Annotated in this window: 113 protein-coding genes, 1 tRNA gene, 10 pseudogenes and 1 riboswitch (2 of these 125 cut by a window edge); of the genes and pseudogenes, 94 read left to right on the plus strand and 30 right to left on the minus strand. The window is 35.6% G+C overall.

Annotated elements, in window-relative coordinates; translation table 11 throughout:
* The 5 genes from IGJ44_RS03490 to IGJ44_RS03510 form a co-directional block, all read left to right on the plus strand.
* A protein-coding gene (locus tag IGJ44_RS03490) for an FAD-dependent oxidoreductase (protein WP_218193596.1) crosses the window boundary here: on the plus strand, nt 1-684 show its final stretch. It extends 984 nt beyond the left edge of the window; 684 of the gene's 1,668 nt are visible here — the last part of the coding sequence; the start codon falls outside the window, past its left edge; the stop codon is at nt 682-684.
* 120 nt (nt 685-804) lie between these two features.
* A complete protein-coding gene (locus IGJ44_RS03495; RefSeq protein ID WP_223597931.1) occupies nt 805-1,161 on the plus strand; it encodes a hypothetical protein in 357 nt (118 codons plus the stop codon).
* 706 nt (nt 1,162-1,867) lie between these two features.
* Nucleotides 1,868-2,347: a GGDEF domain-containing protein gene (locus IGJ44_RS03500; protein WP_005225246.1), complete on the plus strand. Its 480-nt coding sequence runs from the start codon at nt 1,868-1,870 to the stop codon at nt 2,345-2,347.
* Between the two features lie 403 nt (nt 2,348-2,750).
* Nucleotides 2,751-3,821, plus strand: coding sequence for a chromate transporter (locus tag IGJ44_RS03505; protein ID WP_005225247.1), 1,071 nt, complete (start codon nt 2,751-2,753; stop codon nt 3,819-3,821).
* A 670-nt stretch (nt 3,822-4,491) separates the two neighbouring features.
* Nucleotides 4,492-4,695, plus strand: coding sequence for a hypothetical protein (locus IGJ44_RS03510; RefSeq protein ID WP_005225249.1), 204 nt, complete (start codon nt 4,492-4,494; stop codon nt 4,693-4,695).
* A gap of 75 nt (nt 4,696-4,770) precedes the next feature.
* Here the strand turns inward: IGJ44_RS03510 and IGJ44_RS03515 are convergent, their stop codons facing one another.
* A complete protein-coding gene (locus tag IGJ44_RS03515) occupies nt 4,771-4,920 on the minus strand; it encodes a hypothetical protein (protein WP_175445299.1) in 150 nt (49 codons plus the stop codon).
* A gap of 295 nt (nt 4,921-5,215) precedes the next feature.
* Between IGJ44_RS03515 and IGJ44_RS03520 the strand changes: the two genes are divergently transcribed.
* From IGJ44_RS03520 to IGJ44_RS03545, 6 genes and pseudogenes are all read left to right on the plus strand, one after another.
* On the plus strand, nt 5,216-5,416 hold the full coding sequence (locus tag IGJ44_RS03520; RefSeq protein ID WP_074536940.1) for a cold-shock protein: 201 nt from the start codon (nt 5,216-5,218) through the stop codon (nt 5,414-5,416).
* 66 nt (nt 5,417-5,482) lie between these two features.
* The gene (locus tag IGJ44_RS03525) at nt 5,483-5,698 is read left to right on the plus strand and encodes a hypothetical protein (RefSeq protein WP_010748155.1); all 216 of its coding nucleotides are present in this window, start codon (nt 5,483-5,485) and stop codon (nt 5,696-5,698) included.
* A gap of 86 nt (nt 5,699-5,784) precedes the next feature.
* Nucleotides 5,785-6,090 carry a hypothetical protein gene (locus tag IGJ44_RS03530; protein WP_060792665.1) on the plus strand — a complete coding sequence of 102 codons (306 nt, stop codon included), beginning with the start codon at nt 5,785-5,787 and terminating at the stop codon, nt 6,088-6,090.
* Between the two features lie 795 nt (nt 6,091-6,885).
* Nucleotides 6,886-7,131, plus strand: a pseudogene (locus IGJ44_RS03535) (MerR family transcriptional regulator); the annotation flags it as partial.
* A gap of 415 nt (nt 7,132-7,546) precedes the next feature.
* A pseudogene (locus IGJ44_RS03540) lies at nt 7,547-8,455 on the plus strand (IS982-like element ISEfm1 family transposase).
* Between the two features lie 55 nt (nt 8,456-8,510).
* Nucleotides 8,511-9,008 (plus strand): GNAT family N-acetyltransferase, encoded by a 498-nt coding sequence (locus tag IGJ44_RS03545; protein ID WP_002295755.1) that lies wholly within the window; start codon nt 8,511-8,513, stop codon nt 9,006-9,008.
* Nucleotides 9,009-9,044: 36 nt separating this feature from the next.
* Here the strand turns inward: IGJ44_RS03545 and IGJ44_RS03550 are convergent, their stop codons facing one another.
* Nucleotides 9,045-9,728, minus strand: coding sequence for a PHP domain-containing protein (locus IGJ44_RS03550; protein WP_002335147.1), 684 nt, complete (start codon nt 9,726-9,728; stop codon nt 9,045-9,047).
* Nucleotides 9,729-10,034: 306 nt separating this feature from the next.
* Between IGJ44_RS03550 and IGJ44_RS03555 the strand changes: the two genes are divergently transcribed.
* The 9 genes from IGJ44_RS03555 (at nt 10,035) to IGJ44_RS03595 (ending at nt 17,833) form a co-directional block, all read left to right on the plus strand.
* Nucleotides 10,035-10,787 carry an amino acid ABC transporter permease gene (locus tag IGJ44_RS03555; protein ID WP_003125416.1) on the plus strand — a complete coding sequence of 251 codons (753 nt, stop codon included), beginning with the start codon at nt 10,035-10,037 and terminating at the stop codon, nt 10,785-10,787.
* Nucleotides 10,788-10,822: 35 nt separating this feature from the next.
* Nucleotides 10,823-11,635, plus strand: a complete 813-nt coding sequence (locus tag IGJ44_RS03560) for a transporter substrate-binding domain-containing protein (protein WP_074536903.1) — start codon at nt 10,823-10,825, stop codon at nt 11,633-11,635.
* Between the two features lie 12 nt (nt 11,636-11,647).
* The gene (locus IGJ44_RS03565; RefSeq protein WP_074536902.1) at nt 11,648-12,358 is read left to right on the plus strand and encodes an amino acid ABC transporter permease; all 711 of its coding nucleotides are present in this window, start codon (nt 11,648-11,650) and stop codon (nt 12,356-12,358) included.
* Nucleotides 12,355-13,101, plus strand: a complete 747-nt coding sequence (locus tag IGJ44_RS03570) for an amino acid ABC transporter ATP-binding protein (RefSeq protein WP_074536901.1) — start codon at nt 12,355-12,357, stop codon at nt 13,099-13,101. Before IGJ44_RS03565 ends, IGJ44_RS03570 begins: the two co-directional genes overlap by 4 nt.
* Nucleotides 13,102-13,124: 23 nt before the next feature.
* On the plus strand, nt 13,125-14,345 hold the full coding sequence (locus IGJ44_RS03575) for a PLP-dependent aminotransferase family protein (RefSeq protein WP_005470347.1): 1,221 nt from the start codon (nt 13,125-13,127) through the stop codon (nt 14,343-14,345).
* A 12-nt stretch (nt 14,346-14,357) separates the two neighbouring features.
* Nucleotides 14,358-15,329: an NAD(P)-dependent oxidoreductase gene (locus IGJ44_RS03580; RefSeq protein WP_005470349.1), complete on the plus strand. Its 972-nt coding sequence runs from the start codon at nt 14,358-14,360 to the stop codon at nt 15,327-15,329.
* A 25-nt stretch (nt 15,330-15,354) separates the two neighbouring features.
* Nucleotides 15,355-16,107, plus strand: a complete 753-nt coding sequence (locus tag IGJ44_RS03585) for an amino acid ABC transporter ATP-binding protein (protein ID WP_060792673.1) — start codon at nt 15,355-15,357, stop codon at nt 16,105-16,107.
* A gap of 14 nt (nt 16,108-16,121) precedes the next feature.
* Complete coding sequence (locus tag IGJ44_RS03590; RefSeq protein ID WP_074536900.1) at nt 16,122-17,294, plus strand: MFS transporter; 1,173 nt, start codon at nt 16,122-16,124, stop codon at nt 17,292-17,294.
* 92 nt (nt 17,295-17,386) lie between these two features.
* Nucleotides 17,387-17,833, plus strand: a complete 447-nt coding sequence (locus IGJ44_RS03595) for an Lrp/AsnC family transcriptional regulator (RefSeq protein ID WP_005470356.1) — start codon at nt 17,387-17,389, stop codon at nt 17,831-17,833.
* Between the two features lie 58 nt (nt 17,834-17,891).
* On the opposite strand, the gene IGJ44_RS03600 is transcribed toward IGJ44_RS03595, so the two are convergent.
* Complete coding sequence (locus tag IGJ44_RS03600; protein WP_003125427.1) at nt 17,892-18,323, minus strand: Lrp/AsnC family transcriptional regulator; 432 nt, start codon at nt 18,321-18,323, stop codon at nt 17,892-17,894.
* Between the two features lie 158 nt (nt 18,324-18,481).
* Here IGJ44_RS03600 and IGJ44_RS03605 point away from each other — a divergent pair, with 158 nt between their 5' ends.
* From IGJ44_RS03605 to IGJ44_RS03660, 12 genes and pseudogenes are all read left to right on the plus strand, one after another.
* The gene (locus IGJ44_RS03605; protein ID WP_003125428.1) at nt 18,482-19,828 is read left to right on the plus strand and encodes an aspartate ammonia-lyase; all 1,347 of its coding nucleotides are present in this window, start codon (nt 18,482-18,484) and stop codon (nt 19,826-19,828) included.
* A 297-nt stretch (nt 19,829-20,125) separates the two neighbouring features.
* Entirely contained in the window at nt 20,126-21,316 is a 1,191-nt protein-coding gene (locus tag IGJ44_RS03610; RefSeq protein ID WP_074536899.1) for an IS256-like element ISLgar5 family transposase, read from the plus strand.
* A gap of 840 nt (nt 21,317-22,156) precedes the next feature.
* Nucleotides 22,157-22,729, plus strand: coding sequence for a Dps family protein (locus IGJ44_RS03615; RefSeq protein ID WP_002292150.1), 573 nt, complete (start codon nt 22,157-22,159; stop codon nt 22,727-22,729).
* A 144-nt stretch (nt 22,730-22,873) separates the two neighbouring features.
* Nucleotides 22,874-23,578 (plus strand): Crp/Fnr family transcriptional regulator, encoded by a 705-nt coding sequence (locus tag IGJ44_RS03620; protein WP_003125436.1) that lies wholly within the window; start codon nt 22,874-22,876, stop codon nt 23,576-23,578.
* A gap of 228 nt (nt 23,579-23,806) precedes the next feature.
* Nucleotides 23,807-24,144: pseudogene (locus IGJ44_RS03625) on the plus strand (hypothetical protein).
* Nucleotides 24,129-24,983 (plus strand): annotated as a pseudogene (lgt, locus tag IGJ44_RS03630) (prolipoprotein diacylglyceryl transferase). Before IGJ44_RS03625 ends, lgt (IGJ44_RS03630) begins: the two co-directional pseudogenes overlap by 16 nt.
* Before the next feature lie 146 nt (nt 24,984-25,129).
* Entirely contained in the window at nt 25,130-25,363 is a 234-nt protein-coding gene (locus IGJ44_RS03635) for a heavy-metal-associated domain-containing protein (RefSeq protein ID WP_003125439.1), read from the plus strand.
* A 319-nt stretch (nt 25,364-25,682) separates the two neighbouring features.
* Complete coding sequence (locus IGJ44_RS03640; RefSeq protein ID WP_074536898.1) at nt 25,683-27,587, plus strand: heavy metal translocating P-type ATPase; 1,905 nt, start codon at nt 25,683-25,685, stop codon at nt 27,585-27,587.
* A gap of 102 nt (nt 27,588-27,689) precedes the next feature.
* A pseudogene (locus tag IGJ44_RS03645) lies at nt 27,690-28,298 on the plus strand (HAD-IC family P-type ATPase); the annotation flags it as partial.
* A 63-nt stretch (nt 28,299-28,361) separates the two neighbouring features.
* On the plus strand, nt 28,362-28,598 hold the full coding sequence (locus tag IGJ44_RS03650) for a heavy-metal-associated domain-containing protein (protein ID WP_005225223.1): 237 nt from the start codon (nt 28,362-28,364) through the stop codon (nt 28,596-28,598).
* Nucleotide 28,599: 1 nt separating this feature from the next.
* Nucleotides 28,600-29,151: pseudogene (locus IGJ44_RS03655) on the plus strand (Dps family protein).
* Between the two features lie 16 nt (nt 29,152-29,167).
* Nucleotides 29,168-29,860: a Crp/Fnr family transcriptional regulator gene (locus IGJ44_RS03660; RefSeq protein ID WP_005225225.1), complete on the plus strand. Its 693-nt coding sequence runs from the start codon at nt 29,168-29,170 to the stop codon at nt 29,858-29,860.
* A 41-nt stretch (nt 29,861-29,901) separates the two neighbouring features.
* Here IGJ44_RS03660 and IGJ44_RS03665 read toward each other — a convergent pair.
* The 3 genes and pseudogenes from IGJ44_RS03665 to IGJ44_RS03675 form a co-directional block, all read right to left on the minus strand.
* Nucleotides 29,902-30,234: pseudogene (locus tag IGJ44_RS03665) on the minus strand (transposase); the annotation flags it as partial.
* A gap of 111 nt (nt 30,235-30,345) precedes the next feature.
* A complete protein-coding gene (locus tag IGJ44_RS03670; protein ID WP_005237707.1) occupies nt 30,346-30,966 on the minus strand; it encodes a CadD family cadmium resistance transporter in 621 nt (206 codons plus the stop codon).
* Nucleotides 30,967-31,367: 401 nt separating this feature from the next.
* Nucleotides 31,368-31,562, minus strand: coding sequence for a hypothetical protein (locus IGJ44_RS03675; RefSeq protein ID WP_005225228.1), 195 nt, complete (start codon nt 31,560-31,562; stop codon nt 31,368-31,370).
* A 271-nt stretch (nt 31,563-31,833) separates the two neighbouring features.
* On the opposite strand from IGJ44_RS03675, the pseudogene IGJ44_RS03680 reads away from it, so the two are divergent.
* From IGJ44_RS03680 to IGJ44_RS03690, 3 genes and pseudogenes are all read left to right on the plus strand, one after another.
* Nucleotides 31,834-32,470 (plus strand): annotated as a pseudogene (locus IGJ44_RS03680) (transposase); the annotation flags it as partial.
* Between the two features lie 900 nt (nt 32,471-33,370).
* The gene (locus IGJ44_RS03685) at nt 33,371-33,607 is read left to right on the plus strand and encodes a hypothetical protein (protein WP_430606139.1); all 237 of its coding nucleotides are present in this window, start codon (nt 33,371-33,373) and stop codon (nt 33,605-33,607) included.
* Between the two features lie 330 nt (nt 33,608-33,937).
* On the plus strand, nt 33,938-34,291 hold the full coding sequence (locus IGJ44_RS03690; protein ID WP_034868666.1) for a nucleotidyltransferase family protein: 354 nt from the start codon (nt 33,938-33,940) through the stop codon (nt 34,289-34,291).
* Between the two features lie 574 nt (nt 34,292-34,865).
* On the opposite strand, the gene IGJ44_RS03695 is transcribed toward IGJ44_RS03690, so the two are convergent.
* Nucleotides 34,866-34,952, minus strand: coding sequence for a type I toxin-antitoxin system Fst family toxin (locus tag IGJ44_RS03695; RefSeq protein ID WP_115224856.1), 87 nt, complete (start codon nt 34,950-34,952; stop codon nt 34,866-34,868).
* 121 nt (nt 34,953-35,073) lie between these two features.
* Between IGJ44_RS03695 and IGJ44_RS03700 the strand changes: the two genes are divergently transcribed.
* Nucleotides 35,074-35,307, plus strand: coding sequence for a hypothetical protein (locus tag IGJ44_RS03700; protein WP_005225230.1), 234 nt, complete (start codon nt 35,074-35,076; stop codon nt 35,305-35,307).
* A 527-nt stretch (nt 35,308-35,834) separates the two neighbouring features.
* Here the strand turns inward: IGJ44_RS03700 and IGJ44_RS03705 are convergent.
* Nucleotides 35,835-36,254, minus strand: coding sequence for a S41 family peptidase (locus IGJ44_RS03705; protein WP_229045690.1), 420 nt, complete (start codon nt 36,252-36,254; stop codon nt 35,835-35,837).
* A 41-nt stretch (nt 36,255-36,295) separates the two neighbouring features.
* Here IGJ44_RS03705 and IGJ44_RS03710 point away from each other — a divergent pair, with 41 nt between their 5' ends.
* From IGJ44_RS03710 to IGJ44_RS03735, 6 genes are all read left to right on the plus strand, one after another.
* The gene (locus IGJ44_RS03710) at nt 36,296-36,976 is read left to right on the plus strand and encodes an IS6-like element IS1216 family transposase (protein ID WP_001067799.1); all 681 of its coding nucleotides are present in this window, start codon (nt 36,296-36,298) and stop codon (nt 36,974-36,976) included.
* Nucleotides 36,977-37,111: 135 nt separating this feature from the next.
* Nucleotides 37,112-37,567: a copper-responsive transcriptional repressor TcrY gene (gene tcrY, locus IGJ44_RS03715; protein WP_002337544.1), complete on the plus strand. Its 456-nt coding sequence runs from the start codon at nt 37,112-37,114 to the stop codon at nt 37,565-37,567.
* Between the two features lie 12 nt (nt 37,568-37,579).
* On the plus strand, nt 37,580-40,045 hold the full coding sequence (locus IGJ44_RS03720) for a heavy metal translocating P-type ATPase (RefSeq protein WP_159161641.1): 2,466 nt from the start codon (nt 37,580-37,582) through the stop codon (nt 40,043-40,045).
* Between the two features lie 82 nt (nt 40,046-40,127).
* Complete coding sequence (tcrZ, locus tag IGJ44_RS03725; protein WP_074536909.1) at nt 40,128-40,334, plus strand: copper chaperone TcrZ; 207 nt, start codon at nt 40,128-40,130, stop codon at nt 40,332-40,334.
* A gap of 138 nt (nt 40,335-40,472) precedes the next feature.
* The gene (gene tcrB, locus IGJ44_RS03730; RefSeq protein ID WP_074536908.1) at nt 40,473-42,575 is read left to right on the plus strand and encodes a copper-translocating P-type ATPase TcrB; all 2,103 of its coding nucleotides are present in this window, start codon (nt 40,473-40,475) and stop codon (nt 42,573-42,575) included.
* Between the two features lie 131 nt (nt 42,576-42,706).
* Nucleotides 42,707-42,985, plus strand: coding sequence for an adenylate kinase family protein (locus IGJ44_RS03735; RefSeq protein WP_074536907.1), 279 nt, complete (start codon nt 42,707-42,709; stop codon nt 42,983-42,985).
* Between the two features lie 1,114 nt (nt 42,986-44,099).
* Here IGJ44_RS03735 and IGJ44_RS03740 read toward each other — a convergent pair.
* Both IGJ44_RS03740 and IGJ44_RS03745 read right to left on the minus strand, forming a co-directional pair.
* Complete coding sequence (locus IGJ44_RS03740) at nt 44,100-44,789, minus strand: class A sortase (protein ID WP_002337548.1); 690 nt, start codon at nt 44,787-44,789, stop codon at nt 44,100-44,102.
* Nucleotides 44,790-44,791: 2 nt separating this feature from the next.
* Nucleotides 44,792-46,171: a peptidoglycan DD-metalloendopeptidase family protein gene (locus IGJ44_RS03745; protein ID WP_430606140.1), complete on the minus strand. Its 1,380-nt coding sequence runs from the start codon at nt 46,169-46,171 to the stop codon at nt 44,792-44,794.
* A 259-nt stretch (nt 46,172-46,430) separates the two neighbouring features.
* Between IGJ44_RS03745 and IGJ44_RS03750 the strand changes: the two genes are divergently transcribed.
* Nucleotides 46,431-46,835, plus strand: coding sequence for a NusG domain II-containing protein (locus IGJ44_RS03750; RefSeq protein ID WP_430606141.1), 405 nt, complete (start codon nt 46,431-46,433; stop codon nt 46,833-46,835).
* 201 nt (nt 46,836-47,036) lie between these two features.
* Nucleotides 47,037-48,320, plus strand: a complete 1,284-nt coding sequence (locus IGJ44_RS03755; protein WP_005237611.1) for a hypothetical protein — start codon at nt 47,037-47,039, stop codon at nt 48,318-48,320.
* A 600-nt stretch (nt 48,321-48,920) separates the two neighbouring features.
* Here the strand turns inward: IGJ44_RS03755 and IGJ44_RS03760 are convergent.
* From IGJ44_RS03760 to lgt (IGJ44_RS03770), 3 genes are read right to left on the minus strand one after another with little or no spacing between them, the layout of a single operon-like run.
* The gene (locus IGJ44_RS03760; protein ID WP_002307645.1) at nt 48,921-49,106 is read right to left on the minus strand and encodes a DUF2933 domain-containing protein; all 186 of its coding nucleotides are present in this window, start codon (nt 49,104-49,106) and stop codon (nt 48,921-48,923) included.
* Nucleotides 49,103-49,327, minus strand: coding sequence for a DUF2933 domain-containing protein (locus IGJ44_RS03765; protein ID WP_002307648.1), 225 nt, complete (start codon nt 49,325-49,327; stop codon nt 49,103-49,105). The genes IGJ44_RS03760 and IGJ44_RS03765 overlap by 4 nt, the downstream gene beginning before the upstream one ends.
* Nucleotides 49,311-50,114 (minus strand): prolipoprotein diacylglyceryl transferase, encoded by an 804-nt coding sequence (lgt, locus tag IGJ44_RS03770; RefSeq protein WP_002294779.1) that lies wholly within the window; start codon nt 50,112-50,114, stop codon nt 49,311-49,313. The genes IGJ44_RS03765 and lgt (IGJ44_RS03770) overlap by 17 nt, the downstream gene beginning before the upstream one ends.
* Before the next feature lie 155 nt (nt 50,115-50,269).
* On the opposite strand from lgt (IGJ44_RS03770), the gene IGJ44_RS03775 reads away from it, so the two are divergent.
* Genes IGJ44_RS03775 through IGJ44_RS03790 form a run of 4 tightly spaced genes read left to right on the plus strand, consistent with a single transcriptional unit; the run spans nt 50,270 to nt 53,919 of the window.
* Nucleotides 50,270-50,884 (plus strand): TIGR01906 family membrane protein, encoded by a 615-nt coding sequence (locus IGJ44_RS03775; RefSeq protein WP_002337632.1) that lies wholly within the window; start codon nt 50,270-50,272, stop codon nt 50,882-50,884.
* Between the two features lie 15 nt (nt 50,885-50,899).
* Entirely contained in the window at nt 50,900-51,265 is a 366-nt protein-coding gene (locus tag IGJ44_RS03780) for a BlaI/MecI/CopY family transcriptional regulator (RefSeq protein WP_005237590.1), read from the plus strand.
* Nucleotides 51,249-53,693 (plus strand): heavy metal translocating P-type ATPase, encoded by a 2,445-nt coding sequence (locus IGJ44_RS03785; RefSeq protein WP_029486063.1) that lies wholly within the window; start codon nt 51,249-51,251, stop codon nt 53,691-53,693. Before IGJ44_RS03780 ends, IGJ44_RS03785 begins: the two co-directional genes overlap by 17 nt.
* A 16-nt stretch (nt 53,694-53,709) precedes the next feature.
* On the plus strand, nt 53,710-53,919 hold the full coding sequence (locus IGJ44_RS03790) for a heavy-metal-associated domain-containing protein (protein WP_002325575.1): 210 nt from the start codon (nt 53,710-53,712) through the stop codon (nt 53,917-53,919).
* Between the two features lie 340 nt (nt 53,920-54,259).
* Here IGJ44_RS03790 and IGJ44_RS03795 read toward each other — a convergent pair.
* Nucleotides 54,260-54,379 (minus strand): annotated as a pseudogene (locus tag IGJ44_RS03795) (transposase); the annotation flags it as partial.
* Between the two features lie 181 nt (nt 54,380-54,560).
* On the opposite strand from IGJ44_RS03795, the gene IGJ44_RS03800 reads away from it, so the two are divergent.
* Genes IGJ44_RS03800 through IGJ44_RS03825 form a run of 6 tightly spaced genes read left to right on the plus strand, consistent with a single transcriptional unit; the run spans nt 54,561 to nt 59,319 of the window.
* Nucleotides 54,561-54,785, plus strand: a complete 225-nt coding sequence (locus IGJ44_RS03800; protein WP_002294786.1) for a heavy-metal-associated domain-containing protein — start codon at nt 54,561-54,563, stop codon at nt 54,783-54,785.
* 10 nt (nt 54,786-54,795) lie between these two features.
* Nucleotides 54,796-56,379 (plus strand): multicopper oxidase family protein, encoded by a 1,584-nt coding sequence (locus tag IGJ44_RS03805; protein ID WP_005237583.1) that lies wholly within the window; start codon nt 54,796-54,798, stop codon nt 56,377-56,379.
* 27 nt (nt 56,380-56,406) lie between these two features.
* Complete coding sequence (locus IGJ44_RS03810) at nt 56,407-57,087, plus strand: response regulator transcription factor (RefSeq protein WP_002294790.1); 681 nt, start codon at nt 56,407-56,409, stop codon at nt 57,085-57,087.
* Nucleotides 57,087-58,481 (plus strand): sensor histidine kinase, encoded by a 1,395-nt coding sequence (locus IGJ44_RS03815; RefSeq protein ID WP_430606144.1) that lies wholly within the window; start codon nt 57,087-57,089, stop codon nt 58,479-58,481. The genes IGJ44_RS03810 and IGJ44_RS03815 overlap by 1 nt, the downstream gene beginning before the upstream one ends.
* Before the next feature lie 14 nt (nt 58,482-58,495).
* Nucleotides 58,496-58,702 (plus strand): hypothetical protein, encoded by a 207-nt coding sequence (locus IGJ44_RS03820; protein WP_002307659.1) that lies wholly within the window; start codon nt 58,496-58,498, stop codon nt 58,700-58,702.
* Nucleotides 58,703-58,722: 20 nt separating this feature from the next.
* On the plus strand, nt 58,723-59,319 hold the full coding sequence (locus tag IGJ44_RS03825; RefSeq protein WP_002316691.1) for a YdhK family protein: 597 nt from the start codon (nt 58,723-58,725) through the stop codon (nt 59,317-59,319).
* A gap of 197 nt (nt 59,320-59,516) precedes the next feature.
* Here the strand turns inward: IGJ44_RS03825 and IGJ44_RS03830 are convergent, their stop codons facing one another.
* Together IGJ44_RS03830 and IGJ44_RS03835 are read right to left on the minus strand one after the other, a co-directional pair.
* On the minus strand, nt 59,517-59,843 hold the full coding sequence (locus IGJ44_RS03830) for a transposase (RefSeq protein ID WP_375354779.1): 327 nt from the start codon (nt 59,841-59,843) through the stop codon (nt 59,517-59,519).
* Nucleotides 59,822-60,502, minus strand: a complete 681-nt coding sequence (locus tag IGJ44_RS03835; RefSeq protein ID WP_162985212.1) for an IS6-like element IS1216 family transposase — start codon at nt 60,500-60,502, stop codon at nt 59,822-59,824. The genes IGJ44_RS03830 and IGJ44_RS03835 overlap by 22 nt, the downstream gene beginning before the upstream one ends.
* Nucleotides 60,503-60,662: 160 nt before the next feature.
* On the opposite strand from IGJ44_RS03835, the gene IGJ44_RS03840 reads away from it, so the two are divergent.
* Entirely contained in the window at nt 60,663-60,863 is a 201-nt protein-coding gene (locus IGJ44_RS03840; RefSeq protein WP_002337566.1) for an LPXTG cell wall anchor domain-containing protein, read from the plus strand.
* 314 nt (nt 60,864-61,177) lie between these two features.
* Here the strand turns inward: IGJ44_RS03840 and IGJ44_RS03845 are convergent, their stop codons facing one another.
* On the minus strand, nt 61,178-61,261 hold the full coding sequence (locus tag IGJ44_RS03845; RefSeq protein ID WP_071869432.1) for a type I toxin-antitoxin system Fst family toxin: 84 nt from the start codon (nt 61,259-61,261) through the stop codon (nt 61,178-61,180).
* Nucleotides 61,262-61,459: 198 nt separating this feature from the next.
* Here IGJ44_RS03845 and IGJ44_RS03850 point away from each other — a divergent pair, with 198 nt between their 5' ends.
* Complete coding sequence (locus IGJ44_RS03850; protein WP_002337567.1) at nt 61,460-61,816, plus strand: helix-turn-helix transcriptional regulator; 357 nt, start codon at nt 61,460-61,462, stop codon at nt 61,814-61,816.
* Nucleotides 61,817-62,195: 379 nt separating this feature from the next.
* On the opposite strand, the gene IGJ44_RS03855 is transcribed toward IGJ44_RS03850, so the two are convergent.
* Nucleotides 62,196-62,690, minus strand: a complete 495-nt coding sequence (locus IGJ44_RS03855; protein ID WP_002337568.1) for an AAA family ATPase — start codon at nt 62,688-62,690, stop codon at nt 62,196-62,198.
* A gap of 906 nt (nt 62,691-63,596) precedes the next feature.
* On the opposite strand from IGJ44_RS03855, the gene IGJ44_RS03860 reads away from it, so the two are divergent.
* From IGJ44_RS03860 to IGJ44_RS03870, 3 genes are all read left to right on the plus strand, one after another.
* Nucleotides 63,597-64,019 (plus strand): cupin domain-containing protein, encoded by a 423-nt coding sequence (locus IGJ44_RS03860; RefSeq protein ID WP_002307506.1) that lies wholly within the window; start codon nt 63,597-63,599, stop codon nt 64,017-64,019.
* 83 nt (nt 64,020-64,102) lie between these two features.
* The gene (locus IGJ44_RS03865) at nt 64,103-64,756 is read left to right on the plus strand and encodes an ABC transporter ATP-binding protein (RefSeq protein WP_002307505.1); all 654 of its coding nucleotides are present in this window, start codon (nt 64,103-64,105) and stop codon (nt 64,754-64,756) included.
* Complete coding sequence (locus tag IGJ44_RS03870) at nt 64,753-65,517, plus strand: ABC transporter permease (protein WP_002337614.1); 765 nt, start codon at nt 64,753-64,755, stop codon at nt 65,515-65,517. The genes IGJ44_RS03865 and IGJ44_RS03870 overlap by 4 nt, the downstream gene beginning before the upstream one ends.
* A gap of 305 nt (nt 65,518-65,822) precedes the next feature.
* Here the strand turns inward: IGJ44_RS03870 and IGJ44_RS03875 are convergent, their stop codons facing one another.
* Nucleotides 65,823-66,503 carry an IS6-like element IS1216 family transposase gene (locus IGJ44_RS03875; RefSeq protein ID WP_162985213.1) on the minus strand — a complete coding sequence of 227 codons (681 nt, stop codon included), beginning with the start codon at nt 66,501-66,503 and terminating at the stop codon, nt 65,823-65,825.
* Nucleotides 66,504-66,887: 384 nt separating this feature from the next.
* Nucleotides 66,888-66,996, plus strand: a riboswitch (NiCo riboswitch).
* 130 nt (nt 66,997-67,126) lie between these two features.
* Here IGJ44_RS03875 and IGJ44_RS03880 point away from each other — a divergent pair.
* Complete coding sequence (locus IGJ44_RS03880; RefSeq protein WP_002337545.1) at nt 67,127-68,986, plus strand: heavy metal translocating P-type ATPase; 1,860 nt, start codon at nt 67,127-67,129, stop codon at nt 68,984-68,986.
* A 422-nt stretch (nt 68,987-69,408) separates the two neighbouring features.
* Here the strand turns inward: IGJ44_RS03880 and IGJ44_RS03885 are convergent, their stop codons facing one another.
* From IGJ44_RS03885 to IGJ44_RS03900, 4 genes are all read right to left on the minus strand, one after another.
* Nucleotides 69,409-69,648, minus strand: coding sequence for a hypothetical protein (locus tag IGJ44_RS03885; RefSeq protein ID WP_002316697.1), 240 nt, complete (start codon nt 69,646-69,648; stop codon nt 69,409-69,411).
* A 311-nt stretch (nt 69,649-69,959) separates the two neighbouring features.
* Nucleotides 69,960-70,640 carry an IS6-like element IS1216 family transposase gene (locus IGJ44_RS03890; RefSeq protein WP_430606146.1) on the minus strand — a complete coding sequence of 227 codons (681 nt, stop codon included), beginning with the start codon at nt 70,638-70,640 and terminating at the stop codon, nt 69,960-69,962.
* A gap of 647 nt (nt 70,641-71,287) precedes the next feature.
* Nucleotides 71,288-73,405 carry a heavy metal translocating P-type ATPase gene (locus tag IGJ44_RS03895; RefSeq protein WP_001291323.1) on the minus strand — a complete coding sequence of 706 codons (2,118 nt, stop codon included), beginning with the start codon at nt 73,403-73,405 and terminating at the stop codon, nt 71,288-71,290.
* Nucleotides 73,402-73,761 (minus strand): ArsR/SmtB family transcription factor, encoded by a 360-nt coding sequence (locus IGJ44_RS03900; RefSeq protein ID WP_074536946.1) that lies wholly within the window; start codon nt 73,759-73,761, stop codon nt 73,402-73,404. Before IGJ44_RS03900 ends, IGJ44_RS03895 begins: the two co-directional genes overlap by 4 nt.
* A gap of 468 nt (nt 73,762-74,229) precedes the next feature.
* On the opposite strand from IGJ44_RS03900, the gene IGJ44_RS03905 reads away from it, so the two are divergent.
* The 7 genes and pseudogenes from IGJ44_RS03905 (at nt 74,230) to IGJ44_RS03935 (ending at nt 80,060) form a co-directional block, all read left to right on the plus strand.
* A complete protein-coding gene (locus IGJ44_RS03905; RefSeq protein ID WP_074536842.1) occupies nt 74,230-74,556 on the plus strand; it encodes an ArsR/SmtB family transcription factor in 327 nt (108 codons plus the stop codon).
* A 2-nt stretch (nt 74,557-74,558) separates the two neighbouring features.
* Nucleotides 74,559-75,638 (plus strand): ACR3 family arsenite efflux transporter, encoded by a 1,080-nt coding sequence (gene arsB, locus IGJ44_RS03910; RefSeq protein ID WP_218193595.1) that lies wholly within the window; start codon nt 74,559-74,561, stop codon nt 75,636-75,638.
* Between the two features lie 17 nt (nt 75,639-75,655).
* Nucleotides 75,656-77,338 carry an FAD-dependent oxidoreductase gene (locus IGJ44_RS03915; RefSeq protein ID WP_430606148.1) on the plus strand — a complete coding sequence of 561 codons (1,683 nt, stop codon included), beginning with the start codon at nt 75,656-75,658 and terminating at the stop codon, nt 77,336-77,338.
* 3 nt (nt 77,339-77,341) lie between these two features.
* Entirely contained in the window at nt 77,342-77,500 is a 159-nt protein-coding gene (locus tag IGJ44_RS03920) for a hypothetical protein (protein WP_175445301.1), read from the plus strand.
* A gap of 103 nt (nt 77,501-77,603) precedes the next feature.
* Nucleotides 77,604-78,536 (plus strand): ABC transporter ATP-binding protein, encoded by a 933-nt coding sequence (locus IGJ44_RS03925; protein ID WP_074536950.1) that lies wholly within the window; start codon nt 77,604-77,606, stop codon nt 78,534-78,536.
* Nucleotides 78,529-79,121, plus strand: a pseudogene (locus IGJ44_RS03930) (ABC transporter permease); the annotation flags it as partial. The gene IGJ44_RS03925 and the pseudogene IGJ44_RS03930, both read left to right, overlap by 8 nt.
* A gap of 258 nt (nt 79,122-79,379) precedes the next feature.
* Entirely contained in the window at nt 79,380-80,060 is a 681-nt protein-coding gene (locus tag IGJ44_RS03935; RefSeq protein ID WP_185938661.1) for an IS6-like element IS1216 family transposase, read from the plus strand.
* 118 nt (nt 80,061-80,178) lie between these two features.
* Here the strand turns inward: IGJ44_RS03935 and IGJ44_RS03940 are convergent, their stop codons facing one another.
* Nucleotides 80,179-80,340 (minus strand): hypothetical protein, encoded by a 162-nt coding sequence (locus IGJ44_RS03940; RefSeq protein WP_427369336.1) that lies wholly within the window; start codon nt 80,338-80,340, stop codon nt 80,179-80,181.
* A gap of 61 nt (nt 80,341-80,401) precedes the next feature.
* Between IGJ44_RS03940 and IGJ44_RS03945 the strand changes: the two genes are divergently transcribed.
* The 8 genes from IGJ44_RS03945 to IGJ44_RS03980 all read left to right on the plus strand — a co-directional run bounded on the left by IGJ44_RS03945 (nt 80,402) and on the right by IGJ44_RS03980 (nt 87,320).
* On the plus strand, nt 80,402-80,743 hold the full coding sequence (locus tag IGJ44_RS03945) for a family 1 glycosylhydrolase (protein ID WP_074536937.1): 342 nt from the start codon (nt 80,402-80,404) through the stop codon (nt 80,741-80,743).
* Between the two features lie 397 nt (nt 80,744-81,140).
* On the plus strand, nt 81,141-82,481 hold the full coding sequence (locus tag IGJ44_RS03950) for a murein hydrolase activator EnvC family protein (protein ID WP_074536936.1): 1,341 nt from the start codon (nt 81,141-81,143) through the stop codon (nt 82,479-82,481).
* A 384-nt stretch (nt 82,482-82,865) separates the two neighbouring features.
* Nucleotides 82,866-83,201, plus strand: a complete 336-nt coding sequence (locus IGJ44_RS03955) for a hypothetical protein (RefSeq protein WP_430606150.1) — start codon at nt 82,866-82,868, stop codon at nt 83,199-83,201.
* A 29-nt stretch (nt 83,202-83,230) separates the two neighbouring features.
* Nucleotides 83,231-85,198, plus strand: a complete 1,968-nt coding sequence (locus IGJ44_RS03960) for a heavy metal translocating P-type ATPase (protein ID WP_074536934.1) — start codon at nt 83,231-83,233, stop codon at nt 85,196-85,198.
* 23 nt (nt 85,199-85,221) lie between these two features.
* Complete coding sequence (locus IGJ44_RS03965) at nt 85,222-85,557, plus strand: ArsR/SmtB family transcription factor (protein ID WP_051661423.1); 336 nt, start codon at nt 85,222-85,224, stop codon at nt 85,555-85,557.
* A 206-nt stretch (nt 85,558-85,763) separates the two neighbouring features.
* Entirely contained in the window at nt 85,764-85,988 is a 225-nt protein-coding gene (locus tag IGJ44_RS03970) for a hypothetical protein (RefSeq protein WP_029486039.1), read from the plus strand.
* Nucleotides 85,989-86,011: 23 nt separating this feature from the next.
* On the plus strand, nt 86,012-86,476 hold the full coding sequence (gene lspA, locus IGJ44_RS03975; protein WP_034706604.1) for a signal peptidase II: 465 nt from the start codon (nt 86,012-86,014) through the stop codon (nt 86,474-86,476).
* A 244-nt stretch (nt 86,477-86,720) separates the two neighbouring features.
* Nucleotides 86,721-87,320, plus strand: coding sequence for a tyrosine-type recombinase/integrase (locus IGJ44_RS03980; protein ID WP_008382128.1), 600 nt, complete (start codon nt 86,721-86,723; stop codon nt 87,318-87,320).
* 286 nt (nt 87,321-87,606) lie between these two features.
* Here IGJ44_RS03980 and IGJ44_RS03985 read toward each other — a convergent pair whose 3' ends face one another.
* Complete coding sequence (locus IGJ44_RS03985) at nt 87,607-89,316, minus strand: ATP-dependent nuclease (RefSeq protein WP_142423638.1); 1,710 nt, start codon at nt 89,314-89,316, stop codon at nt 87,607-87,609.
* 203 nt (nt 89,317-89,519) lie between these two features.
* Between IGJ44_RS03985 and IGJ44_RS03990 the strand changes: the two genes are divergently transcribed.
* Entirely contained in the window at nt 89,520-92,024 is a 2,505-nt protein-coding gene (locus tag IGJ44_RS03990; RefSeq protein WP_223597472.1) for a DEAD/DEAH box helicase, read from the plus strand.
* A gap of 292 nt (nt 92,025-92,316) precedes the next feature.
* Here IGJ44_RS03990 and IGJ44_RS03995 read toward each other — a convergent pair whose 3' ends face one another.
* On the minus strand, nt 92,317-92,931 hold the full coding sequence (locus IGJ44_RS03995; protein ID WP_074536930.1) for a recombinase family protein: 615 nt from the start codon (nt 92,929-92,931) through the stop codon (nt 92,317-92,319).
* Between the two features lie 363 nt (nt 92,932-93,294).
* On the opposite strand from IGJ44_RS03995, the gene IGJ44_RS04000 reads away from it, so the two are divergent.
* Nucleotides 93,295-93,951 carry a hypothetical protein gene (locus tag IGJ44_RS04000; protein ID WP_074536929.1) on the plus strand — a complete coding sequence of 219 codons (657 nt, stop codon included), beginning with the start codon at nt 93,295-93,297 and terminating at the stop codon, nt 93,949-93,951.
* Nucleotides 93,952-94,617: 666 nt separating this feature from the next.
* On the opposite strand, the gene IGJ44_RS04005 is transcribed toward IGJ44_RS04000, so the two are convergent.
* The 3 genes from IGJ44_RS04005 to IGJ44_RS04015 form a co-directional block, all read right to left on the minus strand.
* Nucleotides 94,618-95,262 (minus strand): CPBP family glutamic-type intramembrane protease, encoded by a 645-nt coding sequence (locus IGJ44_RS04005; RefSeq protein ID WP_159161300.1) that lies wholly within the window; start codon nt 95,260-95,262, stop codon nt 94,618-94,620.
* Between the two features lie 16 nt (nt 95,263-95,278).
* The gene (locus IGJ44_RS04010) at nt 95,279-96,148 is read right to left on the minus strand and encodes an Rgg/GadR/MutR family transcriptional regulator (RefSeq protein WP_074536945.1); all 870 of its coding nucleotides are present in this window, start codon (nt 96,146-96,148) and stop codon (nt 95,279-95,281) included.
* 91 nt (nt 96,149-96,239) lie between these two features.
* Entirely contained in the window at nt 96,240-97,112 is an 873-nt protein-coding gene (locus tag IGJ44_RS04015; protein ID WP_081343914.1) for a CPBP family intramembrane glutamic endopeptidase, read from the minus strand.
* 627 nt (nt 97,113-97,739) lie between these two features.
* Between IGJ44_RS04015 and IGJ44_RS04020 the strand changes: the two genes are divergently transcribed.
* From IGJ44_RS04020 to IGJ44_RS04080, 13 genes are all read left to right on the plus strand, one after another.
* The gene (locus IGJ44_RS04020; protein WP_074536943.1) at nt 97,740-98,087 is read left to right on the plus strand and encodes a DUF7006 family protein; all 348 of its coding nucleotides are present in this window, start codon (nt 97,740-97,742) and stop codon (nt 98,085-98,087) included.
* 392 nt (nt 98,088-98,479) lie between these two features.
* Nucleotides 98,480-98,752 carry a hypothetical protein gene (locus IGJ44_RS04025; RefSeq protein ID WP_074536942.1) on the plus strand — a complete coding sequence of 91 codons (273 nt, stop codon included), beginning with the start codon at nt 98,480-98,482 and terminating at the stop codon, nt 98,750-98,752.
* A gap of 134 nt (nt 98,753-98,886) precedes the next feature.
* Complete coding sequence (locus IGJ44_RS04030; protein WP_159161297.1) at nt 98,887-100,557, plus strand: LPXTG cell wall anchor domain-containing protein; 1,671 nt, start codon at nt 98,887-98,889, stop codon at nt 100,555-100,557.
* A 68-nt stretch (nt 100,558-100,625) separates the two neighbouring features.
* On the plus strand, nt 100,626-100,934 hold the full coding sequence (locus IGJ44_RS04035) for a hypothetical protein (protein WP_159161296.1): 309 nt from the start codon (nt 100,626-100,628) through the stop codon (nt 100,932-100,934).
* Nucleotides 100,927-101,085 (plus strand): hypothetical protein, encoded by a 159-nt coding sequence (locus tag IGJ44_RS04040; protein WP_336680422.1) that lies wholly within the window; start codon nt 100,927-100,929, stop codon nt 101,083-101,085. The genes IGJ44_RS04035 and IGJ44_RS04040 overlap by 8 nt, the downstream gene beginning before the upstream one ends.
* Nucleotides 101,086-101,489: 404 nt before the next feature.
* Nucleotides 101,490-102,965, plus strand: coding sequence for a helix-turn-helix domain-containing protein (locus IGJ44_RS04045; protein WP_159161295.1), 1,476 nt, complete (start codon nt 101,490-101,492; stop codon nt 102,963-102,965).
* 461 nt (nt 102,966-103,426) lie between these two features.
* Nucleotides 103,427-103,765 carry a hypothetical protein gene (locus tag IGJ44_RS04050; protein ID WP_074536557.1) on the plus strand — a complete coding sequence of 113 codons (339 nt, stop codon included), beginning with the start codon at nt 103,427-103,429 and terminating at the stop codon, nt 103,763-103,765.
* Nucleotides 103,731-104,459: a WxL domain-containing protein gene (locus IGJ44_RS04055; RefSeq protein WP_074536556.1), complete on the plus strand. Its 729-nt coding sequence runs from the start codon at nt 103,731-103,733 to the stop codon at nt 104,457-104,459. The genes IGJ44_RS04050 and IGJ44_RS04055 overlap by 35 nt, the downstream gene beginning before the upstream one ends.
* A complete protein-coding gene (locus IGJ44_RS04060) occupies nt 104,414-107,101 on the plus strand; it encodes a WxL domain-containing protein (RefSeq protein WP_175445293.1) in 2,688 nt (895 codons plus the stop codon). Before IGJ44_RS04055 ends, IGJ44_RS04060 begins: the two co-directional genes overlap by 46 nt.
* Before the next feature lie 298 nt (nt 107,102-107,399).
* Entirely contained in the window at nt 107,400-108,416 is a 1,017-nt protein-coding gene (locus tag IGJ44_RS04065; RefSeq protein WP_074536554.1) for a DUF916 and DUF3324 domain-containing protein, read from the plus strand.
* Nucleotides 108,417-108,749: 333 nt separating this feature from the next.
* A complete protein-coding gene (locus IGJ44_RS04070; RefSeq protein WP_074536553.1) occupies nt 108,750-109,097 on the plus strand; it encodes a DUF7006 family protein in 348 nt (115 codons plus the stop codon).
* A 1,050-nt stretch (nt 109,098-110,147) separates the two neighbouring features.
* A complete protein-coding gene (locus IGJ44_RS04075; protein WP_074536552.1) occupies nt 110,148-110,888 on the plus strand; it encodes a helix-turn-helix domain-containing protein in 741 nt (246 codons plus the stop codon).
* Between the two features lie 13 nt (nt 110,889-110,901).
* A complete protein-coding gene (locus tag IGJ44_RS04080) occupies nt 110,902-111,297 on the plus strand; it encodes a hypothetical protein (protein WP_074536551.1) in 396 nt (131 codons plus the stop codon).
* A 524-nt stretch (nt 111,298-111,821) separates the two neighbouring features.
* On the opposite strand, the gene IGJ44_RS04085 is transcribed toward IGJ44_RS04080, so the two are convergent.
* Nucleotides 111,822-111,894, minus strand: a tRNA-Lys gene (locus IGJ44_RS04085).
* Between the two features lie 79 nt (nt 111,895-111,973).
* On the opposite strand from IGJ44_RS04085, the gene IGJ44_RS04090 reads away from it, so the two are divergent.
* From IGJ44_RS04090 to IGJ44_RS04105, 4 genes are all read left to right on the plus strand, one after another.
* Complete coding sequence (locus IGJ44_RS04090; protein WP_074536550.1) at nt 111,974-112,210, plus strand: helix-turn-helix domain-containing protein; 237 nt, start codon at nt 111,974-111,976, stop codon at nt 112,208-112,210.
* 60 nt (nt 112,211-112,270) lie between these two features.
* On the plus strand, nt 112,271-113,458 hold the full coding sequence (locus IGJ44_RS04095) for a tyrosine-type recombinase/integrase (RefSeq protein WP_223597470.1): 1,188 nt from the start codon (nt 112,271-112,273) through the stop codon (nt 113,456-113,458).
* 495 nt (nt 113,459-113,953) lie between these two features.
* A complete protein-coding gene (locus IGJ44_RS04100) occupies nt 113,954-114,520 on the plus strand; it encodes a DUF1836 domain-containing protein (protein ID WP_167827197.1) in 567 nt (188 codons plus the stop codon).
* Nucleotides 114,513-115,343 carry the 5' portion of a DegV family protein gene (locus IGJ44_RS04105; protein ID WP_005225280.1) on the plus strand. Its footprint extends 30 nt past the window's final position, so only the first 831 of its 861 coding nucleotides appear in the window; it begins with the start codon at nt 114,513-114,515; its stop codon lies off the right edge, out of view. Before IGJ44_RS04100 ends, IGJ44_RS04105 begins: the two co-directional genes overlap by 8 nt.

Consider the following 115,343-nt stretch of genomic DNA (forward strand, 5'->3'; position numbering starts at 1 on the left):
ACTGGTATTTTACGATTCTTTGATTTAACAATTGCTCAAACTGGTCTCACAGAAAAAGATGCTTTAGCAAATAATATAGCTATTACTACTTTATATAATATTAAACCTAATAAGCCGGACTATATGAATGGTAAAGAAATGGTGATCAAAGCAATCGCAAATAAAGAAAATGGGAAGATACTTGGGGCTCAAATCATAGGTTATGATGGGGTAGATAAGCGGATCGATGTGCTTGCTACTGCTATTTCATTTGGCGCAACTGCTGAAGATTTGTTTCACTTGGATTTAGCATATGCCCCACCTTTTTCTACAACAAAAGATCCCATTCATTATACTGGGATGGCTTTGAACAACGATATAAATAATGATACCCCGTTAATGACCCCTATAGAGCTATTGAGAAGAATTGATAGCGGCGAAAAATTACAAATTATTGATACCAGATCAAGAAAACAGTTTGAAACTTCGAAAGTTGAGGGAGCAATTCACATACCTTTAGCTGAGTTAAGAGATCGATATGAGGAATTGGATAAAGAATGTGTGACAGTAACTTATTGTAATAAAGGCGTTACTGGAAATGCAGCACAAAATATTTTACTGAACAAAGGATTTAAACAAGTTTATAATTTATCCGGAGGAAATAAAAACTATCAAGAAGTTTGTGAAACGATACAAAAATTATGATAGAATTCTAAATATTGGAATAATTAGGAAGAAACTTATTTTGAGGTTTGATGTAACATTTGTATTTTTTTCAAGCTTCATTTTTTTATATATTATGGACTACTAGAGGTGAAATTGAAGATGGTAGATTTAACTAAAATTGAATACCGAGTTTTGATTTCATTATATGAATGCGAGGGAGGGATAACAAAACGTAACTTTGTAAAAAAATACCCAGAATTTAAGCTGAATACAGCTTATTTAGTTATTGATCGGCTAGTAGACAAAGGGTACTTAGAAATGAATTACTCAAAAAAAACTGAATTATCAGAAAAATTGTTTAGTCCAATCAAATCAATAACTGACTTCTATTCTGATATGTTTGGTATTTGCGCTGTTGATCGTACGGTGAAAAAAGTAATACGTGAACTAACTGATTATAGTCAAACAAGTTTTATTCTAGATAAAATAAGAGAAGCAAAAAGATATGCAAAATAAATTTATATAGTTGGAATGAAAAGGTAAAATCTCATACTTATAGTCTTGGTATACAGTAAAAAAGAAATGGAGAAATGTCTATGGGACTTTTACATTTGCTTTGTGTAATATTGTATTCAATTATAGTAATTAGCTTACTTATTTCCTATGATTTATTTGTAAAAAATTTTAAGAAACTCCATTTACGATATTCTTTTAAAATAATTATTAGTTTAATATTATTTGTATCGCAAATGTATTTTATCATAACTTTTTCGATAAATAATGTGGGGTATGTTTATTATGAATATACATTACCTTTATTTATCTTATACTTTAACTCATTCAAAATGAAAAATTATTTTCTTTTATTGGCTCTAATGATGGTGTTTATCGGACTATCGTAATAAGTATTATTGATATCAAGACATTACTTAGTATTCTAGTTCTAAGTATACTGGCATTCACTTTTAGTTTCGTAATTAAAAAAACCTTTTATAAATATAAAATACAGATACCGTTTTATATATTTTTTGTTTTAATTACTCTAATGATGGCTGGATTGAATTCTATGCTCTTTTTTGAATATAAACTTACTTTTTGGGAATATCTATCTTTGTTTATAGGGTCTATAATTATTTGTATTTCTTGGCAATACTATCTAAGTACTCAAAAATAATTCTTAAAAGATATAAATAGAAAACTTATTGAGAGAAACTACGATGAATTGACGAAAGTTAAAAATATTAGAAGCTTAAATGAAGACGTAGATAGTATGACAGATGTTGAAAAGGAAAAGCTTATTTTTATTATGATGGATTTAGATCATTTTAAAAGAATTAATGATCACTATGGACACATTACAGGAAATCGTGCTTTAATATTCTTTTCAAAAAAAATAACAACTTTTCTTAGTGAAGCACACCAAGATCAAGTAGAGGTTTATAGATATGGAGGCGAAGAATTTTTAGTTATTTTCAAAGACAGTACATTAAAGTCTGTTCAAAAGACTATATTAAGATTTCAGGCATTCTTATTAAAAAATAAGTTGAATATTGGAGGGGAAAGAAAGATTACGCTTTATTTTTCTGCTGGCATTTCTAAGTATGATTCTTCTTTAGATGTATATGAACTCATCAATCAGGCTGATCAAGCGCTGTATGCTGCAAAAAAAAGAGGTAGAAACACAGTTGTTGTTTATTCTTGATTTATTATGCAATTAAACATGATTTTGGCTTGATCAAGATCTCTTGGACGGTTCATTAAAATAGTATTGTTTAACAAGGGCATTTTACTTGCTATATATAAATAATTGTTCTAAAATTTTCTAGTGTGTCTCATTAAAAGAGTAGCGGAGAAAGCAGATTGGGGAAGTCTTCTTTTTATATGTTGCTTTTATATTTATAGGTGAGTAAATCTACTGTAATGATAATATATTTATCGTTTTTCAGAAGGTTTCATCAAAGGACGCAAAGAGAAAGTTCTATTTTTCTCTTTGCGTCCTTTTCTAAACTATTTATTGGAAAGTAAAGATCTACTAAACTGAAACCAATCATTGATATAACAAATCATGCACATAACTTAATATTTATCATGCTATTGGAGGGCTTATGGAAGAAAATAAATACATCGAGATTGTTAAAGTGTTCTCAAAACTTGGGTTCTTTGCTTTTGGTGGACCAGCTGCTCATATCGCTATGATGGAAGAAGAAGTCGTGGATAAAAGGCAATGGATGTCTAAGGAAGAGTTTCTAGATTTATTAGGATTTACTAACTTGATTCCTGGTCCAAACTCTACAGAGATGGCAATTATATTAGGTCATCGGCGTGCTGGAAAATGGGGATTATTTTTAGCAGGTATTTCATTTATTTTACCAGCAATGGTCATTGTAATGATTATAGGGCACTTTTATAAATTATATGGAGACCTTCCTAGAGTTCAAACAATTATGGAGTATATAAAGCCTGTCATTGTAGCAATTATTGTAGCAGCTCTAATAAAGCTTTTTAAAACAGCTATAAAAGATATGTCTACATTTATTGTTTTTTGCCTGTCTCTGCTTTTGGTTGTTTTTGGTGCTTCGGAACTCACTGTGTTAATAGTTGCCGCAATACTCTTACTATTAATAAAAAAAGATTGGAATTTTAAAAATTATGTCATAGAGCCATTTAGTCTCTCAATTTTATTTTTAACTTTCCTGAAAATAGGTTTACTTTTATATGGTAGTGGCTATGTATTACTTGCGTTTATCCAATCAGAATTTGTTGATAAGTTACAAGTATTGACCCAAGTTCAAATGATAGATGCCATATCTGTAGGCGAATTTACTCCTGGGCCTGTATTTACTACAGCAACTTTTATTGGATATTTACTTTTCGATATCCCAGGTGCTTTGGTAGCTACAGTAGGGATTTTTTTACCATCGTTTCTACTGGTTCTTATATTAGCACCACTATTTTCCAAGCTTAAACAATCCAATACATTTTCCAAAATGTTAATTGGTATAAATGCGGCAGCATTAGCATTGATGGCTAATGTTACCATCCAATTAGGACAAAATATCTTTGTTGAATGGTATTTCATTTTAATTTTTTTTATTAGTCTATTAGGTATTCTTAAATACAAAATTAACTCTGCATTCTTCATCTTAGGGGGAATTCTATTAGGTCTATTTTTATGATTTAGATTAGATGATCTATTGATAAGAGTTTTGCATAAGAATGTTAGGGTATTTATGTATAAAAACAATAGATTTTTTTGTATTTAAACGAGTTATTAATGACGCGTCTCACTTAGAATATAATTATATTCATCGGGATTTAGAAAAGATTACTGATCCTAACTTGAAGGACGAAGAAGTAGAGTATTTGATTGTAAATCAGATACATCACAGACTTTTAAAAAGTTCACACAGATCGTTATTTGGAAATAAAATAATAATAAAAAGTATTGATGAAAAAGATTACAAGTTATTAAGATATTATGTGGAAGCATTATCGGAAAACCACTATAGAATAAAATAATATTCCTTAAAGTCTTAGGTTTCGAAAAGTTAATTATTACTTATGTGAATGGTTTTTAAATAAATGATTGCTTGATAAAAAATGATTATGAATTCTACAATATTGATTTTAACGGATCAGAAATTATAGGATTTTGCTCTATTTTAAAATCGAGCTGAAGCTGGATCTAAGAATAGGAGACAATAAATAGATGTACTGCTTTATTAACATAAAAAAAGCAATTTTTAATCTGTGATGATTGGCTTGCTAGTTTGTGATATTTTTTAGTTAAAAGTTACTTGCATTTGCTATGTCTAACTGTAGGTAATACCATTTTGGAGGGATGATATGGAAGAAAGTGAGAGTTTTGAACAGCACTGGCTATTGTCATCTAGTATCCAACGTGTAAAATATCTGAAACTTCTTTCCGCCTATCCAAAAACTACTTGGACGGAGGAGGAAAAGAAGGTATTTCTCTGGTTGTGTCAGATGGATATCGATACACTTGAAACAATGGAGATCATTTTTAGCAAATTAGCACACAAAAAATGAATAAGATAGCTACTCATTCTTACAAGTAGCTGCCTTTAATATGAAAAGAGCTTGGCCATTAGAGAGTTTCACTCCTTATGCTAGTTTTTCTAATTCATGTATTGCATTTTCGATTGTAGTACCGGTTGCCACTTTGGTTTCATCATTTTTAGAAAAAACAATAAACAAGTTTAAGTTAGTGTCCAAAGTAACACGATAATCAATTGTTTTGTTAGTGAATGTCATAATACATTCTCCTCTCTCAAATAGTGACGAAAGGTAACGATAACGTTCATAGCGAAATTCTATATAGATAGTATAGCACATTAAAAATAAAATAGTGTATAGTGAGTGATAAGTTTATAAAAAAATAATATTTTTATGTAAAGTTGCAACTAAAGAGTTTGTGTGGTATACTACTTATAGTGATAAACTTTGAAACGTATTAAGAGTGCTATACAGAAATTTATACTCTCCTTTTGCTTATCAAACAATTATTGCAACAAAATGCATTCGTAATGATGCACAAGGAGGAAATAGTATGAATAAAGGTACAGTAAAGTGGTTTAATGCAGACAAAGGTTTTGGTTTTATAACCGGAGAGAATGGTCAAGATATCTTTGCTCATTTTTCTGCGATTCAAGCAGATGGATTCAAGTCTCTCGATGAAGGGCAAGCAGTCACTTTTGATACTGAAGAAGGTCAACGTGGTATGCAAGCTGCTAATATCTATAAAGCATAAAAGTGCCTTTTAACCCGTCTCAACATGTGTGAGGCGGTTTTTTCATACTTCAAAGGAGGGGTAAGAATGAGTTTTTCACAATGGAAACCACAACAACTTTCAATAGAAGGCCAAGCTTTTCATATAGATCAACAGGTCATATTTCGATATAGAAAAAAACAAGCAGCTGGAACAATTATAAAGCTACTCAGCAATTCGGCAGTTGTAACCCTTTCAAATTCAGAAGTGACGAATACTACGGAAAGAACAGTTATAAATTATAAAAATTTAATGAGTAACTGAAATCAATGAAGAATAGATTGAGTTTTTTGATCACGTACTATGTATATGTAAACTGGATAGACGATTGGTTTGAGTGGAGGAATAAAATGCAAAAAGAAGCTATTCATCAGTTAATCGTAAAATTGACACTTAACAAAAATTGGCTTAATGACCCAATGATTGTTAATCAAGTGAAATATCTAGGAGATCAACTTTCTTGTACACGACGTTCTCCGATTAATTATAATCAGATTCAGGGAATCAATGTTTATTATCTGGATGGTTCTGAAAAAATGTATACTTCTTTAAAAAGTTGCTGTGAAGGAGAAAAACTCTTCAAAGGAACCATCCAGAAATATATTTTATCTGATTCACCCATAGCAGATGGCAGATATTTCTGTGTCATTCGCTAATCTATAAACTTCTAAATCCGCCACCATAAGTTTTGCGATAAATATTTCTTTTTATTAAGCAGATTAAGGATGAACATTTAGTTCATTAGATACAGATATACAAAAAAACTAGCTATGATCAGCTAGTTAAATTATTTATACATAAGAGAGTTACATCTAGATTTAGCTTCCTCTAAAGTAGAAAATTTTTCGATATCAATATCGTAAATAAATAATTTGAGTTGAATATTGTGCAACTCTTTCAAATTTAGCACAGCAAATGACGTGATCAAAGGTGGTCTCGATTGAAAATCATACAAATTTGTTTTTGCTTTTGATGAATATAAACGGTAGTCCGAACTAAAAACTTCCACTGGATAAAAATTAGTATTCATATTTGAACACCTACTTTCATGGTACTTATCCAGTATAGCACTTAAAAGAAGTCAAAAGTAAAAATAGAAAAAACGTAAGGGATTCCTAAGCATTGCTTCTACATCGTAATTACTTGCAAAAAAGAAATATATAGCGTAGGCTGATTAAGCAACATGCATTAATCTAAGAAGAGTATCGGCACAGAAAACTTGGGGAAGTTTTTCTGGACTGCGCCGAATACTCTTCGTTTTTTTATTTTAACATTATTCTTACTTAATAAACATTAGAATATGAGAAGTTGCATTTAACTGATTTTATCTATTGCTTAATATTTTAATAGTCTACGGAATGTGAGGAGGTATTTAGTATAGTATTAGCATAGAGACAAGAGGCTTCTGGTTTCTCTAGAGTTAACTCCATGGTTTATTATAAATAAGAAGAATGAGGAGGAGATTCGATGAATATAAAAAAGCAGCTGAAATGTTTGATTTAAGTGTGGATACACTAAGCTATTATGAGCGTGTTGGCGTGATACCACCCGTTCACCGCCACGAGAGCGGCTACCGAGATTATACTACCAATGATTTAAATTGGATTTATCTAGCAAAAAACTTGCGAAATGCTGGATTGTCGATTGAATCTTTAATTGATTTTGCTCAACTAGTTCAATTACGTAAAACACAAAATGATGCTATATAGATAGAAGGAAAAATTTGGGAGGTTATCATTCTGGATGAAAAATAAGCGTAGCTATTAAAGAATTTTACATTTAACTGCTGAAAAGGAATGGTAAGATTCTCCAAAAATTGTCAATGAGGTTCAAACGATAGAAACAACTATTTTAGACGGACGCGCTTCGCCCATGAACTATTAGGAGTCAAACGAAATAAGAGTTACTGAATCATAAGAACAATGTCAGAAACTATGCAACGATCAGTGGCTGCGTAGCTAACGAACTACCGTGTCGAGTAATTATTACAAAACTTATTAAACCCGTGGTGCTAGTTAATTTTTTCCTAGAGGAAAATGTCTAAACATGTTGGTAAATCAACAAAAAAACGCATATAGTAGTCTCAAAACTCCCAAGAAATGAGGACTACATATGCGTTCATCAAAATATACTGAACATTATACAGATACTTTTATAACATTCAAGGAAATTATGAGAACTGTTTCTAACATATACCACAATTGTGTACCAGATAAGATTAAAAACCGAAGAAATACTGATCAACTGAAGCAACGCGATACAGTGATTATTGCTTGTGTTATATGGGGCATAATTAATGGCTATACTAGCCAAAGAGCCACGTATAGAGCGGTTTGTTCCGTCTTATTTCCTAATGGTGACTTTCCTAGTAGGAGTCGATTCACTCGCTTAAGTTCAAACTTAGCTTACACTATCAAGATTATTCGATACTTTTTCATCAAGAAGCTCACCAAAGGTGAACTAGTCGGAATTATAGATAGTTTTCCTAGTTTATTATGTAAACCAGTTAGAAATAGACAAGCAAAACTATTGAATCAAATAGCCAAAGTTGGCTATAACTCAACAAAAAAATCTTATTTTTATGGTCTTAAAATTCATATGATCGTTACTAAGACTGGCTTTCCGATTACTTACTAAATCACGAATCCAGGTGTCCATGACGTGAAAGTGTTAGAGACTTTATCGGAAGAAGCGAATCTTCCCAATATCCTAGGGGACAAAGGATATATTAGCCATAAAATCCATGAAAAACTTGCCCTTAAGGGCATTACTATATCCGTTCCGCCACGTAAAAACATGGATAAATCAGAAAAACTAGACCACAGCTTACTTGGAAAACAAAGAAAAACAGTTGAGACTGTTTTTTCTTCCTTAGAAAAATTAGGTTGTCAAAATTTCAACTCACGTTCTGTTAAAGGGCTAGAGAGTAGATTTGAAAGCATATTACTGGCTTACAGTGTTCTATTAAGTCGAGCACAACGACGTTTTGAAGGAACTTTGAGATATTCTTTAGGATATTAAAATTAACTAGCACCACGGGTGATTTATAGTATACTATGTCAAAAGGAGGAGTTAGATGAACAATCAAATCACACTAGCGTATTTAGATTATGATGATCTAGATGCTTTACAAGTTGTAAGTGTTGTCAGTTTTTATGAATCGTTTATCGATGGCGCAGATCCACTTGATATGCAAGGATATTTACAGACACAATTGACAACTGAAATATTGGCAGTAGAATTGGCACAGTCAACCAGTAAATTTATTGGTATTAAGGATCATCAAATACTCATTGGTTATATGAAAGTCAATGATGAAAAAGATGCTATAGAGATTCAACGGCTCTATCTGCTCAAAGATTATCAAAACAAAGGGTTAGGGCAACGGTTACTCGATGAAGCGAATCGTTATGCTAAAACGAAACAAAAACGTTATTTACGTTTGACTGTTTATGAAAAAAATCATGCAGGTATTCGTTTTTATGAACGTCATGGATTTAAAAAAATCGGGATCAAACATTTTCCTTTAGGAAAACAAGATCGTATTTGTCCGATTTTAGAAAAAGAAATCTAAAAAAACGTCCTCACTTTTGATGCTGAGGACGTTTTTTTAGACTGGTAATGGAACCATAATTCGCTTTCCTTTTTGATAAATCGCTAATTCCGTCACACCTTTTGCTTTTAACAGAGCAAAAAGATCATCGAAATGGAAACGGAAATGTTCAAGGTAATGCCCATCTGATCCAACACTAAACAAGGTACCACCACGTGAAAGATATAAATCGATGACATATTCATATAACGCTAAATTGTCATACAAGTAAGCGCTCTTAGCATTTAATTCGAATGCCAATTTATTTTTGATTACTTGATCTAGAATCGGTAAAAACTGCGCTTCATATTGTTTAAATTCAGCAACGGATAGACCAAATACCCGAAAACCATAGTCAAAATGAGCAAAGACATCTGCTTCTATAACAACTAGTGCTTCTGAAAGTTGTGCAAAATACTGAGGAATCACAATAGCAGGATCCATATCTTTGACTTCGTCATCTAAATAATCAAATTGACCATTATGATGCACACTGAGTAATTTTAAATCGTAATCTTTATCGGCTAAATAGTCGATGATCCGATCCTTTTCAGAAGCGATGTAACCGATTTCGATGCCTTTTAAAACACGATTGCCAAAACGCTTATTTAAGCTATCGATTGTTTGACTGTACATTTCATAATCGGGGATATCATCGACTTTAGTAACAGGATTGGCTAAGTCAAAATGTTCAGTTGTCACGACGTAACCATCGTAGTTTGTTAAATAGTCCTCATTTCTTGGGAGTTTTGAGACTACTATATGCGTTTTTTTGTTGATTTACCAACATGTTTAGACATTTTCCTCTAGGAAAAAATTAACTAGCACCACGGGTAGTATTTTATATTCTTATATTAAAAAGAAAGATGCCGTTTGCATCTTTCTTTTTTTAGTTAAAAGGGAGAATTTATAAAATTAATGAAGTTTTAGTAATGAATCTATTGAAAAATTTTTTTCCATTAGTAATATTGTCTAATAATCAGAATATTCAGAAAAAGGAGGGGCAATATGTCGGAATTTTTTCAGTGGAAATTAGTTTGGGAATATTTTCCAAAGGTTTTAAGTGCTTTGCCGGTTACGTTGATGATAGTAGCAGTGGCGTCGATTACAGGATTGCTTTTAGGGATTTTACTTGCATTTATTCGTGTCGAAAAAGTGCCATTTCTGAGTCAACTGGCGGCAGTCTTCGTTTCATTTATTCGAGGCACACCGATATTGGTTCAACTGTATGTTGTGTATTATGGTGTACCCGCCTTATTACAAATGATTCAAATCGATGTTTCCTCATGGAATAAAATTATTTTCATCTATATCACCTACGGATTAAATACTGCTGCCTTTCAGTCTGAAACTTTCCGGGCTGCGATTCTAAGTGTACCGGTCACACAGAAGGAAGCGAGTATTGCTTGCGGATTGACGAAAACACAAATGTATCGACAAGTGATTTTACCGCAAGTTGTCCGTGTCGCATTACCTGCATTTGGTACAACTACGATTGCACTGCTGCAAGACACATCGCTGGCTTTTACCATTGGGGTAGTGGATGTTGTCGGCAAAGCGCGAGCGATAGGCGCAGTGACCTTCCATACACTTGAAGGCTATGTCGGTGCGGCGATCTTGTTTATTACCTTAAGCTTCCTCTTAGAACGTGTTTTCACCGGTCTGGAACGTCGGATGAGTTTTTCGAAAACAAAACAACAAACAGCAAAAGTACCACTGATATCATGGACCAAAAAACAGCAAAAAATCAAAACAACATAGGAAAATTTTGGGTAGAGGGAAAGGGAGGAATTCAAATGAAAAAAACGATTTTAGGTGCAATTACATTGGTGACACTTTTGGTTTTAGGGGCTTGCGGAAGCAGTTCTGCCGACACTGCAAGCAGTGGAGCAAGTGATGCAACAGAAATCAAGGTGGGTACTGGGAATGAAGCATTGCCATATGCTTATTTAGACGAAAATGGTGAATATGATGGCTATGATGTCGCCGTCGTTAAAGCAATCGACGAAAAATTACTTGATTATACCTTTACCTTTGAAGGAGCGGATTTCCCAACGACGTTATCAAATTTAGAAAGCAATAAAGTCCAGATGGCTGCCTATGAATATGAAGTCAATGATGAACGGAAAGAAAAATTCGTCTATGGGGATGTTGGGTATGTGGTCTGGGATACGTATATTGTCTCTGATCCAGATGCCGGTACGGTCTACGATAGCTTCGAAGATTTAGCAGGAAAAAAAGTCTATGTGACGACTGCTACTAACCAAGCAGCAATGGCTGAGGCTTATCTGGCAGAAAATCCCGATGCTTTTGAATTGGTTTATGGGGAATACAACAACGAGCAAATCGTACAAGCAGTCACTTCAGGTGCGGTCGATGCAACGTTAGCACCAGAATATCAAGTCGATAATTGGAACAATTCATTTAGTGAAAATCTAGAGATCGGCAGCGAACCAGTCCACAACTCAGATGCCTACTTATTGTTCAACAAAGAAGCTGACCAAGACTTTATTGATGCGGTCAATACAGCATTAGAGGAATTGAAAGCAGATGGAACGATCAAAGAATTATCAGAAAAATATCTAGATGGGGATTACGTCCCAGAATAGGGAGGAATGGCGATGAGTTTTCAATTGTCTATTATGATCGAAGCGCTGAAAACAGCAAGTCATTATATTGGTACGACGCTTTTTATGGCGTTGACCGCACTAGTCATTGGCGCGGTGGTTGGGTTGATCATCGCCTTGATTCGTCTGTATAGGATCAAGATCCTCGTACCAGTGCTGCAAGTGATTGTCACGGTCTTAAAAGGGGTCCCAGTGGTTTTAGTGATTTTAGCGTTATATCTTATTTCTGCTAAACAGTTTGATATTTGGGCGGAGTCGATGCATTGGACTTTGCGATTTAAAGATTTCAACATGGTTTGGATAGCGATCGCCGCCTTGAGTTTAATGTCTGCTATCAATAGCAGCGAGATTTTCAGGGGCGCATTTGCGGCAGTCAAAAAAGGGCAGTTCGATGCAGCCAAATCGATCGGCATGACGAACTTACAAGTCATCCGTCGTGTGCTGCTCCCGCAAGCCTGGCCGATTTCATTGCCCATGTTCAGTAATTTGCTGATCTCATTGGTTAAAGCGTCGGCCTTAGCTTCCATGGTCAGTGTTGTCGATGTTTTTGCGGCAGCTAAAATCACGGCCCAGCAAAATTATCGGTTTTTAGAAGCGTATGTGGCTGTTGCGATCATTTATTGGCTGATTAGTTTGGTCATCGAAAAAGGGGCACAATTACTGGAAAATCGGCTGTTGCGCAAACTAAGGAGGGCCGCATTATGATGAAAGTAACGGATATCCATAAGCGATTCGGCAAACAAGAAGTGTTAAAAGGGATTGATCTTGATGTCGCTAAAGGCGAAGTAGTCGTCTTATTGGGGCCTTCCGGTTCGGGAAAAACGACCTTCTTGCGTTGTCTCAATTTTTTGGAACGAGCAGATCAAGGTGTGATTCAATTGGGAGAAACCACCACCACATTGCACAAAGCAAGTAAAAAAGAAATATTGACCCATCAACGGCAAACAGCGATGGTTTTCCAAAATTATGCCTTGTTTCAAAATAAAACAGCCAAAGAAAATATCATGATGCCATTGATCGTGACCAAAAAACAAAGCAAAGAAGCTGCCCTGCGAACAGCAGAGGCTTTGTTGGATCAAGTCGGTTTGTCTGAACGACAAAATTTTTATCCTAGCCAACTGTCAGGTGGACAACAACAGCGTATCGGGATCGCCCGTGCGTTGGCGTTGAATCCTAAGGTCATCTTGTTTGATGAACCTACCTCGGCATTGGACCCGGAACTAGTGGGACAGACATTGGCGCTGCTCAGAGAAATTGCGGAAGCTGGTGCGACCATGGTATTGGTGACCCATGAAATGAAATTCGCGTATGAAGTAGCAGACAAAGTCGTTTTCATGGAGAATGGACATATTGTTGAACAAGGCACACCGCAACAAGTATTCGAGGAAACCAAAGAAGAACGAACCAAAGCCTTTTTAGCCCGCTTTACCACACAGCTGGCCGGCTAACAACTATGCAGGGAGGAAATAGAATGGCCTATCAATTCGCACAACGTATCATGACATTAGAAGCATCTCCATTAAGAGAGAATGCAAAAAAAAATATGGAGTCTGCAGCAGCTATTTCCTTTGCTTACGGATTTCCACCGACAGAAGCATTTCCAATGGCTACATTGAAAGAGATCTCGCAAAAATTATATAACGAAGCGGACCCAGAGTCTTTCTTGCAGTATGGGGCATCAGAGGGGTATCCGCGCTTACGGACCTTGATCAAAGAACGTTTGCGTCAATTGTCAAATATCGATAACGAAGAGGAGGTGCTGGTGGTTTCGGGCTCGACCCAAGCCATGGATTTGGCGGTAAAAGTCTTTTGTAATGAAGGCGATGTGGTGTTATGCGAGGAGCAAACATTTTCCGGTGCGGTGAATGCTATCAAAGGATATGGGGCGATACCAGTGCCGGTACCGATGGATCTTGCAGCAGAATCAATGGATCTTGACGCTTTAGAAACAATCCTCAAAACAGACGCAAGAGTGAAAATGTTGTATCTGATCCCCACTTTCCAAAACCCTTTAGGCACATCAATGCCATTGGAAAAACGTAAAGCCATTTATGCATTGGCATGTCAATATGATGTGCTGATTTTTGAAGACGATCCTTACGGTGAGTTGTTGTATGAAGGTACACCGATCCCTAAGATGAAAACATTAGATACCGAAGGACGAATCATTTATGCGGGATCTTTTTCAAAAATTTTGGCACCCAGCAGCCGGATTGGTTTTATGATGGCTGCTGGTCCTGCAATGGAAAAATTGATTTTGGCCAAGCAATCCGCCGATTCCCACACCAATTTTTATTGGCAAGTGGTATTGGCCGAATATATGGATCATCATGATTTCGAAGGTCATGTGGCCCAATTGACCTTGTTGTATCAAGAGAAATATGCCCGCATGCTGCAAGCATTACAGGCACTGCCAACGGATAAGCTTACCTTTATCAAACCAACAGGCGGCTATTTTATCACCTGTTTCCTATCGACTGAGATGGACGCAGAGCGGTTCTATGATTACCTTGATGAGGCGAAAGTTGCGGTCATTCCAGGCAATATCATGAGTGTTGCGGGAAAAGGCTATGAGCATTCATTTCGGCTGAATTTTACGAAGCCGACATTGGCACAGATCGATCAAGGGATCGCTTTATTAGGTGATGCGTTGGAATACGCTATGCCGCCAGCATATGAAGGGGTCATTTAGGAGGTGTTGCCAATGAAATTGATTTATTACGGGGTAAGTGAAGAGGAAATTGCTTATATCGAACGGTGGCAATTTATCCACAAAACACCAGTGACGATCGTAATGGAGGGCTTGTCTTGGGAGAATATCCATTTGGCAGCAGGGCACGACGGCATCTGTTTGTATCCTAGTCTGGCTATGCAGCAAGATGAGTCCCTGTACCAACGCTTGCATATTTTAGGGATGAAGCAGTTATCGATCAAATCAACGGGGGTCGACGGTGTTCGTTTTGACTGGGCGCAAAAGCATCAGTTGACGGTCACCAATGTCCCTTCTTATAGCCCAACATCGGTGGGCCATTACACTGTGATGTCGATCTTGATGGCTTTACGCAATATTCCAGCAATGATCAAAGGAAAACTTGATCGACGGTCTGTGATTGGTCGGGAGCTACAAGACGTAACAGTCGGTTTGTTAGGCACTGGTCGAATCGGTGCTCTAGTCGCAGAAGCGATTTATCATATGGGGGGACATGTGATTGCCACTAGTAGGAGTGAAAATCCTCGGTTGAAGGGGATTGTCGAATATGTGTCCTTTGAGACCTTGATTGCTGCATCGGACGTCTTGTCGATCCATATCCCGCTGACAAAAGCATCAGAAGGGCTATTTTCGGCCTCTGTTTTTGCACAGATGAAGCCTGGCAGTTGTCTGGTCAATACGGCACGTGGGGGAATCGTTGATACGGATGCGTTGATTGCCGCACTCGCGCAAGGGCGTTTGTCTGGTGCTGTATTAGACGCTATCGCCAATGAAGAACGGTATTTTTCAGTTGGGTGGGATCAAAATCCTTATTATCAACAGCTGAATCAACTGCCAAATGTGCTTTTGACCCCGCATATTGCGTATTATACCCAATTGGCTGTACAAGAAATTGCAGAAACAGCTTTGAACAATGCAAGAGATATTTTGCTAGAAGGACAATCTGCCAATACGATCGCGCTTTGAGCGATAGAAAAGAAAGGGTGGGAGTATGCTGCAAGCAGAAATCAAAGGATTGAAGAAGTCTTTCGATAAACAAGTCATCTTAAAAAATGTTGGCTTACAAATTGAACGTGGGGAAGTTGTATGCATCATTGGTCCTAGCGGCTCTGGAAAAACGACCTTTTTGCGTTGCTTGAATTTGTTGGAGCAGCCTGATGCGGGGAGTTATTCTATCGGTGACTTCCAGTATGATCTCGCACATATTGGCAAAACCCAACGATTGGAGATCGCCCGCAAAACAGCGATGGTCTTTCAATCCTATGAGCTGTTCAGCCACATGAATGTGTTGCAAAATGTGGCGGAAGGACTACGCACACCACGGCGTTTCCCAAAAAAACTGGCAGAAAAAGCAGCGTTATCTGCCTTAGAAAAAGTGGGTTTGGCAGATAAAGCTATGATGTATCCTAGTCAACTGTCTGGCGGACAGCAACAACGTGTAGGTATCGCCAGAGCGATGGCTTTGACGCCAGAGTTATTACTGTTTGATGAACCCACTTCAGCGCTCGATCCAGAACTTGTCGGTGATGTCCTAAATGTCATGAAGCAACTGGCTGATAGTGGGCAAACGATGATCATCGTGACGCATGAAATGCAATTTGCACAAGAAGTCGCGGATAAAGTGATATTCATGGCGGATGGTGTGGTGGTAGAAGCGGGAACACCAGAAGAAATTTTTGAGGATCCGCAAGAAGAATGTACACAGCAATTTTTGACACAAGTACGTTTTCAATTAGCTGTATAGAAGCGAGGCACAATATGGAAAATGTGAACAGCTCTAGTCGGCTTTGGTCGAAAGATTTTTACTTAGTGATGGTGGTCACGGTACTAGCAATGACAGCCATCACGACCCAAATGGGGACTATGCCGTTATATGTTGCTTCTTTAGGTGGTTCTAAAGCAGTATCCGGCGCCATTGTAGGTGTCTTGGGGCTATCTGCTTTGTTTTGCCGTTTGCCAATCGGTGTGGCATTGGATCGATATGGACGCAAAGTCTTGCTTTGTATGGGATTAGCCATTCTGTTGATTGATTTTAGTTTATTGAATCTGCTGCAGGGGCTATTGATGCTTTTTTGTCTGCGCATCTTGCAAGGGGTGGGCAATAGTTTGCAAGCGACAGCAGCAGCGACGATGGCAGTTGATACGATTCCTGAAGGCAAATTAGCAGTCGGATTGGGGTATTTCAGTATCGCCCAGGCTGTGCCGAGTGCCATCGGCCCGTTGATAGGACTTGCTGTTGTAGAAAATTATGGATTTCCTGTACTTTTTCGGATGGCTGTCTTGTTGAGCGGAACAGCTTTTTTGTTGAGTTTCTTTTTGAAAGAACAGCCCTTTTCACGGAGGAATACGCACTCTGGCGAAGCGAAATCATCGTTACGAGAACTGCTTCGCATCAAAGCGGTTGTGTTTCCTAGCGGTATCCTTTTTTTGATATGCTTTGCCAATTCTGGCGTGGTGGCGTTTATTGCACAATATGCCCTTGAACGTGAGATTATCGGCGCAGGCTATTATTTTACGGTCATGTCGATCATGACGGTCACAACACGGGTCGTATTTCCACGTTTGCTCGCCAAAATCCAAACGGCTACATTGATTTATGGCAGTTTATTATTGATTTTGGTTTCTTTTTGTCTGTTGCCATTTACGACACAGCTCAGTAGCTTGCTTCTGGCCGCGAGTTGTTATGGTGTCGGTTATGCCGGCTTATTGCCTGTGATGAATACGATTGTATTAGAATCGGTGTCTGAGGCGCAGCGAGGGCAAGGGACAGCGGTATTTTCAGCAGCCTTAGATGTAGCTTATGGAGGTGGGGCTTTTTTGTGGGGAATCATCGCCAGTCTTTTTGGCTTTGACATGATGTTTTTTGGGTGTGGTCTGTTTGCTTGTGGGGCGATGATTGTTTATCGCTATTTCCAATTATCTCAGCGTTGATGTTAGGAAATTTAACATAGGATGTAATCTGCAACTTGCGCTTCTGTTGTTTTCTCGATAAACTGAGAAAATAATGAGAACGGGGGATGATTATGGATAACTTAGACCGCAAGATACTGAACATCATGCAGCAAAATGCCCGAGTCACTGTCAAGCAGATCGCAGAGCAATGCTTTATTTCATCGCCATCTGTTTCTGTGCGGGTACAAAACCTTGAAACCCTTGGGTATATCCGTTCTTATCAGGCACTGATCGACTACCAAAAACTTGGTTATCTGATCAAAGCGTATGTCCATTGCGCAGTGAATGCCAAAGATAAAGAAGCCTTCTATGCCTATATCGCAGACATCCCAAATGTGATCGAGTGTGACTGTATCACTGGAGATTATTCTATGCTCTTGAAGGTTTATTTTAGTGATACGGTCGTCTTGGATCGGTTTATCACAGATTTGCAATTTTATGGGGATACCAAAACCCACATTGTATTTTCAACGAATGTCGGACCACGAGGGTTGCAAGTGCCAGTCGATGACCAGTGACCCCTGTATATAAAAAAAGCGTGCCTGTCTATGTGAGATAAGCGCGCTTTTTGGGTTTTCAGAATTGATATCCTCGAGAGGGAACTGGCGTCGAGAAAACGATTTGGGTGTTGGTTCGACCGAATTTTTGCAAGTCATTGATAAAGCTGTCCAATGATTTGGTAGAAGGGAAAACGACTTTGATTAACATTGAATAAGGGCCGGTGACACAATCACATTCCAACACATTGGGGATCGCCTGTATGAAAGGATAGAAACTTGCTTTTTGCTGTGGTTCGATCGACAGGTGGATAAATGCTTTGATCGGCAAGCCGGCTTGTTCATAGTCAATCGTCGCTTGATAATACAACAATTGCTCGGTTTCTTCTAAATGTTTTATTCGTTGGGAAACAGCAGGTGCAGTGATGAATAACGCTTCACTTAACTTTTTGATCGATAACCGACCATTTTGCTGCAACAGATTCAACAACTTTTTATCTAGTTCATCCAAATACTTTCCTCTTTTCTGTTTTTGTACTGTTTCTCTTTGTTTTTCAAAGTGAAAGGAATCAATTTCAAGGATTAACAAAGAGATGGCTGAAAAGGCTCGTGTCTTTTTCTCTTATGTGATATTTTATCACATATAATACAAAAAGGGGTGTTTAAATCATGATGAGGATCGAATCAGATACAATTGGCAGTCTACCTATATACGAGGGGGCTTATTATGGTATTCATAGTTATCGCGCAAAAGAAAATTTTGCTTTCACTGATCAAAAAGTTGATCTGACGATGATCAAACAAGTAGCACGTATCAAAGCCGCAGCTGCGCTAGCCAATCAACAATCTGGCACGCTATCCAAAGAAAAAGCACAAATCATTGTGACTGCTGCGGAAGAAATCATCATGGGCAAGTGGGATGAAGAATTTATTGTTGATACATTTCAGGGGGGAGCAGGAACATCCACCAACATGAATGTGAATGAAGTGATCGCCAATCGCGGGTTAGAATTGATGGGGCATAAGAAAGGGGAATATCAATATCTTCATCCTTTAGACGATGTCAATCAAAGCCAATCCACCAATGATGTCTATCCTAGTGCTGGGAAACTGGCTTTGCTTGTATATATTGAACAATTGGATGAAGCGCTGGTACAGTTGATTGACAGATGGCATATGAAAGCGAAAGAATTTCAGCACGTGGCAAAAATGGGGCGAACCCAACTGCAAGAGGCGGTGCCAATGACAGTAGGGGAAAGTTTCGCTGCATATGCCCACAGTTTGACGCGTTGCCGTGAACGGCTGCACCACTTATCGGCAGAACTATTGACCTTAAATATGGGTGGGACAGCCATTGGGACAGGTCTTAATGCGTCCTATCGCTATCAAGAATACCTCTATCAAGAATTGAACCGACGTTTTCCAAGACCCTTACGGCCAGCGAATGACCTGATTGATAGTACACAGCATACCGACAGTTTCGCCTCGATTTCAGGTGGATTAAAAACGATTGCCATCACATTGAACAAAAGCGCCAATGATCTGCGTCTCTTAGCCAGCGGTCCGCGAACTGGTTTTCATGAACTCAACTTGCCAGCAAGACAAGCAGGCTCATCGATCATGCCGGGCAAAGTCAATCCAGTCATTCCAGAAGTTATCAGTCAAATTGCATTTCAAGTGATTGGAAATGACGGTGCCATCACCTTTGCGGCAGCTTCCGGAGAATTGGAATTGAATGCTTTTGAGCCGGTGATGTTCCATAATTTATTTGAATCATGTCAACTGTTGACCAAAGCGTGTCAAATTTTTGCCGATAAATGTGTGGCAGGTATTACCGTCAATGAAACAGCTTGTTCGAAAGCTGTAAATAACAGTACAGGGACTATTACAGCCCTTTCACCGCAAATTGGTTATGAAAAAGCCACTGCTTTTGTCAAAGAAGCATTGGAAAAAAATTGTTCCATCGAGGAGCTATTAAAGCAAGAAGAATTCTTGCGGACAGAAACTTATCAGTAAGGAAAAACTGAAATATCCATATACCTAAAAGCCTAAAAGCATAAAAAAATAAAAAACTTATCTGTAGTAGGGATTTGTGTCTGGTAAAAGACACTCAATCTCGCTGAGGATAAGTTTTTTAGATTTTTGTCAATGAGTCAAACAAAAGTATGGTAATCCATCTTAAAATTTATATAGACAGAATGATATTCAGTTTAACTCAGGAGAGTGTAAAATATTTTGTGTAAATAGAAAAAAGGAAGTCCCTTCTGTAGAATAGAGTTACCACAACACATTCACAGAAGAGAGGACTTCCCTATGAACGATTTTACTACAGAAATTCTAAAGACTCTAGCGAACAAAGGCGATTTGAATGAATTATTCCGTGTCCATTTGGAGAAAGCAGTCAATACGCTTCTCAAAACGGAGTTAACGGCTTTCCTAGATTACGAAAAGTATGATCGCATTGGTTTTAACACGGGTAATTCTCGTAACGGCTCCTATGACCGTACGGTCAAGACCGAGTATGGGGAACTTCATCTCCAGATTCCGCGCGACCGCAATGGTGAGTTCAAGCAACAGACTGTTCCTGCTTATAGACGGACGAATGACACGTTAGAGGAGACCGTCATTCACCTCTTCCGAAAAGGTATTACCATGTCGGAAATCGCAGACTTGATTGAGAAAATGTATGGGCATCACTACACGCCCCAAACCATGTCCAATATAACAAAATCATTTACAGAAGAGGTAACGGCGTTTAAAGGGCGGGAGCTTCATGACCGTTATGCTGCTATTTATATGGACGCAACGTATATTCCGTTAAAGCGGAAAACCGTCGCCAAGGAAGCTATTCATATCGCAGTTGGCATTCGCCCGGATGGATCAAAGGAAGTATTGAGCTATGCGATTGCACCGACTGAATCCATCACGATTTGGGAGGAAATTTTATTGGACCTTCAAGAGCGCGGTTTGAAAAATGTCCTCCTGTTCATCACGGATGGCTTAAAGGGGATGGTAGGAGCGATTAGTCGGTTCTATCCCAAAGCTCGTTTTCAACATTGTTGTGTACACGTTTCCCGTAATATCAGTCACAAAGTGCGTGTCGATGATCGTAAGGAAGTCTGTGATGATTTTAAAATGGTGTATCAAGCCTCATCTAAAGAGGTGGCGTTGGAAGCACGTGGTGCTTTTGCGGAAAAATGGAAAACCAGCTATCCAAAAGTGGTTGAATCGATTCTTTCGAACGATCACTTGCTCACTTTCTATGATTTCCCATTAGCCATACGCAAGAGTATTTATTCTACGAACTTGATTGAATCCTTTAATAAGCAAATCAAGAAATACAGCCACCGCAAGGAACAGTTCCAAAATGAAGAGTCGATGGAACGTTTCTTAGTCTCGTCTTTTGATACTCACAACCAAAAATTCCTAGGTCGCAGTCATAAAGGTTTCCAACAGGCCGAAGGCGAACTTGAACAAATGCTAAGCCAACTGATTGAGAATTAGAAATAATCTGCAGTAGGGAAGAATCATTTACACAAAATTATTGACGCTCCCGATTTTCTCAAAGGAAGGATAAAAATTGTTGATCAAAATGCTACCACTTTTAATACTCATAGGGTTTTATATTTTTATTAGTATTAAGATAAGAAATGCGAATGATATTAGCAAAACGACTAAATATGTTTTCTACTTTTTTATTGTTTTGGGAGGGGGAATTCTCCTTTATATTGCATTTGTTTTCTTATTTTTTGGTATAAATTTTTGAGGATGGAGGAGATGTAATAGTTATGAAGAAGACACTTGTTTTCTTTAAAATACATTTATAATACTAATATCTAATTCAGCAAATTTGACGCTCCCAAGCTAAAACTCCTATTAATCGATCTACTAAAAATAAATAAAAAATTCTTTTCAATTTTTATTTATGGTATGACATAAATAAAGTAAAGTTATTCTTCTAGGTTAATCTTATTAATACTCTTTCTCACTAGTGTTGCATGCAACACTAGTGAGAAAGAGTATTAAATATACTGCAAGGCAAGACATTTGGTAATTGAAGAATAACAAGCAAAAAAATAGCAGTCAGGTCTCTTGACAAAGTATAGTTGCTATTCTTTTTTTAGGCCCTACTTTAATGAAATTTTTGTTTGGAGGGAACGACTTCATTCCTTTGATTATTTCAGTTGAATTTAATAGAGAAGCCTGGCGTCTATTAAGAAATACTTTTCTTGATGAGCGTCAATTTTTTTAACGGAAATCTATCCTATACTAAATTCAGTAAAGAAAAAGGAGGAATCAAAGAAAGCTATTTTAAACAAACCAAAATTATAGGAGGAATAAATCATGACTGAAAATAAAGCTACTCAAGAAAGAACACCCCAAGAAAGATTGCAAGAAGAACAAGAACACAAGGAACATGTTCATCATACGAAAATTAATGCAGCGGCCATTGCGGATCATCTTTTAGGCAACATGCATACATTACATGTGAAACTGCACCAATATCACTGGTATGTAAAAGGAGCCAATTTCTTTACGTTGCATGAAAAATTTGAAGAGTTGTATAACGAAAATGAAAAATGGTTCGACAAACTTGCGGAGCGTCTAATTACTTCTGGGCATAAACCTGCTTCGACAACGGTTGAATTTGAAAAATATTCGATGCTTTCGGAAGATGCAGTTAATAAATACGCTAAAGCAGAAGACATGGTTGAAAATATTATCGAGGACTTCAGAAGCACTCGTGACCTAACTATTCGCGCGATTCGTTTAGCTCAAGACGAGGGTGACGATGCTTTAGAAGATACATTGATTGCTTTTAAAAATGACTTAGACAAGAACATTTGGATGCTGCAAGCGTTCATTGGTAAAGAAGCATTAGAAGATGATGACGCTCTTGATGAGGATGAAGATTAAGGTAAAAGTAGAAGCTGATTTAGGGATTGGAATTCTTTCCAGTCCTTTTTCCATTTTCTTGATGTGCATCAATTTTTTTGTAGTAAGAGACTTATATAATAAAAGCAGCGAATATAAACAAAATAAATAAAGGGGGAGAATGAATTGACTAAACATACCCATCATGAAATTGGCGACCACGCAGCCTGTATCCGCTTGGTTCCAATATTCAATCACTTAGAGGATAGCGCGATGAATTACATTGCTGAAAAAGCCCACACGAAACAGTATCAAAAAGGAGAGTTTCTGTTTCGTTCACAAGAAAAAGAGGATACTTTATATATTATCAATCGTGGGAAAATCCGTATTTATCGATTGGCAGACTCTGGCAAAGAGCAGCTAGTGCGGATCTTGAACCCTGGTGATTTCACCGGAGAATGGACCTTGTTCAACCCGGATGCAGTACACGAGGAATATGCCGAAGCAACCCGAGATACCGTTGTCTGTATGATTCAGCAAAAAGATGTCCAAGATTTTCTGGAACAATACCCAGCTATTTCTTTAAAACTATTGGCGGAAATGTCTAAACGGTTAGAAAGTTCAGAACGTCAAACGACACAAGTAGCCTTGGAGAGTGTCATTACCCGTTTAGTTTTGTTTTTGGCAGAAAATGTGGAACCTGAAATGGGCAACTCTCCCACCATCACCCTGCCGATGGAAAAAAAGGACATTGCTTCCTATTTAGGAACGACACCTGAGACCATCAGTCGCAAATTTGGAGAATTGGAGGACGAGGGATTGATTCAACAGCTGTCTGGGAAAAGGATCAAGATTCAGGATTTAGATGATTTATTGCTTTACAGCGAATAATCGGACACACTTTTTTCTACACGTTGGTGTTCTGTCGCTCTTCATTAACAACGGGACAGAACTCAGTGCTTTTGCTTCCATCTGTCCGTTTTTGGCTTTTTTAAGACAGAACGACCTTCATTCATTGGAAAAATAAAAGCACAAACATGATAACCCTCAAGTTTTTTTGTTTTATTTTTCTTTAAGATAGGGTTGTCGAACAAAACGTAAAAATAAGTAGGGGTGAATGTGCATTATTTTTGGGTGATAGTTGCCATCACGTTGTCAGCAGCGGGTGCATTCTTTGTCGTCCCTTTCACCAAGAACACGATTGGCGGCGAAGCAAAAACGTCTAACGTTGTTGAGGCAGATAGGTTAGCTATGGAAAAAGAAGAGGAAGTTGTAAAAGGAGCCGGCGTAATCGGACACGGAAAAGTGGCGTATTACGAAGCGAGTGACCAGGGAGATAAAAGTGTATTTACTGTTTGGTTTCCATGGAGCTTAGCCGGAATCTTGTTCAGCATCACCATGACTAGAATGACGCGAAAAATTGAAGAAATGAGCAAATAGAATGGAATTCGTATTAGGCGTTTTGAATCCCCATGCGGTGGAGATTGGTTCTGTTGTGATTCATTGGTATGGAGTCATTATTGCAGCGGGCATATTAGCGGCTCTCCAGTTGAGCACCAAGGAAGCAAAGAAAAAAGGACTGGAAGAGGATACCATTATCGATATGGCCTTATGGGCAATTCCGATTGGACTCCTCGGCGCTCGGCTTTATTATGTGTTATTTGAACTTGGTTATTATCTGCAAAATCCAGGACAAATCCTTGCGATTTGGAATGGCGGCATTGCGATTTATGGGGGATTGATTGCAGGAGGGGGTACGCTATATTGGTATGCAAAGAAAAAAGGTACTTCTTTGGCACTCGTTCTTGATATTTTAGCGCCCAATGTATTGTTAGCCCAGTCCATTGGTCGTTGGGGCAATTTTATGAATCAGGAAGCTCATGGTGGACCGGTTACTCGTCAATTCTTGGAAAATCTTTATTTACCTGAATTTATCATTGAACAAATGAATATCAATGGTACCTACTACCATCCGACTTTTTTATACGAGTCATTGTGGAGTTTGTTGGGCTTTGTCCTCATCGTCACTATACGGAACCGAAAACAGCTTTTGCGTCAAGGAGAAGTCGCTTTGAGTTACGTTTTGTGGTACTCAGTGGGTCGGTTCTTCATTGAAGGTATGCGAACGGACAGTTTATGGATTGGCGAGTAGATCCGCGTTTCACAAGCCTTGTCTCTGGCCCTGTTTATTGGCGCGATTGTAGTATGGTTTATACGCAGACAAGACTATCCACCAATTTATTATTATTCTGATGGCAATAAGGGGCAGAAAAAGACTATTAAGATGGTGAATTGAGCAAAAAGATAAAAAGAAGTGCAAAACTTGATATGCGTCAATTTTCGTTTGCTAAAAGTGAGCTATACTACAGTTGTAAAGAGGAAAAGGCAGTGTTCATTAATCTGCTGCGGATAAAATAAAAACACATAAAGGAGATAGGAATTATGGAAAAAGCTATATTGCAATTAGAAACGTTGTCTTGTCCAAGTTGTATGCAAAAAATTGAAGGTGCCTTGAAATCAGTTAACGGTATTGATAAAGACAGCATTAAAGTATTATTCAACTCCAGCAAAGTCAAAACCAATTTTGATTCAGCTGTCACTTCGATTGAAGAGATTCAAAAAGCTATCGAAAACGTAGGCTATCCGGTCCTTAAAGCAAAAGTCAAGGCCGCTTAACAGATTAAATGAACTAGGCAATTCTGGAAGAAAAGCTATTTTTCCGGGATTGCTTTTTTGTTGCAATCCGATTCGAGGTGCTTAGAAACGATAAAAGAGAACTTTCTAAACTTGATAGCCGTAAATTTTTATTCGATAAAAAGAGGGTATCGTTATAACTGTAAAGAGGAATAAGTGTCATTGAGGCTGTTAGATCAAAAAAATAGTGAGAAGGGACACGTATTTTTTCAAAACTTGATGTCAGTCAATTAATTACTTAGGCAATTATCTTATACTGTGTTTATCAATAAAAGAGAAATTAAATTTGGAGGGAAAAAGCATGCAACAATATATATTAAGCAAGAAAAATGTTATCACCGTCATCAGTGGATTGTTAATCGCACTCGGTTTCTTCAGTCACTTTGTTTTAGAAAACGTAGGACTTTCAGAGTGGTCTTTGATCATCGCCTCTGTCTTTGGGATTACGCCAATTGCCATTCAAGCGTTTCAAGCAATGAAAGTCAAAGTCATCAGTATTGATGTCTTAGTCAGTATTGCAGCGATTGGTGCGCTTTTTATTCAAAATTATGAAGAATCGGCTATTGTCACGTTCTTATTCTTATTCGGACACTACTTGGAACAACGAACATTGAACCAAACGCGATCTGCTATCAAAGAATTGACTGAAATGGCACCCGAAAGCGCCTTGAAACAAATGGATAATGGCGAATTTGAAGAAGTAGAAGTGGATGATGTAGATGAAGGGGATATCTTGCTCGTTAAAACGGGTGCGAAAGTTCCAGTGGATGGCACAGTCCTTACGGGCGAAGGGCATATCAATGAAGCTAGCATTACAGGGGAAGCTGTTCCGGTCAACAAGCTAGCTGATGCAGAAGTTTTTGCAGGAACCATTTTAGAAAACGGAACGATTCAAATCAGAGCTGACCGAGTTGGTGAGGACACCACATTTGGAAAAATTATTGAACTCGTGGAAGAAGCACAAGATTCTAAATCCGAAGCGGAACGGTTCATTGATCGCTTTTCTAAATACTACACACCAGCTGTCTTGGTTCTGGCAATTGTTGTATGGGCGTTCAGTCAAAATATTGAGTTAGCAATCACCATCTTGGTTCTAGGTTGCCCAGGCGCATTAGTTATCGGAGTGCCTGTCTCAAACGTTGCCGGTATCGGGAATGGTGCTCGTAACGGTGTTCTTTTAAAAGGGAGTGAAGTCATTCAAGACTTCAGCAATGTGGATACAATTGTATTTGATAAGACAGGTACTTTAACTGTCGGAAACCCAACCGTTGCAGCGACTGAACTGTATGAAAAAGATTCTGCTGAAACGCTTGGCTATCTGGCCAGTGTGGAACGGGAATCAGATCATCCATTAGCAAAAGCGGTCTTAAATCAAATTGGAGAAACAAATTTTTATCCTGTTGAAGGAACTGAAGTCGTGAAAGGCGGCGGAATCGTTTCAAGTGTAGCTGGACATAGAGTGGCTGTTGGGGATGTGGCCTTGATGGAAAAAGAAAATGTCACTCTCAGCAAAAAAGTGCAAAAAGATGTCAAACGGTTTGAACAACAAGGGAACTCTCTCGTTTTGACAGCGGTCGACGGTGAATTAAAAGTACTGATGGGCATTCGCGATCAAGTCCGTCCGGGTGTGAAAGCTAATTTGCAGGAATTAAAAGACTTGGGCGTGAAAAATCTAGTCGTTCTTTCAGGAGATAACCAAGGAACCGTTGATGTGGTCGCCGGCGAACTTGGTTTGACCGAAGCTCACGGCCACATGTTGCCGGAAGACAAATCGGCTTATATCGGAAAACTTCAACAACGTGGTCAAATTGTAGCCTTTGTTGGAGATGGCGTTAACGATAGTCCGTCCTTAGCTTTAGCAGACATTGGAATCGCAATGGGAAGCGGAACGGACGTAGCGATTGAAACATCCGATGTCGTTTTAATGAACTCGAACTTCAGCAACTTGCCTCACGCATTAGGATTAGTAAAAGCCACCGCAAATAATATGAAACAAAATATCGTGATTTCAATTGGAGTAGTGTTGGTCTTGTTGACCAGCGTCTTCTTCAGCGAATGGATGAATATGTCTATCGGAATGTTGGTTCATGAAGGTAGTATCTTGGTGGTAATTTTCAATGGCATGAGATTAATGAAGTATAAGTTGAAAGGTCGAAAAGAACAAAAAGAAGTATCAGCACCTGCAGAGAAAGTAAAAATATCTTAAGAATAAATTAGAAGAGGCTGAGACAATAGTCCATCCTTGAAATGACAAAAGCGGAAACTCAGATTTTTAAATCTGGGATTTTCCGCTTTTTTGAGTTCTTGAAAAAAAAAGAAGAGTATTGTATTAACGGCAGTTGATCGTAAGTTAATTATTTTAATGGGAATCCGTGACCAAGTTCGAGCAGGTGTTAAACAAGACCTACAAAAATTAAAATCACTTGGTGTTAAAAATCTCACTGTATTATCAGGGGATAATCAAGGCACAGTTAATTTAGTTAAAAAGGAGCTAGGATTAACCGAGGCTCATGGCGATATGTTACCTGAGGACAAGCAAGCGATTCTAAAAGAAAGACAGTCTACTGGTGAAATTATTGCTTTTATTGGTGATGGTGTGAACGATAGCCCTTCTCTAGCTACTGCAGAAGTAGGGATTGCTATGGGAAATGGGACAGATGTGGCTATTGAAAGTTCAGATATTGTTCTAATGAATTCCAATTTTAATCGTCTCCCCCATGCTTTAGGTTTAGCTAAAGGGACATATGCGAATATGAGACAAAATATTCTAATTGCTGTTAGTGTGGTGATAATATTATTGGTTAGTTTAATATTTAGTGAATGGATGTCTATGTCGATAGGTATGTTAGTTCATGAGGCAAGTATTTTAGTAGTTATTTTAAATGCAATGAGATTAAGAAGATATCAATTAAGATAATTGATCTATGTCAATTATCTTAAAAGAAATGTCCTGTATAATTTATTTAAAGGAGTGATAGATATGACTAAAGCAACATTAAAATTAGAAACATTAACTTGTCCATCGTGTTTACAAAAAATTGAAAGTGGTTTAAAACAGACAGCTGGTGTAGAAAAAGATTCTGTAAAAGTACTGTTCAATGCAAGTAAGGTAAAAGTAGATTTTGATGAAGAACAAGTCAATTTGAGTACAATTGAAAGAGCTATTGAAAACCTAGGATATTCAGTTATTAGTTCAAAAGTAAAGGAAGGTGTATAAAATGACAACAGCAAATGAAAGACAAGAAAAATTAGCTGCTGAAAAAGCATATAAAGAACACATTCATCATACTAAGATTAATGCTGTAGCTGTCACAGATCATATACTTGCTAATATCCATACCTTACATGTAAAATTACATCAATATCATTGATATGTGAAAGGCACAAATTTCTATTCATTGCATAGTGTTTTTGAGAATTTATACAATGAGAATGAGACATGGTTTGATAAGATTGCAGAACGTTTACTAGCTTCAGGATTTAAGCCAGCTTCAACAACTACTGAATTTCAGGAATTTACAATAATTTCTGAAGATCCGTCTGAAAAATATTATTCTGCTGAAGAAATGGTCATACAGTTAGTAGAAGATTTTAGGACTAATCGTGAATTTACCGTTCGTGCAATGCGTTTAGCACAAGAAGAAGCAGATGATGCATTAGAAGATTTACTAATTAGTTATAAAGATTACTTAGATATAAATATTTGGCAACTTCAAGCCTTTGTTAACAAGGATGCGTTAGAAGATGATGACTATATAGATAACGATTAATTAGGAGGAAAGCTGTATGGCACACCATCACCACCATAGTCATATAGATTGTATACGTTTAGTTCCGATTTTTAATCACCTAAATGAAGAACAAATGAGTTTAATTGCGCAATCAGCGCAAGAAGTACATTATGCAAAGAATGCGTTGTTATTTGGAAATGGTGATAAAGATGACACACTTTATATTATAAATAATGGGCGTGTACGTGTTTATAACTTAAATGAATCTGGTCGTGAACAAACTGTACGCATATTAAATCCTGGTGATTTTATGGGAGAAGTGGCTATTTTTCAAACTGAAAGTTACCATTCTAATTATGCTGAAGCAATATCAGAAGTGAGCATATGTAGAATTCATAAAAAGGATATGGATGACTATTTAGGCGCTTACCCAGAAATTATGAGAAGAATACTATCAGATGTTACGAAACGTTTACAGGTATCAGAAAAGCAAACGATGCAGGTTGGTATGGAGCAAGTAGAGTCTCGTATTATTGATTTTCTATCAGAATACGTTGAAGATGAAGAAAACCATACTTATGTGACTTTACCAATGTCGAAAAAAGATCTAGCCTCGTACTTGGGTACAACCCCAGAAACAATAAGTCGTAAGTTCTCATCATTGGAAGAGAGAGGTTTAATTAAACAGCATACTCAAAAATATGTTGAGATATTTGATTTAGATAAGTTATTATTTGCATCAAGTTAAGTTAAATGGTTCTGTGTCAAATAGTATTGGTCAGCAACACTATTTTTACCAAATGTTGAAAAATGAGGAACAGGATCTTCTAAACTCAAACCTAAAAACCAGCGATAAGCGATATTCACTTCTATTTCTTTTATTGTTTGTCTCATACTTTTAATACCAAATAGATATTGAATCATTGGTAATTTAATTAGAAGAATAGGATCCAAGCTAGGACGTCCTTGGATTTCATCGTATTTCTCTTTAACCAATTCATAAATAAAGGAGAAATCAATACATTGATCTATTTGCCGCAATAAATGGTCCTGTGGGACCAAGTCTTCAAGAGAAAAGAAACCGATTTGTGCGCGTTTACTCATATCTTGTTTTGAGAGCATCTGGATACACCTCCAATTGATACTCTTATTTTAACGGATAAAAAAAGACAAAGCACTAAAAACTAGTACTTTGTCTACAGTCTGAAAGCCCCATTTAAGGGGCTTTTTTATCTATAAAATAAAGTTCAGAAAAGTCTCAATCGTGCCACTTTCATACATGATGTATAGTCCAAGTGGAATGAATACTAAGGGCACAATGATTCGCTCGTATTTTTCAATTGTCTCGGATATTAACGGAATAGAAGATAGCACCCGACTAAGCTCGCAAAAGATAATTATGCCGATTGCAAACACAAGCAACGCCACGAGGGTCTGTGACCAATCTAACGAAGCAAAATAAGGTATATAGATACCTAAATTATCTCCGCCAGACGCAATTGTCAGCAATGTGACTGTCCAAAACAGTTGATTTGCCTTGCTTTGTTCTAATCTTTCAATAATTTCTTCCTCTTCTTCTTCCTCACCTTCTCCAACAATTGCAAAGCGAATCCCTAAATAGATAGGGATTAAACCAAGCAATCCAACCATCCATGCTTCAGGCACGAAATTGACGACATAAGCAGCAACTAAACTCGCCCCTACAAGTAAGCCAGTTCCTAGATATTGCCCCGCATAAATATGCCATTTCTGTTTATTCTGTGATAGCTGTGCAAATAAAATAATTAAAATAATTAAATAATCGATACTGGTGGAAATATAAACACCAATAGCAGATATGATTGTCTGTCCCATAAAAAAACCTCCAGTATTAGTCAGTAATAAATCAGCAGATTTTAGGAGAGCACAGACACATTAATTTAGCTATCGCTAATGGGTAATGTCGAACGTAGGAAAGCATTTTACTCCTCCTCAAAACGTAGTTACAAAGTAATTTCTAACTGGAATTCGGTGACTACTTCCTTGTAAAGTATAACCCACTATACTTTACAAGGTAAAGTGTGGGCTCTCCGAGGGGTCTTGCAGACGGCTCTGTCGGCTCTTTTGAGCCGAGTATCAGCGCACCCTTATGGTGGCATTTAGCTGATACCTGTTTGACGTTTTGCTACTCTACCTTTTCGGTAGGTATGCAAACCTCAAACCAAAATAAAAACCCCCTTCGACTTTCGTCAGGGGGCTTTTATATTTAAGTGCATTTAATTTTGAAGATTACCCTCAAAATATAGACCAAAAACATCGACATTATTATTAATGGTTTGATGAAAACGAGTGATATTTTTGAACGTAAATTCATCACTATGATTTTCAAAGTATCTTCTTAACTGAATAATATTTTTTAAATCATTATCTGCAACAACAGTTAATAATTCATCTTTAAATTTACCAGTCATCTCTCAAAAATCTCCTAGCTATTTTTCTTCTTTAACCACATACCGTCAATCATCTTGTTGATTGCTAAAGTATTATTATTAATTGCCACGTCAAACAATTCATCTGATTTTTGAATACAAATCATTAAAATGGTAATTATGATATTGATTTTTGGGATTCTTTTCCAGCTGGAATGGACGAGTTAGCGAAAATTTTTAGAATGGTTGTCATGGGTGAAGATACCGTAAAAGGAATTGCATTAACTATGGAAATATTGCGGATGCTGCGACTATAGCTAAAGAAGCCTTAGAGGCGTTCTGTGACTTACTACAAGAAGAAGGAAAAGGTTGCTTTAAAGATCCAGAAAAAATTGCCAAATCATTCAACGTGCAATTACCATGAGTTATCGTTTAGGTAGACTTTCACAAGAATCCATCAATGTCGTTCTAAGTGTTCTTGTACGTGAAATTCGTGCGCTTGAAAAGAACATCAAAGACTTGGAAAAGCAATCAAGCAATTATTTGTCGGCATTCGAGAATATCAATATTTGCCCGGTGTTCCAGGTATTGGAAAGGTGTACTCCACTTAATTAATCGTTGAAATCGGTCAAATTGAACGATTGGAAAATCAAACAAAATTGGCAAAATATGCAGGCTTATATTCGAAAGTCAAACAATCTGGTAACTGTCAGTCATAAAATACACCTCTGACAAAACAAGGGAATCGCTATTTTGGATACTACTTAGTTAAAGCTACCAACTCTATAAAAAAGTATCTTCCTGAATATAAAGTTTTTTATCAAAGCAAATGTAAAGAGGTCCCAAATATAAACACAAACGAGCAATCGTCTTAAGTTACGCGTCTTGTGGATACGCTACTACGTAACCATCGACTCTACGCGTTGCCAAGGAGAGTAATAGGTAAATAACATTCTGTTATTGACGCAAACCTTTGAAATCCCCTGTAAAAAATTTGATTTTAGGCGGAGCTAGTTAAGTGCGCTTCAAAACAGGTTACACAATAAAAATATTTTCAATCTTCAACTTGACTTATTACCATTAGATTTATTGACAAGAGCCTTTAAAATATATCTATTTTCGGTTTTTTATATTCAACAAGAAAAGACAAGATTCTCGAAGTACTGGAAGATTCTCGTCTTTTCTTTCATTTCATTGTTATTTAAGAGTTATCGTTACGATAATTTTGTCCATTTATTTTCTTAAAATCACAACTAAATTTTATCATAAAAAAAATGATTCCTATAAGTTAGACTAAGAATCTAACTTTTGGGGATCGGTTCAAAAAGTCTAGTTTCTTTATAAATTCATGAAATTATCAAATTCTAAAAATTCATTATATCCGAGAATGATTGAGGAAGAGAACAAATCTCTTGTCGAAGAAATAAAAAATGCACGAGAAAAAATTGCTTCTTTCACTGAAGAAAAAGAATATCAAGTCGGAGAGTAGTTAGCAAAAATGTAAGATTCAATCACCACTTTGGAGAATACGATTGAATCATTTAAAGGGAACATTTCAGATAATCAAACCAAAATTTCTGATATCGAAAAGACGATTCAGTTGATTGAATCGAAAATTGACGAACTCAAAAAAGGTGTGTGAGATAACATGTCAAAGAAACGAATTCCGGTATTTTTAGACACGGAACATGAAGATGCTTTGAAAGAATTATAAACCTATCTGCCCGTTGACGAGGATATTAAAGATAGTCCGATGATTCGATATGCGCTGCTTGAATTACTTAATCGGGTGAGAAAAGAAATAAATTTCGAAAAAAAAAGTATTGGATTCTTTGTCTTTATTAGAGATTATGACCAATGCAAAATTGGAGCAAGATCATACCAAAATACAAGACCTTTTATCTTCTGATGTTTATCAAGAAGCAGTCACAATGAGTAAGAAAGTTGTTCGAAATAAGAACTATCGCTTTAAAAACAGGAAGGACGAATCAAAGAAAGAAGAAAAGAAAAAGGTCAAATCTGTTCAAGAAGATGTCAAAAAAGAACGTGATTTTAATGATATTGTTTCCCAATATTTACCAAAATAATTGAGGGTTGATGGTGGCACCTAGGTGGCACTTTTTACAAAAAGTACCACCTAGGTGCCATCGGTAGTGGTATCTGGGTGCCACTAAAAAAGCCGCAATGATATCACTTTGAAATCTCTTAAAACCCAATAGGCACAGCCTATTTTCCACCTTCTAACTAGAAGGTGGGGGTATCTACCTTATGCTCTTTCCCTTTTTTTGATCTAAAAGAAGCAATCGATTTACCTGTTCCTTCCCTTTTTTATCAATATTTTTTCCTAAACGGTGAGTATAATTGTCGCTTTTCATTTTTATTTTAATATTCAAATTGAAGACAAGGAGTTCGGTTATTTGATTTATACAATTAGTGACATTCAAAAATTATGTACACCAATATTTTTAGAATGGAAAATAAAAAAAGCTTTTCTGTTTGGGTCATACGCTCGAAACGAAGCAACAGAAACCAGTGATTTAGATATTTTAATCGACGGTGAAGGGTCTTTGCTCCAAAATATATTTGATGTGATTCGGTTAAAAAGTAAATTAAGTAGCGCATTAAAAAAAGAGATCGACCTTACTACACTACGTGCAATCAACGCAGAAACAAACCAAAAAAGAAACCCACTTCTCAAAGAAAATATAGAAGCAGATTGTGTAATGATTTATGATTTTAAAACGAGCGACTCATTTAAAGTAAAGGGTTGAAGCGCAGATACCATTGATCAATTTTTACAAAACTTTTGATTAGTTAGAGAGAAAAAACTTTGCAAAATAGTTTACTTTCGTTATGATAAAAAAGAGAAATGGCGTACAGCGTTTGCTGTGCAGACGCTGTAGGATTTTTGCGCTAGCAAAAAATCCTTGTAGCCTTTCTGGTGTCACTTCAGCTTGCTGTGCGAGCTGAAGTGACCGTGAACCCCCATTTACTAATAGGGGGGTTAGGAAACGACTTCCTACATGTAACGAGGTCAGAAAAACCTTAGTGCTGCAAGGGATTGAGCAATTTTAAAGTTGGTTACATTTTTGACCGATAAAAGTTGAGAATGTAACCAACTTTTTTAGACAGAAAATCGCAAATAGTTTTAATGTAAAAAAACGATCGGTACTGATTGCTGCATTTTGATTTTTTCAAAATTTCTTGCTATAATAAATGTGCGAAGCGATATTAAAGAACAAGCATGTTTACACCAAAAAGCCCTCCTACTGCGAATAGGAGGGCTTTTTTTGCGCTGTTGCGACTCCAGCGTTGGGGCCAGAAGGCAACTGCTTCGACTATCGGCTAATCGTCTAGCCAGCGATCAACTAGTAAGAGTACTAGACCCACGAATAGTGGAGCGATAATCAGCGATATTAAAGTTTCTAGCATATTTACACCCCCTCACGGGGCAGTTTCCATTAACGAGTATAACATGAACAATTCAAGTGATCAGTTGTTTCTTTATTTTCTATTGTCTTTATAATAATCCATAAAAAGAGGAGTTGATATTGTGCACGGTGCAGAGGATTCTCGGCTAACCTATGAACTTTCCCGCTACTTGACCAATACAGAATGGGATCGAATCGAACGAACCAAAAAAATTTATGAAAGGATCAAGAGTGAGGAAGAACTGAACCAACTCAGTAAATCCACAAAAATCCCTTTCGACCATTTACGGCTGATCATGCAAGGTGAGATCATAGCGGACGACTATATACTAAAATTACTAGAAGAAAACATGTAGTTTTCTTACTACATGTTCCTCTACTTTGATTGCTGCATTCAATCGGTTTCGCTTGGCAAAGCGAATTCATGTATACTAAAAGAAAAACAAACGAGGTGGCACCCTTGTGACAACGGACAGATAACCAAAACAAATGTTGACAGTAAAAGAACTTGCTGAATTTTTTGGTATCAGCAGACAAGCTAGGTCGTCCCGATTTGCTTGAAGCGTTCGAAGTTCCTGACACAGCAGCTGCACGTATACTAAGACTAAAAACTGATAGACCAACATTAAGAAAAGAGAATATATTACAGAAAATATAACTTTAAGGTGGAATAGTTATGGGTAAATTCTTTTCAAAATATGATTATTTTTTATATTTTATTGTCGCTATTTTAAGTTTAATCGCATTTCTAGCAAGACATAGTACAACTTGGTTAGTGTTATTTTTCGGGTGGTTAAGTATTGGATTTACTCATGTTGCAAGAAAAAAGCACAAGTAGCAAAGTAAAAAAAAACTTGGAATGAAAAATCTTTGCAAGTTTTTTTTACTTTAATTGAGATTTTATCCATTCTATTGCAGAACTTTTGCTATTATTTGTTTGAACATCTGGATTAATAGGAACATTTTTATAAATTTTATTTGTTCTGTCTTTTACAAAAGCAGAAGTTATTTGTAATGTCGATCCATCGTATAAATAGACAGTTTGATTGGCAGAAGTGTAACCTGCTGAATCAGACCCAAAAAATTTAACATTAGGGATCCCCTTAAAGCACAAAGCGGTTAATTCGCCAGAACTCCCTGTATTACTGTCTATTAATATGGCAATCGGCACTTTTTTTATTTTTTTGTTATCACTTATTTTTATTGTTGAGATGTTACTGTTTAATTTGCCACTTTTAAGAGTTACAGGCTCTAAATCGTTGTTTCTATCGGTTCTGTTGCAAAGTTTTAAATCTACTATCAAATAAGGTAGAATAATAGAAAAAGATAGCAGGAGGAATGACGATGAATCCTTTTAAAGGAAAGCAATTTCAGCAGGATGTGATTATTGTAGCCGTGGGCTACTATCTTCGTTATAACCTTAGCTATCGTGAAGTTCAAGAAATCTTATATGATCGTGGCATTAACGTTTCTCATACGACGATTTACCGTTGGGTGCAAGAATATGGTAAACTACTCTATCAAATTTGGAAAAAGAAAAATAAAAAATCCTTTTATTCATGGAAAATGGATGAAACGTACATCAAAATTAAAGGAAAATGGCATTATTTGTATCGAGCCATCGATGCAGATGGTTTAACCTTGGATATTTGGTTACGTAAAAAACGGGACACACAAGCAGCCTATGCTTTTCTTAAGCGGTTAGTGAAGCAGTTTGATGAACCGAAGGTTGTAGTCACAGATAAAGCCCCCTCTATTACAAGTGCCTTTAAGAAACTAAAAGAATACGGCTTTTATCAAGGGACAGAACATCGTACCATTAAATACCTGAATAATTTGATTGAACAAGACCATCGTCCAGTAAAGAGACGCAATAAATTCTATCGAAGTTTACGCACTGCCTCTACCACGATTAAAGGCATGGAAGCCATTCGAGGATTATATAAGAAAACCCGAAAAGAAGGCACTCTCTTCGGGTTTTCGGTCTGTACTGAAATCAAGGTATTATTGGGAATCCCAGCTTAAATCATAGATACCGTAAGGGATTTTATTCTTTATTTAAAACTTTGCAACAGAACCAACTCTTGACAATAATTGTTTACTAGTGTAAACTCTATTTAACATTAATGTTTACGCGAGTAAACGAAAGGGGGAGAGAATATGAGTACTATAGCTGTAGACCTTCATATAACCGATGCTGAATGGGAAGTTATGCGTGTAGTCTGGGCGAATGGTCGAGTGACTAGTAAAGAAGTCATTTCTACATTGGGAGAGAAAATGGACTGGAAACAAGCGACAACCAAAACGCTCTTAGGTCGACTCGTGGAAAAAGGCGCACTGAATACAGAACAAGAAGGTAGAAAATATATTTATTCGGCAAATATCGAAGAGAAAGAAGCGGTAAGAAGTTTTACAAACGATATTTTCAACCGTATTTGTCGAAAGAGTGTCGGGAATGTAGTAGGGAGTATCATTGAAGATCATGTCTTAAGCTTCGATGATATCCAGCGACTAGAAGAAATATTAGAGATGAAAAAAGCTTTCGCAGTAGAAGAAGTGGATTGTCAGTGTACAGAAGGGCAATGCGATTGCCATTTACATCATCATGGAGAATAAGGAGCGAAAAAATTGGAGAATAAATCGTTTGCCATAGAAGGTATGACCTGTGCGTCTTGTGCGCAGACAGTAGAAAAAGCGGCAAAAAAAGTACGTGGGGTCACACAGGCTTCCGTGAACCTAGCAACAGAAAAGTTGAGTATAGAATACAATGAAACAACTTTTTCGGTAGAAAATCTACAAAAAGCGGTGGATAATTCAGGGTATGAACTGATTGCCCAAGAAGGAACGACGCAAACCTTTGCAATTGAAGGTATGACCTGCGCATCCTGTGCACAGACAATTGAAAAAGCTGTCGGAAAGTTGTCGGGCGTAGATAAAGCTTCAGTCAATTTAGCGACAGAAAAAATGCAAGTTTCTTATAACCCGTCAGCAATTTCAGTATCTGATGTGATTGGTGCTGTATCCAATAGTGGTTATGCAGCCGTATTAGAAACAACTGAGACTCAAGATAATTCACGAGCAGAGAAGCGTGAGAAAAAAGAAAAAAGAATGAAGCAACTTTCAAATCGTTTTGGGATATCCATTATATTTACAATCCCTGTATTAATTATATCCATGGGTCCAATGATCGATATGCCTCTACCAAATATCGTTGACCCAATGATAAATGCATTTAATTTTTCTCTTTTACAACTTATTCTGACTTTGCCGATAATGGTAGTAAGCTGGGAATATTTCCAGAAGGGATTCAAAACCTTATTTAAAGGTCACCCAAATATGGATTCCCTGATTGCCCTTGGTACCGCAGCCGCTTTTGTATACAGTCTGGCAGCGACGATCGGGACAGGCCTGGGTTACGGCAACTTTTCCGATTTACTTTACTATGAAGTGACTGGAGTTATCTTGACTCTTCATACGTTAGGGTTATTTTTAGAAGAGCGATCAAAGGGGCAAATGTCCTCAGCTATTGAAAAATTAGTTAACTTGGCTCCTAAAACAGCTCGAGTAATACGTAATGGTGTGGAACAAGAGATTACTGTGGACGAAGTCGCTTTAGGAGATGTTATTCGAGTTCGTCCGGGAGAAAGTATGCCTGTAGATGGTGTTGTTGTTGAGGGACGCACTTCAGTCGATGAATCAATGCTGACAGGAGAAAGTATCCCCGTGGAAAAGGAAAGTGGAGACGAGGTTATTGGGGCTAGTATCAATAAAAATGGTTCCATTGATTACCGCGCGACTCGAGTGGGAAGTGATACAACTCTATCTCAAATCATAAAATTAGTAGAAGATGCTCAAGGGTCTAAAGCACCCATTGCTCGAATGGCCGATATCATTACCGGATATTTCGTACCGATTGTTATAGCATTAGCCGTTTTAGCAGGGATTGCTTGGTTAATTGCAGGTCAATCTGGAATATTTGTTTTATCTGTTATCATAACAACCCTTGTCATTGCTTGTCCATGTGCCTTAGGTTTGGCGACTCCAACAAGTATTATGGTTGGAACCGGAAAAGGGGCAGAACATGGTGTCTTGATAAAAAGTGGTGAGGCGTTAGAAACCACTCATAATTTAGACACGATTGTATTTGATAAAACAGGGACACTGACAGAAGGTAAACCTATCGTGACGGATATTTTGGTAACTCCTCTTATTACTAAAGAAAATCTTTTATATTATGCAGCTTCCGGTGAAACAGGTTCTGAACACCCATTAGGCGAAGCCATCGTACAGAAATCAAAAGAAGAGAACATGACATTAGCTAAACCAGATCATTTTGAAGCGATTCCTGGACACGGGATTCGAGTTGAAATTGAGGGCAAAGATATGTACATTGGAAACCGTAAACTGATGCTAGAGCAAAAGATTGATTTATCAAGTGTGGAAAAAGAATCCGATCGTTTAGCAGACGAAGGAAAAACACCGATGTATCTCTCTGTTGATGGAGAACTAGCTGGAATTATCGCAGTAGCTGACACACTCAAGGAAAATAGTATGAAGGCTGTTAAAGAACTTAGAAGACGCGGTGTTGAAGTAATCATGATTACTGGAGATAACAAACGAACAGCCAAAGCGATTGCTAAGCAAGTGGGTATAGACAGTGTATTAAGTGAAGTATTACCTGAAGATAAAGCAGAGGAAGTCAAAAAACTACAAGAGGCAGGCAAGAAGGTAGCGATGGTTGGAGACGGCATTAACGATGCACCCGCATTAGCTCAAGCAGATGTCGGAATTGCAGTTGGATCAGGTACAGACGTGGCGATTGAATCGGCTGATATTGTCCTTATGCGTAATGATTTAACCGCTGTATTGACTGCGATTGATTTAAGTCATGCAACGCTACGAAACATTAAACAAAACTTGTTCTGGGCTTTTGCTTACAACCTTGTAGGTATTCCAGTTGCGATGGGTCTCTTGTATATTTTTGGCGGACCATTGATGAGTCCAATGTTTGCGGCAGTCGCCATGAGTTTCAGCTCCGTATCGGTCTTGCTTAATGCTTTACGGTTAAGACGATTCAAACCAGCAGTTGTTTAGAAAACACGTAGCTTATCTGGGATTTAAACTTCTTCCTATTCTATATAATAGGAGAAGATAAAAAAAAAAGGGGAATAAAATAATGAAAAAAGAAGTCTTATTAGATGGCGTAAAATGTGCAGGTTGTGCGAACACGGTACAAGAAAGATTTTCAGCTATTGAAGGGGTTGAATCTGTAGAGGTTGATTTAGAGACTAAAAAAGCAGTACTTGAAAGTCAAACAGAGATTGATACCGAAACGCTCAATGCTGCTTTAGCAGAAACTAACTATTCAGTATTAAGTGCATAAAGTACGAATACCATTTATTCATAGATAGTAGATAGAGATAAAGTATAGAACCCTTTTCATGAGAATTATATGCAGTGTTAGATGAGAAAGTTCTAAAACTTTAAAATCAGTCTCTAATATAATAAGGAGGAATTAAAAATGAGGAATAACAAAAAACATTCGTCACATAGTCATCATAATCACGGCGACATGGATCACTCAAAACACGACCATAATGAAATGGAACATAGTCAGATGGATCACAGCAAGATGAATCATAGTGCGATGGATCACAGTGAAATGGATCATGGCGCAATGGGAGGGCATGCCCACCACCATCACGGTAGCTTTAAGGAGATTTTCTTGAAGTCACTCCCATTAGGAATTGCAATCTTACTCATTACTCCTATGATGGATATTCAGTTGCCTTTCCAAATTATTTTTCCTTATGCAGACGTTGTAGCGGCTGTATTGGCAACAATTCTATACATTTATGGCGGAAAACCATTCTACATGGGTGCGAAAGATGAGTTTAATTCAAAAGCTCCAGGCATGATGTCCTTGATTACTTTGGGAATAACGGTTTCTTATGCCTATAGTGTTTACGCAGTGGCCGCTCGATATGTGACCGGAGAACATGTCATGGACTTCTTCTTTGAGTTTACAACGTTAATTTTAATCATGTTATTAGGACACTGGATTGAAATGAAGGCATTGGGTGAAGCAGGGGACGCGCAAAAAGCATTGGCTGAGTTGGTGCCGAAAGATGCTCATGTTGTTTTAGAAGACGATTCGATTGAGACTCGTCCTGTGTCTGAACTTCAGATTGGAGATGTTATCCGTGTTCAAGCAGGAGAAAATGTTCCAGCTGATGGTATCATTATTCGCGGAGAATCACGTGTAAACGAAGCGCTTGTGACTGGGGAATCGAAACCAATTGAAAAAAATCCCGGAGATGAGGTCATCGGTGGATCAACCAATGGTGGCGGAGTCCTCTATGTGGAAATAAAGCAGACGGGCGATAAGTCCTTCATTTCTCAGGTTCAGGCATTAATCAGTCAAGCTCAAGGCCAATCTTCTCGAGCAGAAAATCTTGCACAAAAAGTTGCAGGATGGCTCTTTTATATTGCGGTTATTGTAGCGCTTATTGCCCTTGTCATATGGATGGTTATAGCTGATGTACCAACGGCAGTTATTTTTACAGTCACCACATTAGTTATTGCTTGTCCGCATGCCCTGGGTCTGGCTATTCCATTGGTGACTGCTCGTAGTACCAGCTTAGGGGCCAGTCGGGGATTATTAGTGAAAGACCGGGACGCTTTGGAGTTGACTACAAAAGCAGATGTTATAGTTTTAGATAAAACGGGAACTTTAACAACTGGTGAGTTTAAAGTATTAGATGTTGAACTCTTTAATGATAAATATACGAAAGATGAAATCGTTGCCTTATTGTCAGGTATCGAAGGTGGATCTAGTCACCCTATCGCTCAGTCAATTATTAGTTACGCAGAACAGCAAGGGATACGTCCAGTAAGTTTTGATTCGATTGATGTTATTTCTGGCGCTGGTGTAGAAGGTCAAGCTAACGGACATCGTTATCAATTAATCAGTCAAAAATCATATGGACGTAATCTGGATATGGATATTCCAAAAGGAGCAACCCTCAGTGTCTTAGTAGAAAACGACCAAGCAATCGGTGCTGTAGCTTTAGGGGATGAATTAAAACCGACAAGTAAAGACTTAATACAAGCCCTTAAAAAGAACAAGATTCAGCCGATTATGGCAACGGGTGACAATGAAAAAGCGGCTCAAGGAGCTGCAGAAATTTTAGGTATTGATTATCTAGCTAATCAATCTCCTCAAGACAAATATGAATTAATTGAAAAACTTAAAGCAGAAGGAAAGAAAGTTATCATGGTCGGTGACGGGGTCAACGATGCACCTTCTCTTGCATTAGCAGACGTTGGTATAGCTGTTGGTGCCGGAACTCAAGTAGCATTGGATTCAGCCGATGTCATCTTGACACAGTCAGACCCTGGCGACATTGAATCCTTTATCGAGTTGGCTCAGAAGACCACACGTAAGATGAAAGAAAATCTTGTTTGGGGAGCAGGGTATAACTTTATCGCGATCCCAATAGCTGCAGGAATACTAGCACCAATTGGCATAACATTAACTCCAGCAGTCGGTGCCGTCTTGATGTCACTTTCGACTGTAATTGTTGCCATCAATGCTATGACATTGAAATTAGAGCCAAAATAAACAGTTATTTGGCACATGAAATAATTGAATGACCTTATCGTGTAAAAATACAATAGTTTCACAGGAAAGGAAGAGATGAAATAATTTAAAAAATCATCTCTTCCTTTTTTAGTTTATAAGGAGGAAAAATTATGAGGCTGGTCCATTTAGGGTTACCTGGTGCTGGGAAAGGCACCCAAGCTAAAAGAATCGCAGAGGAGTACCACCTGACGGCTATTTCAACTGGTGAAATGTTACGAGAAGCAACCAAGGAGAAAGATACATTCGGACTCAGAGTGCAAGAATATATGAATAAAGGAGAGCTAGTTCCAGATGAGTGGATAATCTCATTGGTTAAGAGTCGCTTACAAGCAAAAGATGTTGAAAATGGCTTTGTTCTAGATGGTTACCCACGTACCCTTCAGCAATAAGCCAGGTATTGCTTTGTTGCAAGCTTTGAATTATATGTTTTCTGGTATAATGGCTGGCTATTTTTTAAATGTTATTTGGCTGGATGCTTTTTTCTTTTACCATTCATTATTGACGAGATCCACTTTTTCATTGAAAAGAACATTCTGCTGAAGCGGTACATTGTGTGAATTTTTCTGTTGATTGTTTCGAATTTTTATATTGCATATATGGTTACTTTTTTTCAGTTCTATTCTTTTTTGCTGTGGGGTATCGAAGGCATCTTCAAATTGCGGAATTTAGTCGAATGCTGCTAAAACTTACTGTTTATGCACTATTAGCGTTATTAATGACGGCTGCACTTATTCTCCCCACATTGTTCTACTTGACGTAAGGGATTCGAAACACTGTTCAAACGATAGAATCAACTTTTTTTACTAAATTCTTAGCAAAGATTTTTAACGGAGTTTATTTTAATCGAACCTTTGTTAATACAACAAAATCAGTTTATCCGCATATATATAGTGACATACAATCACTTGTAGTGGTACCGACTTTCTTTCTCTCAAAGCAGATTACTCGTCGAGAATGTTTAATCTATGGCATGCGTTTCTTTTTAGTTTCCTATGTATCTATTTAATGGCACGGGCTCTAGACTTAGGTTTATGGGAAATGAAGAAAATACTAATCAGCTGAATTTTTTTGGTCAGTGATTCTAGGTTATTTGCTAGTAGTGTAGGAAATAAATTTTGCTTTATGGTTTTGGAATCAATTATTAATATTGCTACTTGCGGTCATTACGAGGATATTCCTTAGGAAAATCACAGTCTGAATCTTCCCTAGAAACTATAGAATGACAAGGGGGAGATGAGCAAATTCCTAATTGATTAAATAGGGTGCGTTACTAGTTAGCTCCATAGTAAGATTTTTTCAAAATTTTCTTGAGGTTGGATCAAAAAGGGCTCTTTTCAATTAGATTAAAGACACTCATAAAAAATAGGGAAACGAACTTATAATCGCGTTCGTTTCCCTATTTAATTTATTATGACCATAAAACAATTTGAATTTAGAAAGCACCTTCTTTCTTTGATAAAAAGTACTACTCGTAATCTGTCAGGACTGATAAGACTTTTTATATTAGCTAAATAAAGATTGGATATATTGATTAGCATTCTTAAATTCAACTGTATCGATCAGTGTGCCTTGTACAATCAATCTCGTTACAGCTTCCAAATCCCCGCATGTAACAAGAGTGATCATTTCTTTATTAGGAATATCATCAATGACTTCTACTTTTGATGGATCCACTTTTTCTTTCAAAGACACTTGGTAAATATAAATATTCTTTAAGTCTGTTACATATATTTTTTCTTTTAGAGAAATAAACTCTAATGGAGAAAATAATATAGTTTTATCTTTAGCACTATGGCTTGCTAAAGCATAATTTCGTTCTCCCATCTGCTGATTTGATTTCATTGTACCAGCCCCAGAAAGTAGTGAAATATTGTCTAAGCCTTTGTATATGGGTAAAGATAATTTTACATCGGGTATAGCGATACCACCTATTATAGGTAAATCACTATTTTTAAATTGTGCTTTTAATACTAACTCATTTGAAATAGATTCAACAGAATCAAAGTCAAAGTTTCCTTTCCTTTTCAGATTGTCTTCCAAATCTTTCTTTGAATAATTTGCTATGTCATATTGTTGAACTTGTTTATTCAGTAAGTAAGATCGAATTTGAAAATTAAATATTAAAACTAAGCCTATAAGAAAAATGGTAATTAAAAGTAAATTTAAAAAAATACGCTTGATTCTTTTTATCATTTTTAGATTCCTAGAAATGGAGCAGGATCTACGAATCCAGACCAATTTGAGCTAGTCGCTATTCCAAAATGTAAATGAACTCCAGTTGAATTTCCTGTAGTCCCCATGGTGCCAATGGTCTGGCCAGCACTCACTGATTGGCCCAGTGCAGCAATAAAATTACTTAGGTGAAGGTAATATGAGTAGTAGCCATCTCCGTGATCAATAATAATGTAATTACCTGCGGATCCATCAAAGGATGCCTGCACTACAGTTCCTGATCTAGATGCCATGATAGGCGTTGACGAAGTTCCACCCATATCTATACCATCGTGAAAAGATCCAGAGAATCCAGTAGGATCAGATCTTCCGCCAAATGGACTTGTGACAATAATGTTGGCTACGGGTGCGCCCCAACCAGAAGAACTAGGGCTTTGAACCTGATTATTATTGGAAGAATTATTGTTGTCTTGGTACTCATCTTGATTAACTGAGTTAGATTCTTTATCCGAAGTTTCATTTGTGATCTGTTTTTCTTCCTGCGTATCAGTATTTCCTTGATCTGTTCCTATGTCTTCGTTACCATCTATTTGTGATACTTCGTTTTTCTGATCTTTTATAATAGATGCAGATTCTTCCTCTTGAGCTTTTAAAATAGCCGCAGCTTCTGCTTCTTTTTTCTTTTCCTCTGCTAGGGCTTTAAGTTCCTCTTCCCTTCTTTTTTCTGCTTCTTGTTTTTGATTTTCAAATTTTTCTTTCTCGGATTGCTCTGTCGCCAAAGAAGCGGATATCTCATTAATTTTTATACTTTGATTCAATTTAGCTTCTATAAGATTTTTTTCTTTCTCTTCGAGAGAGCGAGTTTCCTTTTCCGCATCTATAACTTTTTTCTCAGCTTCTTTTTTTAATTCATCTAAACTTTCTTTATCATCTATCTGAGCCTGCATAATCTCATTACTAGCAGAAATAAGCTTAGTCATACCAAAGGCTGCTGTGACTGCATCTGATAATGATTCAGCGTTTACCATGACAGATATTATAGAGTCACTTTTTTGATTTACTTGTGCATTCCGAGCTTGTTCTTCGATAAGTTTATTTCTAAGGTGTATTTTTTTCTCAAGAGTAGTAATTTTTTGATTAATTTCGGTAAGTTTTTTCTCAGATGTGTTTTTTTCCTTTAGCACTTTTTGATATTCATTTTCTAGCTGAGTTATTTTGTTATCTAAATCAGTAAGATAAATTTTAGCTGATTTTTGATCTTTCACAATCGTTTCAATTTTATCATTTTTTTCTTTAATTTTTTCCTCAATAGTCTGCGCTTTAACTAATATACTATTACTAAAAAATAGCGAAAACACAATGACCGAGGTAGATATAATTATTTTTTCAAATTGATTTTTCACTTCCCTTATTTTTAATTGTGAAGAAATATTTTACAAATATTCTCCTCTCTATTTTTATGTGTATTACAGGTTCTATTAGGAACTGAAATTGGAATTACTATACAAAAAGTAATAGGATCCATATGCTACATTTCAATTTAATAGACAGATTTAAAATAACTAAAACTTATGGAGATTTTGTGGAGTAGAAACATATCTACATAAAATTCACACAACTGTAAAGTATGATATCAAAAGTTAATATAGGAGAACGAATTTAGTGGATAAAATATTGAGACATACGAAACCTTGGGACTATCTCATTATTATTGGAGTCATTATGGCATCATTTTTACCATATTTACTATTTGATACTAATAAAAATGAAAATAATAGAGAAAGTAAAGATGTAATTGCAGTTGTTAAAATAGATGGAGAAGTCGTAGACAAATTTAACTTATCACAAGTTAGTGAGTCTTTAGAAAAAACATATTATCCTCAAAAAGGGAAATACAATATTATTGAAGTAGCTCCAGGGAAAATTAGGGTAAAAGAAGATAATAGTCCTGATCAAATTGCTGTTCGTACAGGCTGGATTAGTAGACCAGGGGAAATGAGTATATGTTTACCTCATAAATTGATTGTTGAAATTTTAGGAATAGAAGAGAATCCATTAATTTATTAGTATGACTAATAAACAATACAAATCCTACATTTACATTGATTACAGAATGGAGCCGAACTAGACTTTTAATAAGAAAAGTCATAGATATCAGGCCAAAGTAACTACTATCGTTATAATTGATTATATTAGGAATGTTGCATGTAGCACGTTTTATTAGAGATGACTAGGTTATAAAAATATTAATAATTGATATTAATAGGGATGGTGGTTATCATTACAGTGGATAATACTTATTTAACAGATGTGTTTAATCAATATAAATTACGCGAAAATTTACTGTATCAAACTTGGTTTATCAAAAGTGAAAAACGTTTGAAAGCGTTTAAAAAAGTTAGGAAATACGTACAAGTACTTATCAAACATGTCAATAACGGAACGTTCCCAACAGATTTTAAAAATTCAGCCCTAGAGGACATAATGAATGTAATTGCAGAACAAACAGAAATTTTTAAAGGAGCCAAGCATGCATTTATGTGGAAACCTAAATTGAGAATTCCGGATATTTATGAAAATAGGGAAAATCAGTTAGCTTTTTCACTTTGTCTTGATCAAATTCTTAAAGCTAATCAAGAAATTAAAATGTTATTTGCTATAAATATTCTAGCAGAAAAGAAAATCAGAGGGCTTGGTCCAGCTGTCGCAAACATTTTATATTTTCTAGAACCTACCATTTTCCCTCCTTTTAACACAGCTATTGTAAATGGATATAATTATCTTACGGGCTCGAAAATTCGCTTAGGTAAATGGGAGGACTATTTTAAACTCCGTGATGGTATGATTGAACTCAACTGCTTAGGAGGACTTTTTTCGAAAGATTTGGGTGCTATCTCAGCTTTTTTATTTGATATTGGGAAACTAAATTATATTGTTCGCGAAAATGAAGAAGAGTATGTCAGAATTTCAGAAAGTAACACACAGAAATTAATAAAACAGAAGTTGGAAAAAGAGGATGGCAAAAATGTGCACCAAAAAATCCAATATATCTTAGCTACTTTAGGTAATGAGATAGGTTATCATGCTTGGATTGCCTCAAACGATCATAATAGAATTGTAGATGGGAATCGCTTAGGAGATGTGTCTATACCTCTATTACCAGAAACAATCTATCAATTACCAAATCCGTTAAGTAGGACGATTGGTTTGATTGATGTTATTTGGTTTTCAAAAAATGGGGAACCGATATGTGCTTTTGAGGTTGAAAAATCGACGTCAATAATTTCTGGGATGAATCGAATGGATGATTTGTATTCGATTCATCAAGAAAATTTGATGATGTATATTGTCTCACCAGATCAACGTGAAGAGGAGATACGAGCACAATTTAATAGACCACATTATATGCGTAATCAAAATTTGCATGATCACTTACGATACATTCTATTTACAGATTTAGAGAAACATGCTAATTTTATGAAGAAATTTGGCAAAGATTTTACAATTTTAGCCCCGATATCTCATTATCCAAGTGGTGAACTAGTTCGGTAGTTATTCTGGACAAAGAAGTTGAAATTAATACGGTTAATTGTAGTATAAATAAGCATTTGGGCAGAATTGGAAATCAATCTTCCCTTTTTTTACGAGTAGCTTCCACATTTATAATGGCGCTCATTGCTATTGAATGTCTTAGCAACGTCTAGAAGAAAATCATCATATTAATGCTGCCCATGCTTCCATTTTAGTAACTTTTCGTTGAAGAAAATTGCGGATAGAGTGAATACTATCTATTCATAACCTAGAAATGTTATCTAAAAAGGTATTTTCCTTATATTCATCGAAGATAATGGTTTTATTTGCACTTAAAAAAGAAACAATAAATCTTACTTCTAGAATCCCCTGGTGTATGGACTACCCCATACACCAGGGAATGTTATGTACTCTTGGTGGAATGCAACGAGTGGATGGAATGATGAGGATCATTTTCTTTGGTGTCAGAAATACATAAAGAAAGATTATAAACCACGCATGCCTTATTCGTTTTATAAAGAGTAAAGTTAGACTAAATATTTTGAGAGAATCAATTCTATTCTGAACCATGAATTTAGTGAATTTTAAAGGAGTGTGAAATATAAATCACACTCCTTTAACTTATTTTAACCGTGATTTCAAATCGCTTAGTTCACTACTTAAGATATCATTTTGCTCTTTTAAATTTTCAAGATCCTGTTTCAATTGTTCGTCATCTTTTTCATTATGCGATCCTGAGTGCATACCCCTCATCATAAATATCATCATTATCGGACATAATAAAAGTAATAACCACTGCATTGTCATCGCTCCTTAACTAAGTTCTTTAGAGTAGCAACTTCTTCTTTTAATTGCTCAGTTTGGATTTTTAAACTTGCTATATCATTTTCGGAACCAGTGTGTTTTGAATGATCTTCTCCATGCATATGATGATGCCCAGCATGTCCGTGCCCTTTATGCATAAACATCATTGAGATAGGGCAAATTAGTAGTAATAGTAGTGGTAAGAGATTAAGTAATGCTTCCATGTAAATCTTCCTCCTTAGATTTTTTGAGATAGATGTAAGTTAATATAGAGCCAATTAATAGGACTATGGACAGGACTTGAGCCATTCTCAAGTTTGCTGTTAGCATTAAACTGTCGGTCCGTAATCCTTCAATCCAGAATCTCCCGACGGAATATAGTGAAACATAAATTAAAAATATTTGCCCAAAGAACATTCTATTTCTAGACACCAGAAGCAAAATAATGAGTACTCCTATATTCCATAAAGACTCATATAAAAAAGTCGGATGATGGTAGGCCCCATCAATATACATTTGATCAATTATGAAAGATGGGAGTTTCAGAGATTGTAGGAACTCTATGTCTACAATTTCTCCATAGGCCTCTTGATTCATAAAATTTCCCCATCGTCCAATGATTTGTCCAATTACTATACTGGGAGCAACTACGTCAGCAACATTCCAAAAAGAAAGATTTTTCTTCTTGCAATAAATAACCCCTGTCAATACAGCACCAATTAATCCACCATGTATTGCTAGACCACCTTCCCAAATTTTTAAGATACTTAAAGGATCATCAATGTACAAAGGTAATTCAAAAAGTACATAGTATAATCTGGCCGATATAATAGAAACTGGCAATCCATATAACAACAGATCAACAATTGTATCCTCAGGCAATGCCGCACGCTTTGCTCTTCTATTAGCAACAAAATATCCGATTATGATCCCAAACACTATGAAAATGGCATACCAATAAATAGTAAATGGACCAAACGAAATAAATACTCTGTCGTAGGGTTCTCTCAAATTCTTCCCTCCTTCCTAATGAACTTGTTTTGACTATAGCAGGCTATTATGGAAATTTTATGTAGACTTTTTGACAGATACATTAGTACACATTTTCTACACAAGTTTTTTTATCATTATATTAAAAGGAGTGATCTAATATAAATATTAATTTAATGAAAAAAAGCATGCTATTTCTATTATTTTTTGTCTTTGCTTTATCCCTCGCGATTACATTGACAATCAACTTCCCTGGTTTGCTCAAAATCAATTTATTCTTTCAAAGCGATATAAATTTTCAAAACTGGAGTAGATCTCAAGTTAATCAAGATTTTAAAAATTTAATGGGCTATTTAAATAATCCTTTTCAAAAAGAATTGGTTTTTGATAATCTATACGTCTCAGATCGTGGTATAAACCATTTTAAAGATGTTAAATTTTTGTTCCAGCTTAACTATTCATTGCTTCTTTCTACGAGTAGCGTTCTTTTATACCTAAACAGGAAAAAATTAGTAACGCGTGATCAAGTCAGAGAAATCACTAGTTTAATCAAGTGGATGATAATATCAGTCTGTGTAATGGCACTTCTGTTTTTTGATAAAGCATTTGTGCTTTTTCATCAAGTATTTTTTGACAATGATGATTGGATGTTTGACTATCGTACAGATCCAATTATCAGTTTTTTACCGGAAACATTTTTCTTTTTATGCTTTTTATTAATTGTAACTATAAGTGTTTCTACTTTGACAACAATTCATCATTTGTTTAATAAAGAAGAACGTACTTTATGAATAGCCTAAGGAGGGATGGTCTTGGTCGAACGCAAAATACAGGTATCGAATTCAGAGTTAGATGTTTTAAAGTTTATCTGGAGATATGAACCGGTAATATGTGGTTTAATAACACATGGAATGCAAGAGCGTAATAGTTGGCATCCCTCCACAACAAAAACGTTAATAAGAAGGTTGTTAGATAAAAATGTGATCACGTTTAACACTTCAAAAAACCAAAGATACTACACTTCACTGATTAAGAAGCAAGAATTTTTAGAAACCGAAATACAAAGGTTACTTTCTGGAATGGATGAAGGTTGTATCTCAGAAGTAAGCTACTATTTAAACGGATTGGTTAAACGTTCTGACACGGAGGAATTCAATGATTTCAAAATATAATCTTTATGGAATGACTTGTGCAGTTTGCGCAACAACAATAGAGAAAAAAATTCATGAGTTGGATGGAGTATATTTCGCTAAAGTTAACTTAACAACTGAGGTTCTAAAATTGGAATATGATGAAGGTGTTTTGTCTAATCATACAGTTATAACAGCTATTCAAGACATTGGTTATGACGCTGAGATTCGAAAAAAAACTGAGATAAAGGTATTTGGAATAAGTGGAATGACTTGTGTGTCCTGCGCTAACAAAATTGAAAATGTAGTTAAATCAATGACTTATGTCAAATATGCCAACGTAAATTTTGAAGCAGAAAAACTCTCGGTAATATCAACTGACCCTTCAGCGGTTGCAAAAATAAGTGATGTTGTCAAAACTCTTGGATATCAGCTATATGCTCTTTCTGAAGAGGAGGAACAAGTAATTTATAAAACAAAAGAACAAGAGCAACAGAAGCTAAGGCGAAGATTTATCACGTCAATGCTATTTACAATTCCTGTTCTATATGTTGCTAGTGCAAATATACTTGAGTTACCCCTATTTGAAATAATTGATTCTACGACAAACCCTAGTTTTTTTTCGCTGACGCAATTGATATTTACCACTCCGGTTATATTGGCCAATAAAGACTATTATAAAACTGGATTTTCCGCACTCATGAAAAAACATCCGAATATGGATACATTAATTGCTTTAGGTACAAGTATTGCTTTTTTATACGGCACCTTTGCAACAATACAGATTATATTCGGAAATTATCTCTATACAAAAGAGCTCTACTTTGGAGCATCAGCAGTGATATTAACGTTAATCAGACTAGAGAAATACCTAGAGTTGGTGACGAAAGATAAGACATCTGAAGCAATACAAAAATTAATGAGGATGACTCCCAAAACAGCGAAAACTATCAGACATAATAAGGAACAGACTGTTCCTATTGAATCAGTTTTAGTAGGAGATGTGATCATAGCAAAACCAGGAGAGCGTTTGCCACTGGATGGTATTGTAATAAGTGGTAAGTCTTTAGTTGATGAATCTATGCCTACAGGTGAAAATCTTCCTGTTGAAAAGAAAGCTAATGACCGAGTAATAGGACCCAGTAAAAATAAAAATGGCGTAATAAGATATGAAACAACTCATATTGGTAAAGACACCACTTTAGCTCAAATAAGCAAACTAGTGGATGATGCACAATCTTCGAAAGCTCCAATCGAAAAACTGGCTGATATCATTTCAAGTTACTTTGTATATATCATTATTCTAGTTGCGATTGGATCTAGTCTACTTTGGGTGCTATCTGGACAAAGTATTTCGTTTTCATTCTCAGTCTTAATTTCAGTTTTAGTTATAACATGTCCTTGTGCATTCGGTTTAGCTACACGGACAGCTATTATGGTCGGTATGGGAAAAGGCGCTGAAAATGGTATTTTAATTAAAAGTGGTGAAGCTTTAGAAACAACTCATCACGTAAAAACAATATTATTCGATAAAACTGGTACGATTACAAAAGGAAAACCTGTGGTAACAGATATAATACTTGCAGAAAATATGGATAGAAACTTTCTCTTGTTTTTAGCGGCCTCTGCTGAAAAAGCATCCGAGCATCCGCTTGGGGAGGCAATTGTAAAAGAAGCCGAAATCGTGGGGATTGATCTGGTTGAACCTAGTATATTCGAATCTTTCTCTGGATTGGGCATTAATGCTATATTGAAAGGTACCGAAGTAAGTTTAGGAAATGAAGAGTTCTTTAAGCAGTTGAATATAGACATTAGTAAATTTAAGTTAATTTCAGATAATTTAGCATCTAAAGGAAAGACACCAGTGTATATTGCAAATGATCGTATCTTTCTCGGAATAATTGCGATTGAAGACACTATAAAGCCAGCAAGTGCATTAGCAATTCAAAAGTTGAATAAACTTGGCCTCAATGTGGTTATGCTCACGGGTGATAATAAACTTACTGCACAGGCAATAGCTAATCAAGTTGGGATCACCAACGTTATTAGTGAGGTATTACCTCAAGAAAAGGCCTATTATGTTAAAATGTTGCAGTCAAAAGAACATAGGGTTGCAATGGTAGGTAATGGGATAAACGATGCACTTGCCCTCGCTCAAGCGGATATAGGTTTTGTGATGGGTTCTGGTACTGATATAGCGATGGAATCTGCGGATATAATATTGATGAACGACGATCTGCAATTGCTAATGTCCACGATCGATTTAAGCAAAAAAACAATTTGGAATATAAAGTCAAATTTGTACTGGGCATTTGCTTATAACATGTTAAGTGTTCCAATAGCGATGGGTGTTTTGAACATTTTTTGGGGGCCTTTATTAAGCCCGTTAATTGCAGGCGTTGCTATGAGTTTTAGCTCAATAACAGTACTTTTAAATTCACTTCGCTTAAAAAACTTCAAAGTCAAATAGGAAAGGTGATTGTCTTATGACTGAACATTTACAGACCTTATTTATTAGTGGAATGGCTTGTCTAGGATGCGCCGGAGAAATTAAGTATGCATTAGAAAAGAATCCCTCAATTTCTGTTAGGAAAGTAAATCTCGAAGAAGGTTTAGTAACTATTGCAACAAAGACAGATTTATCAATTAGCGTTATTAATCAATTGTTGAAAAATACGAATTATAAGGCATTATAAGTTTGGTGAATCATCACATTAAATATGTGAATTCTTATGGTAAGAAAGTTCCTCTATATTCTACTTTTTTCAAATTGAGATATATAGAAAAACCAGTTTTTTAAATTTATTCACTGCTTTTTGTGCATAAGTATATGTTGAATCCAATGGACGGATTTCTGAGAGGCATTTCATGTTTTTTTGAACTCAAAAATCCTTTGGAATCCCAATGTAGGTTTTTGGTATTAGTTGAAATGGATTTTCACTTGGTAGTAGAGGAGGGTAGAGAGGATTGTGAAATTCTTATGTAGAACAATTATTTATTTGAATAGGAGGAAGAACTATCCAAAATAGCAGTTCTAAACTTATATTTCATATTAGGATGCTTATCGAATATCATCATAGCACTTCTACCTGTTAGGATATTCATGAAACTCGAAACCTATGTTTTGGGCGCGATACTTAGCGATATATGTACATGATATGCAATCATACACTAAACAAATCAATCTGTATCTATCCTATATTTAAAAGCTCTAAAACAAACTCTATACATGGTTTCTCCATAAATTTTCCTTATGATACTTGTAAGACAATTCTTAAAAGATTGATTAGATTAGTAAATCCAATATAGGCGACTTTTTTAAGAAAGAAGGAATTTTATGATGAAATATTTGCAAATAGTGGTTATTGACGGAATGAATTGCTCAAGGTGTGCATCAAAAGTAAGAAATGCTTTGGAAGCAGAGCCAACAGTCAGTGTAAAAATAGTTGATTTGGCTAGAGGTACAGTTACTTTCGATGCTGATTCAAAATTAACTTTAACATTCTTAAATCAACTACTAAAAAATACAAAGTATACTGTAACTAGGGATATATCTATATAAGTATAAGTATATGTGGGGGAATCAACACAAAATCTCCACATATTTTTTTTATGGTAACTACATAATAGATATGGGAGATGATGGGTTGAAGAATAATAAATATATTTGGTTAGCAGCAACAATATCAATGTTGACCCTAGGCGGTGTTTTCATATTGATTCAACAGCAGAACAAGGAGGAGCATGCTGAAGTTGTCTTTCAAGAAGAACAACGACAAATCTCAAGTAGAATGTCCAATATGATGGGGGATAATCAAGAAGCTGATTTGAAGGTAGTACACCAAACGGAGAGACAACTATTGATTCCCCCTGTTCTTGAACCATCTTCAAAAAGCAAAGAAAATGTGATATATGATATAGTTGCTCAAAACGGAGAAGTTCAAATAATGGATGGAGAAAAAACTGAAACATTAGGCTATAACGGGGATTTTTTAGGACCAGTTATTAGACTGAAAAAAGGTCAAAAAGTTACTATCAATACAACCAATAATCTTGATGCTAGCACATCTTTTCATTGGCACGGTTTGAAAGTAGCTTCTGATGCAGATGGAGGTCCACATCAGATTATAGAAGCAGGACAGAAAAAAAGTGTAACATTCGAGGTTGATCAAGAAGCTTCTACACTCTGGTTTCATCCCCATCCGGAAGGAGAAACAGCATCTCAAGTTTATAAGGGTTTAGCAGGTTTGATGTATATTGATGATGACAACTCAAAATCATTAGATTTACCTTCCAAATATGGTGTCGACGACATTCCCTTGATTGTGCAAGATAAATCTTTCAGCTCCACTAATCAAATTAACTATGAAAATGATTTTAACTCTGATGGAACAAAAGGGGAGACGTTGCTTACTAATGGCACTATCAATCCATATATTGAGATAAAAAACCGATGGATGAGGTATAGAATTGTTAATGGATCTAATTCAAGAAACTTCACTTTTACTTTGGATAAAGATGAATCATTCTACCAAATTGCTACAGATGGTGGTTTTCTGAATACTTCTGTTAAACTTAGTAAACTACTTTTAGCCCCCGGGGAAAGGGCAGAAATATTAGTGGATACTCAGAATTATAAAAAAGGTGAGGTAATTCATTTACTAGCAAATAATTTGGTTGCCTTGACAATGAGAATTGAGAATACGATAGAAAACAAAGAGTTTACTCCCTCTGATAGTCTAAATACTATTAGTACTTTAGATGAAAAGAAATTGGAAGATTTAGCAAGACAAAGTATTAATTTAAGAGGAATGTCTCACATGGTAAACATCAACAATAAGCAGTTTGATATGGAAAGAATAGATTTATTTAAAAAACTAGATACTCAAGAGATTTGGGAAGTTAACAATACTAATAGTATGATGGGAGGAATGATTCATCCGTTCCATATCCATGGTGTTCAGTTTCAAATTTTATCTAGAGACGGAAATCAGCCCGCACTAAACGAGCAGGGATGGAAAGATACTGTGCTGGTAAATCCGGATGAAACAGTAGAACTTCTTGTGAAATTCGACCATAAGGGTATTTTCATGTATCATTGTCATATATTAGAACATGAAGAGTATGGCATGATGGGACAAATGGAAATTAAATAGAAAATAATTTAAGAAGGATGATTGTCTATGAAAATTCTTATTGTGGACGATGAAGAAAAAATTTTGGAAATTATTGATGCCTATCTAGTTGCTAATCATTATTCAGTTTATAAAGCAATAAGTGGTGCAATGGCATTGGAAAAGTTCGAGAAAAATAATCCTGATTTAGTTGTGTTAGATTTAATGCTTCCGGATACTGATGGATTGACTGTGTGTAGAAAAATCAGAGAAGTATCAAATGTACCAATTATAATGTTAACAGCTAAGTCTGATGAGGATGATATTCTTACTGGTCTCAAGTTAGGTGCCGATGACTATATGATTAAACCATTTAGTCCCAAAGAATTAGTTGCGAGAATACAAACTGTATTGCGCAGAACTGAGACCTTATCAAATCCTAATAAGCTTTCTTCAAGTAATGGGGAATTGATAGTATATCCTGAAAGTCGCCAAGTTTATCTACATCAAGTGGAATTAAACCTCACAACAACTGAATTTGATATTCTACACGCCCTAATATCCACACCTAATAAAGTCTTTTCTCGTAGTGATTTGATAGAGAAAGTTAAGGGAATAGAATTTGATGGACTAGATAGGAGCATCGATTCTCATATAAAAAACTTAAGACATAAAATTGAGAATGATGCTAAATCACCTATGTATATTTTGACAGTCCATGGTACAGGATATAGATTTGGTGGCCACTAATGAGAAAAAGAACGATAAAAACTCAATTAGTTCTTTCCTTTTTAGCAATCGCAACATTAATAATAGGATGGATTAGTTTAGTCGCATTAAGTTTGACGAACAATCATTTTAGTAAATACGTAGAAGAGCGACAAGAAGATTTGTTGAATCAGTATGTATATACAATTGATTTATTGTGGTTAAATAGTGGAGAAACATGGAACAGCGAGGAACTTGCAGCACTATCTGAGAAAGCATTAGAAAATAATATTTATTTTTCTATAGAAGACGAACAAGGCAACATGGTTTGGGAACTTAAAGGAAAAAATTTGAAGTCAGCACAGGACAAACTGAAAAAAAATGCCTTGAAAGTTTCTGAGAAAAAAAGTGTGAAACTAGACGAAACAATAGAAGCGAAAAAGAAGTTAATTAATGATGGAAACGAGTTTGGAAAAGTAACGTTTTATTATTTCGGACCTTTTGCTTATACAGAGCACGATGCCTTGTTTATCTCCAGTATGAAACAAAGTTTAATGTATGTTGCTATTGCAGCTCTTCTTGTATCATTTATACTTGCTTCGTGGATCTCTGCTAGATTAGGATTACCACTAAAGCATGTAAGCGACTTTACACATAAATTAACCCGTGGGGAATATGCTGATAAAATCCCACAAGAAACTTCAATTATTGAAATTAATTCCTTGATTGATTCCCTAAATGATTTAAGTAATCAGTTGGAGAAACAGCATGGACTTCGAAAAAGATTAACTACTGATATTTCACATGAATTAAGAACTCCATTAGCTACCCTCAAAGGCAATGTGGAAGGAATGATTGACGGAGTCTGGAAAATAACTCCCGAGCGCCTACAATCTTGTTATGATGAAATAGATCGTCTAACTCGTTTAATTGGAAATATAGAAGTAATCAACAAAATTGAAGCAAAGTATGATCATTTAAATAAAACTGAGTTTAGCATATATAAGTTGATCGAATCCGTTATTGAAAATTTCTCCAGCAAATTTGAGTCAAAAAACCTTCATGTTGAAATCCAAGGGGATAACATCAATATATTTGCAGATAAAGATAAAATGAACCAAGTTGTTATCAATCTTTTGAGTAATGCTATTAAATTTACGCAAAAGGATGGAACCATTAAGTTTTCTATAAGTAAAAATAAAGACCATGTTCTTTTAATTGTTGAAGACAACGGCATTGGTATAGAAAAAGATCAGCAACTTCATATTTTTGATAGATTTTATATGGCTGACCCCTCCAGAAGTAGAGCTTTAGGGGGGCAAGGTATCGGATTAGCTATTGTAAAGAGCGTTATTGAAGCGCATAAAGGTAGTATAACTGTAAAAAGTAAATTAGGTCTAGGAACTAAATTTGTTATAAAGTTACCATTTCAATAAAGGAGGAGAGTTATTTGTTTCAAAAACAGATAAAAATTGCTAAACTAGTATGTGAATGTTGGGCAAAAAAAATATTTTTTCAACTGATTTCGATAGATAGTGTCGAAAAAGTTCATTTAGATATCTTATCAAATTCTGTAGTAATCTTTTCTAAGAAGGACTTATCAATAGCTACAATTAAAAAAGAAGTTTTTGGATTACAAATTTATGAGATGACCTAAATGTGATTAATTAAAGGAGGATGAAGACAGTGAAAAAGATGACAAAATTAGTATTTGCAAGTCTTGGAATTATTGTATTTTTAGGAGCGTGTAGCAATCAAAGTGAATCGAATAATTCTAAAAGCACAAACGAGGAATCGACTTCTACAGCGTCTAGTGAAATGAATAGTATGGAGGGAATGAATCACGAAGGTATGGTTCCTTCTTCAATGAAAGATGCTGCAAACCCTAAATTCCCGGTGGGAAGTAATGTTATACTGCTAGGCGATCATATGGAAGGGATGAAAGGTGCAAATGCTCAAGTTGTAGGGGCCTTTGATACTACAATGTATGAAGTAAGCTATGAGCCAAAAACTGGGGGACCAATGGTTAACAATCATCGATGGGTAGTACAAGAAGAGTTAAAAGATACTGAGACTGTAGCAAATGAGGGCGATACTGTTATCTTGAATGCCGATCACATGGATGGGATGATGGGAGCTGAAGCAAAAGTAGATAAATCTATTACAGGAACTGTTTACGTTGTTAATTACACTCCAACCGATGGTCAAGAAGAAGTTAAGAATCATATGTGGGTAACTGAAGATGAGATGGAATATGACGAAAATAATGAGTAATTTTATATACTAAACCAATAAGCTGGTACATGGCCTTCGTATTCTCAACATGAGGAATATGAGCTCTTTGTTAATAAGGACTGATGAGTTGTGCAAAATCAAATCTGGGTCAGAACGAACCTCATTCTGGCTCAGATTTTTGGCTCTTCGACATTTAGTGCTGGTAGAGAGACAACTGAAAATTTAGTCATAACCAGTTAGGCAGAGTGCTTAACTGGTTTTTGTTTTACTTGGAAGATCAAGCCTTGAATGAGATAAATTCTTGCTCGAAAGTTGTGGAAATTTCGATAGCCGTAGGCTACTCGTTTTATCACTTTTATCTTATTATTTGTTCTTTCCAATGAACCATTACTATACCTGGGTTTTAAAGCATATTGAATCCCTAATTTGTATTTATTTAAAAACGTCAGCTTCTTACAAAACCATTGTGGAAGGCATTGATCTAAGCGGTTCTGTTGCAAAGTTTTAAATAAAGAATAAAATCCCTTACGGTATCTATGATTTAAGCTGGGATTCCCAATAATACCTTGATTTCAGTACAGACCGAAAACCCGAAGAGAGTGCCTTCTTTTCGGGTTTTCTTATATAATCCTAGAATGTCTTCCATGCCTTTAATCGTGGTAGAGGCAGTGCGTAAACTTCGATAGAATTTATTGCGTCTCTTTACTGGACGATGGTCTTGTTCAATCAAATTATTCAGGTATTTAATGGTACGATGTTCTGTCCCTTGATAAAAGCCGTATTCTTTTAGTTTCTTAAAGGCACTTGTAATAGAGGGGGCTTTATCTGTGACTACAACCTTCGGTTCATCAAACTGCTTCACTAACCGCTTAAGAAAAGCATAGGCTGCTTGTGTGTCCCGTTTTTTACGTAACCAAATATCCAAGGTTAAACCATCTGCATCGATGGCTCGATACAAATAATGCCATTTTCCTTTAATTTTGATGTACGTTTCATCCATTTTCCATGAATAAAAGGATTTTTTATTTTTCTTTTTCCAAATTTGATAGAGTAGTTTGCCATATTCTTGCACCCAACGATAAATCGTCGTATGAGAAACGTTAATGCCACGATCATATAAGATTTCTTGAACTTCACGATAGCTAAGGTTATAACGAAGATAGTAGCCCACGGCTACAATAATCACATCCTGCTGAAATTGCTTTCCTTTAAAAGGATTCATCGTCATTCCTCCTGCTATCTTTTTCTATTATTCTACCTTATTTGATAGTAGATTTAAAACTTTGCAACAGAACCGCTGATTATTTAGCTTATTAACGATAGACTCAATTGGTTTATTGAAACATACGCTACCTAAAAAATAATTAATCGTCAAATGATTTTTGAATATAGGAACAACAAAAAAAGTTGAAGCTAAAGAAATTGGAGCAGACGTTCAAAAAGACGGAACAGTTACAGTTAAAGGTTTAGACGGAAAAATGAAAGTTTTACCAAAAACAGGTGAAACAGCAAATATTGCATTGTCTGTCCTAGGTTCATTAATGGTATTAGGATCAGGAATCATTTTTAAAAAGAGAATTTAAGTAAATTTAAAAGCATGGTCGCAAGTTTCACTAGCAGCCATGCTTTTATTGAATCATTGTAGGACATTTTAAAGATAAAATTGCCCACTTTAAAATTAAACATGTGCTTAGAATCGTTCTAGGCAACACCAATAACAACAGATAGAATCAGCAACTTGGCTTCATTTTGAAATCATGCTATAATGAATGTGCGAAACGAGATAAGTTCTAATGAATAGCACAAAAGCCCAACCTATTGCGAGTAGGTCGGGCTTTTCTTTGCACTTGTTGCGAATACAAGCGTGTGAGTTAGACAGCAACTTGCTTGCTATCGTCTAATCATCTAACCAATGATCAACTAATGTGATTATTAGACCCACTAAAAGTGGTGCGATAACTAACGAGATAATTTGTTCCATGAATAGCACCCCCTTACGGGGCAAGTTGCCGTTAATTAGTATAGCATACTTAATATTCTAAACAGTTGATAAATTAAGATAAAAGCTAAAATCACTAATCACAAGTGATTTGTGATTAATCACTTGTGATTTACAAGGTGTAACGATATAATTAAATGGAAAACGTGCAAAATATTTACATAAACAGGGGGGAGAAACTTGGAACTAGCATTTAGAGAAAACTTAAAAAAGATGAGAGGTACCAAATCAAAAGAAAAATTCTCCCAAGAATTAGAAATGAGTAGATCAAATTATTCACGAATAGAATCAGGAAAATCAGATCCAACCATAAAAACACTAGAACAAATTGCAAAGTTAACTAACTCAACGCTAGTAGTGGATTTAATCCCAAATGAGCCAACAGAACCAGAATCAGAACAAGTAACATTGGATTTAGAAATGGAAGAAGAAATAATCTCAACTCTCCAAAATCCTCAAAATACCGCTATATCAAGCCATTTCCAGCCTCTACTTTTCCACCCTTGTTATCAATCCCACCAACTCGATGTGGCTTGAGAGGACAGAATGAATGTCATTTGAGTATGTTCGTTCTCGGAAACATATTCACTGCGTTTTTAGCACCATCGGTAGACGGGAACATATCCATTCATGATAAAAAATAACGTGTCTAATTGCATAATCATGATTGAGTAGAGTTGTCAAAAGAATAAACATAACGTATTTCAGTAAGTTTTTTTCCTGTAATTTCAATAATGCATTCATCGTCTTCATTGCATCGCCACTTATTCTTCCGGCTGAATCAATACTACCCCCTGCTCTGAGATGACAATAATGATATCACCTGAAGCTGGTATCCCCTTGTTGGAAGTATATCTTTCAAAAAATTTGACAAAACTTATCATCTAGTACAATTTCCATGCCTAAAACCACAATATTAATATCCCTCGACTACTATAACTTCACCTTCTTCATCAGTTGGGGGTTGAAAATGATCATAATAAGTGGAAGCTGTTTGCTCCGTCAATATGATATCATTTTGATGATTTCCGTTTCTTTTTCGAATACGTTCCATAACAACTTCCTTAGGTGTCTTTATATAATAGATTTTGGGTTCTATGTCGTATTTCTTTAATAATGAAATATATTCATTTCTCATTTCTCTAGACCAAAATGAATAATCGAGAACAATATCAATGTTTTGCATGATAAGTGAAATTAGTTTTTCATCAAGATAGGTTTTAATATCTTCTAAAACCTCCTGAGGTAAAGGATGTTCATTCAAACCTCGTTTGAATGATTCTTCATCATAAGATAGTATTGTCATCCCGGTACTTTCAAATTTTTTTGCTAGTGTTGATTTACCTGCTCCCGCAGGGCCGCACATTAAAATAACTTTACTTTTCGACAAATTATCTACTGTATTTTTCATTGATATAACCTCCTATAACAAACCAAGAAAACATGACACTCTCCTTAAGCATTATTACTATTCACTCTTTTCATGATTTCCTGTACTATTGATGTTTTAGCATTCGCATAGTGCTGGACATGCCTCCATTTATGCATTGGCACTTAATCTCTTATTACTGGAGTTAAATTCATATGATTTTTAATCTGCAAAAAAGTTTATAGCACCGTCGCTTATACCAGAAAATATAACAAACGCCGCATTGTTTTTTGTGCACTTTAATAATCTATTCAACTAAGGAATTAAGCTGGCTGTCAAGAGAGTAATATCGTATCGAATCTCAGGTGGAAATTTTCTGCGGTATCTTTTTTGACTGAAATGACATTAGTGTTTTTTGGGGATTGTGTATGTAAGTATTTTTTAAAATCATTTTAACAAGTTTTGGACAAAAATTCTCATGAAAAAACAGAATTTAAATAGCATGATAAATTAGAGAAGATAGTTTAATGTGCTTATAGGAACACCCCACTTTTACAGTCACAATCAATAACCTTGCTACTTTCTTTCGAAATTGATAAGAGTCTAAAGGATTGACAACGCTTGATAGTGAGCATAAACTTAATGTACGCTAGTTAGTTTACAAGTGCAAACTAAAAAAGTATGATGTGTCGTCTCTGAAATTCTCCCTGATTCAAGTCATAACCAGAGTACATATCGATTATTTTTTGATTCCATATTTTTTCCTTTATGTGCTGAGGATTAAGGGGTACCAATTGTAATTGCGCATTATATGGTCTTTGTTTAGAATCGCTCTCCAAAAAGCCAATTTTTTTGCATAGAATTTTAGATGTGGTACCATTAATTAGAATTATTATAAATAAGAAGTAGGTATCATTGTTTCAGTACAAAGACTAGGAGGAATGGAAGATGGAAATAGACTACAAGGATCATGGGAAGAAGCCGTATATCATTAATATTGAAGACGCCACCACAGGAAATGATAATTACCGGACGACCATTTGGACAGGCAGTAAACTGCAAGTCACCGTAATGTCCATTCAACCGGGCGATGACATCGGTTTGGAAGTGCACGAAGGCATTGACCAATTTATCCGTATTGAAGAAGGAGAAGGCGTGTGTAAAATGGGGCCTTCTAAAGATAACTTACATGTTCAACAAAAAGTGATGGATGATGACGCCGTATTTGTTCCGGCGGACATGTGGCACAACATCGAAAACACCGGTGATAAGCCGCTCAGACTGTATACCATTTATGCTGGTCCAGATCACCTTGAAGGAACGGTTCACCCTACTCATGAAGACGCCAAAAACGATCCAAACGAACACTGAGGTACACTAGGATGAAACAAAAGCCCTGCACCCGTATGGATGGTCCACTGGTGCAGGGCTTTTTTATAAAGGAGAGAAGTGGTATGAGTGATTCATTGTTTCAATTAGAGAAGGTTGGTTTTCAGGCAAACGGAAACCAAATCCTTCAAGATATCTCTTTTACAGTAAACAAAGGGGAAGTGATTGTTTTTTCTGGTCCTTCTGGAAGTGGAAAAAGTACCCTTTTGAAATTAATTGGTACGCTGCTTTCCCCAACTTCCGGAAAAATTTATTATCGAGGTACGGATCTGCAAAAAATCGATCCTGTGGAGTATAGAAAAGAAGTCTCTTATTTCTTTCAAAACGCTTCTCTATTCGATGAGACAGTTCAAGAGAACTTGTCTTTTCCTGCCCGCATAAGAGAAGAAGGATTTGATCGGGAACGTGCAAAAAAATTGTTAGAACGAGTTCAAATACCTGAAACTTACTTATCGAAAGAGGTCAAGGAACTATCAGGAGGGGAAAAACAACGGGTTGCATTGGTCCGAAATTTGATGTATCAACCGAAAGTGTTGCTCCTGGATGAAGTTACCAGTTCATTGGACCAAGAAAACAGAGCGATTGTCCTTGATTTAGTCCGAGACATGATGAAAGACCAACAAACTACGGTGTTGGCCGTCACTCACAACCAGGAAGAAATCGACCAAGCTTCTCGTCTGATTACTATCAAAGGTGGAAAAATGGAGGAATCGAAATGACAAACAATTTGGAAATCAGTAATCTTTCTTTGCTTTTATCCTCTGTCCTCTTGATAGTTGCCTTGTTGATTGATTACAAAGAGAAATTGGGATTAGGAAACGACATTTTTATTGCGGGAATTCGCGCTGTCGTTCAATTATTCCTTATTGGATATGTATTGAGCTACGTATTACGAGTGGATAACAACTTTCTCACTTTAGCGATGGTTTTGTTCATTGTGTTCAACGCTTCTTATAACGCCCATACACGCAGTGAGGGGATCAACCGCTCTTTTAAAATTTCAACGACGGCTATTGGAGTAGGAACAGCCTTGTCCTTACTCATTCTTGTTTTTTCAGGAGTCATTGACTGGTCCCCTTCCCAAATCGTTCCAATTACAGGCATGATTGCCAGCAACGCCATGACTGCGATTGGAGTGACCTATCGGTCTTTGAATTCAAAATTTACGGACCAACGCCAACAGGTATTGGAAAAATTGGCATTGGGAGCCAATAAAAAACAAGCGTCCATGAGTATTGTAAGAGAAAGCGTCAAAACGGGCATGGCTCCTTCAATTGACCAAACAAAAACGGTTGGACTTGTCAGCCTACCAGGTATGATGTCAGGGTTGGTTTTTGCGGGAATTGATCCTGTTCAAGCGATTCGTTACCAAATTGTTGTGATGTTTATGTTGATTTCAGTTACTGCGATTTCTTCGTTTATTGCTAGTTATATGGCTTACCGTGAGTTTTATAACAATCGCAGTCAATTAATTATATGATTTGGGATGATACACTACTCTTAAAACCAGTGGTTACAATTTTATGTAGTTAAAAGAAGACCTCACGAGAATAATTGCAAAAAGAACTTCATTTTTTAAGGAAGAAGGATATTTTTGTCATCGAATCTTTGGAACGACTAGGGCGAAACTATGATGAAATTTTTTATATAGTGCAGCAACTGGATTAAAAGGATATCGGACTGATTGTTTTGAACATGCCTATCCTCAACCAATGAGAACTTTCGACGAACGGTTCTGTTGCAAAGTTTTAAATAAAGAATAAAATCCCTTACGGTATCTATGATTTAAGCTGGGATTCCCAATAATATCTTGATTTCAGTACAGACCGAAAACCCGAAGAGAGTGCCTTCTTTTCGGGTTTTCTTATATAATCCTCGGATGGCTTCCATGCCTTTAATCGTGGTAGAGGCAGTGCGTAAACTTCGATAGAATTTATTGCGTCTCTTTACTGGACGATGGTCTTGTTCAATCAAATTATTCAGGTATTTAATGGTACGATGTTCTGTCCCTTGATAAAAGCCGTATTCTTTTAGTTTCTTAAAGGCACTTGTAATAGAGGGGGCTTTATCTGTGACTACAACCTTCGGTTCATCAAACTGCTTCACTAACCGCTTAAGAAAAGCATAGGCTGCTTGTGTGTCCCGTTTTTTACGTAACCAAATATCCAAGGTTAAACCATCTGCATCGATGGCTCGATACAAATAATGCCATTTTCCTTTAATTTTGATGTACGTTTCATCCATTTTCCATGAATAAAAGGATTTTTTATTTTTCTTTTTCCAAATTTGATAGAGTAGTTTGCCATATTCTTGCACCCAACGATAAATCGTCGTATGAGAAACGTTAATGCCACGATCATATAAGATTTCTTGAACTTCACGATAGCTAAGGTTATAACGAAGATAGTAGCCCACGGCTACAATAATCACATCCTGCTGAAATTGCTTGCCTTTAAAATGATCTATCTTGATTCCTCCAAGCTATCTTTTCCATTCATTTTACCTTACAACAGAGGGAGAACAGGAGTGAACACATGGGTGATTTATTAAAAAAAAAGAATTGATGCAATTATTAGAAATTTACCAAAAAATGGGAGAAGAATATCAAAAATTATTTAAAAAAGTGGAAATAAAACTTTATGAACTAACTAAGGAAGCATACATTTCCTAGACTTCGATCCGCCACAAAGCTTATGGCTGCGATTGCTATTCTACCCTGTTCAAATAATGGAAAAGCGATTTGAAATTCAAAAAAAATTTGTTATAATAGTCACATGAGAATCAATGAAGCATATTAAAACTAAATAATGAAAGCTTTGGAATATAACAGATTTTGTTTGTTGGTTATATTCATTGTGATCTGAACAGGCGGTGGACATATAAAAGGTCCATGCAGCCGGGCTGCAATTTTTGCGGCAGCAGAGTATGTAAATAATAAGGGCATACCTGTGGGACAGTTAATTCTGTTCTATAGGTGTGCCCTTTTTTATATATATATTTCTAAATAAAGGGGAGTGAAAAGATGAGATGAAATGGATTTGTAATAATTGGTAAGCAAAAAAACAAAAAATAAGAAAGAGGTTTTAGAAATGGTTGAGTATCTAACAAAAAGTAGGCAAGGACAATTTTTAGTTGTCGGTGTTTTATTTACAATCTTAGGGTTTATCTTTATCCCACTAAATGATGCATACAGTTCCATACTATTTTATATTTCAATTTTCTTTTTAGGCTTCTATGCGGCAAAACATGCTGTTGTTGAAACGATTAAAGATCGCTCACCAAATGTCGACCTATTAATGGTTTTGGCAGCAGTTGGTGCAGTAATCATTGATTTTGAGTCTGAAGGAGCGGCGTTGCTATTGATTTTTGCTGCTGCAGAAGTTTTGGAAGATTATGCAACGAACAAATCCACCAGCGCGATTTCAGAATTAATGGCGCAAGTACCCGACACAGCCCAAGTGCTAAAAGAAAATGGGGATGTAGTGGTTACCCCTACGAAAGAGTTAGTTATTGGGGACATTGTCGTGGTATCGAAAGGTGGTCAAATCCCTATTGATGGCTTGATCGACCGAAATGCAATCGTGAATGAAGCGGCTTTAACGGGTGAGTCTGTCCCAGTAGAAAAAGAGTTAAAGGAGGAAGTTTTTGCCGGAACGATTAATGAAGGAAATGTTTTTCATATAGAAGTAAACAAGACACTGAATCAAACCATGTTTTCCAATATTATCCGGATGGTTGAAGAAGCACAAAACAAACCTTCTCGAATCGCAAAGTTTATAGACCGTATTGAAAGTAAGTACGTGATTGGCGTTTTAATTATCATACCTATTTTCATCTTCTTTCTATATTATTTCCTAAGCCTACCATTAGAAGAAGCATTTTATCGTGGAATGGTACTTTTAACAGTGGCTAGTCCATGTGCATTGATGGCATCAGCTACACCGGCTACGTTAAGCGCGATAAGTAATGGAGCCAAAAACGGTATCTTATTTAAAGGTGGAGCCGCAATGGAAGCGTTAAGTACAATGAATATTTTGTATACAGATAAGACCGGAACATTGACGTATGGCGACTTCCAAGTGGTCGATTATCATTTGGACCAAGAGCTGTTAAAAGAAGTCATTTATATGGAGCAACAATCCAGTCACCCAATCGGAAGAGCAATTGTTTCTGCCTTTAAAGAGATTAACTTAGCACAAGTGAATCAAGCGGAATCGATTGAAGAAATTGCTGGTTCGGGAATTAAAAAAGGGGCAATCCTAGTTGGAAAACCGGATGCATTTAAGCAATATGATAAATTTGATCAGTTTGAAAAGCTACTGGAAAAAGGCGATACGACCATATTTGTAGCGAAGGGAAATGAAGTCGTCGGTTACTTCTCACTCCGGGATCGAATTCGTCCGCAGTCAGCGAGTACGGTTGCGGATTTCCAAAAAGAGGGCATCAAGGTTTATCTTTTAACGGGAGATAACGAAAAGGTTGCGGCACAGGTTGCAAAGGAAGTAAAGGTAGATGACTATATTTCTTCCATGTTACCGGAAGATAAAATAGATTTTGTCTTAAAAAGCCAAGGAAAAGAAGAAGTTGTTGGGATGATTGGCGATGGGATCAATGATGCGCCCGCGCTAGCGAATGCAGATATCGGAATTGCGATGGGAAGTGGCTCGTCAGTCGCAATGGAATCCTCTGATGTCGTTGTAGTGAAGAATGATTTGTCTAAATTGTTTTATAGCTATCAGCTAAGCAAGAAATTAAATAAAATCATTATTCAAAATGTCATTTTCTCCATCGCTGTTATTGTCAGCTTGATTACTTTAAATATGTTCGGCGTTCTGGGACTTCCTTTAGCAGTACTATTCCATGAGGGCTCCACAATCCTCGTCATCTTAAACGGCTTGCGGTTGTTAGGGTCCGAAAAAACAAAAGCGGAATTAAGTGGTGCTTATTAGACTGCATCATGATATTAGCTGAAAGGGTGAGCGAATATCTACAGCTTTTTAAATTTGTATCTGTAGGGAATGAAGCTTACCCTTGGCGAAAGCCTAAATCGTCAAAAAAGCTGATAATTTCTGAACAGAAATTATCAGCTTTATCTATTTTAAATACATGCTAAAAATCGTTTATTCAAACTTGATTGTCATCAATTATTAAAAACAATAAAGGAGCTATCATAGAGTTATACGAAAGAGTAAAACAAAAAAGACCGCGCAGTGAAAAACTATTTTCGAAGGAAAACCACTTCTTGATGAGGATCAATTCTTAATCTGATTCAATCCAGTAGACTTACATTACAAACAACAAACAGGAGGAAAAAATCATGCAAAGGTGTATTTTAGGAAAGAAAAATCAAATCACCGTCATCAGTGGCATATTAATCGTAATAATTTCCTTCGTTATCGATGGCCTCGATTTGGATGGCAACGGACTTATTTTTTAATCTAGCCACTTGAAGCACCTCGCCAATCTCTTGTTCGGACATTTGGGGCTTTGGGGAATTGATGTGAGCCAATCCTTTTTGAATTTTTTCCTGTTCAGCTGTGTGTTCAGATAAGAAAAAGCCCGCCCATTTTTTCATACCCCGGTCTTGATATTCGTCATTCAAATATTTCATGGATAATCACTCCTTTAGAACCATTATAAGAACAAGTGTTCGTTTTGTGAAGGGGGACAAGGAGTAAATGTCCTGATTTTTTTTATCAGCGACTTTCATTTACTGATGAAAAGAGAGAATAATAACAAAAGCAGGGAAAAGAAAAACTCCTATAATCGCAATCGTTTTTCCTTAAAAGACAAGAGTATGGAGTGCTTTTTTCAAAAGCATATCTATTGAAACCATTTTTTCGTTTTGTGTCGCCATACGCCCTGAACGGTTCTGTTGCAAAGTTTTAAATAAAGAATAAAATCCCTTACGGTATCTATGATTTAAGCTGGGATTCCCAATAATACCTTGATTTCAGTACAGACCGAAAACCCGAAGAGAGTGCCTTCTTTTCGGGTTTTCTTATATAATCCTAGAATGTCTTCCATGCCTTTAATCGTGGTAGAGGCAGTGCGTAAACTTCGATAGAATTTATTGCGTCTCTTTACTGGACGATGGTCTTGTTCAATCAAATTATTCAGGTATTTAATGGTACGATGTTCTGTCCCTTGATAAAAGCCGTATTCTTTTAGTTTCTTAAAGGCACTTGTAATAGAGGGGGCTTTATCTGTGACTACAACCTTCGGTTCATCAAACTGCTTCACTAACCGCTTAAGAAAAGCATAGGCTGCTTGTGTGTCCCGTTTTTTACGTAACCAAATATCCAAGGTTAAACCATCTGCATCGATGGCTCGATACAAATAATGCCATTTTCCTTTAATTTTGATGTACGTTTCATCCATTTTCCATGAATAAAAGGATTTTTTCTTTTTCTTTTTCCAAATTTGATAGAGTAGTTTGCCATATTCTTGCACCCAACGATAAATCGTCGTATGAGAAACGTTAATGCCACGATCATATAAGATTTCTTGAACTTCACGATAGCTAAGGTTATAACGAAGATAGTAGCCCACGGCTACAATAATCACATCCTGCTGAAATTGCTTTCCTTTAAAATGATTCATCGTCATTCCTCCTGCTATCTTTTTCTATTATTCTACCTTATTTGATAGTAGATTTAAAACTTTGCAACAGAACCAATTGAACTCACATAAAAAACATCTAAACCAAAATATCTACAAGCTTGGAAAGGATAATAGGTTGTTATTAAAAATAATTTTTATTCCTGAATAATTCATAGCTTTAATTCTTTGACAAATCATATTCTTACAAATTAGACAAGAGAAAATAAATATTCCATATCTACTTTATTGGATCCATAACATGACTAAATTCTGAATACTTTTTAAAGCTTATCATTTGGTAAAACTGAATATAAGTTAATGATATAGACTGAAAATTTTGAATTTTCAGAATATAATAACTTAAAAGTACTGACAAAATTTTTTAAAGGGACAATATTAATGTTCTGAGATAATCAAATCTTACCGAAAATATCAAAACCCTAATGTGACACAATCAGATTCTGTCACATTCGTTAAAATCGCTCCATCCTTAGAGGCTCTAAGAGGAAATCACTTTTCTTTTAGGGCCTTGTCATTTTAATATTTAAATGGCGCATAGTTTGCTTCATAACTAGCGTTCAAAAAAACTAAAAATGTATCATAAAAAGAAGGCACGCTTATAAACATGCCTTCTTTTATTTGTTGTGTTATTTAACTTTCATCAATCGTAATCCGTTTAATGTTACTAAAAGCGTTGCTCCCATATCTGCTACAATAGCAATCCATAGTGTTAGCCAACCTGGTATGACTAGTAGTAGAGCTAATAGTTTTATACCTAATGAGAAGGTGATATTTTGCTTAATTACTTTTAGAGTTTGGCGGCTAAGTCTAACAATGAATGGTAATTTTTGTAAATCGTCGCCCATTAGAGCAACATCAGCAGTTTCGAGAGCCGTATCTGTTCCTGCACCGCCCATTGCAATACCAACCGTCGATGCAGCTAATGCTGGTGCATCATTAATGCCGTCGCCCACCATTGCTACTTTATTATAAGTTGTCCGCAACGCTTTAATCGAATCTAATTTTTCTTGAGGCATTAGATCTCCTTTTATTTCAGTCACACCTAATTGCTTACCAATAGATTCAGCGGTTTTAGTATTATCACCAGTAAGCATAATAGTGTGTTCAATTGACAACTTGTGGAGTTCAGAAATAACGGCAGCACTTGAATCTCTTACTTCATCCGCGACAGCAATTACTCCTAAAATTTGTTCGTCAGTACCGAAATACATGGCGGTTTTCCCTTGTTCTTGAAATTGTCTGTATTGTACTTTGACCGCTGTTTCTTCGATTACTGATGCAGAAAACAGTTTAGGGCTTCCAATATAGTAACGTATGTTTTGATGTATACCTGTAAGTCCTTTACCTGTGATAGATTGGAAATCCTCGATTTGTATTGACTTGTAATCCACATTAGTTTTATCCGCTTCGTTTAATATAGCAGAAGCTAATGGGTGTTGAGAAAGAGATTCCAACGATGAAATAATCGATAGATAATTTATATCAGTTTCAGAACTGGTTGCAATGAAATCCGTTACGACAGGCTTTCCTTTTGTTAAGGTTCCAGTCTTATCGAAAGCAATTGCTCTCAAATGACCAATTTCTTCCAGATAGACTCCGCCTTTTACTAAAACACCATTTTTTGCTGCATTACCAATAGCCGAAACAATTGAAACAGGTGTTGAGATCACTAATGAACAAGGACATCCGACAACTAAAATGGATAACCCTTGGTAAAGCCATTTATTCCAGTCACCACCAAAGAATAGCGGAGGAACAACCACTATCAAAAGGGCCATAATAATTATGAATGGCGTATAGTATTTTGCAAATTTATCTACAAAGGCTTGTGCAGGAGCTCGTTCTCCTTGCGCTTCTTCAACTAAGTGAATGATTTTGGCAATCGTTGTATCCGTTACTTTTTTTGTTACTTTGACTTCAAGAACACCTTCTTCATTTAGTGTTCCTGCAAACACTTCATCATCTAACTGTTTTTCAACAGGAACCGATTCTCCTGTTATTGCTGCTTGATTTACTGAAGAATGACCGTTGATAACAAGCCCATCCATGGCTATTTTTTGTCCGGGTTTAATGATCATAATATCGTCGATATCGATTTTATCGACACTGACTAATTGCTCTACATTGTTTCTCCTGATAAGAGCTTCTTTGGGAGCTATATCCATAAGAGAACGAATCGACTGTCTTGCTTTATCCATTGAAAATCGTTCCAAAGCTTCGCTAATAGCAAATAGTATTACTACAATAGAACCTTCGGCCCATTCTCCAATAAATGCGGCCCCAATAATTGCAATAGTCATTAAAGATTCCATGGAGAAGTCCAATTTGATCAAATCAGAGAACCCTTCTTTAAATAAATCAAATCCACCAATTATTATTGCCAATATATAAAGAGCTTTCGTTAATAAATGATCTTCGCCCAATGATAGTTGGGAAATCACAGCAACAAGTATAAAACCAAGAGAGATGATTAAAGCGATATTCCGTTTAATAAAAGACTCTTTTGATCTAACTTGTTCATCATTTTCTTGATCATCACGAATGATAAGATTTTCGAAGGCTCCCGCTTCTTCGAGTTCTTCAATTGTTGTTTGGCCTTCTACTGAAATCTTACTTGCACCAAAGTTTACTGTTGCACTCGTAACTCCTGGCAACTGTTTTACATTTTTTTCAAATTTACCTGCACAATTTGTACAGCTTAATCCTTCTATTCGATAGGTTTTTTCGGTCATTTTCTCACTCATGCTAGCACCTCTTCTTTAAAATTTACGCCAAGCTCCATAAGATTTAAGATTTTGATATTTTTAATAAAATAGTAGACTAACTTACCATCCTTGTGACTATCAACTATTCCCAATTTTTTTAAGGAGTTCAGATGGTGTGAAGTTGTTGCGACCGAAGCATCAATGATATTAGCAATATCACAAACACATAGCTCATCTTCATGAACTAAAGCATGTACAATTTTAAGTCGATTTTCATCTGACAATATTTTAAAGAAACCACTTACTGACGGAGTATCAAAGTTTGCTAGTTTAGATTTAGCACGATTAACTTTGTCTTCATGAATACAAGTTATTTCACAAATTTCATTATTCATACGATCATCCCTTTACATTCAAATGTTTGTTTGAATGTATTGTATCAGAACATCCATCTATATTCAAGTGAATGTTTGAATGTTCATAAAATGACGATTTTCTGGACACTCTTTTTAGATACCATAATTAATAAGTATTACTTTGCTTTCGTGTTCATTAACTCGTAACTAAATCATTGTTCAATTAAAATTTAGATTTATGAGTATTAGGACAAATATTGGATGGGGTCAGAAACTTAAGAGTTTATGATCACTCTTTGGTTGCTATATACTATAAAAGTGTTCAAGATTAGATATTCTTGGACACTTTTTCTATGCTAGATTTTCCCATAGATAACCTTTAGTGATACTACTAACTATGCTATTACTTTCAATTCATTTAGAAATTATGAATAAATAACTTGACCTTATATAGATGATTATCTATATTGTATATAGATAATCATCTATATAAGGAGGGTCGAAAGAATGAATTATGAATCTCTTTCATTAGTATTAAAATCTCTAGCGGATCCAAATCGCATGAAAATAGTAGATGTGCTTTCTTGCGGCAGTTTATGTGCATGTGATTTACTTGAATATTTTGATTTTACACAACCTACACTCTCTCATCATATGAAAGTACTTGAAAAAGCGGGTGTTGTTTGTGTAAGTAAAAAAGGACAATGGCACCATTATTCGTTGAGGGAAGAATTTGTTGTAGAATTTATGGAATCTATTCAACAATTACTTGTAAATAATGAAGGCAACTGTGTATGTAAAGTAAAAGAAGGATCTAAAATAGGGGGAAAGTAAAAATGAAACCAAAAGGTAAATCTGAAGGGTTGGGTTTTTTTGAAAAGTATTTAACTCTGTGGGTAATATTGTGCATGATTGTCGGCGTGTTGATTGGACAATTTGCGCCAGCTATCCCTGATACATTAAGTCAATTTGAGTATTTTCAGGTCTCAATTCCAACGGCTATTTTGATATGGTTGATGATTTATCCTATGATGTTAAAAATTGATTTTACCAGTATTGTTCGTGCTGCTAAAAAACCTAAGGGATTAGTTATCACGTGCGTTACTAATTGGCTTATTAAACCGTTTACGATGTATGGCATTTCAGCACTCTTTTTTTATGTGATTTTCCAACAATTGATTCCAATAGAACTAGCAAAAGAATACGTCGCTGGTGCAGTTATTCTAGGAGCAGCACCATGTACAGCGATGGTTTTTGTGTGGAGCTACCTAACAAAAGGTGACTCTGCCTATACTTTGGTTCAAGTCGCAATCAACGATTTAATTATCCTAGTATTATTTGCACCTATTGTTGCTTTCTTGTTAGGTGTTGATAATGTAAGTGTCCCCTTAGCTACTTTATTACTGTCTACTGTTCTTTTTGTAGTTGTTCCATTGTTTTTAGGCTTCATTACTCGAGTGTTGATCATAAAAAAAAGAGGTTTAACCTATTTTGAAAATGTCTTCTTGAAGAAATTTGATTCAGTGACGATTATTGGTTTATTACTAACTCTGATCATTATCTTCTCCTTCCAAGGTGAAAGAATTATTGCTAATCCATTGCATATTTTATTGATTGCAATTCCTTTAACGATTCAAACGATTTTAATATTTACAATTGCTTATAGTTGGGCAAGATTTTGGAAGTTGCCACATAATATTGCTTCTCCTGCTGGAATGATAGGAGCAAGTAACTTTTTTGAGTTGGCAGTAGCGGTATCAATATCACTTTTTGGATTACAGTCGGGAGCAACTTTAGCAACAGTCGTAGGCGTACTTGTGGAAGTGCCAGTTATGTTACTTTTAGTTAAGGTTTCTAATAAAACAAAAGACTGGTTCATAAATCCGGAATCTTTGAGTGAAATCAAGAACGTATAAAGGATAGGTGTGGAGAAATGAAAATCATCATTATTGGATCTGTCGCTGCTGGAACAAGTGTCGCTGCAAAAGCAAGAAGAAATACGGAAGATGCAGAGATTGTTTTGTATGATAAAGATATGGATGTGTCTTACGCAGTTTGTGGGATTCCATATGCAGTGGGGGGAGAAGTGGAAAACTTTGATGAACTGACGCCTCGTAATTCTGAATGGTTTAAAAAAAGGTACAACGTAGATATTCACACCTCTCATGAAATAACTCAGGTTGACTATAAAAAAAAATTGGTTCACGGAATCAATCTAATTACAAAAAAATCATTTACGAATAATTTTGATGTTTTAGTGTTTGCCACAGGATCGGTTTATAATACCCCAGAAATATTTGTTAATAGACATTTTGAGAATGTTTTTCAGGTGAAGAACATTTCGAGTGGGAAAAGTATCAAGAAGTTTGTAGATGAGAACGAGCCCAAAAAAGCAGTTGTCATTGGTGCTGGATATATTGGTTTAGAAATGGCCGAGCAGTTTCAGAGATTAGGTCTTGAGGTCTCGTTACTTCAACGAAGTAAATATCCTATGTCACATTTAGACTGGGACATGTCTTCAAGAATCATTAATGAAATGAAGAGGAAAAACATTGCCTTTTTCCCTGAAGAAACCGTCAGAAAAATTAACGGTGATGGTAGTCTGAAGTCTATTGAAACGGCTAAAGGAACTATCTTTTCGGCAGATATTTTTGTATTAGCTACCGGAGTAAAGCCTAACACCGCATTGGCAAAATCCATGGGAATTAAATTAGGAATTACCGGAGCTATAGAAGTAAACGATAAGTTAGAGACCAATCTTCCAAATGTTTATGCCGTGGGTGATGTAGCAGAAAGTTTTGATCGTATAACTAGGCTACCTATTTATCGACCTTTAGCTTCAACAGCTAATAAAATGGGAAGGATAGCAGGAGATATTATTACCGGTGGCGATCTACGACATAAGGGAATCTTAGGAACTGGTATTTTACGATTCTTTGATTTAACAATCGCTCAAACTGGTCTTACAGAAAAAGATGCTTTAGCAAATGATATAGCCATAACTACTTTGTATAATATTAAACCTAATAAACCGGACTATATGAAGGGTAAAGAAATGGTGATCAAAGCGATCGCAAATAAAGAAAATGGGAAGATACTTGGGGCACAAATCATTGGTTATGATGGGGTAGATAAGCGTATCGATGTGTTTGCTACTGCTATTTCATTTGGCGCAACTGCTGAAGATTTGTTTCACTTGGATTTAGCATATGCCCCACCTTTTTCTACAACAAAAGATCCCATTCATTATACTGGGATGGCTTTGAACAACGATATAAATAATGATACCCCGTTAATGACCCCTATAGAGCTATTGAGAAGAATTGATAGCGGCGAAAAATTACAAATTATTGATACCAGATCAAGAAAACAGTTTGAAACTTCGAAAATTGAGGGAGCAATTCACATACCTTTAGCTGAGTTAAGAGATCGATATGAGGAATTGGGTAAAGAATGCGTGACAGTAACTTATTGTAATAAAGGCGTTACTGGAAATGCAGCCCAAAATATTCTACTGAAAAAAGGTTTCAGACGAGTCTACAATTTATCTGGAGGAAACAAAAATTATCAGGAAATTCTTAGAAATACAAGATTAAATGAGCAAGAGGAGCAATAACTGATGACAGAAGAAAAGCGAACCGCCGCACGTATTCTTGGTGTTATATTTGCTTTTGCGGTTGCTAAATTTTTAAATCTTCCTATTCGATTAGGTGCACTTTTGAATATCCTTATTCTGATTTTTGGTTTGTATATAGTCGCTAAAAAAAGAGCGAAGTAATTTCAAAAATTCATAAAGTCATGTGACCTTCTTGGTTGCATGATTTTATTTAAGTCAATAGAAGATAGTATGTAACTTACAGCGGGAAAGCGAGGATTCATTAATGTCATATGCACTAGAAATTAAGAATTTAAAAAAGACTTACGCTACAGGTGTAGAGGCTTTGAAAGGAATTGATCTAACAGTAGATGAAGGAGATTTTTACGCACTTCTGGGACCAAATGGGGCAGGAAAATCCACGACCATCGGAATTATTACTTCATTAGTAAATAAAACTTCGGGGGAGGTCAAAATATTCGGCTATGACATTGATACAGATTTAGTACGAGCAAAACAAAAAATTGGGCTTGTCCCTCAGGAATTCAATTTCAACCCCTTCGAGACAGTCCAACAAATCGTTGTCAATCAAGCAGGTTACTATGGCGTTTCACGAAAAGAAGCACTGAGTAGAGCTGAAAAATATTTAAAGCAATCAAACTTATGGGAAAAAAGAAATGTGCGAGCACGTATGTTATCTGGAGGAATGAAAAGAAGATTAATGATAGCACGAGCATTAATGCATGAACCTAATTTACTTATCTTAGATGAACCAACTGCAGGAGTAGATATAGAGTTGCGACGTGATATGTGGAACTTCTTAAGAGATTTGAATCAGCAAGGAACAACTATCATTCTTACAACACATTATTTAGAAGAAGCAGAGCTTCTTTGTCGAAATATCGGTATTATTCAATCGGGTGCGTTAATCGAGAACACTAGTATGAAAAATATCCTTTCAAAGCTACAGTACGAAACCTTTATTTTTGACTTAGAATCTTGTGAGAATAACCCAGAAATTGTCGGGTATGATTATTATTATGAAGATGATACAACATTAGTAGTCGTAGTGCAGCGCCATCAAGGTGTAAACGATATTTTTAAACAATTAAATGATCAAGAAGTGAAAGTTTTGTCACTAAGGAATAAGTCAAATCGGTTAGAAGAATTATTTTTGAAAATCACAGAAGAAAAAACACTGGAGGAGAATCATGTTTAATATTTATTATACAGCATTGAAAAGCTTAGCAATAAAAGAGACAAATAGGTATCTTCGAATTTGGGTACAAACACTGGTACCACCCGTTATTACAACTTCTTTGTACTTTATTATTTTTGGGAAAATGATTGGTGGCCGTATTGGTGATATGGGCGGCTTTTCATATATGGAATTTATTGTACCAGGTTTAATAATGATGTCAGCAATTACAAGTTCATATGCAAATGTATCATCTTCCTTCTTCTCACAAAAATTCCAGAAAAATATTGAGGAACTATTAGTTGCTCCTGTACCTACACATATTATCATCTGGGGATTTGTAGTGGGAGGACTTGGCAGGAGTATCCTGGTCGGGTCTTTAGTTACGTTGATATCATTGTTCTTTGTTCCGCTACATGTTCATTCTTGGCTTATTGTAATCGTCACATTACTAATGACGGCAATATTATTCTCACTTGCGGGTCTAATCAATGGGGTTTTTGCTCAATCTTATGATGATGTCTCGATTGTTCCAACTTTTGTCTTACAGCCTCTTACATACTTGGGGGGTGTTTTTATGCGATATCAATGCTTCCTCCTTTTTGGCAAGCTGTTTCTAAAATCAATCCCATAGTATATATGATCTCCGGATTTAGATATGGGTTTTTAGGAACCACTGATGTTCCAATTGTGATTTCATTATCACTTCTTATTGGATTCATCATTATCCTTTATGGAATTTGTTATTACCTGGTGAATAAGGGAATTGGATTGAGAAGTTAATTTTGTAGGTTCTGTTGCAAAGTTTTAAATCTACTATCAGATAAGGTAGAATAATAGAAAAAGATAGCAGGAGGAATGACGATGAGTCATTTTAAAGGAAAGCAATTTCAGCAGGATGTGATTATTGTAACCGTGGGCTACTATCTTCGTTATAACCTTAGCTATCGTGAAGTTCAAGAAATCTTATATGATCGTGGCATTAACGTTTCTCATACGACGATTTATCGTTGGGTGCAAGAATATGGCAAACTACTCTATCAAATTTGGAAAAAGAAAAATAAAAAATCCTTTTATTCATGGAAAATGGATGAAACGTACATCAAAATTAAAGGAAAATGGCATTATTTGTATCGAGCCATCGATGCAGATGGTTTAACCTTAGATATTTGGTTACGTAAAAAACGGGACACACAAGCAGCCTATGCTTTTCTTAAGCGGTTAGTGAAGCAGTTTGATGAACCGAAGGTTGTAGTCACAGATAAAGCCCCCTCTATTACAAGTGCCTTTAAGAAACTAAAAGAATACGGCTTTTATCAAGGGACAGAACATCGTACCATTAAATACCTGAATAATTTGATTGAACAAGACCATCGTCCAGTAAAGAGACGCAATAAATTCTATCGAAGTTTACGCACTGCCTCTACCACGATTAAAGGCATGGAAGCCATTCGAGGATTATATAAGAAAACCCGAAAAGAAGGCACTCTCTTCGGGTTTTCGGTCTGTACTGAAATCAAGGTATTATTGGGAATCCCAGCTTAAATCATAGATACCGTAAGGGATTTTATTCTTTATTTAAAACTTTGCAACAGAACCAAATGACTCATCGTCATTCCTCCTGCTATCTTTTTCTATTATTCTACCTTATCTGATAGTAGATTTAAAACTTTGCAACAGAACCAATCGTCGTATGAGAAACGTTAATGCCACGATCATATAAGATTTCTTGAACTTCACGATAGCTAAGGTTATAACGAAGATAGTAGCCCACGGCTAAAATAATCACATCCTGCTGAAATTGCTTTCCTTTAAAATGATTCATCGTCATTCCTCCTGCTATCTTTTTCTATTATTCTACCTTATTTGATAGTAGATTTAAAACTTTGCAACAGAACCATATTCATTTAATGATTGTAGAAAATGGATTGGGGGCAGTAGATAAATTTACAGAAGATGGTTCAATTAATGATGATTACAGAATTAACTACTTAAAATCTCATTTAATAGAAATGAAGCAAGCGATATATGAGGGTGTGGAAGTCTGGGGCTATATGGTTTGGAGTCCTATAGATATTGTCAGTTCAAGCACAGGGGAGATGAAAAAGAGATATGGGTTGATTTATGTCAATAGAAATGACAACCAGAAAGGAAACTTTGAAAGATACAAGAAAAAATCCTTTTGTTGGTATAAAGATGTTATTGGTTCCAATGGGAATAACTTGTAGGAAGCCACTGGTTACTCATGAACTGTAAATGTAGAAAATTTTTAGATTTACAAGTCTCTGATATTTCAATTTAAGAAAAGCTTATTATTAAGATGAGAATTACAAAGGGAATTAATTGGCTAAAATCCTTTAATCCTCACACTTACGTAAAATTGAGATAGGATAAGAAAAAGCTTAACAGGGAGTGGTATATCTTTTTTAATGCTACAAGGTGTAATCAGATATTGTTGAGTATCCATCGGATTACTATCAAAATCGGTTACTTGTATTTCAAAAATATGACAAAATATTTCTATTTGTTTCTATTTGTTTTAAATTCTATTATTTCGAATATTATTTGTTCTATTTGCTATGCTTTATATAAATAATATTTATTAAAAGTATAGGAGAACTGTTTGTGAAAAAAAATATTTTTATTTCCAGTATTTTAATGTTGTTTTCTATGTCAGTGGTTTCTGCATATGCGGAGGATCTAGACAATGAGATCGGTAAACAGGAACAGAAAATTGATGTTATAAAGAAAGAAACAAAGACCATAGAGGAGCAAAAGTTAGATACCGATAATTCAATTAAGAAAATTGATGCCGAGATTAAAGAAATACTCGAAAATAAATCAGTTACAGAAAAAAAAGCAAATGAAATTTCTAAAGAAATAACGGAGCTCACTATAAAGATTAACAAAAGAAAAGATTTACTAAGAAATCAAGCTAGAGATATTCAAACTTCTGATTCATCAAATAGTTTAATGGAGACATTACTCAGTTCAGAATCTATTAGTGATGCAATAAATAAAGCAGTTGCCTCTATTACGATTATGAACGCGAGTAATAGTATAGTGGAACAACAGCAGATGGATATAGAAAAAAGTGTTGTACTTGAAAAAGAATTAGAAAAAAAACTAGCTGACATCGAAGATCAATCTTCTGAATTAGATAAGAAACAGAGAAACTTAGTAGATATCAAATTGGGACAAGAATTAGAAATAGCTGAATTATCCTTATCCCTAAATACTGAAGAAGAAAAGAAACAGAAACTCATTGAGGAAAGAGATGAGGCAGAAAAGAAAAAGAAATTAGCTTTAGAGGCTTTGGAAAAGCAACGAAAAATTGAAGAAGAAGCTAAAAGAATGGCTGATTTGGAAGTATCTAAGAAACAAGAGACAAGTAATAATAATTCAGCAGAGAATGCGGAATTGGTTGATGAAAAACCAATAAAAGAAAATCCAAGCGAGACAAGTAAATCTGAAGAAAATGTTGTATCGGATGAAGAAAAAAGCAACGTAGATTTGTCTTCCAAAGAAAAAGATGTTCCATCAACCGAGGAGTCTAGTTCGTCAAATAATGGTTGGACTAGGCCTCTGGATTCTATTAATATTTCAAGCCGATTTGGGTTTCGCTCAGATCCTACAGGATATTCTGGAAATCAGCATGACGGTTTAGATTTTACCGGATCTACTGGAACTCCGATTTATTCAATTAATTCCGGAGAAGTTGTTGCGGCAGGTTATGGACCGTCTACTGGAAATCATGTGATTATAAAACACTCTAACGGTATGTATAGTTATTATATGCATATGAGTACACCACCGGCGGTATCAGTAGGCCAGTCAGTCTCTTCAAGAGAATACTTAGGAGGGATGGGAACGACGGGTAATTCTACTGGAGTTCACCTTCACTTGGGCATGTCTACAGGATTGTGGTCCGGTTTTGTGGACCCAGCGACTTATATAGGCTTATAGAATTGCAAATTTTTTTGTTTTAGAAAAATCTAGTGTTTAAGGCAGTATGCTTTATTACGCTAGATTTTTCATTTGATTTATACACCTTTTTTTAAACTATTCGAAGTAATAGAATTAACTTTTAATACGTTAAAGAAAAGTATAAAGAATATAAATTAGATAATTATTTCAATATTTTTCAAAATAGTTTAATCTCATTTATAGAATGTGGTTTAGATATCGACGTAAATTTAGGTAAAAATTGGTACTATATGTTCAAAAGTAATCGGTCGAAGCTAATTACACAGAAGAAAAACCGTATTTTTTAAAAAAACATATGAATGATTTGACATATGTGTGATTGGTCATTTATAATATTATTAAATTAACTAAAGGATGAGTAAGATGTCAAAAGAAAGAAAAAAAGAAATACGGAGAAAATTGATTAAGCTTTTAAATGAAAATCCTAACTGGTTAGATAGTGATCATACAGAACTAAAAAAAGAAATTCAGTTGTTGGGACGGTTTCTAGGATATAGCTCCAAAAACAAAAAAATTGGAGACTTAACTTTAGAAAAATATTTAAAATTACTTAGCTTAGGTTTCAATAACCAAGAAATAAAAGGAATCTATCAGTTATCTGAGGGTAGCTTTAAGGAGTGGTTGAAAGAGCATGATTTTTATCGGCGAAATGTGGATGAGATTTTAAATGAAAACAAAGAATTCAAAAACTATGATTAATCATAAACAATATTTAGGAGGTAATATAAATGGACAAAGATGAAATCAACAACAAAAATCATTCTCTTAAAAACGAGACTAGTAACCATGGGGGTACTGAGCATAAACATAATGAAGAACACGATCACAGCCATGGGAATATCCCAGTGTATTTTTACTTCATTGGGTTAATCGCATTTTTAATTGCTCTATTTTTAGGAGAAGATCTACTTATACTTTCTAACATGTTATTTAGTATTACGGTGGTTTCTGCAGGGTACCATGTAATCATAGAGGGCTTTGGAGATACAATAAAAGATAGTTTGAAAACAAAAAAATTTATGCCTAATATTCATTTTTTAATGGTATTAGCAGCAGCTGCTGCAATGATTATTGGCAGTTTCGAGGAAGCTGGTCTATTAATTTTGATTTTTGCAGGAGCACATTTCTTAGAAGATTACGCAGAGGGTAAGAGTAAGAGAGAAATTACGAATCTGCTAAAGCTAAATCCCACGGAAGCCAGAAGACTATCAATTGACAACTCTGTTGAAGTCGTGTCAGTTGATCAATTAGTGGTCGGAGATAAAGTGCAAGTTTTAAATGGAGGACAAGTGCCTACAGATGGAAAAATAATCTCTGGAACAACATCAATCGATGAGTCGTCTATAAACGGTGAAAGTATTCCAAAAGAAAAAACAGTAGGTGACGATGTATTCGGAAGTACAATTAATGGTACCGGTTCGTTTGTTATGGAAGTTTCAAAAGATAGTAGTGATACTGTATTTGCAAAAATATTAAAACTAGTTGATCAATCGCAGAAAAATTTGAGTAAAACAGCAACAACCATAAAGAGGTTAGAGCCCAAGTATGTGACCTTAGTATTGATGATTTTCCCATTTATATTGGTCTTGGGTCCAACAGTTTTTGGATGGAGCTGGAATGTAACTTTATATCGAAGTATTGTATTTTTAATTTCATCTTCACCTTGCGCATTAGCAGCTAGTGCGGTACCAGCTACTTTATCAGCGATTTCTAATTTAGCTAAGAGAGGTGTACTGTTTAAAGGGGGATCATTTTTATCTAATTTAGGGGAACTTAAAGCTATTTCTTTTGACAAAACAGGGACTTTGACGAAAGGAAAACCCGTTGTTACAAATCAATATTTCATTGATGGGGTCGACGAAGAAGAGGTAATCGACGTTATTGTATCAATGGAAAAAGAATCAAATCATCCTTTAGCGACTGCTATAGTTAGTAATTTTCCACATACGGAGACAAAAACACTATCAGTAGAAAATGAGGTTGGCAGAGGATTAGTATCAACATTCAATGATAATGAGTATAGAATTTCTAAACCTTCGGAATTTAACAGTTATGATAAAAACATAAAAGAAAAAGTTAATGAGTATTCAAAAGACGGAAAGACTGTTGTTTTAATAGCAATTAATAAGGAAGTTATAGGTTTAATTGCATTAATGGATGTCCCTAACTCGAATGCAAAAGATGCAATAGAATACTTCAATGATCAAGGTGTTCACACTACTTTAATTACAGGAGATGCTAAACTTACGGGTGAATCGATTGGCAATGAGCTAAAGATTGGTCAAGTAATTGCTAATGTTTTACCGGAAGATAAGGCGAAAATTGTTAAACAGCAACAGGATTCATATGGACTAACTGCAATGGTAGGTGACGGAGTCAATGATGCGCCAGCTTTAGTTAATGCGGATGTAGGAATTGCTATGGGCGATGGAACGGATGTTGCTATCGATGTAGCGGATGTGGTTCTAATGAAGAATGACATATCGAATTTAGTTTATGCTCATAAAGTATCTAGACGATTAAATAAAATTGTCTGGCAGAATATTATCTTTTCAATGTTTATTGTGTTGCTATTAATATCATTAAACTTTTTAGGTAAAATGACTATAGGAATAGGAGTTTTAGCTCACGAAGGAAGTACTGTGTTGGTTATTTTTAACGGATTGAGATTATTAATTCCTCAAAAAGAAATGTGAAAATTATAGGACGGAGATTCTAAATGAAAAATAAGGATTTAGAAAGATCAGTTGAGGGAGCCCAGAAAATCGTAAAAGTACTCAATGATCGAACCAGACTAAAAATACTGTTTTTTTTGTCGAAACAAGAAAGAAATGTCTCTGAATTACAGTCATTGGTCCAAAGATCACACACAGCAACATCGCATCATCTTTCTAAGTTGAAAAGTAATAGGATGGTTTCAGCAGAGCGTAAAGGAAAGTATATGTACTACTCCTTGAATGATGAACATATAAAAACTATTTTAAAAGTTCTGTTTGAACACACTATGGAAGAGGGTGAATTTTGTGGGACACCATCACAAAAAAGATTATTATAGAGATGACCACCATAAAAGTAACACTTACAAAAAAGAACATCATGGTAATCATGGTTCCTATAGAAGTAACAGAGGCTGCTTAGGCTGTTTAACTCAAATATTCCTAGTTTTAATTATAGTATCATTTATCTTTATCAGTGTTAATTTGTGATTATTAGCTGATGTGTTAAGTAATTGAGGTAAATATTTTGATACGGAGGAACTCAATGAATAGAGAAGAAATTTTACAAACAATCAAAGATCTAATAGCTAATGGCAATATTGAAGAAGCAAATGCTCTTTTGAATGAACAAGCTACATTCTTAGCAGATTATTATGATCAGGCAGCTGGATTATTTGAAAATTTAGATACTGTGCAAATACCTTTTTTTAATAACAAGGAAACTATATTGTTGTTATGGGAAAAACTTTCAAATTTATTCAATAAATAAATATTTAGATGATGAGGGCTTTCATGTTATTTGTAAGTGTAATATCAATATTCGTTCTTCTAAGTGTAGATCAGATTGCTAAATTATTGACAGTTAATATTTTTGCATTATATGAAGAAAGAGTCATTATTCCCGATATTTTTTCACTGACCTATATACAAAATAGTGGGGCAGCTTGGGGGATTTTGAGTAATAATACAAACTTATTGATTGTTATATCGGTGCCCATAATCGCTATGTTGGGTTGGCTAATGTTAAAAAGTAAAAAAAAGATTCTGACGAGTGGCCTGAATTTTATTATTGCAGGTGCATTGGGAAACTTAGTAGATCGAATAAGGATTGGCTATGTAGTTGACATGCTACGTCTTGATTTTCTAAATTTCCCTGTATTTAATATTGCAGATGTAATGTTGACGTTTGGTGTGCTTTTGGTGATCACTGATTATCTATCAGATAAAATATCAAATGTAGAGAATAAAAATCATTGATTTTAATGGTCTTATGCAAGACATTCTGAGAAAAGTGCTATTAAAAAGTATCTGCTTAAATATATTCCATAAATTTTACTGATGTGACACAATCGGATTCTGTCACATTCGTTAAAATCGCTCTATCCTTAGAGGCTCTAAGAGGAAATCACTTTTCTTTTAGAGCCTTTTTTCTATAGCTTGTTTAAATGTGACTTATTATCTGTTATAATCATATTAAGTAACATTTGAGAGGTGGCTAAAAATGAAGAGCGTGGAACCGATTCGCGACAAAAAAAAGATCGATGCCATGAAGGCAATTTTGGCTTCCGGAAAATATGGGCAACGAAATTTGGTGCTTTTTTCGATCGGGATCAATACAGCGTATCGAATCTCCGATTTAAGGCAGTTGAAATTAAGTGACGTGTTAGAAATTTCACGTGGAAGGGTGATCGTCAAAGAACGTCTGGCTATGAAGGAACAAAAAACAGCTAAACACAATTCGGTCTTCATTTCGAACAAATTGCGAAAAGTGATTCTCGATTATGTTCAATCCGAATTTCCTGAGCAGCTGCAAGTACAGGACTTCAGCAATTATTTGTTTCCAAGTCGAAAAGGAGCAGATACGCCTTTGACCCGACAAAGCCTTTGGCGGATCATTCATGAAGCAGGAACGGCGGTTGGGTTAAAAGAAATTGGTCCCCATTCGATGCGCAAGACCTTCGGCTACTTTTTGTACAAGCAAGGGACCAAAACAGAGATCATTCAGTCGCTGCTCAACCATTCTTCACAACGGGAGACTTTACGCTATATTGGGATCACCCAGGAAGACAAAGATACCGCAGTAAAGAGTTTGGATCTATGACAGAATAATACCCTATATAATAGAAGGAAAAATTTGGAAAAATAAAATAAGTGAACAATTTAGGAAGAAAATCTCTGTTAAATATTAGCTATTCTCCGACTACGAAGCTGAAAAAATGACTCGTAATTTAAAAAATTTTAAAAAAGAACAAACCTTAAAATCATATAATTTTAAGGTTTGTTCTTTTTTATTTTTTGACGATAAATAGTTTTGTTTATATCTAATATTAATTTGATTGTTAATAGTCCTATATTGAAAAGGTTCTAATAAAGTCGAATTTTAAAATTTAGTCGAATATATATTGTGAGAAGATATTATCATATTCATCTGGATTACTTATATTTAAAACATTCGAATTTATTACATCACTTTCCAACTCTTCAATTCCTAGTTCAAATATCTTATTGTAAGTTTGTAATATATCTTGTTTTATATTATAAAGTGCATTATCTTCTTCGGTTGAATCTAGAATTTTATATATATGGCTAGTTTTTTTATCAGGTGGTATTACACTATTATAAAAAACTTTTTCAAAAGTAAAGTTTTGAACCCACAGTTTAGAATTTTCGGTTTTGTTAGATAGGATTGTGTTGCATATTGTCTTTGCTGATTTTAGCGTAACAGATTGATGTTCAGGATTGCAATCAGTATCATGAAGTACATAGTAAGGAGTACCAAATTGATTAAGGATTTTCATTATTGTTCCAACTGTAGATTTCCCATTAGCATTCACTATATGAAATGGTGTGTTAAATTTTTTCTGGATATATTTTAATACTAATTTTTCAGTAAAGCCTTCTACTATTATATTTTTATCGGAGAAAAAGAATTCGTTTACATAAGAGTCGACATAGTTTAATATTTTCATATTTTGTAAATCATCGGCGGTGAATTGATTATTCTCTGATGTAAAAAGAGTTATTGCATCGGAATTGTTCCTATCAATTTTAAAAATGTCTATCACCGTATGATCGTTCTCCAAATTTATTAACACTGGAGAGTGGGTTGTTATTATAATAGGCATTTTATTTCCAATATCATATAGAGAATTGCTTAGTTGTCTAGTTGCTTCCGGATGTAAGAATGCTTCTGGTTCATCAATAAGTAGCATTCTATTGCCTAAATTTCCAATTTTTTGTTTAATAATATCTTGAATAGTATATATTAAACTCATTCTTTGAACCCCAGTACCTTGCTCTGATAAAAGCATATTTTTCTTTGAAGAAGAATCAATAGTTATTTTTGTATCAGTATTTTTCAGAAGATCTTTTAAAGATAGTCCACTGGGTTCAATTCCTTCTATTTTTATTTTAAAATCCTGATTTTTAAATAAATCATTTAGTATTTGAGAAACATTTTCTTCAACTTTGGAGAGAAGTTGATCGGTGTCAGATTTTAAACCTTGTATAGCATCTTTTATTTGCCTGTTTATTACATCTAATGATCCATCTCCTTTATCACTACTTGCGGAAACTGCATCTGAGTATATAGTATTTATCAACTTGTTTATTTCTTCAGTTGTCATGTTAGGTCTAATATAGTAAGGTTCCTCATCATTTATAATTTTTACTATAGTTTTCATTAAAGATGTCTGAATTGAAGAACCATTAAAACTAGCACTAAAAGTAGCCGCCTTGTCTACAGAATAACGCTTTGAGATATTAATCATTTGGTTTCCTTCGACATTTTCAGCAATCAGACCTTCATTTGTGAGTAAGGTCCATAGTACAGCATCATTTTCTTTATTAAATAGCATTTCAGATTTTAGTACGATGCTATTCGATTTATTATTAAAACAATCACTAGGAATACAAAGTGGTTTTGTATTCGGTTTGAAAAATTCGTTTATTGCTTCTAAGAATGTAGATTTACCCATATTGTTTTTTCCTGTAAGTATAGTGAAGTTTCCTTCTTTCCTTGTTTGCTTAATCAATTCAACACTAAATTCATCCTCAAAAACCTTATAGTTTTGGACCTTGAAATTCTTAAGTCTCATGTATTAACTCCTTCTTAAAATACATATTTTGATAGTTTAATTATATCAATTTATAAATGTTCATCCACTATTTTTTTTGTTTTTTTTTAAATACATGAATTTATATTATTTTTATAGTATAGATGGTAAAATATTATATATATGTAATACTATTTAAATTAAAGAGTTTTATTGATAGAAAATAAAAAGGAGGAGTAACTATAATGGTCGATTTTAAAAAAATGAAATCTAGTAAAAAAGCTCCAACAGTTATCAACCCTGTAGAACTATTTAGAAGAATGCCAAAACCTAAAGGTGTCAACGACTTGTATTCAAGTCAGTCTGAGGTACTGTCAAATTGGTTTGATCGTCGAACCAATAAAGATACAGTCATTAAGCTTCATACCGGAGGGGGAAAAACCATGGTAGGGCTCCTAATTGCGCAATCTACAATTAACGAGATAGGTGGCCCATTTTTATATCTTACTCCTACAAATCAATTGGTAAAACAAACATTAGAGAAAGCTTCTGAAATGGGAATTTCGGCGGTTCCTTACCGAAGCGGTAAGAGTTTGGATGAAGAATTTATCAATAGTAATGCTATAATGGTTGCTAATTATCATTCTTTTTTTAATGGTCATAGCAAATTTGGAATACATGGAAAACCTAATATTCAACAAGTATCCGGAATTATTTTAGATGATGCGCATGCATCGTTTCCTATACTTAGAGAATGCTTTACACTGAATATTTCATCAACCTCAAATAGAGAGCTTTATCTTGATATATGTTCTTTATTTAGAAAAGCATTTATTGATATAGATAAACTAGGTACTTTTGAAGATATTGTGAATGGTAATGAGAACTTAGTTTTAGAAGTTCCATATTGGTCTTGGAGAGAAAATTCTGATTTAGTAAGAACTAAATTGCTAGCATTAGAGACTAGTCTAGGGATATCATGGCCATTAATGAGGGACAATTTTCACCTCTGTCATGCTTTTATTAATAAGAATGAGTTTTCTATATCTACCGTACAACCTTTGATAAATATGTTCCCAACATTTATTGAGGCTAGTCGTAGAATATATATGTCCGCTACTATTGCAGATGATAGTGACATAGTTAGAACTTTTGACGTATCTCAAGAAGCAATTGAAAACTCTCTATCATCAAGAGCAGTCGCTGGAATTAGTGAAAGAATGATCTTAATTCCAGATTTGATGAATTTTGAATTTAATAATCTTGAAGATTCATCAACGCTTTTGAAATGGGTTTCTGAAAATAATTGTGGTTCAATTGTTTTAGCTCCTTCAGATAAAAAGGCTGAAAAATGGGATGATTATGCGCAGATTGTCAAAGGATCTGTAGAGGTAGAAAAAGTTGTTAGCTCCTTGCAACAAAGAACGAGTTCAGGACCTTTTGTATTTTCAAATCGTTATGATGGTATTGATTTGCCAGGTGATTCATGTCGCTTATTGGTAATGGATGGACTACCTATGGGGACGTCTAGTTATGAATTATATCGTGCGACTGCGCTGATGGGTGGAGAAGCTATGTCACGAATGATGGCTCAAAGGATTGAGCAGGGGCTTGGAAGAGGCGCTAGAGGTTCTTCAGACTATTGTGCTATAATTCTTGTTGGTTCCGATTTGACAAGCTGGATTGGTAAAAATAGTAATTTTTCATTTTTTACACATGCGACAAAAGCTCAAATAGAGATGGGTATTTCAATTAGTGAAGAGGTTAAAAATTTACATGATTTATCTAAAGTTATAGCGCAGAGTTTAACTCGCGATGGTGATTGGTTGGATTATTACTCAGAAGAATTAGCTGACTATCTTGATAGAAATCAATCTAAAGAAGCAGACATCTCTTTTGCGTTAACGGAAAGAAAAGCTATAAATCTTTGGCAAGATGGATACCTTGATCTGGCTGCAAATAAAATAGTAAAATTTTTAGAGGGAAAAACTAATTTAAACAACAAAGAAAAAGGCTGGCTAGAGCAGTTAATTGCAAGAATTTACTATTATAATGAAAATGAGGAAATGTCTAGTGAATATCAAAAACAAGCATATGGAAACAACAGGAATCTATTGCGACCTCAAATTAAACCAATTTATAAACCAATGGAGATCCCTAGTAATCAAGCAATTGCTATAGTTGAAAATATAGGAGATTATAGAAATAGGCGGTCCTTGTTGAAAAAACTCGATCAAATATCAGGGTTTTTGACACCTAATTCATCATCAAATCAGTTTGAGCAGGCTTTGAATGATCTAGGTAATATTCTTGGATTCAAAAGCGAGCGATTTGATGAAGAAGGAGTAGGGCCTGATGTTCTTTGGTTACTTGATAACAGCAAAGGAATTATCTTTGAGGCTAAAAGTAGAAAAAAAGGAACTAGTATTTTTAGGAAAGAAGAACATGGACAACTACTAATAGCTGAAAGATGGTTTAATGAAAATTATCCAGAACTAAAATCAATAAATGTTAGTGTTCATCCAAAAAATAAAGCAACTGAAGCAGCACAGGCAAGTAATACTTATGCTTTAACATACGATTCTCTCAGTAAATTAGTTCTGGAATTAAGGGCTATGTTAGGAAAACTAGTTAATACGAGCCTTAATTATGAAGGATTAATACAAGAGTGTGAAAAGTTATTGTCCGATTCTAATTTAAACAGTAATAATATTGAATTTGAGTATCTCAAGAAATTCACATCAAAATAATAGATAGATTAGACAAATTAAATTTTTGGTAATTGCTGTAGAATGTACTATAAAAGTTGGTTTTGATATATTTAATTTCAAAACCAACTTTTATGAATTTAGTTTACATAAGATAGATTATGCGAAGTTACCGATAATGAATAGCTTTAAATCAGGATAATTGATGCATTGATTATATTTATGTCAACTAAATTCCCATTATCATAAATATAATCAACTTAGTTAGATGAATTTAACATGATTGTCTATCTTGATAACATAACTATTGATAATTACGTGTAAAAAAAAGAAATCATACAATTAGTTGATCCAATTCTTTTTTTATCCGGTAAATTGTTTGCCTAGTCACATTATAGTCTTTTGCAATCTTTGAGATAGCAACTCCATTTTCAAGATCCTGAACGATGCTTTTATAAACAAGGCGCCGCTGAGGATCTTTTGTGTCTGCACTGTATAACTTAGGACGACCTTTATAGACGCCGTTTGCTTTCGCGATTTTAATTCCTTGTGCCTGGCGTCGTTTCGATTCAGTACGCTCTTGTTCAGCAATCATGGCCAAGATCTGAATGATTAGGTCTTTGATAAATTTATCTAGGAGTGGATTTCCGATTGCTTCAGCCATTATTGGTAAACTTGTGATAATGAGCCGCACATTTTTCTTTTTTAGATAATTAACTGAATCGATAATCTCGTCATAATTACGTCCAAGTCGGTCGATGGCTTCTACAATAAAAATATCCTGTTCCCTAACAAAATCTAATGCTTCTTGAAAAATCGGTCTTTGAGTAATAGTCGCTCCGGATTGTTTTTCGATGAAAATTTTTTCTGCACCGAATTTTTTCATTTCTTCGATTTGACGTTGTTCATTTTGATCGATCGATGATACTCGGATATATGAAATTTTCAAAAGTTTTACCTACTTTCTACAAGTATTTAAAATACACCCTAATCATACATTGAAAAACCATATTTTTCAATGTTATATTCATGTCTATTTAGGGTACGCTTTAAATATACAATTTGATTGAGAATGATAAAAGCCAAATACCTTATAAAAAGCATGGCCCTCCTTTTCGGTGGGATTAAGTATTTTTGATGTTCCACGAAATCGGTGAGAATTATAAAAGTTTTAAATAGTTATTTAAAAAAAATGACCATTGCAATTAAATGATGATAGGTTGTATAATTGATAATATAAGAATTTCGTTGATTGATGTCCCAGATTTTATGTTTGAACTTAATTGGTCTTAATTTCAAAGGAGAGTAAAAGATGAACAATTTTTCGAACGCTTTACGTGAAAAGAACTTTAAATATTTAGTTACATTATTCTGCAGTATGATGATGCTTACTATCGTATTCCCTCCCGTCCAAGTGAGTGCAACAGAAGCATCCAATGTTCAAAATGAAGAAATAACAAATGACCAAATTAACAAGTTAGACAAATATGTTTTGTTTAGCGAAGATGGTTTTTATAGCATATCCGAAACAGCATCTACCGAACTTTCTTCTAATGAATATGCATTACTAGTTGAAAAAATCAATGATGCAAACAGTATGGTTGAAAGCTTACAGGTTGATTCAAAAACTGAAAAATTGTATATTGATGTTAATGAAAAAACTGTAACGATCGAAAAGACTGGCAATAACGTCTATCTTAGAGCATATAAACAAGGAAAAACAGCAATTAAAGGTTACTGGTGGGGCACGAGAATCTGGATTTCAAAAAGCGCAGCAAATAATATTTCTACTGGAATTTCAATTGGAGGAGTTTTCATTAAATCAAATCTAATTGGTTTAGCAGTTGCTTTAGGAGGTGTCGCTTTATCAAATGTGCCTGGAGGTTTTGTATTTAACGTATCTACCATATTCGTACCTGGCATGACATTTAGTGGGACATCAATACCGTGGGGATTTGAATGGCAATAAAAAAGAAGGTGAGCTATCATGAAAATTTCTAAATTTAAAATTTATCATATAATTTTAGTCGTTGTTTTTATTTTAGCTTTAGTATTTCTAAAATATGATCAAAGTTTGTATCGAAATATTTTTTATATAATCTTAATTATTTCTTTAATTGTAAAAATTATATATGATTATGTAAAAAAAAGTAAAACAACAAAAAAATTTAACTGATTAAAAAATAGCAATGACAAAAGAGCGAATCTATAAAAGATCCGCTTTTTTTGTTTACTACCATGTCCGGTTGTATTTTACTTACGAATATGGTCTATTTGAGCGATAAAGAAGGTAATCGAATTGAGGATTAAAAAGGAGTAAACGATTGAGATTACTTACTTTAAACGGAGAAGCGGTTGTACAAAAATTGGTGAATCACGCAATCAGGTCTTTAAAGACTAAGCAACAAACGGAATATTTTTCTAATCTTATAATTGAAAGGAAAAATACTTTAAGTAAGAATAGTTGAGTTATTCATATTTTGTGAACTGTTCAGGCAATAATAAAAGGGTCAGAAACTTAAACGTTTTTGACCCTTTCTGTTTAAAAATCGAGAAGAAAGCTGTATTAGCATAAATTTAAAACTGTAAACCTAGTTAGAATTTTTTAACTTATAAGTTCTATTAAAATTGAAGTTTATAGAAAAGAAATAGCACCCAACGTGATTAAATCAAACACAATATGGATGAGCCACGGAACATAGAGAGAATTCGATCGAACACCTGCTGCATTGAAAAGAATTCGAGCACATCCTTGCAATAAGAGGACATGGACGAGTGTTAATAGGAAACTTCCATTCCAGTAAGTCAGCATATGAAATATGGCGAATACAAGGGAACTGAGTAAAGTGGCAATGATCATTCGTTGCGGGATTTTTTGTAAGAAATTCAGAGAAATGATCAAAACGTAAAAACTGAATAATTCTTCTCCTAAAAGCATAAAAGGCAGTTGCAGCCATGGAATATTTCCACTAAGGTCATTGGCTTTTAAATCGAGTTTTAAAATAAGAACCAATAAAAAACTAGTGACAAAACTTAGGACAAAGGCAGCAAGGAGGAAAAGAAAGAAGTTGCGGAAAGGATTTTCTGGTTTAGAAAACAAATGAGCCGTTCCCTTCAGACTATAGGTAAGTAAGAATGCGATCAAGCTGCCTAGTAACAAAGAATAAGGTTCTAGAAAGGGAAGAAATCCGAAAGATAAGTTTAAAAAACCAAAGAAAATAAGGACCAAACCGAGAATCACTCGAAGAGGGGATATCGGGTTGTCATAAAGTTTATTCATACATAGCGCCTACTTTCTAATAAATCGCTTGAATTTGGGTGAAAAAATCGAAACATTGGGCACGTAAATAAGTAAAACCCAGCAAATCGAAAAGTTGTAATGTCTGTTCTATTGCAGCTTTACTAGCCTTTTTTTCTTCCGTACAAAAGAGAATGACTTGTTCAAAAAACGAGTGATAGAGTTTAAATACAGAGCTGCGTAGTCCGAGCGTTAGGGGATGCAACTGGACCACCGCTTTTCTTGCATAAGTAAAATTTCCTTGAGCGATAAAGTTACCGCAACTATTGATAAGAAGCTTTGCATAGATAGTTTCTCCTGGAGGATAGAGACGATACATACCAATTTTTTTCAACGCATTATCGAAGAAAAGGATTTGTTGTTCAGGTTTGAAAAAGCCCATTGTATTCGAATACAACTGTATTTCTTGCAATGTCCACGTTTGAATGGTCTCAAGATAATCTACAACAATTTCAATATCACTGATTTCAGCTTGGCTGTTATCTACCGTTCCAGTTTCTTTGAAATGGACCATAACCTTATACCTCATGTTGACCATTGCTTTAAACACACGATCGCTACTTTTCTGAGAACTAGCAACTTCCTCATATAACTGCTTGAGTAGTTGCAAATCATTGCCATTGGAAGCAAGTTCGAATTTTTCCCAGTTGGTTTTCGTTTGTTTGTTATCGTAATTGAAAATAAAGAAAAACTCTTCTAAATCAACCATCAAACGATCCAATACCTTCAATAAGAGCTTAAAAGATAAATCATGATTTCCTTTTTCAAATTCGATAGCATAGGATTTTGTGACAATATCATAATAAATTTCTTTTTGTGAAAAACCTTTCTCCAATCGAATTTTCCTAATCAGTTCTCCGTAACTCAATCGTCTCTCTCCTTTTTTTATTCGTTGAACAATCAAAAATGAAAAAGGTCATTATTGATAGAATAGTTTTTTCATATGTCTTATCGCCAGTTTATCCCCTAGCAGCATCGTCATTTTTTTTCTTTACAAAATAGAATAGGACAATCAACATCAAAATGGCACAAATCGTTAGACCCAATCCACCTTCAAAGCCAAAACCACCGCCATTGATTAGCGTTTTGTTAGTCAAAGGAGCAGTTTGAAAGATGGAGGAGTAGATGCTGTACCCACTAACAGGTACTCCGAAAAAAGGTCCCAACATAAAGTTCCAGATGGCATGGAAAGCACCAACGAGCAACAGATTATCGGAAAGATAAAAGATGAACGACAAAATAAGTGAAGCTAAAAATAAGTTGAAGATCGCCAACGCAGTTACTGAATCATTCACCCCATGAAGAGCGGTAAAAATAAGAGAATTGATAATCACACCCATCCAAACATTCGTTTTTGCGCTTACTGTGTTCATTATAAACCCACGACAAACGACTTCTTCCATTGTCCCTTGAAATAAAAAGCCAAAAAAAGAGGCAATGACATAGAGCCAACTAATTGATTTTAAATTGAAAGAAACTTCAATTGAACCGGATAGTAAATTAACAAGAAATACGAACAATAGAAAAACAAAGCCGGTCAATAAACCTATTTCAACATTCTTTAGCGGTTGTTTCGTAGTGAAACCAAAGGAAGCTGCTGAACGACTCTCAAATATGCGTGAAAATAACAAAACTGCTAATATCACAAAGATGTTTACAAATAAAGCAATAATTTCTTGTGCGCCAATATTTGAAACAAATTGTTTGGGCACCTCAGTAACAACTGTTTGGACTCCAACCATAAGAATAACCCCTATTATGATAGCCAGTGTTATACTTCTTTTTCTTTCCTTCTTGGTTAGTACCATAGAATCAGTGAGTGCTAATTTCATTTTAATCTCTCCCTTTATAAAAAATTTGAAACGTCAAACCTTCCATTAGTATAGCATTTAAAAAAAACACATAGCTAGTATAGCGTTTCTTAACAAGCAAATTTTACAGAGGATACGTGAGTAAAATCTATTTGGTCCTGATAATAGGACCAAATAGTTGTGAGAAAATTATTGGCTGTATGATACTCACATAAATAAATAAATAAAAATAGGAGCGAGAATATGAATAAAAAGATGTTTATTGCGACCTCAGTGGTATTGATCAATACATTAAACAGTGTCAGCGGCTTAGCTGACTAAAAACCTTCTGTGTCAGAAGTAGAGGTCCAAACACCAAAAGCAATTGAACAAAAAGTACCATCATTGCCGGAAGTAGAAGTATCTGCGTCAAAAGAACATTCCAAATCGATTAATAAACGGATAAATATTACTTCAGATGAGGGTTCAAAGAATAATAGCGTGTTTGTTCATAGTTCAAAATATTTAAATAGATCTAATTTACCGCAGACAGGATTCGATAAGGTAGATAGAATAATTAGTCAGTTTTTAACAATTATTGGTGTTGGTCTATTGGTTACTTTCTGTCGGTCTCTATGTTCTATTAAAGTTAGAAAGGATTGAAACTAAATGGATAAGGATATAGAAAAAGAGTATTTTCAATTTTTTGATCAAGCTATTGAAAAACAGACATCTTTAAAAATTCGTGACTACTATGAGGAGATAAAAAAAGAATTTTCTAATGTAATCCAGTATATTTCATCTGCTAATGCATGGGCTTCTATTAAAGAGTTAATAATACTCGATGCGAAGTTACAAATCCTGTCTAGTCTAATTGAAGACAATATCTTCGAGTTGCCGGAACAAGAAATTATTCGCCTTTCGGAAATAGACAGCACTTCATATTATCAAGAAATTTTAAAAATGGATGGAAGTTTGATACACCATAGTCAGAGAAAGTCTTTGTTACTTCTTTGATAGCTAAAAGTATATAGTTTTAAATGAGGAGGTTAGTAACTATAATGATGATATTTTGACGGGGGACTTAATCTATACTTAATGATGTTGAAACTTGTCAAAAATTTATCGGTGAAAAAGCATAAAATAGGATTTAGATTGCAAGTATTAATATAAAGATTTTATTATGACTTACTTTAATTTAGGTTATTACGAGACTGAGGTAAAAAAGAAAGAGGAGCCATATGGAAGAATTGACACAAAAAAAATATCGTCGAAGAGCACTAAAAATAGAACGTGAACTAAGGAGGAAACATCAACAAGAGATCGAAAGAAGATGTAATCGACAAGAAGTCCACGAGTTGGTTCAGTTACTACTGGAGCAAGGTTTATTGCTAAAAGGGAACTAATTTATGAAGAAAACAACTATTATTAAAGTGATTACAATAGGTACAGCTTGTTTTTTGGCTATTTTAGCTGGATATACCTTAGCAAAATCTGAACATTTTATACAGCAAATTGCTAAAGAAATAACGGAAGGTGCTTCTATAAAGGGTAGTAATAAAATTAATAGTAATGAAATAGAGGAAACTATCAAAGACACCACAGGCACCAAACCGCAGAGGGTAAGAGTATACCAATGTGGCAAGGTATCTAAAATTGAAATGTATGAAAATATAGAATAATGAAAAATGTATAGACTTTCATGAAAAATGAACGCAAAATGAACATGCCGCTTTTATCACAAATCAAACGTTTTTTAACGTGAGATAGACATGGTTCTCGATAGCTAAACATAAAAGGCAGGGGAAAACAGAAAATGAAAAAATCAACAGTAGCACTTACAGTTATAGCACTTACGGGTATTATCGCAGCAGAAGCGGGGAGTGTAGCAGTAGTAACGGCCGACACAATCGCAGGTTTGAAAGTTGTATCAAATGACGGTCAAAAGATCGTATTAGAAAATGGCTTAGAGGTTCACAACGAGGGCGGCAAATGGATCGGAGACGGCGTAGAGGTAACGCTAGTAAAAGATACAGTGATCGAAGACGTGCAGAATCAATCATACGATCAAACTGCAGCTGAGGGATCCGAAACGGTTACTGCAGAAGGAACGACACCAGAAACCGATTGGCAAGCCGCAGAGCAATCAGAAACGGTGATCGAGACTGTACCAAATGAATCATACGATCAAACCCCTGCAGAGGGATCACAGACGTTAACTGAGACGGTTTATAACAGTGTTTACGATCAAGCCCCTGCAGAAGGATCAGAAACCTTCACTGCAGACGTGTCAAACCGCACATTTGAACAAACACCAATCGAAACAGGTAAAACAGTTTATACAGAAACGATCGAAACACTAGAAACGCAATGGCAAGCCGTAGAAGCAGGCAAAACGACTTACACAGAGACGGTTTACATTCAGCCTACCCAATGGACTGCAGTTGAAACTTTTGAACCTTCTATCATTGCTGAGGTGTCAGATCCAATTTTTGAACTTACACCTATTACAGGAACAGAAACCTTTACTGCAGACGTGTCAAACCGCACATTTGAACAAACACCGATCGAAACAGGTAAAACAGTTTATACAGAAACGATCGAAACACCAGAAACACAATGGCAAGCCGTAGAAACAGGCAAAACGACTTACACAGAGACGGTTTACAATCAGCCTACCCAATGGACTGCAGTTGAAACTTTTGAACCTTCTATCATAGCTGAGGTGTCAGATCCAATTTTTGAACTTACACCTATTACAGGAACAGAAACCTTTACTGCAGACGTGTCAAACCGCACATTTGAACAAACACCGATTGAAACAGGTAAAACAGTTTATACAGAAACGATCGAAACACCAGAAACACAATGGCAAGCCGTAGAAACAGGCAAAACGACTTACACAGAGACGGTTTACAATCAGCCTACCCAATGGACTGCAGTTGAAACTTTTGAACCTTCTATCATTGCTGAGGTGTCAGATCCGATTTTTGAACTTACACCTATTACAAGATCAGAAACAGTGATCACGGACGTACAAGATCCAGAGCAAGATTTGACAGCCTATGATGATATCACGAAACCAACGCATATCGAAGGATCAAAAGTGAAAGTGATCGCTGAGGTGGATCAAAAAGATCCCGCTCAAAAAGATTCCACTAAATCTGACAAACACGATATCACGAAGGCTACAGCTGACACAGACGAAACAAAAACGATCGCTTTGATCGCAGGAAAGAGCAGCACATACGATCAACCGGCTAACAAGATCCAAGCAGATCAAAACGGAGCAGAGAGCAAAACAGACACTGATAAAATGATTACTGAGATCGCAGGCGTTTCAAATATCGTAGCTTTACCAAAAACAGGCGAAACTGACAGCTTGCTATCTAGTGCTTTATCAGCGATTGGCTTAACGCTTGTTGCAGGAGCCGGAGTACTATTTTTCAAACCTAGAAAACCAATCGGAAAACACTCAAAACGATAAGAAAAATCTCACTTTTGGGCTTTTCTTGTATCAAGGAGTAAACTACAAAGGAAATTAGGGGGATAAATATGCCAATGAGAAAATACACGCAGGAACAGATCGACAGTGTGGTAAAACAAGGCCGCATATATTTAAACGAGGGCGACTACTTACATACTGCTATTAAAAAGATCGTCAGTGATTTAGTACCGAGCAGCATTGAAATTTATCTAAGAAAAGACTTTGAGTGTATGAAGGCGTACCGCTTGCACCATTGGCACACACGTTCTGAGAACTCCTTGCGTTACTTGTCATTCGTGGATCAAGTAAGAATACGCAATGAAGAATTAATGATTATCACTGATAACAAGGTCACGGAGAAAATCACCATTGCTTGAGTTTATCGCTAGTATCATTTTTGGGATCGCTATGATATTCGCTTTTGAAGTCATAGGCGTAGAAAGTCACACGGCTTTTCTTTTGGGGTTCTTTATAATATTTTTATTAGTAGCTGTACCAGTGATCGAAACGGTCAAGAAAGAGCGATAGACCAACGTTACAGCTGATAGGCCTGCAGTATTGTAGTACTGCAGGTTTGTCATTGCAGGCACGATTACTTCAGAGCTTTAAAGACTAAGCACCAAACGGAATATTTTTCTAATCTTATAATTGAAAGGAAAAATACTTTAAGTAAGAATAGTTGAGCTCTTCATATTTTGTGAACTGTTCAGGAAATAATAAAAGGGTCAGAAACTTTTAAGTTTTTGACCCCGTTTTTATTTTGTCATTTGAAAGCTTTTAAAGCAGCTCAATTGTTGGTGGTCAGGTATGTTGTGGAAAATTAAAAAGGAACAGAGTAGCTCATCTTGTTAAATTCTTTATTTTCACTTTTTGTTCTATTTATGTAATAGTATAAAAAGAAGAATCTGATAATGAGAAATGAGGCGGAGAATATGAGAGACTTACAGTTAGCATTTATCAGTAATCGCACAACTAAGCGCTTATTTCGAGTTTTGAGTGTGATGGAACGAGATCGTTTATTTACAATTGGTGAAATGGCAGAAAAGATGCAAGTCACACAACGCACAATTGCAAATGATCTCAAGTATGTGAAAGACTATTTTGGTGATTGTATCACCCTAATTTCGGGGAATAGTGGCTTTCTTTTTGAAGAGAAAAAACCTTCCGTGTACCAAGAAAAGAAACAAGATTTGCTAGAAAATGAGTGCTTATTTGAAATCATCGGTCATATTTTTCAAGGGGAATTGATGGATATTGACGAGTTGGCCCATCATTATCATTTTTCTGAGAGCACGTTTCGACGGTTGTTGGGTCAATCGAACAAAATATTGAGCAGTTATCGGTTAAAATGGGTGTCGAATCCATTGACAATTGAAGGGAGCGAAGCGGATTTACGGAAATTCTTCAAAGACTTTTATTACGAAGGGATTGATACTGCCCATACCCTTGTTCCCGACCCCGTATTGCATGAGTTGGTCTTAACCCAGTTAAACAACAAACTAGGACAATATGATATTGGCTCTGGAACAACACCAGCTGCTTTTTACTATACTTTTTTTATTGCAATCAAACGAGCGAGTCTTGGTTTTCCGATAACAGTCCCGAAATATTTGATTGAATTAGCCTACAAAGGAAATAGCTTCTCCCTCTTGTATTCTTTAAAAGACGGAATCAACAAGCTTTACGGCGTAGAACTAGCGAAGGAAGAATTTGCATGGATTTATTTAGTTACTATTTGTAAACGTACCTTAGATCGAGAAGCATCGGAGGAAAAGTTCTACCAGCAGTTTCATCAAGGATCAGAAATTGCCAAACTTACGGAGGCTTACTTACAAGAGTTTGAGCTCACAAATGAGAGTTATGCTAAGATAAAAATTTTCTTGCAATCCTTCTTTTTGTCTAGAAAAGTGAACTATGCGTTAGCTCCTGCATTGAACAAAGAGGCACAGGACATCAAAGAATCTCTCATGCGTTCTGACAATGAAAACTATCAACGGAATTTACGATTTTTAAAAAAGCATCAAAGAAAAGACTTTTTGGCTGCGCCATATCTTGAAGATATTTGTGTGAGTTTAACGATCTACAGTGATTTGATTTTTGATTTTTATTCACCGACAAAAAGAATTTATTTTCTTCTAGAAGGTGATCACTTCATCTGCCAACAGATTCGAACTCGTGCAATGCAACAGTTTGGTACAAAGCACAAGTTAACCTTTTTGCCATTGCAACATCTGACACAAGAAATGTTAAATGCCGATCATATTGATTTGATTGTCACAAACTATAATCGGTACCTCTTAGACTATATTATTGAAACTGATTACTTGTTATTAAAAGCTGTCCCAGATGAGCATGACTGGCGGAATCTGGAAAGAAAAATTGATCCGTATCGAAAACCATTTCTCTAATCTCCGTACACTCGTTAAAGGTATTAACGAGTGTTTTTTCATTTATTTCATCCGTATATGAAAATGTTGATTCCCATTTTATCTAAAAATCATGTAACCTTAGTCATGTAAGAATTAGGTATGCATACAAACTTACAGACAAATGTATCAAAAACCTTCGTTTTTTAGAATAGACATTTGTTGTTTATTCTCTAAAATAGAAAACCTAATCTAATAACTTTTCCAAGACATTCGATCGGATCGAATGTCTATTTTTGTTCTTCTCTAAAAATCGAAGAATTATGAGACAAACCAATTGTTTTTACAAGAAACTTAAAAAGTTGAGACAGATGCACTAATTGGCTTAACGGGTGCGTATTAACCTACAGGAAAACCTGAACCAACACCATCCGAAATATATTTAACATAGAGTTTAAAGCGCTCGATACTATTTCCAAAAGTTCAAAAAGGGGTGATTGTATGTGCAATTATTAAAGAGGAAATGTATTTGGTTTTGTTTATTAGCATTGTGGATTTTTGTCCCAGCTGTTTCTGCTCAAACGGTTCAATCGAATAGTTCGATTACCTTTCAAAATATCATTCAAGACGAAATACAGCCGGAACCACCAAAAGGAGATCAGGCAGACATTCAAGAAATCCCCTCATATAAGAAGCCAGGAAGGTTTCCCCAGTTAATGGCTATAAGAGAAACACATAATGTCTTTTTAGGAGGCATTTTGTTGATCGTGTTTGTCTTATTAAAGAAAAGGAAAGAAGGAAAAAGAAGTGAAAAAGAAGTATTTAGCAATCGTATTACTTAGCAGCCTATTGTTTGGAAATGTTGTTACAGCTTCAGCCGAACAAATAACAAGAAATGCAGAAACAGAAGGAGAAGTAACTCTTTCGATAATTGATGATGTTGATACGGTTGATCCAGATCCAGATCCAGGTCCTGGAATTATCATTCCCCCAGTACAAACCGGAGAATTTTCCATAACCTACGTGCCTACTTTAAATTTTGGGATGCACGATAATGTTCATTCAACAGGTTTGCTAAAATTTGAGGCTCTGGCAGAGTCCTTTGAAGTGAATGATGATTCTGGGGAAGAAGTTTTGCGTCCACATTTTGCTCAGATTCGTGATACCCGTGATGTATCAACAGGATGGACGTTGAGAGTTGAACAAGTAACACCATTTACAAATGATAATAATGTGCAATTGAATGGTGCATCCATTACGTTTAGTAACCCAAGACTTTCTCAAGCCTGGGATTCCGAGGTTGCTATTCACTCAAATCCTGTCACTATTTCGGCGGAACATGGCAGCCAAATTCTTATGGGTGCAGAAGTGCTTAACGGGCGTGGATGGAATTCGATTACTTGGGGAACGTTAAATGGTGAGGTGAATCCGAATATTGTTTTAGAAATTCCTGGGGAACGAGCAAACGGCCAATTCACAAGTGAATTGAATTGGAGTCTAAGCAATGTCCCTTCTTCGCTGGACCCTGTTATTTAAGAACAACAAAAACATATTGGCAGAATATTGTTGGTCTCTTTTATATGAATGAGATCAACAATATTTGTAAGAAGATTATTTCGTTGAAATATGAGGAGAAGAAAATGAAGAAATTCATAGTTTTGATAGCGATACTTTCTTTAATCAGTCATTCATCCCCAATGCTAACTTTTGCTCAAACAGTATCTATAGACGAAGTCTATGAGGAAACTAGTGATTCTTTTATGGAAGATAGCGTTGAGGAAAGCAGTAATCATAATGAGGAAGATGAGATTCAATCAAGCGATAAAGTGGCAAGAGATGACGCGGTTTCTCCCAGTGATAGTGGTAGGGACACTTCAGAAAGCAAGCAAGAAGAGAATGCGGTTTCTTCTGAAAACCACTCTTTCGCAGGTCAGTTGATCACTGGCGTATGGGGGACAGTTCCATGGACCTATGATTTGGTATCGTCAACAATCGTTCTCAGGGGAGGCGAGGTTGGGTTGACCGGACTAGCGCCTTGGAAAACCTATACTGAAGTTGAACAGATAGTACTTGAAGATAGAGTCATCTTGGGTAGTAGTGCTGTAAGCTTGTTCAGTGGATTAACTCAATTGAAAAGTATACAAGGCATTGAAAAGTTTGATACTGCTAATGTAACAAATATGAACTCAATGTTTCAAGGAGCAAGTAGTATGACAGAATTAGATTTGAGTCAATGGGATATGTCCAATGTTACTAGTACTTCTACAATGTTCGCTGAAATGTCCAATCTAAAAAAACTAGATATAAGTTCGTGGCATGCCAATATCTTAGTTATTAACATGTTTAGAGCGACATCTTTCAATCATCTCACTTTAGGTACCGGAACAAGAATTAACGGTACCTGGTTATCCAATATACCGGTAACGGAAACCTATACGGGGCGTTGGGTACTTCAAGATAGTTTGGCTAGTTCAACTAATTTTGTTTCATTTGCTAGTTCAACTGCATTTATGTCTGGGTATAATGGTGCGAATCCTGGCGTATATGTCTGGGAAGAAACAATTGATCTTGAAGCACAAGTAAGTCCCCAAACAATCCTTCTAGGAGAGGGAACCCAAGACATAGATTTAGGCAGTGCGATTCATACGGTAACGGCAGATGGTGTCTTGTTGTCTTCAGGGGAGTACGATGTTACTTACATTGACTCATCCTCCTATCTTTATATAGGTGATCGATTTAAAGATGTGACCATTACATATCGAACGGTGCATACGTTATCTGTCCGTATTCCCATTTCCGTTCGTTGGGGCAACACAATACGTTTACGTGGAACATGGGCGAATAACTTCGAGGAGTGGCGAACAATAGCCGCTTTTACACATCACGTTGGAGAATTGGGCCCTGAACTGTCCCTATCGCCAGGACACGGTGGGACAAATCCAACTACACCAATGATCCAGCAGTTGCCAAATCAAGAGTTTGCTTCCCTTCATGCATACTCAGGCTCCGCCACTATTCTTGTAAACCAAGGCCAACATTTTTTTGACTTTACGTTGTCTACTCAGCAAACACCTGCCGAAGCACAACAAGATTTTGAAAATGCGGTGGGAGAAAATGGACGTCTACAGTTATCGGTTGGTGATATCGTCAGCGCGACGCACTTGTTTTCATCAGGAGAGGAATTTGATGGCGCCTTAGCTGGCTTCTCTAATCTAGAATGGAATGTACTTATGCAAGATGAAGCAGAAGAAAATGTAGGCACAGATCACACGAATCATAAAAATAGTGCATTTTATGAAGTGACAGCAACTAACCTAAGACCGTTAGTGATCAATCAGTTGAAGCCGTTGCTGAACAATGAGGTTTGGCAATATATTTCTGAAGAGGAGTTATTGGTAGTAGCAGAAAGTTTTTTTGATTTTGACATTGCTGAAGGGTACGTTTCCATAGCGGAGATCATTGAAATGCCTGATACGAATCAGCCAGGAGATTCATCCATGGTTGTTCGAGTGCAAGAAAAGTTATCCTCTGGGCAATACGCTCAAATGGATTACACCGTTCCAGTAACAATAAGGCCGTTACAAGTCTCACCTAAAGATCCAGAGAATCCTCAAGAAGAATTGCATCCAGAGGTGATGCCAGAACTGCCAGAAAATCAAGGATTTTTAAGCATTGATTTTGTTCCTACGATTCAGTTTGGGGATCAAGAAATATCGTATTTTGCACCGGAAACACTATACGCCGAACCATTAAGAACAACAGCAAATGAAACACGTGCAAATTTTGTGCAAGTTTCTGATAGACGTGGAAGAAATCAAAGTGATGGGTGGCGCTTATCTGTGAAACAACGAGAACAGTTTAAGAATAGCGAAACAGGGCATGTTTTAGCTGGCGCTTCTTTGCAGTTTCATCATATTCAAGCAATAGCAGCGTCCGATCAAGAAAATCAGCCTACCCATTCAGAACAACTCTCGCTCCTTCCGGGTGTTTCATCTACTGTCGCTCAGGCACAAGCAGGATCGGGATTAGAAACGTGGTTATTTGCCTTTGGTACAACAGACCAAGCGGCTGAGAGTGTTGTACTGCACTTAGAGTCCGAACAGGAACGTCAAACTGGAACATATGAAACCACCTTGGAGTGGATTCTTCAATCGGTCCCTGATAATGTCATTCAATGATAGAAATCAACTGGATGCGTACTTCATCAGATGTTCAAACAGCCTAACATCCAATAGGAAATCATTTTGGTTGTTAGGCTATTTTTCTGTTTGGCCATTTGCGAGGATTACAAGCAAGAGGAATCTGGCGGTACTGCTCCTCATTAGTAATCATGATGGTCAGTTTGGTCATCGTCGCATGCACAAATCGAGCGTATATGATTCATGAATTTTGCTATGCTGGGTAGGAATTAGGCACTAATGGTAGTAACAAAAGAAATGAAGGCAATCCCCGTGGAATATAGAGAGGAAGATCGTTATGAATAAAATACTATTTGACAGTAAGAAAACTATGATGTACATAGTGGTAATTTTTATATTGACCCTGTTTTTTGGCCCAGTTGCTTTTGCTGATCAATCTGCTGGTTTTTCAGTTAGACCGATTCTGAGTGAAAATCAAGTGAATTCTGAGGTAGGCTATTTTGATCTGAATCTTGAGCCTGGAGAAAGCCAGACGTTATCTTTGGAGTTACGAAATATGTCTGATGAAGAGATCAACTTATCAATATCCGTACATACAGCTTTTACAAATGTGAGTGGTGTAGTGGAATATGGTAGTGACGCCGATATCCCAGATGACACCCTACCATTTTTTTTGGCTGATTATATTCAAGGAGATGGCAAGATTACTCTTAGTGAAGGGGAGACGAAACAATTAGATCTCTTATTAACCTTACCAGAAGATAAACCATTTGAAGGTGTTCTAGCAGCAGGAATTCGCGTGGAAGAAATCAAAGATAGTGAGCATTTGTCAGAAGAATCAATGGCTATTGAGAACACACTGTCTTATGTTATGGGCCTCGTTGTATCGAATAAGCGGGAGCAACTTTCTCCCGAGCTAGATCTTTTAGATGTCTATGCGGACCAATTAAACTTTAGAAATGTGTTTAGTGCTCAGATTCAAAATCAATCGGGGACGTTTGTTAATCAGTTTGAGGTTATTGCATCAATTTATAATGAAGATCAAACAGAACGCCTTTATTCCACAGAGGCATCAGGAATGCAAATGGCTCCTCACTCCAATTTTGCGTTTCCAATTCCTTTGAATGGTGAGTCATTTATCCCAGGAACTTATGTTCTCCATCTACAAGCAAATTCAGGAGAATTAGAGTGGGAGTGGACGAGGTCATTTGTGGTAGATGATGAGACGTCTAAGGAATTTAATCGACAAGATATAACTATTTCTAGTCCAAATAATTACTGGTTATTTATCTCTATTTTTCTTGTTATACTCTTACTCTTAGTGTTTTTTTATAAGAATAAGAAAGCAACTTAAGAAGATTGCATAGTGATAGGAGACCAAATAAGTAAATTCTCTAACAAAAAAAATTAATCCATAAGAATACAGTAAACAATCGTTACAGTTGCTTAAGCTAATTTAAGTCAATTAAGATGATAGGTGAGAGGTTCTGACTAAGTTTCAGTGTTATTTTACATGTCTAAGGGTATATGATATCCACCTGATTACTGTACGAAAAAAATATTTTTAGTCATGTATAGTTTCTTTAAAAGGATACAGACCATAATGATGGCAGTGAAAAGAATTAAAATAATGCGTAGCTAGAATGTACCAAATATAACATTTAAATGTTTGGAAAGGAAAATAAACATGCTTCTATTCACAACAGAAAAAGATTATACTAACTATTTCTGGCAAGAATTGGATGAGTCTCGCAGAGATACAGAAGAAATTCGAGAGTATATCAATAAACAGATAGTTAGACTGATAGAGCTGACTGATAATATTTCAAAAACAACATTTTGGCAAGATCTTCCAGAAATACTGGGGATTGATGCAAAGTTGAATCTTTTAGTGGAATTGTGTAAAATTCAAGAATTTTCAAGTAATGAAATCATTCGAATCACCGAGAATGATTATCGAACCTATTTCAAAGAGTTATGTGGCTATAATTTAAGCATGAAAACGGAAAATTCAATGATATTTAATATCTCTTGATATCAGTAGAAAGAGGAAATAATTATTTTCTTGAAAGTTAGTGGTGGAAGAATATGAAATGTAAACTAAGAACATTTTAAAATGGGACTTTGCTTAGCGTGGACTCAAAATTTTATATTTCTTGATTTCATAAAGCATAAACAAGGACTTTACAATTAATGCAGGAATAGCTTTTTCAGTAAGGGAAAGATTTTCCTAGATATGTAATAATGAGTAGATTTAATTTTAATACATGATTAAAAAAACCTTAGTCATTAAAGATTGATTAGTTGTGCAAAATAAAATCTGTGTCAGATTGAACATCAATCTGGCCCAGATTTTTTGCTTTTCCACATTGAACAATTGATGATCAAGAAAGGGCCTGGTTCTCAATTACTCATATGATTCAAATCCGTAGGAAACTAGTAATATTTCTTTTGTATGGGTATTCTTATCTATTATTTTTCTATTGGGATCAGGATAAATCATCGCATTAGTGATGACTTTTTCTTATTAGGTTAGAAAATTTTGAAGGTTTACTCGAAAACCGCCATATAAAGGTTAAAGAAGTTCAATAAATAAGTAAAAAGAAAAAATTAGGATCTGTGTCTCCAAAGGCATCAATTAACACTTATAAAGAGGAGGTTAGGCGTTCGAAAAAGTTAGGTGACATTTTGATTATTAAAAAGTATTTTGGCAGGACTTCGTGAGAAGATATGAAATTTTGTTATTTATATTAAATAGTTATTTTTAATTCGTTTATAGAGTTTTTTATCGGTGTTATTTCTTAATAAGTGATATATTTTACTGAAATTTGGATTGTATATTGAATCGCTTAAAAAGAAAAATTATATGCTGATAATTTAGCATTGATGGATTGAAATATTTAGAAGTGATAATAATAATTTGTAATTTGAATCAATAATTTTGCGGTTTTAATCATTATTATTTGAAAACGTTTTACTTATTTATACTTTATGATAAAAGTGAATTAAGAAGTTGATGAATACGTACAGAATATGACAACTTTTACAAATAAAGTGAGTAGCATAAAGTAGGAGGGTGAAAAGAATGATAGAAATCAAAAATATCTATTATACAAATGGTAATAACTATTCTCCAAATGATCATGGCGCAAATGGTTGGGCTATCCTGTTGACGAAGAAAGGACTGTATATGGAGAAATCTGAGGTAGAAATAATTCTGATAGAATCACATATGATCTTCCATTACATTTCGCAGAGCTTAATGAATCAAATCATTATTGTCGAGTTGAATTTATTTTGTAAGCCTTCTTCAAATTATATTCAAAAGATTGATCTGATAATCAATCAAGAGTTATCTAGCTTAATTCAGTTACTTTTTACAAGGTTTGAAACGAGAGATCGAACGTATGTAGTGAATCCCGCTATCGAAATGATAATAAGAAAGACATTTCGATTGAATCTTTCTACGCTAAAAGAATACTTTGAAATATTTAAGTTAATAGCATTCATACAAGAGAATTTATCTGGAAATGTGACCGTTAGTGACTTGGCAGAGTTTATGCACATGTCCAAACCAACTTTAAATCGTTTTTGTATGAACAAATTAAATAAAGTGCCTCAGGATTTAATTAATGATATCAAAATTACGTTAGCGAAAAATTTGTTGGAATCGACAGATGAAAAAATTTTTGAGATTGGTGAGAAAGCTGGTTTCTTTAACGCCAGTGCATTTACTATTTTTTTTAAAAAGGAAACCGGGTTATCTCCAAAAGAATATAGACAAAACTATTTTAATTCTTGGAAAGAGCACAGCCTAACTATTTAGAGGTGAAAGTGATATGGGAAGTAGAGAAATAGAAGCTCGTCTAATAGAAATCATGGATGAAATTGTTGCTTTATCAAAAGAATATGTTCTGTTAAAGAATCAAAGATTTGAATACGACAAGAAAGTTTCACAAGAGAGAGTTTATGAAGAATATGTAAGAGAGAATGATTACCAAAAATATAAGAATAATTATGACATTATTTCGTTATATATAGCTTCTTTTTTAAAAGAAAAAGGTATCCCAACTAGATCAAAAACTATTTATGAATACTTGGTGAAAGAAAAGCTAATATCAATATCTTATAGTAATTTGCAAAGCAACTATCTTAAGAGGATGCACGATGATACTCATGTTAATGTTGAGCGAGTATATAGGGGCTATTATCAATATAGAAGAAAATCAAAATGAACGATAAATGAATCCAGTGGTGTCTTCAATCACTAACAATTAATTGAAGGAAGGAGACATACTGTTCTTTTAGAATCACTAGTCTTTGTGTTTCGGATCAACTACTTTTCAATATGTGTCATTCTAGCCTGTACTTATATATATTCTGAAAAAAATTTGGTAAAACTATTTTAGAAAGGAACGCTTTCGTTCTTTTATTGCTCATTGATAACCAAATAGCCCATTTTCTAAATTCTTTTCAGTGATTAAGTAGCAGGCAACTTTTGGCGCCAAGATCTCTTAGATTTGAAGGAGCGATAAACCAAAAGTTGCGACTAAAGCATGGAAACTTTAGGCAAAGAGATAATTGTTGAAGATAATGATACTCACGTAAGCGTCCCGCTGACGAACAGGGGGAGGAGGAGACTCCTGTGTACCTTTTCCAAGGTGGTTTAGAAAATGTTTAAAATAAAAAAAGAACAGCATAAATGTTTTCGAAATGCTTTCGCACCAACATTTACCTGTTCCGTGGGTTTGGCACCCAATGGGCCATGAAGGACTCGAACCTTCGACACCTTGATTAAGAGTCAAGTGCTCTACCAACTAAGCTAATGGCCCAAAATTTATTACTTTGATATAGTATCACTATTTTAAAATGTTGGCAACAATAATCTATGGTTTTTTTTAGGAGGTAAAAATGGAGCGAAACATTTATGACGTCATGTTTGAGAACTATAAAGATCTGGTTGGAATAAATGAATTGAGAGAAATGTTAGGAGGGATAGGGAGAAATAAAGCTTATGGGCTACTAAAATCGAACAAGATAAAACATGTCAAGATAGGCAGCAACTACAAGATTCCTAAAAAGTGTGTGATCGAATACTTACAAGATGCCCAAAATGTGGCAGATGAGCATACGCAGGCTATGGTATAATAAAGATGTTAGAATTGCGTTTTCCATAGCTTGCTTTTTTCATTTTTAGGAGGATTTGAATTGAAATTACGAGCGAATATTGTAGAAAAACGAGGAACTCTCCAAGTTGTCGTTACAATAAAAGATGATTTTGGAAAAACTTCTCAACGATGGAGAGATACCAAACTAAAAATGAAAGGAAATAAAAAAAGAGCTGAAAGAATAAAAGAACAATTTATATCTGAGATCGAGCAAGAAATTGCTATGAAACAAGAGGATTATCTTGTTTTAAAACTGGAAAGAACCGAAACGCCTTTTGTCGATTACCTATATAGTTATCTTGAAACTGCTAAAACACAACTGTCAAAAACGTCTTATTTTAGTTATAAACGTTACATCGATATTAGGATAAAAGATTATTTTGGACCAAGTGGAATTATGTTATCTGACTTAAAACCGGTCCACTTGCAAAGGTTCTATCAAAAAATATTAGACGATGGGTGCACTGGAAATACTGCTCTACACTATCACGCTTTTATTAGAAAAGCTTTACAGGAAGCTTTTATGACAGAACAGATAGATAAAAATATTGCTGATCGTGTACGTAGACCAAAAAAGGACTCCTTCGTGCCAAACTTTTACACAAAGGATGATGTGCTAAAACTACTTCAACTATTTAAAGGTGAGAAGCTCTATCCAATAATTCTATTAACAGTATTTTATGGATTTAGAAGAAGTGAAGTTTTAGGGCTTAAATGGGATGCGATTGATTTTGTGAATAAGACGATTACCATTAAACACGTAGTTTTGGAAAATAAAGAAGACTTAACAACCGTTCTTAAAGAAGACAGAACTAAAAATGCTTCCAGCTATCGTTCTGTTCCTTTAATAGAAACAGTTGAAGAGGAGTTAGTGAAATTAGCGTGGTGGAAGGAAAAAAATAAAAAGCTTTTCGGAGCTGAATATAATTACGAAGACGACGATTATCTCTTTACCATGGAAAATGGCAATATCATAAGACCAGATTTCGTTTCCAAACGATTTGCGAAGGTAATCAAGAGAAACAATATAAAAAGGATACGATTCCACGATTTGAGACATACAACAGCTTCTATAATGATTGGAAATGGTGAGCACATGAAGAAGGTGCAAGAGTGGCTTGGCCATGCCTCTTATACGACAACTGCTAATCTTTACGCACACCTTGATCCAAGTTTCAAATATGCTTCTGCAGAAAATTTAGCAAATACATTTGGATTCAAAAAATAAATAACAAAAAAAGACTTGATCAAAATTAACTGGCAAGTCTTTAAACGATTACTATTAAAAAAAGTCTGTCATTTTGTTGGCAAATTGTTGGCAATTAAAAGGCTTGAAGATTATCAACTAAGTAAACCTCATTAAAACCTCTATAAATCAACGTTTATAAACACACCTCTACATAAGAGGGCAGGTGATTAAGAGTCAGCTGCTCTACCAACTGAGCTAACGGCCCGTACCAAAAGTACTTCATTATCTTAGCACTCCGTTGTTGAAAAATCAATCATTCTTTTGAAAAAAATATGCGCTTTTTTCAGTTGAAAAACTGGCGTTATCTTAATAAAACACCATTTGTTTCCCAAATTCAAATGATAGGAAATTATTAAAAGATTGATCAGATTGCTTTAAAAACTCAGAAAACCGTGATAAAATGTATCTGGTTATCAAAACTAGATGATTAGTTTGTGATAATCTAACCTTCTGTTCGTCAAAATGGAGGATGACATGGAAAAATTACAAGTAGACATGAAAAATTGGGGCAATTCATTGCTGAAATTCCATCTGCCGAGATGGGAAGAATTGCCAACACTGGAACTGTATATGGATCAGGTGATCACATTGATCGATCAATATTTATCGCCGGTGATCCAAACGGAAAAGCATCCGCTATTGACCTCTTCCATGGTCAATAATTATGTCAAAAAAGGGATGATTCCAGCACCAGAGAAGAAACGTTACAATCAAAAGCATCTCGCATTTTTGATTGCGATCACGATGCTGAAGCAAGTGCTGACGATTCCTGAAATAAAGACGGGGATCCTTTTTCAAGGGAAAGTTGTCGGCATCAGAAATGCCTACAATGTATTTTGTGAAGAACAAGAAAAAGCGATCCACCTTGTCGGCAAAGAAGCGATGGGAGAACCCGAACAAATGACGTCGGAACCGATCCCAATTGAATTAGTAGCCATGAAAGGTGCGACGCGTTCCTTTGCCAACAAACTATTGGCAGAAAAAACGATTGAATTAGAAGTCATTTATTTAGACACACATAAAGGAGAAGCCCATGAATAAAGAGAAAATTGCCCTATTAGTTGATTCAGGTACCGATGTTCCCGCACAGATCATGGAGCAATACGGCATGTATATGCTGCCATTGCAAATTATCTACAAGGATCGGACCTATACCGATAAAGTTGATATTACTGCGGAAGAAATCTACGAGCGCTTGCCGCAAGAGATCCCTAGTACCTCGTTACCTGACGGTGCTGCGATCGGGGAAATCTTTGATCGGATCAAAGCCGATGGGTATGAGAAAGTCTTTGCCGTAACCATCTCCAGCGGATTGAGCGGAACGTTTAACGTCGTTCGCCTGTTAGGTGAACAACGGACGGATCTTGAGGTTTTCGTGCTTGATACGAAAAATATCGGAATCGGTGCAGGGCTGCAAGCGATTCGTGCAGCAGAACTGTTAGAAAAAGGCGTGACTTGGGAAGAACTGCGGGCACAATTAACGAATGAAGTGCCGAAAAACAAAGTCTTTTTCAACGTAGCTACCTTAGAGTATTTACAAAAAGGCGGCCGCATCGGTCTGGTCGCATCCATCTTAGGCAATGCCTTGAAATTGAATCCAATTATCTCTTGTAATGAAGAAGGGATCTACTATACGGTCGCAAAATCTCGTGGACGGAAGAAAAGCTTGGACAAAACCGTTGACTTGATCAAGCAATTCATCGGTGATCATCGCCATGTGCGTTTAGCTGTGGCGCAAGGTGATGCACTGCAAGAAGCCAAAGAGATGAAAGCACGATTAGAAGCCGAATTTCCTAAGGTCAAAGAAATCTTATTTGGACAAATCTCTCCCGCATTAGTCGTCCACACGGGTCCTGGGTTGTTA

It is taken from the genome of Enterococcus sp. DIV1368d, assembly GCF_050542975.1.
GTDB lineage: Bacteria > Bacillota > Bacilli > Lactobacillales > Enterococcaceae > Enterococcus_D > Enterococcus_D casseliflavus.

Coding starts and splice junctions, on each gene's coding strand:
- IGJ44_RS03580 (WP_005470349.1), top strand. CDS start 14,358: ATGAAATTGATTTATTACGGGGTAAGTGAAGAGGAAATTGCTTATATC.
- IGJ44_RS04070 (WP_074536553.1), top strand. CDS start 108,750: ATGCTTCTATTCACAACAGAAAAAGATTATACTAACTATTTCTGGCAA.
- IGJ44_RS03825 (WP_002316691.1), top strand. CDS start 58,723: ATGAAGACAGTGAAAAAGATGACAAAATTAGTATTTGCAAGTCTTGGA.
- IGJ44_RS03835 (WP_162985212.1), bottom strand. CDS start 60,502: ATGAATCCTTTTAAAGGAAAGCAATTTCAGCAGGATGTGATTATTGTA.
- IGJ44_RS03735 (WP_074536907.1), top strand. CDS start 42,707: ATGAGGCTGGTCCATTTAGGGTTACCTGGTGCTGGGAAAGGCACCCAA.
- IGJ44_RS03810 (WP_002294790.1), top strand. CDS start 56,407: ATGAAAATTCTTATTGTGGACGATGAAGAAAAAATTTTGGAAATTATT.
- IGJ44_RS03980 (WP_008382128.1), top strand. CDS start 86,721: ATGAAGAGCGTGGAACCGATTCGCGACAAAAAAAAGATCGATGCCATG.
- IGJ44_RS03650 (WP_005225223.1), top strand. CDS start 28,362: ATGACTAAAGCAACATTAAAATTAGAAACATTAACTTGTCCATCGTGT.
- IGJ44_RS03710 (WP_001067799.1), top strand. CDS start 36,296: ATGAATCCTTTTAAAGGAAAGCAATTTCAGCAGGATGTGATTATTGTA.
- IGJ44_RS04015 (WP_081343914.1), bottom strand. CDS start 97,112: ATGAAATTAGCACTCACTGATTCTATGGTACTAACCAAGAAGGAAAGA.
- IGJ44_RS04100 (WP_167827197.1), top strand. CDS start 113,954: ATGGAAAAATTACAAGTAGACATGAAAAATTGGGGCAATTCATTGCTG.
- IGJ44_RS04045 (WP_159161295.1), top strand. CDS start 101,490: ATGAGAGACTTACAGTTAGCATTTATCAGTAATCGCACAACTAAGCGC.
- IGJ44_RS03805 (WP_005237583.1), top strand. CDS start 54,796: ATGTGGGGGAATCAACACAAAATCTCCACATATTTTTTTTATGGTAAC.
- IGJ44_RS04005 (WP_159161300.1), bottom strand. CDS start 95,262: ATGAATAAACTTTATGACAACCCGATATCCCCTCTTCGAGTGATTCTC.
- IGJ44_RS03865 (WP_002307505.1), top strand. CDS start 64,103: ATGAGTGATTCATTGTTTCAATTAGAGAAGGTTGGTTTTCAGGCAAAC.
- IGJ44_RS03670 (WP_005237707.1), bottom strand. CDS start 30,966: ATGGGACAGACAATCATATCTGCTATTGGTGTTTATATTTCCACCAGT.
- IGJ44_RS03615 (WP_002292150.1), top strand. CDS start 22,157: ATGACTGAAAATAAAGCTACTCAAGAAAGAACACCCCAAGAAAGATTG.
- IGJ44_RS03695 (WP_115224856.1), bottom strand. CDS start 34,952: ATGCTAGAAACTTTAATATCGCTGATTATCGCTCCACTATTCGTGGGT.
- IGJ44_RS03675 (WP_005225228.1), bottom strand. CDS start 31,562: ATGACTGGTAAATTTAAAGATGAATTATTAACTGTTGTTGCAGATAAT.
- IGJ44_RS03775 (WP_002337632.1), top strand. CDS start 50,270: ATGAAAAAAAGCATGCTATTTCTATTATTTTTTGTCTTTGCTTTATCC.
- IGJ44_RS03545 (WP_002295755.1), top strand. CDS start 8,511: ATGAACAATCAAATCACACTAGCGTATTTAGATTATGATGATCTAGAT.
- tcrZ (WP_074536909.1), top strand. CDS start 40,128: ATGAAAAAAGAAGTCTTATTAGATGGCGTAAAATGTGCAGGTTGTGCG.
- IGJ44_RS03935 (WP_185938661.1), top strand. CDS start 79,380: ATGAGTCATTTTAAAGGAAAGCAATTTCAGCAGGATGTGATTATTGTA.
- IGJ44_RS03780 (WP_005237590.1), top strand. CDS start 50,900: ATGGTCTTGGTCGAACGCAAAATACAGGTATCGAATTCAGAGTTAGAT.
- IGJ44_RS04020 (WP_074536943.1), top strand. CDS start 97,740: ATGGATAAGGATATAGAAAAAGAGTATTTTCAATTTTTTGATCAAGCT.
- IGJ44_RS03860 (WP_002307506.1), top strand. CDS start 63,597: ATGGAAATAGACTACAAGGATCATGGGAAGAAGCCGTATATCATTAAT.
- IGJ44_RS03845 (WP_071869432.1), bottom strand. CDS start 61,261: ATGGAACAAATTATCTCGTTAGTTATCGCACCACTTTTAGTGGGTCTA.
- IGJ44_RS03635 (WP_003125439.1), top strand. CDS start 25,130: ATGGAAAAAGCTATATTGCAATTAGAAACGTTGTCTTGTCCAAGTTGT.
- IGJ44_RS03925 (WP_074536950.1), top strand. CDS start 77,604: ATGTCATATGCACTAGAAATTAAGAATTTAAAAAAGACTTACGCTACA.
- IGJ44_RS03640 (WP_074536898.1), top strand. CDS start 25,683: ATGCAACAATATATATTAAGCAAGAAAAATGTTATCACCGTCATCAGT.
- IGJ44_RS03920 (WP_175445301.1), top strand. CDS start 77,342: ATGACAGAAGAAAAGCGAACCGCCGCACGTATTCTTGGTGTTATATTT.
- IGJ44_RS03660 (WP_005225225.1), top strand. CDS start 29,168: ATGGCACACCATCACCACCATAGTCATATAGATTGTATACGTTTAGTT.
- IGJ44_RS03755 (WP_005237611.1), top strand. CDS start 47,037: ATGGTGGTTATCATTACAGTGGATAATACTTATTTAACAGATGTGTTT.
- IGJ44_RS03855 (WP_002337568.1), bottom strand. CDS start 62,690: ATGAAAAATACAGTAGATAATTTGTCGAAAAGTAAAGTTATTTTAATG.
- IGJ44_RS03565 (WP_074536902.1), top strand. CDS start 11,648: ATGAGTTTTCAATTGTCTATTATGATCGAAGCGCTGAAAACAGCAAGT.
- IGJ44_RS04025 (WP_074536942.1), top strand. CDS start 98,480: ATGAAGAAAACAACTATTATTAAAGTGATTACAATAGGTACAGCTTGT.
- IGJ44_RS03790 (WP_002325575.1), top strand. CDS start 53,710: ATGACTGAACATTTACAGACCTTATTTATTAGTGGAATGGCTTGTCTA.
- IGJ44_RS03880 (WP_002337545.1), top strand. CDS start 67,127: ATGGTTGAGTATCTAACAAAAAGTAGGCAAGGACAATTTTTAGTTGTC.
- IGJ44_RS03890 (WP_430606146.1), bottom strand. CDS start 70,640: ATGAATCATTTTAAAGGAAAGCAATTTCAGCAGGATGTGATTATTGTA.
- IGJ44_RS03575 (WP_005470347.1), top strand. CDS start 13,125: ATGGCCTATCAATTCGCACAACGTATCATGACATTAGAAGCATCTCCA.
- IGJ44_RS03940 (WP_427369336.1), bottom strand. CDS start 80,340: ATGAATCATTTTAAAGGAAAGCAATTTCAGCAGGATGTGATTATTTTA.
- IGJ44_RS03760 (WP_002307645.1), bottom strand. CDS start 49,106: ATGACAATGCAGTGGTTATTACTTTTATTATGTCCGATAATGATGATA.
- arsB (WP_218193595.1), top strand. CDS start 74,559: ATGAAACCAAAAGGTAAATCTGAAGGGTTGGGTTTTTTTGAAAAGTAT.
- IGJ44_RS03985 (WP_142423638.1), bottom strand. CDS start 89,316: ATGAGACTTAAGAATTTCAAGGTCCAAAACTATAAGGTTTTTGAGGAT.
- IGJ44_RS03870 (WP_002337614.1), top strand. CDS start 64,753: ATGACAAACAATTTGGAAATCAGTAATCTTTCTTTGCTTTTATCCTCT.
- IGJ44_RS04065 (WP_074536554.1), top strand. CDS start 107,400: ATGAATAAAATACTATTTGACAGTAAGAAAACTATGATGTACATAGTG.
- IGJ44_RS03960 (WP_074536934.1), top strand. CDS start 83,231: ATGGACAAAGATGAAATCAACAACAAAAATCATTCTCTTAAAAACGAG.
- IGJ44_RS03505 (WP_005225247.1), top strand. CDS start 2,751: ATGGAAGAAAATAAATACATCGAGATTGTTAAAGTGTTCTCAAAACTT.
- IGJ44_RS03740 (WP_002337548.1), bottom strand. CDS start 44,789: ATGATAAAAAGAATCAAGCGTATTTTTTTAAATTTACTTTTAATTACC.
- IGJ44_RS03955 (WP_430606150.1), top strand. CDS start 82,866: ATGTCAAAAGAAAGAAAAAAAGAAATACGGAGAAAATTGATTAAGCTT.
- IGJ44_RS03685 (WP_430606139.1), top strand. CDS start 33,371: ATGACCAATGCAAAATTGGAGCAAGATCATACCAAAATACAAGACCTT.
- IGJ44_RS03765 (WP_002307648.1), bottom strand. CDS start 49,327: ATGGAAGCATTACTTAATCTCTTACCACTACTATTACTACTAATTTGC.
- IGJ44_RS03610 (WP_074536899.1), top strand. CDS start 20,126: ATGAACGATTTTACTACAGAAATTCTAAAGACTCTAGCGAACAAAGGC.
- IGJ44_RS03585 (WP_060792673.1), top strand. CDS start 15,355: ATGCTGCAAGCAGAAATCAAAGGATTGAAGAAGTCTTTCGATAAACAA.
- IGJ44_RS03495 (WP_223597931.1), top strand. CDS start 805: ATGGTAGATTTAACTAAAATTGAATACCGAGTTTTGATTTCATTATAT.
- IGJ44_RS03965 (WP_051661423.1), top strand. CDS start 85,222: ATGAAAAATAAGGATTTAGAAAGATCAGTTGAGGGAGCCCAGAAAATC.
- IGJ44_RS03815 (WP_430606144.1), top strand. CDS start 57,087: ATGAGAAAAAGAACGATAAAAACTCAATTAGTTCTTTCCTTTTTAGCA.
- IGJ44_RS04090 (WP_074536550.1), top strand. CDS start 111,974: ATGGAGCGAAACATTTATGACGTCATGTTTGAGAACTATAAAGATCTG.
- IGJ44_RS04030 (WP_159161297.1), top strand. CDS start 98,887: ATGAAAAAATCAACAGTAGCACTTACAGTTATAGCACTTACGGGTATT.
- IGJ44_RS03990 (WP_223597472.1), top strand. CDS start 89,520: ATGGTCGATTTTAAAAAAATGAAATCTAGTAAAAAAGCTCCAACAGTT.
- IGJ44_RS03785 (WP_029486063.1), top strand. CDS start 51,249: ATGATTTCAAAATATAATCTTTATGGAATGACTTGTGCAGTTTGCGCA.
- IGJ44_RS03530 (WP_060792665.1), top strand. CDS start 5,785: ATGCAAAAAGAAGCTATTCATCAGTTAATCGTAAAATTGACACTTAAC.
- IGJ44_RS03800 (WP_002294786.1), top strand. CDS start 54,561: ATGATGAAATATTTGCAAATAGTGGTTATTGACGGAATGAATTGCTCA.
- IGJ44_RS03915 (WP_430606148.1), top strand. CDS start 75,656: ATGAAAATCATCATTATTGGATCTGTCGCTGCTGGAACAAGTGTCGCT.
- IGJ44_RS03515 (WP_175445299.1), bottom strand. CDS start 4,920: ATGACATTCACTAACAAAACAATTGATTATCGTGTTACTTTGGACACT.
- IGJ44_RS04000 (WP_074536929.1), top strand. CDS start 93,295: ATGAACAATTTTTCGAACGCTTTACGTGAAAAGAACTTTAAATATTTA.
- lspA (WP_034706604.1), top strand. CDS start 86,012: ATGTTATTTGTAAGTGTAATATCAATATTCGTTCTTCTAAGTGTAGAT.
- IGJ44_RS04075 (WP_074536552.1), top strand. CDS start 110,148: ATGATAGAAATCAAAAATATCTATTATACAAATGGTAATAACTATTCT.
- tcrY (WP_002337544.1), top strand. CDS start 37,112: ATGAGTACTATAGCTGTAGACCTTCATATAACCGATGCTGAATGGGAA.
- IGJ44_RS03520 (WP_074536940.1), top strand. CDS start 5,216: ATGAATAAAGGTACAGTAAAGTGGTTTAATGCAGACAAAGGTTTTGGT.
- IGJ44_RS03555 (WP_003125416.1), top strand. CDS start 10,035: ATGTCGGAATTTTTTCAGTGGAAATTAGTTTGGGAATATTTTCCAAAG.
- tcrB (WP_074536908.1), top strand. CDS start 40,473: ATGAGGAATAACAAAAAACATTCGTCACATAGTCATCATAATCACGGC.
- IGJ44_RS03900 (WP_074536946.1), bottom strand. CDS start 73,761: ATGAATAATGAAATTTGTGAAATAACTTGTATTCATGAAGACAAAGTT.
- IGJ44_RS03885 (WP_002316697.1), bottom strand. CDS start 69,648: ATGAAATATTTGAATGACGAATATCAAGACCGGGGTATGAAAAAATGG.
- IGJ44_RS03970 (WP_029486039.1), top strand. CDS start 85,764: ATGAATAGAGAAGAAATTTTACAAACAATCAAAGATCTAATAGCTAAT.
- IGJ44_RS03510 (WP_005225249.1), top strand. CDS start 4,492: ATGGAAGAAAGTGAGAGTTTTGAACAGCACTGGCTATTGTCATCTAGT.
- IGJ44_RS03560 (WP_074536903.1), top strand. CDS start 10,823: ATGAAAAAAACGATTTTAGGTGCAATTACATTGGTGACACTTTTGGTT.
- IGJ44_RS03595 (WP_005470356.1), top strand. CDS start 17,387: ATGGATAACTTAGACCGCAAGATACTGAACATCATGCAGCAAAATGCC.
- IGJ44_RS04035 (WP_159161296.1), top strand. CDS start 100,626: ATGCCAATGAGAAAATACACGCAGGAACAGATCGACAGTGTGGTAAAA.
- IGJ44_RS03905 (WP_074536842.1), top strand. CDS start 74,230: ATGAATTATGAATCTCTTTCATTAGTATTAAAATCTCTAGCGGATCCA.
- IGJ44_RS03525 (WP_010748155.1), top strand. CDS start 5,483: ATGAGTTTTTCACAATGGAAACCACAACAACTTTCAATAGAAGGCCAA.
- IGJ44_RS03570 (WP_074536901.1), top strand. CDS start 12,355: ATGATGAAAGTAACGGATATCCATAAGCGATTCGGCAAACAAGAAGTG.
- IGJ44_RS04080 (WP_074536551.1), top strand. CDS start 110,902: ATGGGAAGTAGAGAAATAGAAGCTCGTCTAATAGAAATCATGGATGAA.
- IGJ44_RS03895 (WP_001291323.1), bottom strand. CDS start 73,405: ATGAGTGAGAAAATGACCGAAAAAACCTATCGAATAGAAGGATTAAGC.
- IGJ44_RS03605 (WP_003125428.1), top strand. CDS start 18,482: ATGATGAGGATCGAATCAGATACAATTGGCAGTCTACCTATATACGAG.
- IGJ44_RS03590 (WP_074536900.1), top strand. CDS start 16,122: ATGGAAAATGTGAACAGCTCTAGTCGGCTTTGGTCGAAAGATTTTTAC.